The organism is Roseateles chitinivorans (genome assembly GCF_050632235.1).
Taxonomy (GTDB): domain Bacteria; phylum Pseudomonadota; class Gammaproteobacteria; order Burkholderiales; family Burkholderiaceae_C; genus Roseateles; species Roseateles chitinivorans_A.
In genome coordinates this window covers 3277938-3389947 of sequence record NZ_CP192584.1, presented here as the reverse complement: position 1 = coordinate 3389947, position 112010 = coordinate 3277938, and the positions used below count along the sequence as shown (strand labels likewise).

Below are 112010 nucleotides of genomic sequence, written 5' to 3'. Positions count from 1 at the left end.
AACGTCCTTCGGGGTTTGCAGCGTGCCGGCGGCGCGGGCTTCGTCGAAGCGCGCCTGCAGCGCCTGGGCGGTCGCCGCACGCGCGATCGGCAGGTCGCAGAAATGCCAGTGATCGATCAGCGGGGAAATGCGCGCGAGGATGTTGGCGAGGTCCTTGTCCGCCATCGCGCCGAACACGGCCCGGGTACGCGGATAGAAGCCCATCTGGTCGAGGTTCTGCGCCAGCGCGGCCACCGCATGCGGGTTGTGCGCGACGTCCATCACCAGCATCGGCGAGCCCGGGATCACCTGGAAGCGACCCGGCAGCTCGACCAGCGCCAACCCCGCGCGCACGGCCTGCGCGGAGATCGGGAGCCGCTCATAGAGCGCCTCGAACACCGCCAGCACGCCGGAGGCGTTCAGCAGCTGGTTGACGCCGCGCAGCGCCGGGTAGGACATGCCGCTGTAGCGCCGCGCGCGTCCGGCCCACTGCCACTGCTGCCGATCGCCCGAGTAACTGAAATCACGCCCGAGCTGACGCACTTCGGCGCCGATGGACTCGGCATAGGCCGCGATGGACGCCGGCGGCATCGGATCGGACACGATCGCCGGCTTGCCCGGCCGCATGATGTGCGCCTTCTCGCGCCCCACGGACTCGCGGTCCGGGCCGAGATACTCGGTGTGATCCAGGTCGATGCTGGTGATGACGCTGCAGTCGGCATCGATGACGTTCACCGCGTCCAGGCGCCCGCCGAGGCCGACTTCCAGGATCACCAGGTCGAGCGGTTCCGACGCCAGCTTGTGCAGGATCGCGAGCGTGGTGAACTCGAAATAGGTCAGCGCCAGGTCGCCGCGGGCCTGCTCCACTGCCTCGAAGTGCGGCAGCAGCGCCGCGGCGTCGACCGGGCGGCCGCCGACGCGGCAGCGCTCCTGAAAATGAACCAGGTGCGGCTTGATGTAGAGGCCGACGCGGTAACCCGCCTGCAGCGCGACGCTCTCCAGCATGGCGCAGGTCGAGCCCTTGCCGTTCGTGCCGGCGACCATCACGACCGGTGTGTCCGGACCGAAGTTCAGGTTCAGGCGCTGGCGCATCTCGGCGACGCGCGCCAGCGTCATGTCGATCTCCTTCGGGTGCAGCCGCTCGCAGCGCGCCAGCCAGGCGTCGAGCACCTGCTGCGCATCGCCGCCGGGGGTCAGCACGGGAACGGAGAGATCGTCGGGGGAGGCCGAAGCGGACGAAGTGGAGGACATCGGGATTTCCAAGGCTCAAATGAAGACGGCCAGACCGGGAGAGGTCTGGCCGTGCTGAGTACCGTCACCGCCCCGGAGGCGGTTCGCTGTCGCGCTGTCAGGCGACCGCGTCGGAGCTCTGACGCTGCAGGATGGCCAGGTTGCGGGCGATGACCTCGCGCAGCTTGCGGCGGTCGACGATCATGTCGATGGCGCCCTTCTCCATCAGGAACTCGGCGCGCTGGAAGCCGGGGGCAGCTTCTCGCGCACGGTGTTCTCGATCACGCGCGGTCCGGCGAAGCCGATCAGCGCCTTGGGTTCGGCGATGACGATGTCGCCCACGAACGCGAAGCTCGCCGAGACACCGCCCATCGTCGGGTCGGTCAGCACGCTGATGTAGGGCAGCTTCGCCTTGGCCAGGCGCGTGAGCGCGGCGTTGGACTTGGCCATCTGCATCAGCGACAGCAGGCCTTCCTGCATCCGCGCGCCGCCGGTGGCGGTGAAGCAGATGAAGGGGGTCTTCTGCTCCAGCGCGGTCTCGACGCCGCGCGCGAAGCGCTCGCCGACCACGGAGCCCATCGAGCCGCCCATGAAGTCGAACTCGAAGCACGCGGCCACGACCGGGATGCTCATCACCGCGCCGCCCATGACGACCAGCGCGTCGGTCTCGCCGGTCGATTCCAATGCTTCCTTGAGCCGGTCCGGATACTTCTTGCTGTCCTTGAACTTCAGCGCGTCCACGGGCAGCACTTCCTGGCCGACCTCGTAACGGCCTTCGCCGTCCAGGAAGGCGTCCAGGCGGGCGCGGGCGCCGATGCGGTGATGGTGACCGCACTTCGGGCAGACGTTGACGTTCTGCTCGAGGTCGGTCTTGTACAGCACCGTTTCGCAGGACGGGCACTTGATCCACAGGCCTTCCGGCACCGTGCGGCGCTGGTCGGGGTCGGTCTGCTGGATCTTCGGGGGAAGCAGTTTCTCAAGCCAACTCATGGCGGGCTCCTATAGCTAAGGCCGGACGACCGGGCGGAGATCGACGTGACCGATCCCGTTCAGGCGTCCAGCGCGGCGCGGATGTCTCGGATGAAGGCCGCCGCCTGGATCGCGACATTATCCCTTGTCTGGGACTCGATCAGCTGGACGAGGGCCGAACCGATCACCACCGCGTCCGCATGGCGCGCCACGGCTGCGGCGGTCGCCCCGTCGCGGATGCCGAATCCGACGCCCAGCGGGATGCTCACATGCTTGCGCAGGCGGGGCATCGCGTCGGCCACGGCGCCGGTGTCCAGGTGGCCGGCGCCGGTCACGCCCTTGAGGGAGACGTAGTAGACATAGCCGCTGGCAAGCTGCCCGATCCGCGCGACGCGCTCGTCGGTCGAGGTCGGCGCCAGCAGGAAGATGGGGTCCAGGCCTTGCGCCTTCAGCGCGGCGGCGAATTCCTCGGACTCCTCGGGCGGGTAGTCGACGACCAGCACGCCGTCGACGCCGGCGGCCTTGGCCTCGGTGACGAAGCGCTCCAGGCCGAAACGCTCCACCGGATTGGCGTAGCCCATCAGCACGACCGGGGTCGCGTCGTCCTGGCGGCGGAAGTCGCGCACGATCTCCAGGACGTGCGTCAGCGTGATGCCCTTGGCCAGCGCGCGTTCACTGGCCTTCTGGATCACCGGACCGTCGGCCATCGGATCGGAGAACGGGACGCCGAGCTCGATCACGTCGGCGCCGGCCTTGGCCATCGCCAGCATCAACTCGACGGTCACGTCCGCGTACGGATCGCCGGCGGTGACGTAGGGGATCAGCGCCTTGCGGCCTTCGGCGCCGAGGCGGGCGAAGGTGGCTTGGATGCGGCTCATTGCGCACCTCCCTTCACGGCGTGGCCGGCCATCGAGGGCCGGTCGAAGTACTCGGCGCCGGACAGGTCGGCGACGGTGCCGATGTCCTTGTCGCCGCGGCCGGACAGGTTGACCAGCAGGTGCTGGTCGGGACCCATCGTCGGCGCCAGCTTCATCGCATGCGCCAACGCATGGCTGGACTCCAGCGCGGGAATGATGCCTTCGGTGCGACACAGCCTGTGGAAGGCGGCGAGCGCCTCCGCGTCGGAAGCGACGACATACTCGGCTCGGCCCGTGTCCTTCAGGTAGGCGTGCTCCGGCCCGACGCCCGGGTAGTCCAGGCCGGCGGAGATCGAGTGCGTCTCGATGATCTGTCCCGCGTCGTCCTGCAGCAGGTAGGTGCGGTTGCCGTGCAGCACGCCCGGCGACCCCGCCGTCAGCGTGGCGGCATGCTTGCCGGTGTCGACGCCCTGCCCCGCGGGCTCGACGCCGATCAGCCGGACGCCCTGGTGCGGGATGTAGGGATAGAAGATCCCGATCGAGTTGCTGCCGCCGCCGACGCAGGCGATGACGGCATCGGGCTGCCTGCCGGTCATCTCGGGCATCTGCACGAGGCACTCGTCGCCGATGACGCGCTGGAAGTCGCGGACCATCATCGGATACGGATGCGGGCCGGCCACGGTGCCGATGATGTAGAAGGTCGACTCGATGTTGGTGACCCAGTCGCGCATCGCTTCGTTGAGCGCGTCCTTGAGCGTCTTCGAGCCGGATTCCACCGGCACGACGCGCGCGCCCAGCAGGTTCATCCGGTACACGTTGGGCGACTGGCGCTTCACGTCCTCGGACCCCATGTACACCACGCACTCCATGCCGTAGCGGGCGCAGATCGTCGCGGTCGCGACGCCGTGCTGGCCGGCGCCGGTCTCGGCGATGACGCGCTTCTTGCCCATGCGGCGGGCCAGCAGCGCCTGGCCGATGGTGTTGTTGACCTTGTGCGCGCCGGTGTGGTTCAGGTCCTCGCGCTTGAGGAAGATCTGCGCGCCGCCGAGCTCGCTGCTCAGCCGCCTCGCGTGATAGATCGGGCTCGGCCGGCCGACGAAGTGCGCCAGCTCGTACTGGAACTCGCGGATGAACTCCGGGTCCTGGCTGTAGCGGGCGTAGGCCTCGTTCAGCTCATCCAGCGCGTGGATCAGCGTCTCGGCGACGAAACGGCCACCGTAGTAACCGTGGGAGTTCGCGGTGGACACAGGGCCGAAGCGACCTTGCGCGTCGGGCTGCGCGTAGCCTTCGAGCGGGCCCGTGACGAACGGGATCGCGGACGAGGTCGCGGATGGATTCAAAGTCTTGGACATGAGGGGTCCTCAATGAGGAGGCCCGCGCGGGAATCCGCAAGGATCGCTGGAAGCGACCGGAAGCAGGGATTCAAGCCGACTTCAGGCGGTCGGCCTCGCGCACGGCATCGCAGAACTGGCGGATCTTGCCGGCGTCCTTGAGGCCCTTCGAGGCCTCCACGCCGGAACTGACGTCAACGGCCCAGGGCCGCACCTTCAGCACGCCATCGATCACGTTGGCTGCACTCAACCCACCAGACAAAACGACCGGAGAGGGAACGCTTGGAGGCAGCAGTGACCAATCGAAGACCTTTCCGCCTCCACCGTAGCCGTCGACGAAGGCGTCGAGCAGCACGGCCTGGGCGCGGGAGAACCGAGACGCGAAGTCTAGCAAATCGAAGCCCGGCGCCATCCGTGCCGCGCGCAGATAGGGACGCGACCAGCGATCGCAGTCCTCGGGCGTTTCGTCGCCGTGGAACTGCAGCGTCAATGTCGGGATCGCGGTCAGCGCCGCCTGGATCGACTCGGGCGATGCGTTCACGAAGAGCCCCACCGGCGTCACGAACGGCGGCAGGCGCCGCGCCAGTTCGGCGGCGCGCGCCAGGGTGACGGCGCGCGGGCTCTTCTCGTAGAAGACCAGCCCGATCGCGTCGGCGCCGGCCTCGACGGCGACGTCGACATCGGCTTCACGGGTCAGGCCACAGATCTTGATGCGGGTTCGGCTCATGAGCGTCAGGAGTGTCCGGACCGGCCGCTCAGGGCAGCCAATCCATGGGCGCCGTGTGGCGCGGCAGGTTCAGGTGATCGTCGTAGCTCGGGCCGACGAAGTACAGCCCGTCCGGCGGGAAGGTCGGCGCCGCGGCATCGCGGGAGCGCGCGGCCAGCACCTCGTCCATCCACGACGGCGGTTTCTGTCCGGCGCCCACGGCGACCAGGCAACCCATGATGTTGCGGATCATGTGGTGCAGGAAGGCGACGCCGTCGAACTCGAAGCGCCAGTACGGGCCGCGCCTGTGGATCTCGATGCCGCGCAGGATCTTGACCGGCGACGCGGCCTGGCACTCGGCGGAGCGGAAGGAGCTGAAGTCATGCTCGCCGACCAGCCGCGAGGCCGCATCGCGCATCGCGTCGCCGTCCAGCGGCCGGAAGGTCCAGCCGACGCCGCCGGCCTGGATCGACGGCCGCACGTTCGATTCCAGCAGCAGGTACCAGTAGCGGCGGCCGCGCGCCAGGTTGCGCGCGTGGAAGTCCTCGCCGGGGAATGCGGCCCACTGGACCGCGATGTCGCGCGGCAGGTAGCGGTTGACGCCGCGCACCCAAGAAAACACCTCGCGCGCCACCGGCGAGTCGAAGTGGACGACCTGGTTCAGGCCGTGCACGCCGGTATCGGTGCGGCCGGCGCAGATGGTACGGACCGGTTGCGCAATGAACTGCGCGAGCGCCGATTCGAGCGCGTCCTGGACGGTGCCGCCGCCAGGCTGGCTCTGCCAGCCCTTGTAGGCCTCGCCGCGGTAACTCACGCCCAGCGCCACGCGCATGCCGGTCTCCGGATCTCAGGGAAAAGTGAAGGCCAAAAAAAGCGAAGGCCAAAAGAAAAGGCGCTCGGCCAGGCCGAGCGCCTTGTCGTGAACCGCTCGCAGTTTAGCGAAGCTGGTCCAACATCTGCTGCGCGCGGGCGCGCATCGGACCGTCGGCCTTGCCGACCAGCTCCTGCAGCACGTCACGGGCACCTTCGGTGTCGCCGATCTGGCGGAACTCCTCGGCCAGCTCCAGCTGACGCTGCAGGGCCTCGTCGTCGTTCGGATCGATGCTGTCGAGGTCGACACCCAGGTCGTCCAGGCTCATGGTGTCCGGCGTCACCGGCTTGGAGTCCGGCGCGCTCAGGTCCGGCAGATCGACCGAGGTGATGTCCTCGATGTCGTTCGCGTTGGACTTTCCGCGACCGTCATGGCCGGCCGGCGTGTCGGCCGGCAGGTCCAGGTCGATGCTCGACAGGTCGAAGTCCAGCGACGACGAATCGTGCGCCGGCGTCGAGGCGGACGTGCCGCCCCCCAGGTCGTCCAGGTCGCCGAGGTCGAACTCGAGCTCGCGGGCGCTCGCCTGGGTCGGCGCCGCCGACGGCGTGCTCAGGTCCAGGTCCATGTTCATCGGCGCCTGGCTGGCGGACGACGGCAGTGCCTGCGTGGCGGCCATCGCCGGGGCCGGCGCCGGAGGCGAACCGAGGTCCAGGTCCAGATCCAGGTCCATCAGGCTGGACGGGCCGCTGTCGCGCGGGGCGGCTGCGGCAGCGGCGGCAGCAGTGGCCGCGGCGCGGGCCAGCGCACCGCCACCCGGATGGGCCATGCCGGTCGCGGGCAAGGTGCTCGCGTTCATCGGCTCAGGGCGCTCGTCGTCGTTCTCGAACATCGTCGGCGCACCGCCCGGCTGGTACAGCGGGTTCTCCGGATCGGCCTGACGGCCGAGTTCCTGGACCTTCGCCCAGTCCTCGCCCTGACCCCGGGTCTCGGCGTACAGCTGGACGGCCAGTTGCTCGAAGCCCTTGATGTCGCGGCGCTTGCCGTAGACCTCGAGCAGCTTCAGGCGGATGGCCAGACGTTCCGGATTGGCGCGCAGCGCCTCCTTCAGGATTTCCTCGGCCTGCAGGTCGCGGCCGTAGGCCAGGTAGACGTCGGCTTCAGCGACCGGGTCCACGTCGCCGATCGCATCGAGCTGGCTCAGCGAGTAGCTCATCGACGACTGGCCGGTCGTCGACGCGTCGCGCGTGTCGACGCGCTGACCACCGCTGTGGCCGAAGAACGAGTCCGGTGCCAGACGGCTTTCCGCGAACGCGGTCTCGGAACGCGAGGCCGCATCGCGGCGCGCACGCCAGCGGTTGTAGCCGATGCCGCCGGCGATCACGGCCAGGGCGGCCACCAGCGCGGGGAAGTAGTCGCTCAGCGAGTCGAGGAAGCCGGGCTCTTCCGGTGCGGGCTTCGGGGCCGGCACGGCGCGCGGCGCCGAGGCGGCGACCGGGACCGGGACCGAGGCCGGCGCCTCGGCCACGACGGCGGAGGCCGGCGCGGACGCGGCGGGCGCCTCCGACGCGGCCGGCACGTTCGCGGCGACGCTCACCGGCGGCACCACCGCCGGAGCGGGTGCGGGCGCCGGAGCGGGCGTGGGGGCCGGTGCCGGCGCGGGAGCCGGAGCAGCCGCAGTCGTCGTGGACGGCTTGGAGGCGGCCGTCGACAGCTTCTTCAGTTCCTCGACGTTGCGCGTCAGCTCGGCGACTCTGGCGGCCGAATCCTTCTTCTCGGTGTCCTTCGACACCTTGGATTCGGCGCCGGACACGCCGCTGGGCTTGCTCAGCGTCAGCTTGTCGGGGGCGGTCGAGGTCGCGGGCTTGCGGTCTTCCACGGACGCCTGCACGGAGCCCTTGGCCTGACGGCTGTTCTCTTCCGCCTTCAGCGCGGGCGCGCCTTCGGCCAGACGCTGGCGATAACCGCCGAAGTCGTTGCTCTGCGCCTGGATGACGCGGCGCGCCTCCTGCGGCGTGATCGACTGGACCGCGTCGCTGCCCGGCACCGACAGGACGGAGCCCGACTTCAGCCGGTTCATGTTCTGGTTGATGAACGCGTCCGGATTGCTGCGATACAGGCCGACCAGCATCTGGTCCAGCGACACGCCGGACGGCTGGGTGCGACCCGCGATGCGCGACAGCGTGTCGCCGGGCTGGACGGTGTAGTCGGAACCGGGCGTGGCCGGCGACGGCGCGGCGGCCGACGGGGCCGGACGCGGTGCGCGTGCTGTGGCGGGGGCCGGCGGCTGGCTCACCGGCGTGGCGGGTGCGGACGCCGTCGGCGTCTGCGTGCGGGCCACCGGCGGCGGAGCGACGACGGTCGGCGTCGACGCCGGGGCCGAGATCACCGGGGACGTGGTGGGTTCGCTCGAACGGGCGACGTTGTTGCTCGGCGGATCGAACAGCAGCGTGAATTCGCGGGTCAGACGGCCGCTCGACCAGTTCACCTCGAGGATGACGTCGACGAACGGCTCCTGGACCGCGCGGTCGCTGCTCAGTCGCAGGTAGGGTCTGCCGTCGGCGCGACGGGCCAGTTGCACCTGCGTGCTGGCCAGCACCGCGTTGTAGTCCAGGCCGGAGGCCCGGTAGGACTCAGGCGGCGCGACGCGCAGCTTGAGCGAGCTGGCTTCCTCCGGCGTGAGGCTGCTGACGTCGATCTCCGCGCGCAGCGTTTCGCCGAGCGCCGACTGCACCGTCAGTTTTCCAAGCCCAAGGCCATAGGCGGAACCCGCCGCCAGTCCCAGCACGGTGACCGCGGCCACCTGGCTCAGCGCAAATCGCGCATATGCGCTCGCATGTTTTTTCAAGGCGTCCCCCAAAGCAACAAGGCGGCCCATCCGAAGGACCGCCTGTCTGACGTATTGTTGTTGTGCGACTGATGCGCCCGGGCAGGCTCCCAGCCATTCCCGCGGTAGAAAATCACAACGGTGGCAAGCATATACGCATCGTTGCTGAGGTAGCTCATGAATAACAGCGATGAGCCAGTCCTGATTCACAGGTCGTTACGGGCTTGTCGCTAGAAGGCAACGCGTCCGCCCCCTCGCAATCCCTGATCGGCATGGAAAAAAGCGGTGACGGCGTCACCGCTTTCAGCACACCGGTCGCCAGCCGGCGTTTCGTCGACGACGACCGGCGACGTGGGGATCAACGGTCCAGCAGGATGCGCAGCATCCGACGCAGCGGTTCGGCCGCGCCCCACAGCAACTGGTCACCGACGGTGAACGCGCCGACGTATTCCGGCCCCATGGCCAGCTTGCGGATGCGACCGACCGGGATCGTCATCGTGCCGGTGACCGCCACGGGGGTCAGGTCCTTGATCGTGGCCTCACGGGTGTTGGGCACGACCTTCACCCACTCGTTGTCCGCGGCGATCATGGCTTCGATCTCGTCCAGCGGCACGTCCTTGCGCAGCTTGAGGGTCAGCGCCTGCGAGTGGCAGCGCATCGCGCCCACGCGCACGCAGAAGCCGTCGACCGGGATGGCGGCGGTGCCGAAGCCCTCGCCCTGGCCGAGGATCTTGTTGGTCTCGGCCATGCCCTTCCACTCTTCCTTGGAGGTGCCGTTGCCCAGGTCCCTGTCGATCCAGGGGATCAGCGAGCCGCCCAGCGGCACGCCGAAGTTGGCGATCTCGTCGGCCGACAGCGAACGCTGCTTGGCGATGACCTTGCGGTCGATCTCCAGGATGGCGCTCTTGGGGTCGTCCAGCAGTGCCTTCACTTCCGCGTTCAGCGTACCGTACTGGGTGAGCAGCTCGCGCATGTGCTGCGCGCCGCCGCCGGACGCGGCCTGGTAGGTCTGCGTGGACATCCACTCGACCAGGCCCGCCTTGTACAGCGCACCCACGCCCATCAGCATGCAGCTGACGGTGCAGTTGCCGCCGACCCAGTCACGGCCGCCCTTGGACAGCGCGTTCTTGATGACCGGCATGTTGACCGGGTCCAGCACGATCACGGCGTTGTCGGCCATGCGCAGCGTGGAGGCGGCGTCGATCCAGTGGCCGTTCCATCCCGCGGCGCGCAGCTTGGGATAGACCTCGGCGGTGTAGTCGCCGCCCTGGCAGGTGATGATGATCTCGCAGCGCTTGAGCTGCTCGAGGTCGAAGGCGTTCTGCAGCGCCGTCTCGTTCTTCGCGAACGACGGGGCCGTGCCGCCGGCGTTCGAGGTGCTGAAGAACAGCGGCTCGATCAGATCGAAATCGCGCTCCTGCGCCATGCGGTCCATCAGCACCGAGCCGACCATGCCGCGCCATCCCACCAAACCAACCAATGTCGTCATTTGCGTACCTTCGTTCATTGAAAGGCCCGGCACAGCTGGCCGGGCATCGCCCAAACACCGTCACACACCCTGGGAGCCTGCCCGGCTCGCTTCGCCGGGTGTGTGAGGTGGGGCGAGACGAACCGGAGCGGACTAGCTCTTGATGGTTTTGGTCGTCGTGGTAATGGCGGTCGCGCCCATGCCTTTGCCCGAAGCAACGGCAGAAATGGCGGCGACGACGGCATCACCCATCTCGCGGGTGCTCACCTTCTGGGTGCCCTCGCTCCAGATGTCCGCGGTACGCAGACCCTGGGCCAGCACGGCTTGAACCGCCGACTCGATGCGAGCGGCGGCTTCGGGCTGGTTGAGGGAGAACTTGAGCATCATGGCAGCGGAAAGGATTGTAGCCAGCGGATTGGCGATTCCCTTGCCGGCGATGTCCGGCGCGCTGCCGTGGCTGGGTTCGTAGAGCCCCTTGTTGTTCTTGTCCAACGAGGCGCTGGGCAGCATGCCGATGGAGCCGGTCAGCATCGCCGCCTCGTCCGACAGGATGTCACCGAACATGTTGCCGGTGACGACGACGTCGAACTTCTTGGGCGCCTTGACCAGCTGCATCGCGGCGTTGTCGACGTACATGTGGTCGAGTTCGACGTCCGGATAGTCCTTGTGGACCTCGGTGACGACGTCCTTCCAGAACTGGAAGGTCTCCAGCACGTTGGCCTTGTCGACGGAGGTGACCTTCTTGCTGCGCTTGCGCGCGGCCTGGAAGGCGACGTGGGCGATGCGCTCGATCTCGGGGCGCGAATAGCGCATCGTGTCGAAGGCTTCCTCGCTGCCGGGGAAGTGGCCGTCGACGGCGGTGCGGCGGCCGCGCGGCTGGCCGAAGTAGATGTCGCCGGTGAGCTCGCGGATGATCAGGATGTCCAGGCCGGCGACCAGCTCGGGCTTGAGGCTCGACGCATGGGTCAGCTGCTCGTAGCAGATCGCGGGGCGGAAGTTGGCGAACAGGCCGAGCGCCTTGCGCAGGCCGAGGATGGCCTGCTCCGGGCGCAGCGCGCGTTCGAGCTTGTCGTACTTCCAGTCGCCGACGGCGCCGAACAGCACCGCGTCCGCGTCCTGCGCGAGCTTGAGCGTGGCCTCGGGCAGCGGATGGCCGGAGGCTTCGTAGGCGGCGCCACCGACGGGCGCGGTCTCGAGTTCGAACGGGAGTTCGAGCACGTTGAGGACCTTGACGGCCTCCGCGACGATTTCGGTGCCGATGCCGTCACCAGGCAGGACTGCGATCTTCATAAGGTCCTCAGCGAGTAATTCGGTTGTTCAGCCACGGCTTGGTGGCGATGCGTTCGGCTTCGAAAGCCTTGATCTTGTCGGCGTGGCGCAGCGTCAGCGCGATGTCGTCGAAGCCGTTGAGCAGGCAGTACTTGCGGAACGGCTGGACGTCGAAGGGCAGTTCCTCGCCGTCGGCCTTGACGACGACCTGGCGCTCCAGGTCGACCGTCAGTTGATAGCCCGGGAAGGCGAAGACTTCGTCGAACAGGCGCGCGACCTGGCTCTCCGGCAGCACGATCGGCAGCACGCCGTTCTTGAAGGTGTTGTTGAAGAAGATGTCGGCAAAGCTCGGCGCGATCAGCGCGCGGAACCCGTACTGCTGCAACGCCCAGGGCGCGTGCTCGCGGCTGGAGCCGCAGCCGAAGTTGCTGCGCGCGATCAGCACCGACGCACCCTGATAACGCGGCTGGTTCAGCACGAAATCCGGGTTGGGCTTGCGGCTGGCCGGATCCTGACCCGGCTCGCCGTGATCGAGGTAGCGCCACTCGTCGAAGAGATTCGGGCCGAAGCCGCTGCGCTTGATCGACTTCAGGAATTGCTTGGGGATGATCGCGTCGGTATCGACGTTCTCGCGATCCATCGGGGCCACGAGGCCCTTGTGCACGGTGAACTTGTCCATGTCTCGTTCCTCGATCTTCAGGCGATGCGACGCACGTCGACGAAGTGGCCTTCCATCGCGGCGGCGGCGGCCATCGCGGGGCTCACCAGGTGGGTGCGGCCGCCGGCGCCCTGCCGGCCCTCGAAATTGCGGTTGCTGGTGGAGGCGCAGCGCTCGCCCGGCTCCAGCCGGTCGGCGTTCATCGCCAGGCACATCGAGCAGCCGGGCTCGCGCCATTCGAAGCCGGCGGCCTTGAAGATCTGGTCCAGGCCCTCAGCCTCGGCCTGCGCCTTCACCAGGCCGGAGCCCGGCACCACCATCGCCAGCTTGACGTTGCCGGCGACGCGGCCGCCCAGGCGCTTCACGACGGCCGCGGCCTCGCGCATGTCCTCGATGCGGCTGTTGGTGCAGCTGCCGATGAACACCTTGTCGATGCGGATGTCGTTGATCGCCTTGTTGGGCTCCAGCGCCATGTACTGCAGCGCGCGCTCGATGGCGCCGCGCTTGACGGCGTCCTTCTCCTTGTCGGGATCGGGCACGCGATCGTCGATGGACAGGACCATCTCGGGCGAGGTGCCCCAGGTGACCTGCGGGCGGATCTGCGCGGCGTCGAGCTCGACGACTGCATCGAACTTCGCGCCGGCGTCGGTGTGCAGCGTGCGCCAGTACTGGACGGCCTGGTCCCATTCGACGCCGGTGGGCGTGAACGGACGACCCTTGACGTACTGCAGCGTCGTCTCGTCGACGGCGATCAGGCCGGCGCGCGCCCCCGCCTCGATCGCCATGTTGCAGACGGTCATGCGGCCTTCCATCGACAGCGCGCGGATGGCGCTGCCGGCGAACTCGATCGTGTAGCCGGTGCCGCCGGCGGTGCCGATGCGGCCGATGATCGCCAGCACGATGTCCTTGGCGCCGACGCCGGGCATGACCTGACCCTCGACCTTGATCAGCAGGTTCTTGGCCTTCTTGGCCAGCAGGGTCTGCGTGGCCAGCACGTGTTCGACCTCGGAGGTGCCGATGCCGTGCGCCAGCGCGCCGAAGGCGCCGTGCGTGGAGGTGTGGCTGTCGCCGCAGACGACGGTCATGCCGGGCAGCGTGGCGCCCTGCTCCGGGCCGATCACGTGGACGATGCCCTGGCGCTTGTCGTTCATCTTGAACTGCGTGATGCCGAAGCGGTCGCAGTTCTTGTCCAGCGTGTCGACCTGCAGGCGCGACACCGGATCGGCGATGCCCTGGCTGCGGTCGGTGGTGGGCACGTTGTGGTCGCTGACGGCCAGGTTCGCCGACAGGCGCCAGACCTTGCGGCCGGCCAGATCCAGGCCTTCGAAGGCCTGCGGGCTGGTGACCTCGTGGACGAGGTGGCGGTCGATGTAGAGGACGGAGGTGCCGTCGACCTCGGTGTGCACCACGTGCTCGTCCCAGAGCTTGTCGTAGAGGGTACGCGGCGAACCAGCGTGGGCGGCGTTGGAGATGTTGGCGGTCATGGGATGGCTCTCCATCACTTCAGGGAAAAGCTGCTCAATCGGCTGCGGACAGAACGGCTCACTTCGAGCCGGCCTTGGAAACGGGAATGGCCGGTGTGGTGGCGGCCCCTGCGGCGGCGGCCTCCTTGGCGGCCGGGCACAGCGCGTCGACGAAACGCTGGACGACGGTCGGCAGGCGCTCTTGGCGGGCCACCCCCAGAACATAGTCGCGCTGGGCCCAGGCTTCATCCAGCGTCAGGCGCTTCACGTCGAAGACCTGCGCGAAGCGGCGCGAGGGCGCGTCGGGCAGCACGGCGACACCCAGGCCGGCCTCGACCAGTTGCGCGATCGCGTCGAAGCCGCGCACCTGCAGCCGCGCCTTGAGCGTGCGGCCGCGGGTCATGGCTTCCTGCATCATCAGTTCCTGCGCCGCGGCGCCGCCGTGCAGGCCGACGAGGTCGTGGTCCAGCAGGTCGTCGAAGCTGACGGACTCGCGCCCGGCGAGCTCGTGACCGGCCGGCACCAGCACCGCGAGGCGGCCGGTGCGGTAGGACCAGGTCTGCAGCCGGTTGTCGAGCAGCGGCGTCGTGAAGACGCCGACATCGGCGCGGCCTTCGGCGACGGCCGCCTGCACCTCGGCGCTGGTCTGGTCCTCGAGGCTGATGCGGATCTGCGGATGGGCCTGCGAGAACGCGGCCAAGTCAGGCGGCAGCGCTTCCGCGATCGCGCCGGCGTTGGCGGCGATGCGCAGGTGGCCCTTGATGCCGCGGGCGAACTCGACGACCTCGCTCTCCAGCGCATGCAGCGAGGCATGCAGCGAGCGGATGTGGCGGACCAGCGCACGACAGGCCTCGGTGGGCTCGACGCCGCGGGCGCGGCGCTCGAACAGCTGCACCCCCAAGCGCGTCTCCAGGTCCGAGATCCGCTTGCTGGCCGCGGCCAGCGCCAGATGTTCGCGCTCGGCCCCGCGGGTGATGGATCGAGTCTGTTCGATCGCCAACACGAGGTTCAGGGTGGTGAGGTCGAGGCGCATGGTGTGGCGGCGGCTGGGTTGAACTGTAGCCTTCGCTCAGAGAGCAAGACTGCGGTCGTTCATGATAATCCCTTCGCCTGAAACGAAAGCTGGAAAATCTTCAGCGACGCCCGTTACCGTTGTTCGGCTTGTTTTGGTATTTCTCAGGTCCTATGGTGGTACTGCTTTGGTGCGATGTCGGGCCCATCGCGCGACAAGCGCCCATCCCAACACTTCCAGGAGACCTGCATGCATTTCCGTGCCCGATCCGCCGGCGCCGCCGCGCTGGCCACGTTGTCGACCGCCATGACCGCCGCGCTGGCCCCCAGCGCCGCCTTCGCCCATGGCGCGCCGGAGTTCCCGATCTCCCGCCAGTACAACTGCTACAAGAACCCGTCGCTGCCGGCCTGCCAGGCGGCGATCGCCTTCGGCGGCGAGCAGGCGATCTACGACTGGAACGGCGTCAACCAGGCCGCCGCCAACGGCAACCACAAGGCCGTGGTGCCCGACCTCAAGATCTGCGCCGGCGGACAGGAGAAGTTCAAGGGCTTCGACCTGGCGCGCGCGGACTGGCCGAGCACGGCCTACTCGCCGGGCGCCGACGGCAAGTACGAGTACCGCTACAACGCCACCGCGCCGCACCGCTCGCTGAACTGGACCTTCTTCATGACGCGCGACGGCTGGAATCCGACGACCTCGCCGCTGCGCTGGTCGGACCTGGAGCAGGTGCAGCAGCTCGGGCCGGACCAGATCGTCACCTCGGCGTCGGGCAAGACCTACACGATGAAACTGAGCCTGCCGCGTCGCACCGGCAAGCATCTGCTGTTCTCGGCCTGGCAACGGGCGGACAGCACCGAGGCGTTCTACGCCTGCTCGGACGTGGACTTCGGCGGCGGCACGACGCCGCCCGGCACGCCGTCGGGACTGAAGCAGATCGGCCAGGTGTCGGCGGCGCAGGATCTTCCGTCGGGCAGCCAGGTGAAGCTGCGCGTGTTCAACAGCGCGGGCAATGACCTGGAGACGATCCCGGTGGCGCTGACCGCCGCGACGGCCAAGGCCGCGTGGCTGGGGCAGCTCGCAACCAAGGTCAACCAGACCTCGGGATACGTGAAGGTCGGCACCCTGCAAGGCGGCAGCGTCGTCGTGCCGGGCGGCGCGACGGTGATGGACGTCTATCTGCAGAACGCCAACTCGGGTGCAAGCTACGCGCTGGACGTGATCCTGCCGACGCCGCCGACCACGCCGCCGGGTGCAACCCCGTGGGCCGAAGGATCGAGCTACACCGCCGGGCAGGTCGTGAGCTACCAGGGCAAGCAGTACCGCTGCCTGCAGGCGCACACCGCCTGGGCCGGCGCGGGCTGGAATCCGGCGGTGTCCGCGACGCTCTGGAAAGCCATCTGAACTGACAGCACCGAGCACCGGCAGAGGGTGCCGGGGGCACCGTGTCGTCAATCGCGTCGCATGCTCCGCATTCCTCCCCGGTGCCCCCGGCACCCTCTGCCGCGATGCGGCATGGTGCTCGGGTGAGTGCGCGAGTGAGGTCGTGGACTGCGGCGCGACGGATGGCGCGCCAGGGAGTCGGGGTCAGTCCTTGAGCCCCAGCAGCGACTTCCCCACCGCCTCGGCCACCTCGATGCCGTCGACCCCGGCGGACATGATCCCGCCGGCGTAGCCGGCGCCCTCGCCTGCCGGGTACAGGCCGCGGACGTTCAGGCTCTGGTAGTCCTTGCCCCGCGTGATGCGCAGCGGCGAGGACGTGCGCGTCTCCACGCCCGTCAGCACCGCGTCGTTCATCGCGAAGCCGCGGATCTGGCGGTCGAAGGCCGGCAGTGCCTCGCGGATCGCGTCGAGCGCGTACTTCGGCAGGCTGCCGTTGCCCTTCTGCTGCAGGTCGGTCATCGTGACGCCGGGCTTGTAGCTCGGCTCGACGCTGCCCAACGCCGTGCTGCGCTGGCGCTTGACGAAGTCCCCCACCAGCGCGGCCGGCGCCAGGTAGTTGCCTTCGCCGAGCTCGTACGCGCGCGACTCCCAGAAGCGCTGGAACGCGAAGCCGTCCAGCGGATTGACGGTGCTGCCGTCCTTCTTCCCATCCTGGCGGTAGTCCTCGGGCGTGACACCGACGACGATGCCCGCATTCGCGTTGCGCTCGTTGCGGGAGTACTGGCTCATGCCATTCGTGACGACGCGGTTCGGCTCGGAAGTCGCCGCGACCACGGTGCCGCCGGGGCACATGCAGAAGCTGTAGACCGAGCGGCCGTTGCCCGCGTGGTGGACCAGCTTGTAGTCGGCCGCGCCGAGGATCGGATGGCCCGCGTTCGGGCCGAAGCGGGCCTTGTCGATGATCGACTGCGGATGCTCGATGCGATAGCCGATGGAGAACGGCTTGGCCTCCATGTGGACGCCACGCTCGTGGAGCATCGTGAAGGTATCGCGCGCGCTGTGGCCGAGCGCGATGACGACGTGATCCGCGCGCAGTTGCTCGCCCGAGGCGAGCGTCACGCCGCGCACATGCTGCTGGCCGTCGGCGCCGGGCTCGATGAGCAGGTCGGTGACCTTCTGCTGGAAACGGATCTCGCCGCCGAGGCTTTCGATGTCCGCCCGCATCTTGATGATCATGCTCACCAGACGGAAGGTCCCGATGTGCGGCTTGCTGACGAAGAGGATTTCCTCGGGCGCGCCGGCCTTGACGAACTCGGTCAGGACCTTGCGCGTGAGGAAGCGCGGATCGGAGATCTGGCTGTAGAGCTTGCCGTCGGAGAAGGTGCCGGCGCCACCCTCGCCGAACTGGACGTTCGATTCGGGATCGAGCACGCTTTCGCGCCACAGGCCCCAGGTGTCCTTGGTGCGCTCGCGGACCTGCTTGCCGCGTTCGAGCACGATGGGCCGCAGGCCCATCTGCGCCAGGATCAGCGCGGCGAAGAGGCCGCAAGGGCCGAAGCCGATGACGATGGGACGGGGGCGTTCGCCGGCCTCACCGACGCCACCGGCGGCCGGGGCGAAGAAGTCGGCCGGCGCATGACCGGCGAACTGGTAGTCGGTGTCGGGCGAAGGCTTGATGTGCGTGTCGCCGGCGTGGCGCTGGAGCAGCGCGGCTTCAGCGGCGGCATCTCCCACCTCGCAGTCGATGGAATAGATCAGCACCATCGCGGTCTTCTTGCGGGCGTCGTAGCTGCGCTTGAAGACGGAGAAGGCGGTGAGCTGCGCGTCGGGGATGCCGAGCCGTTCGACGACGGCGGGGCGCAGCGCCTCCTCGGGGTGGTTGAGGGGCAGGCGGAGTTCGTTGATGCGGATCATGGCGATTGATCGGGCAGCGGCGCGAGGGTCAGGTCATGCGCTCAAGCCATGAGCCTCGCTGAAAACAAAACAGGCCCCGCCGGAAGGCATGGGCCTGTTGTCGGATCGATGGGGAGAGGCTCCCCGCGACCTCAACCCGAGTGCGGACGCTTGCCCGGGTTCTTCTTCGAGCGGGTGTGCGAACCGCGCTCGAGGCTGCTCTTCTGGCCGCGATGCGACGTGACGGTCACGCCGTTCGGTGCGACGGGACGGGGGAAGCCTTGCGATCGGCTTCGGTGATGATCTTGTTGCCCATGTTGGCTCCGGTAAATGAACTGAAAAACACCTGCCCGAAGTCACAGACTCGCCGGCCTCGGACCCGAATGGGCGACCGGTTGCCTGGAGCAGCGTCGGAAATACGGTGAAGGGCGGGAGTTTACACGCGTCGGAGGGCCGCCATGCCCCCGGTCACATTCCGAGCGAATCCCGGCGGGACAGCGGCCCCACGCCGGGAAGGCGGACATACTCGAGCAATCCGAGCGATCGCGCCACATGGAGCAGCGCGCCCACGCCCATCACGAGTGCCAGTCCCCAGCTGAGCAATACCATCGACAGCCCGAAGACCAACCCTTCGAGAGAGGTGGACGCCCGGAGTTCTGCCTCTCGGTAGGTCATTACCAGCAGGCCGTGGCCGAAGAACCAGAAGGCCGGGGTCATCGCGAGGCACAGCAGCGCCTTCACTGCACGGGCGACAGGGTGGTCGGACTCGTCCAGGCGCCACAGCCGTTGGCCCAGGAGCGCTACCAGCATGCTCGGCCCGCCAAGCCACAGCGCACGCATGAACAGCGTCTCCAGCGATGCCGGGGTCAACAGTGCGTGGACAACGCGGCCGACGGAGCGCCTAACCTCGTGTATCTCAAGAGCGCCGGTCCATCGCGGCGGTGGCAGGTCGGGAAGGACGACACCCGCCACCATCGCCACGCCGGCCAGGATCCAGCAGCAGCGTTTCAGGCGGGCATAGCTGGTCTCGTTGTCGCGGCGATCCCAGTGGTCGAACCAGGGCAGCAGCAGCGCCACGCACGCCGGCAGCAGGCCCGCGCTGAAGGAGATCGCTCCCCAGCCCTTCAGATGGACCAGCGCTGTGCGCCCGAGCAGAATGAAGACATGGCCGCTCACCAGTCCCAGGGCCGCCCAGAGGCTCCATACGATCGCCAGCACCAAGGCGGTCATGCGCCAGATGAGGGACACCGAATTCGGACGATAAGGTGGGGGTGGGGACGCCTCCGCCACGCGAGTCGAACCTGCCTGCGCGAGCCGGTACTGGTGTTCCGGCAGTGGACGGGTAGGTTCGAACGGCAAGAGCTCGTGCTGCGAGGACATGGTGGACGCGGACTATGCCGGAACACCTCCGCGTCGAAGCTCCCCCAACAGAGTGATGTTGTTCGGCAGTGCCCGAGGACAGCCCCTGTCAACCATCCCCCTCGCGCCCGTTGACCGTCGAGCGGGTCGTCGCGACGATGATCCGCATTCGGCCAGGGCGGCGTCCGAGGTGCCGCCCAGCCGCACCACAGAGGGAGAAACCATGTCATTTCCGTCCCGATCCGCAGTCGCCCAGGCCGTCCTGGTGACGGCGGCGGTCGCCACGCTCTTGGGCTGCTCCACCATCCCGCGGCAGTCCGGCGGCTCGCCGGTCGAGCAGCAGGCGCCTGCCGACGTCCGGCCCACGTCGCCGGTCGCCACGTCGCCCGCACCCAACTATGCGCCACCGGCCCCCGCGCCCGTCGCGGAGCAGCGTCAGCGCATCGGGGTCGCGGCCCCGGCGTACGCGCCCCAATGGACGCCGCCACCGCCGGTCTCGACGGCCAAGTACACCGCCTTCTCCGACGACCCCTGGCAGCGCGCCACCGCACAACCGGTCTCCACCTTCAGCGCCAGCGTCGATACCGGCAGCTATGCCAACGTCCGCCGCTTCATCAACCGTGGTCAACTGCCGCCGCCGGACGCGGTGCGGGTCGAGGAACTGGTCAACTACTTCGGCTTCGACGCCCCCGGCCCCGAGGCCGGCGAGCGCGATCCGTTCAAGGTCCGCGCGCAGGTCCTGGCTTCCCCCTGGAACGCCGAGCGCGGCCTGATCCGCATCACCATCAAGGGCAAGGACATCGCGAAGGCGAGCCTGCCGCCAGCGAACCTGGTGTTCCTGGTCGACATCTCGGGCTCGATGGGTCCCGAGGACCGGCTGCCGCTGGTGAAGTCGGCGTTGAAGCTGCTGACCGGACAACTCCGCCCGGTCGACCGGGTGAGCCTGGTCACCTACGCGAGCGGTACGCGCGTCGCGCTGCCGCCGACGCCCGGCGATCGGAAGACGGCCATCAACGACGCGATCGACCAGTTGCGCGCCGGCGGCGGCACCTACGGCGAAGGCGGCCTGAAGCTCGCCTACGCGCAGGCGCGCGACTCCTTCATCCCGGAAGGCATCAACCGCGTGCTGCTGGCCACCGACGGCGACCTGAACGTCGGCGAGACCAACCAGGAGACGCTCAAGAAGATGATCGAGGGCGAGCGCAAGAGCGGTGTCACGCTGACGGCGCTGGGCGTGGGCCAGTCCAACTTCAACGAAGCGCTGATGAAGAAGCTGGCCGACACCGGCAACGGCAGCTACCACTACCTGGATTCGCTGCAGGAAGCGCACAAGGTGCTGGTCAACGAGATGACCTCCACGCTGGCGACGATCGCGCAGGACCTGAAGCTGCAGGTGGAATTCAACCCGGCGACGGTGCAGGAGTACCGGTTGATCGGCTACGAGCTGCACGCGCTCAAGCGCGAGGACTTCAACAACGACAAGGTGGACGCGGGCGACATCGGCGCCGGCCATCAGGTCACGGCCCTGTACGAGTTCGTGCCGGCGGGCGCCAAAGGCAGCGTCGATCCGCTGCGCTACGGCAACGAGGCCAAGGCGGCGAAGGAATCGCCGCGCGTCGGAAAGAACGGCGAACTGGCGTGGATCAAGCTGCGGTACAAGCCGCCGGGCCAGGAGACGAGCCAGCTGGTGGAACTGCCGGTCGTGAAGCCGGCGGCGATGCCGGCGCTGGCCGCGCAGGACGCCGACACGCGCTTCTCGGTGGCGGTGGCCGCCTGGGGTCAGTGGTTGCGGGGCAGCACGCTGATCGGCGACTACGGTCCGGAGCAGTTCGTCCCGCTCGCCCGCGGTGCGCGCGGCGAGGACCGGTACGGCCACCGCGCGGAGTTCGCCAGACTGGCCGAGCTGTCGGCCAGCCTGAAGCGCTGAGGCTTACTCGATGGCGTGACCGCCGGCGTCCAGCGCCGGCGGGCGCATCAGGTCCACATCCACGCCCATCGCTTCGCTGGCGCGCTCGACGGCCTGCCAGAGCTCGGCCGGCATCTGCAGGATCTCTTCCGGCGAGCTGGCTCTCGCGATCCACGCATCGATCTCCTGGTGCTGCGCCGCGGTGATCAGGTCCAGGTTCAACATCTCGTCGATCGTCTTCACTGCACTTCCTTCTTGTGATGCCGGCGGCAGGCATCGACACCTGCACCCTGGAGCGGACTGCGTCGGCCCTGCGACCACGCGCCTCGACGCCGGCCGATCAATAGTATGCGGGACGATTCCCTCCGGAATCATGTCGTGTCCGTCATCGGCATGGCCGCCCTTCCTACAGACGCCCGCCGCCGCGTCGCCTACTGTGGTGGGATGAAGCCGAGCGCCCCCTCCCCCGACCGAGAGCCGACCTCCCCCGACGAGGACACCGTCCCCCTGCTCCTGCGCGGCTTCTCCGTCGTGCACGGCGCGCTGGCGCTGCTCTTCACCGCGATGGCGCTGCTGCTGCTCGCCATCGCCGCGAAGGAAGCCTGGACGGCGCTGCACCTCGACTGGAACGACGAGGCCGCGCAACTCGTCATCGAGGCGATGGGCGTGCTCGCCGCCGCGGTGGTGGCGCTGCAGATCGCGCAGACGATCACCGAGGAGGAAGTCATCCGCACGGCCCACATCAGCGCGCCGACGCGGGTGCGGCGCTTCCTGTCGCGGTTCATGGTGGTCATCGTCGTCGCGCTCGCCATCGAGGCGCTGGTCGCCACCTTCCGCGCCGCGCATTCGGACTCGACGCTGTTGCTGCATGCCGCGGCGATGGTGTTCGCGGTGGGCGCACTGCTCACCGGCTGGGGGCTGTTCATCCATCTGAACCGCTCCGCCGAGGAGCTCGAGCCCGAGGCCATGCAGGAGGCGAAGCGTGAGGATCAAAAGCTGAAGTGAGGCAATTCCGCCGTACGGCGCGGGACAGATCCGACCTCGCTTGAGACCGCCTCAGCCCGGACCTCCCGGATCCAAGTCTGTCCCCCACTGATCCCAGGCATCGGATCTTCGACTTTCACTGAAGTCGGTCATGGCGCGAGCGGCCGTCATTCGCGACGATAGGTCCCAGGCGTTCGAAGCGCCTGCAAGGAAGCGGCGGGCCGCCTCGATAGCGCGGCCACTGTCGTCCCCGAACCCTGCGTGTTCATCGGGCGAGATGGGCCTCTCCGCGAGGACGGCCACACGGCGCTTCCCAACGTGTTTCGACATCTCGCCCACCCGATCGCGCGGATCCACCCCATCCTTCCCGTGGGCACCCTGCTGACCCGTCGGGAAGGTCACCATGACCTGCCTGACCGATGCTGAACTCCCCTACCGCTCCGCGCCGCCTGACGACCGTCGGCCTCCCCGCCCATGAAGCGCCGACCCGAGGTGTTTCGTGCTGAACCGCCAGATCACGACGCGCGCCGCCTTCGACGGCCTCTGCGAACGCGTCCACCTGCTGCAGCAGCACCTGGAAGTCATGCGCCCCGACGACGCCACCTCCCGGCAGGCCCATGACCATGCGGTGATCGTCCAGGTGCTCGAGGAACTGGACGTCCTGCTGCGCGTCGTCGCCCTGGCCGGCTTCGAGGAGCAGCTCTATCGCTGGGCCATCCCGCGGCAGGACCTCAAGTCATGACCCCCAGCGTCCGATGACCGCTCAATCGTTCTCGAACGGCAGCGTGTCCAGGAAGTCCTGCGCCTCGACCTTGCGCGCCACCAGACGCGCGCAGCCCTTCAGGCGCGAGAGGTCCTCGGACCGCAGGGCCGGATTCGGCTGGAGACTGAAGCAGCACACCGTGCCGAAGACACGGCCGTCCGACAGCACGACCGGCGTGCTCAGGTGCGCGCCGATGGGCACCGGCGTCGGCGGAAGCTTGAGCTCGGCGGCCACGGCGGCGGCGTTGGTCATCAATTCCGGCGCGCGGCCCTCGACGATGCGCTGGCAGTAGCTCTGCTCCAGCGGCGCCGAATCACCGATCCGCACGTCGATCTCCGACTCGCCGTCGACGAAACGGAACACGCGCTCCCCGTCCTGGAACTCCGAGACAAACACGACGTCCATGTTGAGCTGCTCGCGCAGCCCCTCAGCACGCTGGTGATCCGCGCATCGAGTTCCGGATCGAATCCGTCCGCGGTGGCGGCGAGCAGTTCGGAAATAGCGACTTCGAGGGAATGGGCAGTGAACGGACGGTCGTACATCGGGCTGAAACGGCTGGGACCGCGGCTGAAACCGCGGCCGAAAAAGCGGACGGGCTGGACTGAAAGAACATGCTACCGAAGCTCGGCCCGGCGCACGGCACGAGTGGTCGAAAAAGTTACAGCTTGTAGGAATTCCCTAGCCCGCATGAGCCAGGCGGTACAGCCCCACATCCACCCGCCCGGAGCGGAAACCGGCTTCGCAGTAGCACAGGTAGTACTCCCACAAGCGCTTGAACGGCAGGTCGAATCCCTGCGCTTCGATGGCCGGCCATTCGGCGAGGAAGCGGCGGCGCCACTCGACCAGCGTGGCCGCGTAGCCTTGTCCGAAACGCGTCTGCGTCGAGAAGCCGAGCCCCGCCTTGCGGGCCTCCTCGGCCATCCGCTCGGGCGTCGGCAGCATGCCGCCCGGGAAGATGCAGCGCTGGATGAAGTCCGGATTCGCGCGGTAGCGCTCGAAATGCTGCTCGTCGATCGTGATCGCCTGCAACAGGGCCAGACCACCGGGCTGGAGCCGGTCCCGCAGCGTCGAGAAATAGACCGGCCAGTAGGCCTCACCCACCGCCTCGATCATCTCGATCGACACGATCCGGTCGAAACGTCCCTCGACGTCGCGATAGTCCTGCAGCCGCAGGTCGACCTGGTCGGCCACGCCCCATTGCTCGGCGCGCGCCTGCGCGAAGCGAAGCTGCTCGGTCGACAGCGTCAGGCCGACGACCTCCACGCCGCAACGCTTGGCCAGCGTCGCCGCGAGCGTGCCCCAGCCGCAGCCGATCTCCAGCACACGCTGTCCCGCGCGCAGGTCCAGCAACTCGATGATGCGATCGAGCCGCCGCGCCTGGGCCCGCTCCAGCGAATCGACGTCGATGTCGATGGCCGCTCGACGCGAGTCCCCGCTGGCACCGGCGCGCCGCTCGTCGCGCGCCCCTTCGGGCTGCGCCTCGCGCTGGTCGCGGTGCAGATCGTCGCGCGAGTCGTCCTGCCGGTCGTCCTGCGGATCGTCGTACAGCGCGCTCGAATACAGCATGCTGTCGTCCAGCCACCGCTCGTAGAAGCGGTTGCCGAGGTCGTAGTGCGCGGCGATGTTGTGCCGGCTGCCGCTGCGCGTGTTGGCGTTCGCGCGATGCAGCAGACGGGAGATCCAGCGCGCCGGTCCGCGCGTCTCGGCGACGCTGCCCAGCGCGGCTTCGTTGGCGATCCCGAACGACAGCAGCGCCGTCAGGTCGGACGTGCTCCAGTCGCCGTCCCGATACGAGAACGCCAATCCCAGGTCGCCCTGCAGCAGCAGCCGCAGCGCGGGTCGCCAGCGATGCAGATGCAGCGCCGCGGAGGGGCCGGGATACGGGCCGATGGCTTCGACACAGCGTCCATCGGGCAGCGTCAGCGCCAGTCGCCCCTGCTGGATGCGCGACAGCAGGCGACGCAAGGTCTCGTGGCGCGCGCCGAGCCGGTCGCCGCCCAGGATCGCGGGGGTGATCTCGAGGACCGCGGGCGCGGTCATGAACGAGCTCTCTTCATGCATGCGAGGTCGCCTTGGAGGGGTCGGCTGGTGGGGCCGTCTGTGTCGTGTGGGCCGTGTGGGCCGGCTCAGGTCGGGTCGGTCCGCTGGAACGGACGATGGTCATCGGATGCTGCGGGGCGGCGGGCCGCTGATGCAGTCGAGCGCCTTTGAGCCAGAGCCGCAGCGCCTCCCAATGGATGCCGACCACCACCTTGAGCGTCAGCAACGGGTGCGTCACGAGCAGCCGCAGCAGTGCGCCGTCGCTCAACGGCGCACGGGCCGCGTCGAGTCGGGCGTTGAGGATTGCCGCGCTGACGTCGCCCCCGTCGCTGCCTCCATCGCCGCTGGTGTCGCCGCCGGTATCGCCGCCGTTCTCGTGAACGCTGACCCCGATTGAGAGCCGCTCGCGCGGCGGCGCTATCCTGAAGCGGTACTCCAGGGCCATGCCGAGGAACGGCGACACGTACAGCTGCTTGCCGCTGCGCTGTTCGACGACGGCGGCCTCGCGCTGCGACTCGTCGACCTCGATCAGGTAGCTGTGCCGCTCGCCGAAGGTGTTGTTGACCTCGTAGACGATCGCGCGCAGCGGGCCGTGCGGTGCGTGGCAGAACCAGACGCTCAACGGATTGAAGGCATAACCGAGCAGCCGCGGCATCGCCAGCAGCCGGATCGCGCCGCCGATCGGCAGGCCGGCCAGCGCGAGGCGTGCGTCGATGTGGGCGCGCAGACCGGGAACATCGGTGGCCGTGCCGTCGCCATGATCCGACGGCCGGAAGCTGAAGAGATTGAAGCGCCCCACCGAAAACCAGCGCAGCCGCGCGTGCAGCGCGGGCAGTTCATCGAGGTCGAGCAGCAGCGTGAACATCCGGTACTGCAACCGGTGCTTCAGCGGCCGCAAGCGCTGGTGCATCACCTGCCCGCGATAGATCGCCGAGTGCAGGTCCGCGTCCGGCCGCCTGCTCATGCGGCCACCGTCCGCGGCAGGTGGATGCGATCGGACTCGCCGGCGACGGTCCACGGCCGGCGCACGCCGCCGAGCGCCTCGGCCACCGCGAGCCCGGCCTGCAGGCCGTCCTCATGGAATCCGGAGCCGAAGTACGCGCCGCAGAACCAGGTGCGCTGCTGGCCCTGCAGGGACCAGAGCTCGCGCTGCGCCGCGATCGCGCCGGCGTCGAAGCGGGGATGCTCGTAGACGTCGGTGCGGATCAGGTGCTCGGGCTTGGGCGCCACCGACGGGTTCAGCGACACGAACAGCGGCGACGCGCCGCGGCCTTGCGGCAGATGCGGCTGCAGCCGGTTCATCCAGTAGGTCACCGTCGGCGGCAGCTGGAAGGTGTCGTCGCACTGCCCGGCGAGGTAGTTCCAGCTCGACCACACGGCACGGCGGCGCGGCATCAGCGCCGGATCGCGGTGCAGCACCGCGAGGTTGCGCGTATACGGGAACGCGCCGAGCAGCCGCTGCTCGGTCGCCGTCGGCGCCGTCAGCATGCGCAGCGACTGGTCGGCGTGCGTGGCCAGCACCACATGGTCGAAGGTCGGCGTCCACGCGCCGCGCCGCGTGCGCAGCCGCACGCCGCCGAGTTCGCGGGCGACGGCGATGACCGGCTCGTCACGGTGGAGGCGGTCCTCGAAACCCCGTGTCAGCCGCCGCACGTACTCGCGGCTGCCGCCGTCGACCGTCCGCCAGACCGGGCGGTCGGTGAGCTTCAGCAGCCCATGGTTCTCGCAGAAGCGCACGAACGCGCCCACCGGATAGCGCCCGATGTCCGCCGCCGCCGACGACCAGATCGCCGCGCCCATCGGGTACAGGTGGTCGTCGCGGAAGGCGCGGCCATAGCCGCGCGCCTCCAGGTAGTCCTCGAGCGCCAGGTCACCGCACTCGGCGGCGTCGCGGGGTGCCTCGCGGTAGAAGCGCATCAGGTCGCGCAGCATCCCCAGAAGCGCGGCCGGATCAGATTGCCGCGCTGGGCGAAGAGGCCGTTGAGGTCGGTGCCGGCGTATTCCAGCCCGCCGTCGTTCAGGCTGACCGCGAAGGACATGTCCGAGGCCTTCGTCGGCACGTCCAGGTGGCGGAACAACGCGCTTAGGTTGGGATAAGCGGGTTCGTTGTAGACGATGAAGCCGGTGTCCACCGGCACCTGCATCGGCCCGCAGGGGGCGTCGACCGTGTGGCTGTGGCCGCCGATGCGCCCGTCGGCCTCGAAGACCTGGACCTCGTGCCGCTGCGACAGCAGCCACGCGCAGGACAGCCCGGAGATCCCGGCACCGACGACCGCCACCCGCAACCGGCGTCCTTCCTCGAGGAGCGGCATCGGCAGGCTGGGTCGGTCGGCGGGGCGGTCCATGGGCGCGTCCTGGTTCTTGGCGGTCAGTGGCTCTCTGGCGCTTCTACGCGGGCGCCCGCGTTTTGGATTCCTCCGCCGTGAAGGAATCCCCGCCGCCCGGGCGAGGGTCGCCCGCGTGGTAGCCGACCCCGAGTCGAGCGATGATCCGGAACGTCGTCCGCCGCGTAAGAGCGTCCATGGGCACCCTGCGACGCGACGAACCGACCTCGGCCCCGGCCCTCCCGCCGGGCGCCGGGCCCGTGTCCGCCCTGTCCTTGAACGACGCGTCGACGCCAGCGCCCCGGCGCCCGTCCTCGCCGAAAGCCCGCCACTTGAAGATCGTCCCGATCGATCCCGACCGCAGCGCGCCGCCCACCCCGCCCGGGGACGACTGGCCGGCGCTGATGCAGCGCGTGGCCGAACTGCAGGACCGCGACGCCTTCGGCCGGCTGTTCGCCTACTTCGCGCCGCGGGTGAAGAGCTACCTGATCCGCACCGGCAGCACCGACGGCGCCGCCGAGGACTTGGCGCAGGACGCGCTGGTGATGGTCTGGCGCAAGGCGGCGCTGTTCGATGCGAAGCAGGCGGCGGTCTCGACCTGGATCTTCACGATCGCGCGCCGGCTGCGCATCGACGCCGCGCGGCGCCATCTGCTGGACGGTGCCGGCGACGAGTGTTTCGAATTCGACCGGCTCGAGGCCGATCAGCCCGGTGTCGCCGAACACGCCGACGCGACACGGCTGTCCCGCCGCGTGCGGGAGGCGCTCACCCGTCTCCCGCCCGAGCAGGCGCAGGTGTTGCGCCTGTCCTTCTACGACGACGAACCGCATGCCCGCATCGCGGCCGAGCTCGGCCTGCCGCTGGGCACCGTCAAGTCCCGGATCCGGCTGGCCGTGGCGCACCTGCGCCGGCTGATCGACCTGTGATGTCCCGACCCCTGCTGCCCTCCCCCACCATGCTGCCGCCCCTCGAGATCCGCCACCATCCCGCCGACGAGCTGCTGCTGTCGCTCGCCAGCGGCGCGTTGCCGATCGGCCTGCGGCTGGTGACGGAGACCCACCTGGAGCTGTGCCCGGCCTGCCGCGAGCGCGTGGCGATGCTGCGCGCGCTGGGCGGCGTGATCCTGGAGGAACAACCCGAGGCGACGATGCGCGAGGACGCGCTCGCGCGCGCCTTCGACCGCATCGATCGGCTGGAGCGGGACGATCGCGGCGCCGGCACGGTGCCGCGCAAGGTCCCGGCCCCGCCGCCGCTGCCGGCCGGCGCGGTCTGGCCGAAGGCCCTGGAAGGCTGCAGCGCGACGCGCTGGCGCTGGCTCGGCCCCGGCATGCGCTGGAGCCGCGTGACCGTGCCGGACGCACCGGAGGCCAACGTCTTCCTGCTGCGCATCGGCGCCGGCAAGTACCTGCCGCAGCACACGCACCGCGGCACCGAGCTGACACAGATCATCTACGGGCGGTTCCATGACGGCCGGGCGCTGTTCGGGCCGGGGGACTTCGACCTCGCCGACGACGAGGTCCACCATCAACCGGTGGTGCAGGACGGCAGCGAGTGCATCTGCGTGGCGGCCGTCGAGGGCCGCCTGCACTTCGACGGGGTCATCGCCCGCTGGTTCGGGTCCCTCGTCGGCATGTGAGCGCGGTGAGCGCCGAGGCGACCGCGGCGGAGATGCCGCTGACGGTCGTGCCCCAGACCAGGTCGATGACCGTCACGTGCCAGGGCCAGTCGCGCAGCGTCGCCTGGTTGGTGAAGTCGTAGGTCGCGTAGGCGAGGAAGCCGAACATCGCGCCGCGGCCGAGCGCCCCGGCGAACGGGCGGCTCGCCAAGGCCGGCGCGATCGCGAAGAACACCAGCCCGCCGACATACAGCGGATAGAACACCGCCACGGCGCGCCAGTCGACGGTGGCCGCCATCAGATGCCCGATGGCCGGCTGGTACAGCGCGCTCGAGCTGAGGCTCAGCCAGACCGCGTCCATCGCCAGGAAGACGACGAGCGTGAGGACATAGGCGAGCGGCCAGCGCCAGGCCGGCGCTCGCGTGGGGATCGGGTCGTCGCGAAAGCTCATGGGGGTCTCCGGTTCAAGGCAGGCGGTAGGTCAGCACCCGGTCGCCCTTCACCTGCGCGTCGAGTCCGATCCAGCGCCCATCGGCACGATCTCGCCACAGCGTCAGCACCTGGCGCGCGGGAGAGGACTTGCCTGACGAGGTCGAGGTCGCTGTCGCCGTCGACGTGATGCGCCACCGCGACGCGTCGACATCGCGACCGCCCGCGGGGACGGTCGCATCGGACAGACGTTCGATGCGGACCTCATCCACCTCGCCGGTCTGGGGATTCAGCAGGCGCTGTTGCCGGATCAACGCGGGATGCCAGTACGCATAGCTCATGAGGCAGGTCGGCTCGCCGGACGCCGCGGACGTGGCGGATGCTGCGGGCGCGGCGGGTTCCAGCCGCCGGTCCACCTGGACAGGTTTCCCGTCGTCGTCGGTCCGGCTGCGGATCTCCTGCAGGCAATCGCCGCGCCAGCGCTCGCGCGCCTCGTGGCGATAGCGGAAGACGGTGATGCCGAGCAGCCTGACGTCGAAGGCGGCGATGCTCGTGACCTCGCGCGCCTCCGCGGGGCCCTCGACGGTGAAACGGTGCGTGCCGATCGGCTTGCCATCCAGGCGCACCTCGAAGTTCCAGGTCTCGGCGCGAGCCGATGCTGCAAGCCCGGCGGCCCCGACCGTCACGACGGCCGCGGCGGCCATGACACGAATGACGCGCATGAATGCGGCGACGGCCGCAACGCGGGCGGCCATCGGGGATGCGCGCGGCGACGAGGCCGCATTCATCGTGCGGCCTCGCGCTTCGGCGGCCACGGGATGAAGGCGCTCGTACGCGCGATGTAGTCGCGATACGCGGGCCGCCGCTCGCCGATGTCCTGTTCCAGCAGGGTGACGCCGGAGACCTTCAGCAGCAGGATCGTCATCAGCAGCGGTGAAACCAAGGCCCAGGCGCCGGTCCAGCCGCCAGCGGCCAGGCCCATCACGCCGAGCCCCCACCAGACGCAGGTTTCGCCGAAGTAGTTGGGATGGCGCGAGTAGCGCCACAACCCTCGGTCCATGACCTGTCCATGATTGGCCGGATCGCGGCGGAAGCGCGCGAGCTGCGCGTCGGCAACCGTCTCGACGAGCAGGCCGCCCGCCGCGAGCGCGGCGCCGAGGCCGTCCCACACGCCCCAAGGCGCCGTGCCCGGCGCGCTGGCCACGAGCATCGGCCAGCCGACGATCCATCCGAGCACCGCCTGCAGCAGGAACACGAGCCAGAGACTCTTGAGCGCGAAGTTCGGTTGGTTGCGCTCGCGGATGGCCTGATAACGGCGGTCCTCGCCGTGACCCCAGTTGCGGATCGTGACGTAGACGCCGAGCCGAACGGCCCAGGCGAGCGTGATCGCGAGCATGACGCCGGCGCGCGCGTCGCCGCCGGTCTTCCCCACATAGAACGCGACGGGAATCGCGATGAACGCCGACCAGACGCGATCGGCAAGACTCGCGTCGCGCAGCGGGAGGCTCGCGAGCCAGGTCGGCACCGCGATGACGACGGCGATCAGCAGGCCCGTCAGGCCCAGCGCGGGCGTGGCCGGCAGCGATTCGAGGAATGCCATGGCGGTGGCCTCAGCGCCGCGGCGCGAAAAGGTAGTGGCTGACCCACCACTGCTGGCCGTGGTCGTAGCCGAACAGCTCCTCGACGGACAGCAGGAAGAGCCGCCAGCGCTGCCACCACATCGGCGCGTCCTTGGCGCCGTAGACGGATTCGAAGACCGGCCACAGCGCGGCGCGCTGCGCGTCGAAACGCTCCAGCCAGGCGGCGGCGGTGCGCGCGTAGTGACGCCCGTCCCAGCGCCAGCGTTCCTGCAGCGCGAGGTCGTCCTGGCACAGCAGCGCGAGGTCGTCGCTGGGCATCATCCCGCCGGAGAAGAAGTACTGGCTCATCCAGTCGGTGGCGTCCCGCACCTCGAAGGCGTACGGCGCCTCGCGATGCGCGAAGACATGCATGAAGAAGCGGCCGTCGTCGCGCAGCCAGCCGGCGACCTTGCGGAACGCGCGCGGCCAGTTGCGCAGGTGCTCGAACATCTCGACGGACACGACGCGGTCGAAGCGGCGGTCGAGGCTGCCGTCCTCCCCGAACGCATTGAAGTCGCAGGTCATCACGCGCAGGTTGCGCAGTCCGCGCGCCTCGGCCCGGCCCTCGATGAAGGCGCGCTGCGAGGCCGAGTTCGACACGGCGAGGATCTCCGCGGCGGGGAAGCGCGCGGCCATCCACAGGCTCAGCGAGCCCCAGCCGCAACCGAGTTCCAGGATTCTCTGCCCGTCGGCGAGCCCGGCGCGCGCCACGGTGGCCTCGAGCGCCGCCTCCTCGGCGGCCTCGAGCGTGTCGACGCCCTCTGGCCACCAGCAGCAGCTGTACTTGCGCTGGGGACCGAGCATCGCCTCGAACAGCGCCGCGGGCAGCTCATAGTGCTGCTCGTTGGCCTTCTCGGTCTGCACGGCCAGCGGGGCCGCGCGCAGCGAGGCCAGGAAGGCCTGCGTCAGCGCGGCGGCCGTCTCGTGGTCGTGGTGGTGCGATTCGTCGAGGCGCTGCCGCAGCAGGCGGCGGATGCCCAGCCGCACGGCGGCCTCCGGCAGCAGGCCGCGCTCGGCGAGCCGGACGGCGATCGAGGAGAGGTCGAGATCCATGGGGCGCCCGGAAGCGGAGGACGCGCTCTATACGCAAGCGCTGGCGATCTGGATCTCCGGACGTCGATGCGATTTCACAAAGGCCCGCGCGGTCAGCAGGGGACGCCCCAGGGCTCGTTGCGGGCGACCATGGGCGCCTTGAGCAGCTGGATCGCGCCGACCGTCGCCGTGAAGTCGCGGTGATCACATTCGACCGAGGTGACAAGTTCGGTCAGCGTGAGCGTCACGGGAAAATCGAAACGACTCGATCGATCGGCCTGGAGCCGGTCGAACGCGGCGCGACCGATGAGCGGGACGAACACCGCTCGCCCGGTCTCGCCGATCCAGATCTTCTTCGGCGTGAGCGGGTAGTAGTCCTTCGCCGCCGGCAGCCGGGCCAGGGAACGCGCATCGGGCTCGAAGTGCGCCACGCCATCGATGTCGATCTCTTCCTCGCGCTGCGCCTCGCCGTCCGGGGCACGGTCGAACTCGACGACCAGCAGGCCAGTGAGCGTGATGCGCCCTTGCCAACGCGCAAGCGAGCCAGTGACATACGAATCGGACTTTTCCACCAGTCGCAGTGCCGGATCCCAGCGCGTGAAGGCAGCGCGAGGTGGCGTCGGCAGGTCTGCGGCGTCCGTCGTGCCGGCGGACATCAGGGCGCCGACGACAAAGGCGAGAAGCGGGAGACGATTCATGCGCTGGATCGTAACGAAGACCGACTACGGACATCGCGCCAATGAAAGGACGCTCCGCCTCGCCTTCAGGGTCTGGGTCTTCGACAAGCAGCCGTGACTTTCGGGTGAATTCATAAGCAGTTATAAATTCCACTCCGATCCAGCTTTCATCCATCACCGGGAACTACCAGACATGAAGCCGTTCGTCCTCATTGCCCTGCTGCTGGCGAGCCTGTCCGCATGGAGCCAACCGGCGCCCGACGCGCCACCCGGGGAGCCGCTCGCCCCCGTCGCGCGCGCTCAAGTGGCTCGTGAACTGGCCAGGCAACTACGCGATCGCTACGTCTTCCCGGAGCGCGTCAAGGACATCGAGCCCAAGTTGCAGGCCGCCGCGGCCGACGACGCCGATGCGCGGCAGCTCGCCGAGAAGCTGTCGGCCGTGCTCGCCGAGGCCACGCAGGACAAGCACCTTCGCGTGGACGCCATGCCGGAGATGCCCGGCGGCGCGAAGGCGGAGGCCGCAGACATGGCCGAGAGCTTCCGCTACACCAACTACGGCGTGACGCGCGTGGAGCGGCTGCGCGGCAACATCGGCTACCTGGACCTGCGCCAGTTCGCGCCGGCACGCGATGCCGGCCCGGTGCTCGCCGCGGCGATGGCTATGCTGGCCCGGACCGACGCGCTCATCATCGACCTGCGCCGCAACGGCGGCGGCGATCCCGAGACGGTGCAGCTCCTGGCCAGCTACTTCTTCGACAAGCCCACGCCGCTGGTCGACATCCACTGGCGCGCCGGCAACCGGATCGAAACGCACCGGACGACCGCCAAGGTGGCCGGCCCGCGCTACGGCCAGCGCCGCCCGGTGTACCTGCTGACCGAGCGCAGGACCTTCTCCGCCGCCGAGGACTTCGCCTGGGGCATGAAGCACCGCCATCGCGCCACGCTCATCGGCGAGACCACCGGCGGCGGCGCCCATCCGGGCGACTTCTTCCGGCTGAGCCCGGAACTCGGCGTCTTCATCCCGACGGGCCGGTCCGTGGATCCGGTCATCGGCGGCAACTGGGAAGGCACCGGCGTCTCGCCCGACCACGCCGTGCCCGCGGCCGAGACGTTGACGCTCGCGCAGCGGATGATCCTCCAGCAACTGCTGCTCACCGAGAAGCACCCCGAGAAGCGCGGCGGGCTGGAGCGGGCGCTGGCGGCGCTGGACGCACCGGCCAAGCCCTGACCGGTCGACGTCGGGACGAGCTTGGAAGCGCCGCGACACGAGGCGGTCACGGCCTTCCACTGTTTGGCGCCAGCAAACACTGCTTGTGCGAACTGGTTGTTTATCGCGACCCGCCGGATTCCTACAGTGACTGCATCCGCCATCACTTTGAAGGAACGCCTTTCATGACCACCCGCGACGTCGTCTTTCCGCCCAACCGCCACGCCCTGTACGAACTGCATCGCTACTCTCCGGCCATCCGGTCCAACGGCCTGCTGTTCGTGTCGGGCCAGGTCGGCAGCCGGGCCGACGGTTCTCCCGAACCGGAACTCGACGACCAGGTCCGCCTCGCATTCAAGAATCTCAATGCCATCCTGGCCGAGGCCGGTTGCACCTTCGCCGACGTCATCGACGTGACGGTGTTCATGGTGGACCCGCACACCCGTTTCGAGCGCGCCTGGGAAGTCGCCGCCGAGTTCTGGGGAGAGGCGCCCTACCCCACCGCCACCGCGATCGGCGTCACCTGGCTGGCGGGCTTCCAGTTCGAGATCAAGGTCATCGCCAAGCTGCCGGAATCCGCCTGAAGCTGAGGGACACTGGGGGCAACGACTGCCCCCGTGAGCCCCGACGATGAGCATCCCCGCACGACGCCTCGCCCGACCCGAAGACCTCGAAGCGGTCTTCGCGATCTACTCGCATCCCAAGGTCGATCCCTACCTGACCTACGAGCCGATGGACCTCGCATCCTTCGTGCCGATCTTCGACGAGCTCGTGCGCAGCGGCGCCTTCTGGACCTGGGAGGTGGACGGAGAGATCGCCGGCTTCTACCGGGCGACGCGTTATCCGGGCCGCGTCAGCCATGTGCTCCTGCTGGGCACGCTGGCCGTCGATCCGCGGCGCCATGGCCAGGGTGTTGGCCGGGCCATGATCGATGACGCCCTGCGCCACTTCCGCGAGGCCGGCATCCGCCGCGTCGAGCTCTACGCCGAAACCGACAACGCGCAGGCGCTGGCCTTCTACCAGCGGCTCGGCTTCGTCGTCGAAGGAACGCTCAGGGACTTCTACAAGCGCGCCGACCAGGCACACTATGTCGATGAGCATGTGCTGGGGTTGCTGCTGGTGTGATCCTCGGGTCACCCGTTGCCCGCCTCGAACGAGCGCCGCCAGTCATTCGCAATGACGAACCACCGATGACCCTCTCGTCTTCGATCAAGTACCTCGCTGAGCGCGGCATCGCCATCACGGAGATTTCCGCCAATCGATACGTCCTCCATGTCGAAGGCAAGCGCTCATCGATCCTCGAGGAAGGCCCCAACGGCCTTGTCTTCAGCTGCTGGGACTGCGCCCCCGGCCCGGGCCCGGACGACTTCCGCACCGCCTTCGGGGTGCTCGACGACGCGCTGCTGGCGGCCTGGTACTTCTACTTCGGACAAGCGGTCGGCGTCGACGGATGGTGCATTCCCCTGCATCAGCACCCGTACTGGTCGCTCAACAGGCTGGCCTATCGCATCGCCAATGCCATCCACCTCACCTCCGACCAGTTCGAGGTGATGGAGGAATCACGTCAGCGCGATCGGATGTCGCATGCAACAGCAGGCCTGCCGCCGTCGGACGGTAGATATGCCGCAGCGTTGCGCTCGCAATTCGTGGCGTGCCCGTCGGCGACGTCCTCTGACACGCTGATGTTGCGGCGGGATCTGGAAGAAGCCTACGTCGTCGAGAGCCGGGGACAGGCTGCCTGAAGGCGCTCATGCACGCGGAGCCGATCCACCGGCGTGCCGTCGACGACCCCGTCGGAGGCCGGCCTCTTCAGCGTCCTTTGCGCCGACGGGCCTCCTGCCCCTCGAAGCTGCAGGCGGCACCACTGTAGGCCGTGCATTCGTGGCCGACGACGGTCAGTTCTTGTCGAACCGGATCTCCATCCTGCATTGTTCCGCGCCGGCGACCGGCTCGTACGGCTTGAAGGACGACGGAAGATCCTGAAAGCGCGTGCGATTCGATCACGAATCGCGCGAGTGCTGCCAGGGCTTGTGGACGAACTCCAGGCTGTGGCCATCAGGGTCCAGCACATTGGCGGCGTAGTAGCGCGGATCGTAGTGCGGGCGCGTGTCTGGGACGCCGTTGTCAGTCGCGCCAGCCGCCATCGCCGCGACGTAGGCGGCATCGACGGCAGCGCGGCTGTCGGCAACGAAACCGACATGGATCGACTGGGCGTTCGCCGTGCCCTGGCGTAGCCAGAAGAACATCCGCCCGTGGGCGCCAAAGCCCTTCAAATCGGGATGGCCCGGCGGGCCCTGCCGTCCGTCGTAGTCGAGGCGGTCGACGATGCCCAGCGGTGCGAGGCTCGCGGTGTAGAAATGGATGGCGCGATCAATGTCGCTCACCGTCAGGAAGACATGGTCCAGCACAGGGCCTCCAGGAAAGAATCGGCCGGGGAACGGCGGGGACGTGGCGGTCGCACGTCAGACGACGTAGCCGCCAGAGACCTCGATGTCCTGCGCGTTGATCCATCCGCCGTCGTCGGTCAGCAGCGAGGCGATCACGCGTGCGACCTCTTCGGGCTCGCCCACCCGTCCCAGAGCCGTCTGGGCCGACAGCAGCGCCTCGAACTCGTCGTTCAGGCCGCCGCCCAGCTCGGTGCGGATCGCACCGGGCGACACCGAATTGGCGCGGATGCCCTGCTCGCCGAACTCCTTGGCCATGTAGCGCGTGAGCACCTGCAGTCCTCCCTTGAATGCCGCGTAAGGCGCCACGCCGGCCGTCGCGACGCGTGTCGTGGCGCTGGTCAGGTTGACGATGCTCGCGCCCCGGCGCAGCAGCGGAAGCAGCACTTGCGTCAGGAAGAACGGACCCTTGAGGTGCACGTTGAAGAGCCCGTCGAACTGCGCCTCCGTGACGCCCGCGATCGATTGGAACAAGCCGTAGCCGGCGTTGTTCACCAGACCCGCCAGGCGGGCCGTATTCCAGGTTGCTGCCAGCGCCTGCTCCACCTCGACGCGGAAGGCGGCAAAGGTGTCGACGGCGGCAACGTCCAACCGCAACGCGACCGCCTTGCCCCCGGTCCCCACGATCTCGCGCACCAGTGCATGCGCCGCATCGGGGCTGGCGTTGTACGTGAGGATCACGCCGAGTCCGCGGCGTGCCGCCTCCAGGGCGGTGCTCGCGCCGATGCCGCGGCTGCCGCCGGTGATGACGACGACGTTGTCGGTGTTGATGCCGGTGTTGCTCATTTCAGGCTCCTGAAGCGCTGTGGTTGGTGTGCCTGAACGATAGGGAAACGGCCAATCCGCGTCGCATCGGTTCCTGCCTCATTCCTGCCCAATCCTGCTTTCCGGCTTGCACCACGAGGGAGGAACGGGTTCCAATGCCGTCATGCGACAGCAACTCGACGAGCTTCGAACCCTGGCCGGCCGGGCGCAGAACCGCCCCACGGAGACAGGCATTCCGCGCGTCTTCATGGTCCAGGGCAGCATTCCCGAGCACGAGCTGGCCGCCGTCTACGATCCCATGGTCAATCTCATCCTGCGAGGAGGAAAGACCTTGGTGGTGGGCGACCAGGCGCTGGACTACGACCCGGCCACCTATTTCGTCATGTCCGTGGACCTGCCCGCGGCCGGCACCGTGAAGCCAGCCGCCGACGGCTCGCCGTATCTGGCGGTCGCCCTGACATTGAACGCTGGCGTGCTCACGGACCTTCTGTCGGACCTGCCCGATCCTGCCGCTTCCTCTGGCGAGGCGCGCGCGTTTTCGGTCGCCGCGGTGACGCCCGAACTGCTGGACGCCTGGGTGCGCATGCTGCGGCTGATGGACCACCCTGGCGACATTCCCGCGTTGGCGCCCGCCTTCGAACGCGAGATCCTGTACCGCGTGCTGCAGGGGCCCATGGGCTGGATGCTGCGTGACATCGCCACGCCGGACACGGCGCTGGCCAGGGTCAACCGGGTCATCCAGCGCATCCGCCGGGAGTTCGATCAACCCCTGGCGGTGGAGGATCTGGCCGGCGACGCCGCGATGAGCGTGTCGGCCTTCCACCGGCACTTCAAGGCCGTCACCGCGCTGAGTCCCCTGCAATACCAGAAGCAGTTGCGCCTGCTGCAGGCTCGCAAGCTGCTGGTCGCCACGGGCGGGAACGTCACGTCGGTCGCGCACGAGGTGGGCTACGAAAGCGCCACGCAGTTCAGCCGGGAGTACGGGCGCGCGTTCGGACTGCCGCCGGCCAAGGATGCTTTGCGGATCATGGCCAGCATCCAGTCGCGCGCATCCCCATCGGCTCAATCCCGGCAGTAGCCCTCCCCGGGATGCACCGTCAGGCAGGTCGCCTTGCCCGCCAGCCATTTCATGCCGGTGGCGTCGCCGTCGGTCGCCTTGATCGACTCCTGCTTGCCGTCCCGCACGAAGTGCACCTCCCCGTCCCTGGCGGTCCCCTGGAACCTCCGTTCCGCATCCAGATCCTTGATGCGGACTTCGTAGCTGCCGCCGCCGGCGGCCTCCAGCTGCAGGTAGGTGCCCTCCGGCCCGTTCCAGCGCCCCAGCCACGCGTGAACGGGGTCAGGTGTTGACGCGGCAGAAGACGCAGGGGTCGCGGATGTCGCGGCGGCCGGCGCAGACGGCGCGGGTGCCGATGGCGACGTCGCCGCACGGTCGCAGCCTGCGAGTGCCGCGGTGAGAACGAGGAGCGAAACGGCCGTCGATGGCAGGAGATTCATGGCACGGTGCACGCGCTCGGCGCGCCGGGTGTTGGGGATGACGATCCTGCCAGCAAGCCAGGTGCCCGATCGCGAGGTCCGCCTGACACGCCGATCCGTCGGCAGCCCTTACAGTCCCCGCTTCAACGCCGGGAAGCCCAGATGACGGATCGCCCCTTCGACGCTCTTCACGCCTCCCTCCGAGCGGAGGTCGACCAGCAGTTCCTGCCCAACGTGGCGACCGCCCTGCTACGCGGACGGACGGTCGTGGATCGCTTCTGCTATGGCGCTGCCGATCGCGAGGCCGGCATCGCGTTGCGCGAGGATCACCTCTTCCGGATGTTCTCCAGCACCAAGCTGATCACGGCCTGCGCCGTCCTGCTGCTGGTGGAACAGGGGCGGCTCGGCCTGGACGATCCCGTCGACGCCCATCTCCCCGAGCTCGCCAACCGTCGCGTCCTGCGCCCCGGCGCGCGCGACCTGTCGGACACCGAGCCCGCCCGAACCCCGATTACCGCGCGCCATCTGCTGACCCACACCTCGGGCCTCACCTACGGCGTCTTCGATCCCGGCTCACCGATGTTCGACGCCTACAACCAGGCCCGCGTCCTCGACCACCGCCGCGACCTGACAGGGATGATGACGGCGTTGGAGGACCTGCCGCTGATCTTCCATCCCGGAACGCAGTGGGAGTACTCCGTGTCCATGGACGTGCTGGGGCGCCTGGTGGAGGTGGTGAGCGGCGAGCGCTTCGGCGCGTTCCTGGCCCGGCACATCTTCGAGCCGCTCGGCATGGTGGACACGGACTTCTGGGTGCCGCCGTCGAAGCGGGACCGGCTGACCGTGCTCTACGAGGGCGCGGACTTCAACGACCCCGACAAGCCCGGCCTGCCGCGCGTCGACGACAAGCCTTATCCGGGCGCGTATGTCCAGCGCGCGCCGCTGGAGTCCGGCGGTGGCGGACTCGTGAGCACGCTCGACGATTCCATCCGCCTGATCCAGAGCCTGATTCCCGGCGGACCGACGCTGCTCAAGCCCGCCACGCTGGACATGATGTTCAGCAACCAGCTCGCGCCGGGGCTGCACGTGCGCTTCGACGACGCGCCCCCGACGCCGGGCCGGTTGTTCGGCCTGGGCTCCGCGGTGCGCGCGTTCGCCGATCGGGGCGAACCGCCCGAGGCGGCCGGGGAAGTCGGTTGGGGCGGCCTCGCGGGCACGATGTGGTGGATCAATCCGCGCCTGAACATCGCGGCCGTGCTGCTCACGCAGCGCTACTTCGGCTACGCCCATCCGTATGGATTGAGGTTCAAGCGGAAGGCGTATCAGGCGCTGGTAGGAACCTAGGACGGAGGCGCCGGCTCACCCGGCGATGACCGCCTTCGCGTAAGTCTCCCGCTGGATCTCGACGACCTCGACGGACACCTGGATGTGGAGTTCCGACGTGGGCGCAATGGTCGACACCAGCGCCTTCAAGGCGATCGCGCCCATCTCGCGCCGCGTGTCGTCACTGCGCCCGGTCAGCACTGACAGCGTGCCGGCCACGAACGCACGGCCGCGCGCTTCCACGCCGACGAGGAACTGCTCCGCCTGGAAGGCCCGGCTCTTGATGTCGATCTCCTCGAAGTGGCCCGACGCCGCGAGCGCGGCGTTCACCGCGGTGAGGCAGCGATCCACGTCGATGCCGCTGAGGTTGGCGCTGTGATGAAGGGTGAAGTGAGGCAAGGTGGGGCTCCAGGTTTTGCCCATGATAGGAGTCCGACAGTCGGAGACATAAACTTCGACCATTCGATCCCGGAGAAGACGATGGCGACGGCCAACCCTGACCATGTGTTGACACGTCAAGTAATGAACATGACCGCTTACCTCGGCGAAGTGCGCGGCAAACAGCTGAAGGGCGAGTTCCGCAAGCTGGTGAGACTCATGACCGAGGAAGATCAGCTGTGGGAATGGGAGTGGTTCGGAGGCCCGGATCGCCCCCGTTCCTACGCGATGGGGTGGTGCATCCTTCGGGACGGGAAGGAAATCATGTCGATCTGCCACTCGACCTCCTGAGTTCGAGCGCATCACATCCACTGGCGAACGCCGCCGCGCCCACCCCGTCGACCAGACGCCGATGAGCGATCATCGGGCTGTCCGCCAGATCACACGACCTGCTTCATGACCGACCTTTCCCTCCCCGCCGACCGCCCGCAGACCCTGGGCGAAGAGATCGCCAACGCCATCAGCCACGGGCTGGGCGCCCTGCTGTCCATCGCCGCGCTGCCCATCCTCGTGATCCGCGCGATGCACCATGGCGAGGTCGCGGACGTGGTCGCCGCGGCCATCTTCGCGTCCACCGGCATCCTGCTGTACGGCATCTCCACGCTGTACCACGCCCTGCCCGTCAAGCTGGCCAACGGCCGCGTCAAGGCCTGGCTGATGCGCCTGGACCACGCCGCCATCTACGTCTTCATCGCCGGCAGCTACACCCCTTCACGCTGGGCGTGCTGCACTCCGGACCCGGCGTGACGCTGCTGATCGCCGTCTGGGCCGCGGCCGCCTTCGGCGTGACGATCAAGCTGCTGAACCGGCTGCGCCATCCGCTGGTGTCGACGGCGCTCTACCTCGCCATGGGCTGGGTGGTGGTCTTCGCCATCGGGCCGCTGATCGACCGCACCCCCGGGCCGGGTCTTGCGCTGCTGGTCGCCGGCGGCCTGAGCTACACGCTGGGCGCGGTCGTCTTCCTGCTCGACAACAAGGTGCGCTACGCCCACTTCGTCTGGCACCTGTTCGTGCTGGGCGGCAGCGTCTGCCACTTCTTCGCGGCGCTGTTCTACGCCTACGCGTAAGACCCTCGCGCGGCGCGCGCGGCATGCGCGTCCTCACGGCGCCGCCGCCACCGCCACCTTCCCCGGGTGCGGCCGACCCGCCGCATCAATGTGCACCTCCTGGAGGTGCCAGTCCTTGACGCCGTCCGCGGTGACCGTCATCCACAGGATCGATCCGGTGTTGTTGTCCGCGTCCCTGAAGCCGTCGAAGACGAAGTTGCCCAGGCTGTAGATCACCGGCTTTCCATCGATGATCTCCGTGTCCTGACGGATATGCGGATGCGTGCCGACGACCGCATCCGCGCCGGCCCGGACCATCAGCCGCGCCAGCGCGCGTTGGCGGGCGTGCGAGGTCTCGCTGTGCTCCTCGCCCCAGTGCATGAAGGGGATGACGACGTCGGCCTGCGCCCTCGCCGCATCGATGTCGGCGACGATCTGCTCCTCGTCCGCCCAGGCGATACCGGGACTGTCGGGACCCGCTTCGAACTGCCTCGGGAACATCTCGTTGTAGCCCAGCAAGGCGATGCGCAGGCCCTGGCGCTCGAGGATGACCGGGCGATGCGCCGAGCGCAGATCGGTTCCGCCGCCGAAGTGCGGCAGACCGGCGCGCTCCAGCCGGGTCAGCATCTGTGCGAAGGCCGCCGGGCCGAAGTCGCCCGAATGGTTGTTGGCCAGCGAGACCGCGTCAACATGGCGCCGCAGCACGTCCAGCACGCGCGGGTGCGCCCGGAAGGTCCACGGCTTGTCGACCTGCCTGCCGCCGGTGGCGATCACGCATTCGAGGTTGGCGATGCGCAGGTCCGCGCCCTTCATCGCGCCCATGACGGCGGCGAAGGGATCGTGGCCGCGCGCGATCACGCGACCCGGGCCGTCCGCCAGCATGACGTCGCCCATCCACGCCACCCGCACCGCGGCTGTGCTCGGCGCGGGCCTCGCCACGAGCGAGAGCGGCTGGGACGGCAGCGCGCTGTCGCCGGTGGCGTCGGCGCGGTCCCAGCCCTCCGGCGTCGCGCCCTGTCGCACCAGGGCGCAGCCCCAGGCGAGTTCCCGCCCGAGGCCCGCCAGATAGGCCCGCTGCCAACCCGACACCGTGGGCTGCCACCGCCCCGCCTGATCGATGACTTCTTGCCCCGTCGTCGTCCATCGACTCTGCGACAGCACGAGGCCTCGCCCCTCGACGCTTCGACCCAGCACCGTGACGACGACACGGTCGATCGCGTCGCCCCCGACGCGCCCGTCAACGCGACGGCACGCAGCTCGAAACTCTCGCCCACGTGGACCGTCGACGCGGCCAGCGGATCAGCGCCCGCCGCCACGCGCAGCGTCGCGGTGGTGCCGCTGGTGCGCATGCTGCAAAGCAGTTCCATCGGCGCGGACGACACGTTCGATGCCGTCGACTGCGCGAATGCCGGGTGGCCGATGGCCAGACCGGCCAGCACGCCGAGACGGGCCGGCCAGCGGCGCCCGGCAGGCCGGCGGTGACGCGCCGGCCTCACGGCAGCGTCGCCCGGATCAACTGATGATCCGACATCAGCACCAGCTGCTTGATACCCACCGCGGTGAACGCCCAACTGCTGTCGCCGCCCAGGCGCGGATCGCTGCCGAAGGTGAGCCGGGTCCCCAGCGGCACCAGCACCGTCAGCGCGCCGGTGGCCGAATCCAGGCTCGCCAGGTCGCCGCCCTCGGAGATCACGTAGAGATTCCCCGCGGGGTCGACCGTGAGCCGCCGGACTTTCACGGGCAGCGAGCTGACCGTCCCGTCCGGCGCCACACGGCGGACCGTGGGCGTCTCGTTCCTGCCGCCGTCGAGCAGCCATAGCGAGCCGTCCGGCGCCAGGGACAGGTCCAACGGCATCGTGAACCGCGCCGTCGCCCGCGGGCCGTCGGTCGCGGCCTTCTGGCCCATCACCCCGGCATAGGTGGTGACGTTGCCGGCCGGGTCGATCCGGCGGATGGCGTAGTTCATCGAATCCGACGCGTACAGATCGCCATTGGCTGCGCGGGCAAGACCTGTCACGTTGGTGAAGCGCGCGGTGGCCCCGGCGCCATCCACCGCGCCCTGCCCGGAGGAATCGCCGAAGACCGAGGGCGTGCCCGCGATCGTCCGCACGGTATGGGTCGCGTCGACCGCGCGGATCGTGGACACGTCGGAGAAATAGATCACCCCGGCCGGATCCACCACCACCGCCTGGCTCGCGTTCAGCATGTCCGCCGCGCGGCCGGTGCCGTCGAAGCTGCCGACGCCGATGGCCCCGGCGATGGGCGAGACGGCGCCGCCCGGCGCGATGCGGCGCAGCGAGGCGACCGAGCCGATGACCAGGCTGCCGTCGGGCGCGCCCGCGACGGCGACCTCGCGGCTGAAGTGGCTGAGCCCGTCGGTGAGGGCATCCTCGGGGAACCAGGCGAACGGCAGCTGTGCGAGCACGCCGGTGCCCGCCGTCGTGCCGTTGAACCCCAACGGATGCGCGACGGCCAGCGTGGTGACCAGGCCGCTCGAGTCGATGCGGCGCACCGCTCCCTGGTAGAGGGTGGTTTCCGTGAGCAGCAGGCCGCCGTCCGGTGTCGGCACCAGTCCGCCACCGTTCATCGCCGTCTCGATGGTGGCCGCGCCTTTCGGACCATCCCGGGGCACGGTCGCGGCCACGGTTCCCGCCAGTGTCGTGACGACGGCGGTGCCGGTGTCGATCTTGCGCACCAGGCCGGCGCTGTCCCGGACGTAGAGCGTGGTTCCGGAGACCGCCATCTGCTCGGGCACCACGATGACCGCCGCCGTGCCGGTACCGTCCATGTTGGGAACGATGGCGCCGGTGCCGCTGCCCGCCAGCGTCTGGACCGCGCCGGCGGCGTTGCCGCTGCGCAGGATGCGGCGGACCCGTCCGTCCGAGCCGGAGACATAGACGACACCGTCGCCGCCGACCGCGAGGCCGGTGGGATAACTGAGCTTCGCCCCCAGGGCGGCACCGTCGACGTACCCGGACATCCCGGGCGTGCCGGCATAGGTCGTCACGACGCCGGCCGTGGTGACGCGGCGGACCACCTGGTTGCCGCGATCCGCGACGTAGAGGTCGCCATCCGGGCCGATGCCGATGGCGCTCGGGAAGTAGAACCGTGCCGCGCTGCCAGTGCCGTCGGCACTGCCCGACTGGCCCCGCGCGCCGGCGATCGTCGTCACCGTGCCGTCGGAGGCGATGCGCCGGATCACGTTGCTGGATCGCTCCGTCACGTAGAGAGTGCCCGAGGCGTCGACCGTGATGCCGTACGGGTCCGCGAACCCGGCGGCCGTGCCGATGCCATCGACCGACGCGCCGATCAGATCGCCGACCGATCCGGCGACCGGCGTGATGGACGACATGTCCGCGGACAGTCGCAGCACGGCATTGCCCGAGACGAAGGCGTAGCTTCCCGCGCTTTCCCGGACGATGCCCCGCGAGAACGCGATCGGCGCCTGGTGGCGCAGGCCCGTGACCACGATCGGCGCCAGCACGCTGGCCACGGGGTTGCTCACGGTCAGCGTGGCCGTCGCGCTGGTGGTCGCGCTCTCGCCGCCACAGTCCAGCGCGGCGCGGAACTTCGCGCCGTTGTCGGCGATGGCACTGGTGAACGCGTAGCTCGACGTCGTCGCCGAGGCGATCGCGACGAACGCACCGTCGGCGCCAGTGTTGCGCTGCCACTGGACGTTCAGCGTGCCGGCGCTGCAGGTCCCCGCGACCACGAAGCTCGCCTGCGCGCCCGCGATGACCGAACCATCCGCAGGCTGCTGGGTGATGGTCAGCACCGCCGGCGTGACGACCGGCGGCGTGACCGGGGGCGTCACGACCGGTCGGGTGACGACGGGCGGCGTCCCTCCGGGCGGTGCCGTCGGCGCCGCGACGTCGGGCGGCGCCGGATCGTCGCCTCCCCGCACGCGACCAGCAGGACGCAAAGGACGGCGACCGCGGCGGCATGCAGCCGCCGTTCCACCCAGAACCAGTCAACACTGAACATGGCAACTCCGCAATGACGAGATGAGGGCGCCGCGTCGTCACACCGACACACCAACACACCGTCACATCGATGCAGCGCCTGCTCCCTCACTGAACGAAGTCCCGGCGGTGAGCCGGACATGCGCGCGGCCTTGGGCGACCATGTCCTTGTCCCCTGCTTGAGGTTCCGGCGCGCTGTCCGTCCCCGGCCGCGCACCTCGTTCACCTGGGCAGGACGGCGTGATTTCTCCCGTCGTCCTCCAAGGGGAGCGCGATGGACGAGTTGTTCAAGGGCCTGCTGACGGCGGGCATGGTGCTGCTGGTGATGGCGGCGGCAAGGCGCGGCGGCCGCCGGGTGGCAGGTCTTGTCGCCGCGCTGCCGACGATCACCGCGCCGACGCTGGCCTGGCTGGCGCACGACGAAGGCATGGGCTTCGCGATCAGCGCCGCGATCGGCAGCGTCGCCGCCTGCGCGATGCTGGCGGTCTTCGCGCTGGGTTATGCGCGGGCCGCCCGCTACGGCGGCGGTGCGGTCGCGCTGGCCTGCGGCCTGGTCGGCGCGCTGGCGATGGCCCTCCCCGCCCAGGCGGCCAGCGCCGACCTGGCCAGCGCGCTGACGCTGGCGCTCGGCTGCTGCGCGATCACCTTCGCCGCCATGCCCCGGCTGGGCGCGGAGGTGGCGTCGGGTCACCGGCCGCGCTGCTCGATGTGGCTGGTCGCGGCGCTGGCCGGCGGTCTCACCGCGATAGCGACGCTGGTCGGTCCAGCCATGGGCGGCTTCGCCGCCGGGCTGCTGTCGTCGCTCCCGCTGATCACCGGGCCGGTCGCCATGGCGGAGCACGCCAACGGCGGGCATCGCGCCGCCGCGCACTTCCTGCGCGCCTATGTCGGCGGCCTCTTCGGCAAGGCGGCCTTCGGCACCGTGTTCGTGCTGCTAGCGCCCCGAACCGGGGCCATCCCCGCGCTGACCCTCGCCTGCGCCTGCGCGTGCCTGCTGTCCACCGTACGGTGGCGGCTGCCGTCCCTGGGCATCGCGCCGCTGACGATGCCTTCCCTCCCGCCCATTCCACCCATCCCGCCGATCGCCCGGATCAGGCCCATGACCCGCGCCCCGCGCCGGGCGGAGTGACACGAGATGACACAAGCCCGTCAGGACTTGGGGACGCCCGGCGGTCCGGGCCGGGAGGAGCGCGCGCTACCATCGCCGTCACCAACCTCGTTTTGGACGGAAGCACGGCATGGGGGAAGTGACGCAGTTGATCGGGCGGGCGCGCGAAGGCGACCGCGACGCCTTCGACAGGATCTTCGAGCTGCTCTATCCCGAGCTCCGGCAGGTGGCCCACCGGCGACTGTCGCGCGGCTCCGGCAACGACCTGATGGCGACCACGGCGCTGGTCAACGAGTGCTACCTCAAGTTCCTGCAGCGCGAGACGCTGACGCCCTCGGACCGGGGCCACTTCCTGGCCTACGCCGCGACGGTGATGCGATCGATCATCGTCGACGCGGCGCGCCACGCGAAGACGGACCGCCGCGGCGGCGAGGCCGAGCAGGTCACGCTGAACTCCGAACTGATCGGCGCCCTGCCCGCCGCCTCCGACGAGATCCTGGCCGTGCACGCGGCCCTGGAGGACCTCGGCCGCGTCGACGAGCGGCTGGGGCGCGTGGTCGAGATGCGCTACTTCGGCGGTCTCGAGGACGAGGAGATCGCCGAGGCGCTGGGCCTGTCCGCGCGCACCGTGCGCCGGGACTGGGACAAGGCGCGGCTGCTGCTCGCGCACGCGCTGCGCGACTGACGGCGCCACGGGTCGGATGACGGCATGACGACCCTCTCCCGATTCGAAGGCGACTGGCCCGCGATCAGCGCCCTGCTCGATGAGGCGCTCAACCTGTCGAAGGCCTCGCGCGACGCCTGGCTCGAAGGCCTGATCGGCGAGCACGCCGTGCATCGCGAAACGCTGCGCACCCTGCTCGCGCATCAGGCCGAGGTCGAGACGGACGACTTCCTCGACACGCTGCCCCGGCTCTTCGAAGCCGAGGGGCCCGCCGACAGCCCGGGACCGTTCGACGGCGTCGGCCCGGGCAGCCTCGTCGGCGCCTACCGGCTGATCGACCAGATCGGGCGCGGCGGCATGGGCACCGTGTGGCTCGCCGAACGGGCGGACGGCCTGATGCACCGGCGCGTCGCGCTGAAGCTGCCGCGCATCGTCTGGGGCGACAGCCTCGCCGAGCGATTGGAGCGGGAACGGGAGATCCTCGAAACGCTCGAACACGAGCACATCGCCCGCTTGTACGACGCCGGCATCGACGCACACGGCCGGCCGTTCCTCGCCATGGAGCATGTCGACGGCGTGCCGATCGATGCGCACTGCCGCACGCATGCATTGCCGGTGCGGGAGCGGGTCACGCTGCTGCTGCAGGTGATGGCGGCCGTGGGGCATGCGCACTCGCGGCTCGTCGTCCATCGCGACCTGAAGCCGAGCAACATCCTCGTGACGCCCGAAGGTCAGGTGAAGCTGCTGGACTTCGGCATCGCCAAGCTGCTCGAAGGCGACAGCACGCAGCGCACGGCGCTCACGGAGCTCTCGGGCCGCGCGTTGACGCTGGACTACGCCAGCCCCGAGCAGATCCGCGGCGACCCGCTCGGCACGGCCAGCGACGTCTACAGCCTGGGCGTGGTCGCCTTCGAGGTGCTGGCCGGGGTGCGCCCCTACCGCCTCAAGCGGGGCAGCGCGGCCGAGCTGGAAGAAGTGATCGCGGCGGCGGAGATTCCCCTGGCCAGCAGCATCGGCATTGCGGACGTCGGCGCGGGCGCGGCAGGCGCGGGGTCGGTCTCCGGCGCCGACCGCGCGCTGCGCCGGCAACTGCGCGGCGACCTGGACGCGATCCTGAACCAGGCGCTGAAGAAGTCTCCGACCGATCGTTATCCCACGATGGACGCCTTCGCACAGGACCTGCGCCGGTGGCTGGACGGCGAGCCGGTCCAGGCGCGGCCCGATGGCTGGGCGTATCGCATGGCCAAGCTCGTGCGACGCCACCGCTTGCCCGTGACGGCCGGCGCCATCGCGACACTGGCACTGATCGGTGGCGCCTCGATCGCGCTGTGGCAGGCGCATCAGGCCGGGCTGCAGACCCAGCGCGCCCAGGCCGAGGCGGCCACCGCGCGCGCCGTGCAGGACTTCCTCGAAGGCGTGTTCCGCGCGAACTCCGCCGACCAGGCCAACCCGGCCAAGGCGCGCGACACGACGGCGCGCGAGCTGCTGGACCGCGGCGCGGAGCGCATCAACGCCGAACTCAAGGACGCGCCCGCCGCGAGGTTGCGGCTGCTGACGGTGCTGGCCTCGATGTACCAGGACCTGGGGTTGAACGCGCGCGAGGTCGACCTGCAACGCCAGCGCCTGAGCGTGGCGCGCGAACTGCATGGGCCCGCCAGCGACGAGACGGTGCTGGCGTTGGCGGCGTTGGCCAATGCGTTGGCCCTCGACAGCAAGCGCGACGAAGCTGCGGCGCAGTTGAAGGAAGCCACGGCCCTGCTGGACGCGCGACAGGACAACAGCTCGCCGACGCGGCTGCAGGTGGAGATCGGCCAGGCGTCGCTGAACCGACGCGCGGAACCGGAACTGGCGATGGCCTTCGCCGAGCGTGCATTGACGATCGCGCGCCGCGGCAACTCCAACGCCGATTTGCTGCTGGTGCTGCACATCCTCGGCGATGCGGCCTTGTACGACCGGTCGTTCGAGCGCGCGCAGGCCGCCTACATGGAAGCCGTCCAGCTCTGCGAGGCGCATCCGCCGCTGGGTGCCGGCGAGCTGTCGTTGCTCTACGAATTCCTCGGCCACTCCCAGCGCGCGCTGGGCCGATACGCCGATGCCGAGACCAGCATGCGCAAGGGCATGGAGGCGGAGGTCGCGCGCAACGCCAACGCGGTGCGCGTGGCGGAGACGCAGACGCACCTCGCGATCTTCCTCAACCTGGGCGGGCGCTTCCGCGACAGCCTGACGGCGCTGGCGCCGGCATGGCGCTGGAGCGAGACTGCGGCGGCCGATCTTCCGCAGCGCCGCTGGGTCCGCATGTGGCAGGCGCGCGCGCTGGCGACCTACGGTCAGACGCAAGCCGCGCTGGCCGTCAGCAGCGACGACGTGGCGTTGCTGGGCAAGCCCCATCCGGTGGACGGCATGGACGAGCAGGTCCTGACGGACCGCGCAGTGGCGCTGACGAGCCTCGGTCGATTGGCCGAAGCGCAAGTCCTGCTGGAGCGCCAGCGACAGGCCACCCCCGCCGGCAAGCCGCCGGGCAGGCTCTACAGCCTGGCCCTGCGACGCTGGCAGGTACAAAGCGGCCAGGCGCGCGAGGCGCTGGCGGGCCTGCAGGCGCAGCGCGCCGCGAGGAAGGCCCCCCGCCCCCGCCGCGAGCGAGCCTGTGACGGAACAGGCCGAGTCCGCCTGGCTCGAACTGAACGCAGGGCATCTCGACGTGGCAGAAGCGCAGGCGCGGCAGGCGCTCGCCGCCATCGAGCGCGGCGGGAATGCCGACTACCAACGGGATAACCAGGCCGCCGCCACGCTGGTGCTAGGTCAGGCCTTGCTTCGACAGCACCAGGCGGCCGCGGCGGAGCCGGTGCTGCAGGAGGCCGTGCGCCTGCACCGGCTGATCTACGACCCCGCGCTGAGCCCCGCGGTGGCGGATGCGCTCGATGCGTTGGCCCAGGCCCAACGCGCGCTGCACAAGGATGCCGAGGCCGGGCGGCTGCTCGACCAGGTTCGCGCGCTCCGCGCTGCCCAGAGAAAGCCGGTGCAGCCTCCTTGATGTCGAGCGGCGATGTCCGCTTCGGAATCGGGATCTCGTAATCAGGGATAGGCGGGTGGCGTCACCCGCGGCGGAGATCCCGATGAGCTTTCCGATCCCGTGGCCCGAAGGCGGCCACGCGCCAGCAGTCCCCGCAGCCGCCTCGGCAGCCACCGCATCAGCGGCATCGACAACGGCGGCAAGCGCACTGCGCTGGCGGCCGATGCCCTGCGCCGCGGCGACCTCGGCGACGTATGCCGCGCTGTACACGCTGTCCAACCACATGACCAGCCTGAGGACCGACATCGGCGCCGGCGTCTTCGCCTGGGAACGGGCCATCCCCTTCGTGAGCTGGACGGTGGTGCCCTACCTGTCGATCTGCGTCTTCTTCGCGCTGTCGTTCTTCATCGACGGGGACGGCGAACGGCTTCGCCGCCACGTGCTGCGGCTGCTCATCGTGCTGATCGTGTCGGTCCTCTGCTACGCCGCGTTCCCGCTGCGCTTCACCTTCGAGCGGCCACCGACCGACGGCGCGATCGGCCTGATGTTCGACCTGCTCGGCCACTGCGACATGCCGTACAACCGCGCGCCCTCGCTGCACATCGGCGTGCTGGTGCTGCTGTGGGCGCGCTTCACGCCGGTGCTGCGCGGCTGGCAGGCCGCAGCCCTGCACCTGTGGTTCGCGCTGATCGGCGTGTCGGTGCTGACGACCTACCAGCATCACGTGATGGACGTGCCGGCGGGCGCGGCGTTGGGCGTGATGGCGATCCTGCTCACCGCGTCACCGCGACGGATGCGGAGAAAGTCGGGGACGAGGCTCGTCCGCAAGGGCCGATGGCCTCGCTTAAGCTAGTTCCCCGCTGCGGCTTGAACACTCGCCGCCGATGGAGCTCGAATGAACGAATACCTCCTGTTGATGCACCGCGACGCCACCGACCTGCAACTCGCCGACGATCCGGCGCGATGGGAGCAATACCTGGACCACCTCCGAGGCACCGGCCTGTTCGACGGCGGCAGCGCCATCGGACGCGGCGAGGAGCACAAGCAGCATGCGTCCGTTCAACCCGCGCGCAGCCGGCTCGACGGCTTCATCCGCGTGCGTGCGGACAGCCTCGAGAGCGCCAGGCAGTTCCTGACGGGCAACCCCGTCTACGAGGCGGGCGGGACGGTGGAGATCCGAGAGCTGCCCAAGGGTTGACGCACGCGGGAGCCGATGGATTCGCGCGCTCATAATCCCGCATGAAACTTATCGTCGCGGTTCATTGGGATGGTGCGCAAGCGAATGCCGCCGCCGTGGCTTTCGATGCCTGGGATGCAGCGGAAGCGACGAAGACCTACTTCTCCCGCATCGAGCACGTCGAGAAGGCCGTCCGCGGCGAACTCGACCTGCGGGAACTGCCCTGCGTGATGCAGCTGCTGCGCGAGCACAGCCTGGAGCCCGAGCTCATCCTCATCGAAGGCTTCGTCCATCTCGATGCCGATAACACGCCGGGCCTGGGCCAGCACCTGTTCCATGCGCTGGGTGGACAGGTCCCCGTCGTCGGCGTCTCGAAGAAGGGCCTGCCCGGCCTGTCCTCGCAGTTCGAGGTCATGAGAGAGGAAGAAACGCCCCCGCTGATCGTGACGTCCGCGGGCCTCGACATCGGCGCGGCCAAGGTGCGGCTGCGTTCGATGCACGGCAGGAAGCGCGTACCGACGCTCATGAAGCTGGCAGCGCGGTTGGCGAAGAACAAGGATTGATCCGGGACCGCGACGCATGAGCATGGGGAAACGCGGTTCCCGCCTGATCACCGTGGACGGCGTCCTGTATCGCTGGAGCGTGCGGCGAAGCGCTCAATTCGATGCGCCAGGCCCCACGTCGACGCTGACCGTCATCGTCGAGTCGACAGCGGACTTGCACCACCCGCTCAAAGCGGTCCTTCCCCCTCTACCGACAGACGACTGGCTCCACGGTCCGGGCCACGTCGTCATGCCGAAGCAGGTGGCAGCGTGGATTCGACGGGCCTGCGTCGAAGGGTGGCAGCCGAACCATCGCGGGGGCGTCCACCGTCTTCGCGTGACGCTTGAAGAGATTGCTCATGAGCCCGGAACCGTTGAGCCTTGATGCCTCCGCCCTTGTGGCTCGCCGCTTTGAGGAAATTTCGAAGCGATGCGGGCCGTCCAGGTAGGCCGGATGGACTTCCCGCGGAACCAATCTTCGACGGACGCCCATTCCATCGCTGACCTTCACATGCCCAATATTCCACCGCTTCGGACTCAGCTCTGGTTCACGTCCAAGTTGTTCGATATCGAGCCTGACGAAGACCTTCTGACGAATCCGCGTCGCTACGGCAAGGCGCTGGCGAATTGGCTTTCCTCTTCGCTTGGCCGCCAGGGCATCGAAGTCGCTGAAGTCTTTCCCGAAGACTGGGGATGGTGCTTGATGGTGAAGACGACGCCGTTCCGACTATGGATCGGATGCGGCAACGTTGACACGAGGCAGTCACCGGACGAGCCGCCACCAGATGGATGCGACGTGGTCTGGACCTGCATCGTGGTGGCAGAGGTTCCCCTGCTCAAGCGACTCTTTGTTCCGCCAGACACGTCGCAGGCGGTAGACGAACTGTTCATGCATCTCACGCGCATCGTGGCTGAGGCCCCGAGCACCGAGATGGTGGAAGAACCGTAGAAAATCGATCGCTGATTTGGATTCGCGGAAGGCGCTTTGCGACGTCTGGATCAGCATCGCAGCGGATCAGCCTTGCCGACCGTCGAGCTTTTTCATCAGGAAACGCATGCCTCGCCACTTCCATCGCCTCTTTGCAGCCGCGCTTCTGACAGCAGGGGCTGCGTGTCACGCAAGCCAGCCGCCTATCGAGCCGTTTGTGAAGGCGTTCATCGCCTCTTGCACGAGCGAGAACGCCAAAGGAAAGGCACTCCACCTTTCTCACATCCACTTTCCGCTTCGCTACCGGTTCACGACGGTCACCGCAGACGGCAATGAGTCCACCTCTGGCATCTTGTCAGCGCGCGAGGCAGCTGCTCGTGCTGATGGCCTGCCCCTTCCCTTGTGCATTGGTGATGGTGGACTCGAGGAGGTCAAGATCACGCCGTCGAAGCGCCACGTCGCCGTCAATCTGACGTTTGGATCCGGCTCCAATGAAGAGCTCTGGTTCCAGGTAGTGAACGGAAGCTGGCAGCTTGTGTTTGTTGAATGGCTTGACCACTGAGGAATTCTTCCGCAGGGCGACCGCAGCTGGGTCGGCTGAAGTCCGCGTTCAGCCTAAAGCCACCCCACCGCCACTACCCAACCCCGATCGCAAAACGCCTGGCACGATCCGGACATCCTGTCTGGGGATGGCGGCTCAACCGCCCTGAACCACTCGTTGTCAGTGGCGGGGCCGCATCGGCTCCGGCGGGACCCCTGACTCGGGGTTGTCGTTCGTAGGCACCATATGCGTCTGCGTGTCCTTGGCGGCGATGAGCCGCAGCTGGTAGGCGACGATGCGATTGAGCATCTCGGCGCGCGGGCCGGGCTCGATCACGATCGATTGGAAGCGGCGACGGGCGTCGTCGAATCGACCGATGCGGCGTTCCATCTCGCCGGCGATCAACTGGTCATTGAGCGCGACCTCGGGCTTGTCCTTGGGCGCCTGATCGAGGTGCTCGATGATCTGGGCGCGGTAGCGATCGGCCTGCTCTCCGCTGTAGCTCTGCCAGGTCGCCTTGAGCAGCGTGAACGCGAGCGGCCGATGCTCGGCGCCGACGACGGTCATGAGGAAAGCCGCACGCGCATAGGGTGGCTCGGTGCGCAGGCGTTGCCGGTAGTCGTCGGACTCGACGACGGCGGTGAGCTTGGTGAGCTCCTCGGGCGTGAAGTCGTGCTTGAAGATGACGAAGCCATTTCCCGGGCAGACGGGCAGCGGCCAGGGCGATTCGATGGCGCCGTAGGGCCGCGTATCGAGGTAGCTGCCATAGGCTGTGCCGGAGCCGGCCATCAGCTGCTTGAACTGTTCACCACCGATGGGGCAGGTGAACAGGTCCTCGCGCGTGGTCATGGCGGACGACGCGGCCGCGAGTCCGAGCAGCAGGCCGAACGCGGCGAGGCGGTGAAAGATCTTGTTCGATGTCATGGCGCTCCTCCGTGGGAGGGATGGTGCCCCAGCTTGGGGAACTTGCGTGTTGCGGAGGCCTGCTGATGTGGGCTCGACACGGGGCGGGCGTTTCGGTTAGCGGCCTGGTCTTGCGTCGCTATACTCCGCCCCCGCTGGGGCCGTCATCCGGCCAGCAAGCTCATCATTCAAGGCGTCCGGCCCGCAAAGAGGCCATCACGAGGGCGACCGCATAGGGAGGACACATGCTGTTGAATCGACTCCGCCTCGCAGCGCCGCTGCTGGCGCTGGCCTCGTTGGCGGGCTGCGCCACGGGCTATCACGGACTGTGTCGTCAGGACGCAGTGCCGAGCGACACAGTGAGGAACATCAGATGAGAGTGAACGCCTTCCTTCGACATGGCATCGCGGCACTATTGATGGGCATGGCCGCCATTTCCGCCGCCGCAGAATGCACATCGGAAGACGACAATCTGGTCTGCCTGTTGACCGAACTCCAGGAGGCCGATGGGCTCCTCAAGTTGAAGGTTCAATCCTTGGTGGCAAAGGCCAGACGGCATGAACAGGCCGGCACCTCCGAGGACTTCGTCAAGGCCATGCGCGCCAAGATGGTCGCGGCCATCCTCGATGCGGACAAGGCGTGGCGGGTCACGACCAAGGCGGAATGCAACACGCTCGTCCTGTACTCCTACGGCAACGGCACCGGTGGAGAAAATGGGGCCGCCCGTTGCGCCTTGCAGAGGACGGAGGAGCGGATCCAGTTCCTGATCAGGAACGAGAGCTACCAATGGTTGCAATGAGCGGCCGAACAGCGGGCTCTGCGCCCTTCAGTGATCGCCGGGCGAAAGGGCCGCGAGCCCGGATGTCGGGCAGCCCTCGGTAGCAATCCGAATACAACGCGCTGGATTTCCTTCACCACTTCTCATGCAACAACTCAGAGAACATTACGAGCGCCAAGACACCGAGGAGTTGCTGGAGCTCGCCGGCAAGGGCCTCACCGATGAGGCCCGTCTCGTCCTGCAGGAGGTCCTCAGCAGGCGCGGGATCTCCGCCGACCGGGTCGACGCCGCGCGGATCAGCGCCGTCGAAGCCGAAGCGGCTCAATCAGAAGCTGACAAGCGCCTGGCCTCCCTCGGCGTTCGCCTCGTCGCGTTCATCATCGACGTGTGGGGAGTTGGCATTGCGCTGTATCTCGTACTGCTGCCACTTCAATTCGTTTCGGCCAATCTTCATGCCTTCGTCTACAGCGCAGCCTGGTTTACGTACTTCCTGTTCAGGGATGCCATCCCCGGACAAGGCATCGGCAAGCGCCTCCTCGGCATTCGAGTGAAGCAGCATGATTCGGATCGTCCGTGCAATTGGTCGAAGTCTTTCTGGCGTAACGCCACGCATGTCATCTTCGTCATCGATGCCCTGTTTGCACTCGGCCGGAGGCGCATGCGCCTTGGCGACATGATCGCCGGCACGGTTGTCGTTCGGTCCAAGTTGGATACTGAGAAGGTCTGATCCCTCGTTCGAGCGGATCGATGCGTGAGCCACTCATGAGATTCCAGACCAGATATCTCGTGCTGATGGCTTCGGGCCATCGATCTTTCGCCTGGAACCGGACACACCTCTGATGCAGTGTCTTTCCATGCAGTCCCAACCTCAGGATGGATCATCTGTATTCGAGAAAATTGGGCAACACAAAGATGTCCGTTGTCGTTCATTTCTGGTCTGACATCTCTGCCATGCCTCTGACGCTCGAGGCGATCAGAGAGTTGCATGTGCCGGCGCCTCACTATCGGATCAGCCCCGATCGGTACCAAGCCAAGACAGCTTTTCCCGGCAAGGGAGTCGCTGGAAGGCTGTACGTTCTCTCGGGCTCCTGCTCCAGGTCCGTAGGCTCCTGGAGCGCAGTTCTTCAAGCCGGAATGTTCGTGGACTTCCCGGCAGGTGACTATCAATTTGCGGTGCAAGGAGAACAGCCGGTTGAGATCGTCAACGTCTGGCTCATTCCGGAGCGCTACAGGCAACCACCTCAGCAAGTCATTGACGATCGCGAACAGCTCGACCTCCACGTGAGAGTCAGCGCGCAGCCCGGCCCTCTGGAAGACTGCTATCGCGTGGAGATCTCGAACTCCGGGGCACGGCCTTATCGGGACCTCACCGTGGCGTACGCGGATCTGCTCTTGTGGGCCGAACGGTTCGGTCTCGACACGACGCACATGCCGGCCAATGAGCAGTACGGCGCCGGAGAGCCCATCACGATTGACTGCCTGGCTCCCGGAGAAGCGAGGCTGTATTTGAGACGCGGGTACGGGACGCATCACCGCTACGACGGACCGCGTGTGACCAGAACGAGCGTGTCCTACACCCTCGACGACCAAGCGGTCTCGCCAGCCGAGGGTCATTGGTGCCGCATCGACATCGACCTTCCAGGTGCAAGTTGATTGATGGGATGAAAACAATGAAAACAAAATACCGACTGTTTGGGGTCATCGCGATCCTGATCGTCCTCGCGGGGCCCTACTCCCGTGCCGCTGACAGCTTCGATCCCGAAGTCTGCTTCGACCGCTGCATGGAGCGCGTGAAGGACAAGCAGAAGTGCGAGTTCATTTGCGATTCCAAGAATCACCCGCCGCGGTGATCGTCTTCAAAAAGCAATCCGGCGGCTCCCTCGCAGACCGCCGCGATGGTCATGGGCTTCTTGTGACTGAGTACAGACTCCTCGTCTTCTTCTCCATCGTCTTGCTGTCTGCCGCCGCGCGCGCCGAAGCTCAGAGCAGCAACCAAAACATCCCCGCGTCGTCATCCCGACCGCTGGAGAAGGTGCAGATCGACGGCGCCTCGAGCACCGACGTGCAGAACCGGCGCGAGTTCGTCGCCGGAAAGCTCGTCATCTCGCGAAAGAGCATCGAGGACAGCGGGCAGACGACGGTGTACGAAGTCCTCAAGCGCGAACCGTCGGTGACCATCGCGGGGGATGGCAAGCTGGGACTGCTCGGCCTTCCGGGCTACACGCGCATCCTCGTGGACGGACAGCCTCCCGCGCCGGGACGCAGCCCACTGGAACTGGATGTCGTCCAGATCGAGAAGATCGAGATCGTCAAAGGATCGATGGCCGAGTTCGGCCCGTTCGGCGTGGCAGGAACGATCAACATCCTCACGCGGCGCGTGGAGCGGAAGCGCACGGCCTCGCTCAGGATCAACGGCGGGCTGAGCCCATCCAGCGGCGATGCGGGCTTTGCCTGGTCCAACACCGTCCGGCCTTCCGACGATTCCTGGGGACTCTCCAATCGCGTCTCCTTGCGGCGCAAGGAACAGGACATCTCCCAGCGCTTGACGATCGAGACGCCCGACGGTCAAGGCGCGCTCGCGCCTTCGCGTCTGACCGCATCGAATCGATCCGAAGGCCTGACGCAGCTCATGGCCAGTTCCTCCTACTCGAACAAGCTCTCAGCGACGAACGACCTCGAATCCAACCCCTCGGCCTTGCTGTGGCAGACCGACACGCGCTTCACCGACCGCCACGACTGGGTCCGTCAATCGACCCTTGGCACCTCCACGGGGCGCGCCGACGGAAAGCTCCTGTCCCTCTCGCTTCCCATCGAATGGAAGCATGCCGACGCGGACGGGACACGGGCTCAGCTCGGTTACGAGTACTCCTGGATGAAGCTCGATCGCGGTTCGGACAGACAAGACCATGCACTCGGCGGGATCGCCGGTGAAGAGGCGCTGGCCGAGCAGTCGCTCTCCCAGCGCCACGAGATGAACGTCCTGCGCTTCGAGTTCTCCCGCGAGATGCTTGAAGCCCATGCCGTGAAGATCGGCGGGTCCCTCGGCTGGCAATCCCAGCGCGCCAGCGCACCGGCCTTCCTGAACGGCGCGCCGGATCCGGCGTTCATGAGCTTCGGCAGCGACTCCGCGGTCACCGCGCGTCGCGACGATGCGTTTGTCCAGGACGAGTGGACCCTCTCCAAGCGCTGGGCTGCGACCCTGGGGCTCAGCGCGGCCAGGCGCACCACCAGCGTTCGCGAAGGGAGCTTCCTCTCCCGCAACGCGTATGAGACCTACGCCCCTTCCCTTCATCTGGCTCACAAGCTGACCGAGGACGGCCGGGAGAAGCTCCGGTTGTCGCTCGCCAAGGCCTACAACGCGCCCGACAACGACCTCTACAGCCTGCGTCCCGTCATCAATCCGCTGGCACCGTGCATTGCCGGTGCCGCGTGCGGGCCCAACACCATCGACAACGCCGACACCGCCGGCAACCCGCATCTCCGGCCTGAGCGCTCGATGGGCCTGACCCTGTCGTACGAGAAGTACTTCGGCGCCAGCAGCATGGTGGGCGTGGACTACTTCGAGCGACGGCTGACCGACGTCATCGGTCAGTCTGTGGCGTTGGAAGATGTCTCGTGGGCGCAGAGCCCGCGCTACGTGATCCGGCCGGAGAACCTCGGCAACGCGCGCTTGCGCGGCATCAGCGTCGACGCGCGGATGGCGCTCACGGAACTGGATGCGTCGCTGCCCAAGGTCGAACTGCGCAGTGGCCTCACGTTCTCCCGCTCCAGGCTGGACACGCTCCCGGCCCCTGACAACCGCATGGCCGATCAGGCACCCTGGTCGGCCAAGCTGGGTGTGCGCTACAAGCTCCGGTCGGTGCCGCTGGAGCTCTCCGCCGATGCCAACTGGCGTCCTGGCGTGTGGAGCCGCAACGCGGCCGAACGCCGCACCTGGCAGGACCGGCGCGAGGATGTCTCGGCGCAGGCGACATGGACGCTCAGTCCCGCTTCCAAGCTGCGCGTCGGCGCCAACAACCTGCTCTCGCGCGACACGCGACGGATCGACGTGCTCGGGGATTCAGCCATGCCCGACGCCCGTGTATCGACGTGGACACGGGGCGTTCCAAGTGTCACGCTCTCGCTTGAGACCCGGCTGTAGTCGGGCTTGAACGCACCAACAACGGCATACTGTTCGCACCACCTGTTTACCTCGACGAGTTGACGCGGCCGCCGAGCCAGGTTCAAAGCTCTTCCATTGGGATAGCGACTCATGAGTGCATTGTCTTGGGAAGACTTGTTCGTCGATGCTCGCCGTCTCGATTTCGTTGCCATGCTCGCGGAATGGGGTGGGCTGGTGAGCGGGCCAATCCGGCCTATCGGCGCGTCCGTCTTCGGCGACCTGTTCTTCGAACGGCAGACCGGCGAAGTCGAGAAGCTCGATGTGCTGGAGGGTGGCGTTCACCGCGTCGCGGCCAGCTTCGACGAATTCACGGTGCTGATGAACTCAGTGGAGTGGCAGGCCCAGCACCTGCTAAGCGAGGGCGTCGCACTGCTCAAGGACAGGGGCCTGTCCAGGGGAGCTGGTCAGTTCTTCGGGTTCGCGCCCCATCCGATGCTTGCCGGCAAGGTTGTCTGGTCTTTGGCGATGCCGTTGGACTTCATCGTGTGGAACTCGATCTGCGCCCAGCTGCTAGCCTCGCCCCCAACGCCTACCCCTGATTCAATGGGCTCCGGAGACGGCGCCAAGCGCTCTTGGTGGCAACGCTTTCGCCGCCGAAGCTCTTGAGCTGCAGCGCTCTGGGCAGCTCGCGGTCGCCGCTGAGCGATCATGAAAAAATGGGACGCCCGGACAGACTCCCGTGGTCACCTACGAGACGCATCACCGCTACGCCGGCCCGCGCGTGACCAGAACGTGGGTGTCCTCCATCCTCGACGACCAGACGGTCCCGCCGGCCGAGGGGCATTGGTGTCGTGCCGACATCGACCTGCCGGGTGCGAGGTGATCGTGGAATACAGGGCACCTTGCCAGCTCCGACCTGACGAACGGATCGGCCAGACAGAGGACAGCATCTACGCAACTAGACTCGATCCTCATCAGAGATTGGCAACACCAAGATGCACGACGAAAACGATCCTGAAGCAGATGCCCAGTGGTGTGCGGAGCGGCGCAAGGAAGTCGCAACGTACCTTCGTGGTGAGGGAGTGGCGCACGGCAACATTGCCGAGATGCCCGCATGGCATGTCGCCCCCTACGTGTCGGTGTGGGCCATCGACAGCGTCGATTCACCGGACTCGGTCGGCTGGTGGGTGATCTGTGGCGACATGCCGACTGACTACGTCTCAGCCTCGGATGCCGGAAGCCCACGTGAGGCGGTTCATCGCATCGCCTCGCTATGGAAGGAGGCCGCTGAATACATGGCGCGTGGCGAGAAGCATCCAAGTTTTCTTATCGGCTCAGGAGAACAGGACGAAGAACTTGCTCCGCTGCTGGCGTCTCGGGCAGAGCTTCTCCTTGAGTGGGTGAAAGATGCGGATGCCTGGGAAGAAGGTTGACGAAGCCGTTTTCTGAAGCTCGCGCGGCACTGACCTCCCGGCAGTCACCTTCCCGCAAGACGGATCGCCTGCAACGCTGCCTCCCTGCCCTCGCGACGGTATTTCTCTCGGACCAGAGACTGGCGGGCGTCGACCACTGAACGCGATTCCGCCAGTCGAAGAGAGACGTCAGGGATAGTGCACGCCGACAGGGCATTTCGCAGGCGGATGAGCTGCGCCCTCAACCCGGTCAGTTCGCTCGGGCAAGGGGCGCCCAGGTGCGCCAATGCGAGATCCACCGCCCAGGCCTGCCGAGACACGTTGGGGCGCGCGGCCTCAAGGGCGCTTCGAAATTCCTCCGATGGCGCGAGGCATGCCAGCAGGCTGGCCCAGACCAGGCCACGCCAACCGAATTCGCCGGCAAGGTCCTCGATGAGTTCCTTGCTGAGCGCACCCAGGCTTTGGAGACAGACGTAGTGGAAGTCCAGCGCCTGATAGCGCACCTCCGGATACTGGCTCAACACCGGAGCCAGTTCCTCAGCGTCGTCCGCCGCGCGAGTGAGCAGGCTCAATGCGCTGGCCGGGCGCATCAGCGCCATGAAAGGCACAGCGCACATCAGGCGTTGCAGGTCGTCGTCGCGGTGATGCATGCGAGTTGTCCGGCGAAGTGCCTACGCTGCCTGAGTCAGTGCCAATCGAGGTGTGTATCCGCCTGACCGCACGCCGTCAGGCCGAATGACGTCATGCTCAGACCTTGGCGAGGAAGGCCGCTGCATCACCTGCTTCGCACTTCCAGTCTGCGAAGACTCCGACCAGGTTGCATTCCACGCAGCGGCAAGCAATGTAGTACCAGCGCACGTCATGGGTGCCCTCGTACACGGAGACGCCGGACACCAGCTCGAACACCTCGTTCTCGCACACGCACTCGTGCGCCTCTGGCGCGGCGTCTTCAACGTAGTCCGCACTGTCGCCCATCAGGTGTTCCTGGCCGCAGTCGGTGCAGGTGCGGATGGCCACACCAGCCTCTTCATCACTCTGCAGCGCGAAGGTCCGGCAACCGCATTCGCATTTGGACGTGGCGAACCTGGTGGCCTCATGGCGATTCGCAACGCTGTAGCTGCGCAGTTCGGCTTGGGTATCGCCGGACGTGGTCCCGTACCAGTAGTCGCCCTTCTTCGTCAGTGCCATTGATGCTGCTCCATTCCTCAAGATGGGGTTCCCGGCAGGCCTGACGCCGGCCTCGCCCCGTACGCCTGGATTCTGCCTCGCCGTGAAGGACTGGGGTCGCGGTGGTCGCCGACAGGAGTTGCGGAGGCCCTCCAATGACGATTGTTGGAGATTGCAGCCATACGGCCTCTTGGATTCGCACGGCCCCTATCAGTCTGAAGCAGCGACGGCATCGCAGCGGGAGCGGACGTTGTCCAGCCGCCAGCCAGGACGCACTCCGGCCACGAGTTAGCGCCATCTGACGAGGCTGCTACATTCCGCTCAACTCTCTCTTCTGACGGCTGCTGAGGCAACCGATCTCGCCATGCCCGACCGGACTGCCTGGACTGCTGAATTCCATGCGAAGCTTCGCGGCGTACTCGAAGCCTACCGAGGCTTCTCAGCAACTCACCATACGGAGTCATGTCGGTTGGTGCACTACGCTGGCGTAGGGAAACCCAATGCCATAGACGTCGCAGTGAACGAGATCGAACATGAGATCGAGAGCTGCTTGGCCGACGGGTTTATGGTCGGATGGCTCCGCGACAACGACCGGACATATCTGTGGGTGCAGGAACCGGGCGCGCCGGTCCCGGCATCTGAAAAAGTCATTGCTGAAGACGAACTTGTCGACGTAGGGTCCATCTTGAAAGCCGCCGGTTTCGATCAGTAGGCTCAAAAGTCATGGGGCGCACGGCTACCGCTTCCAGCCTGAAGCGGACGTCGGACATCCAGCGGTAGTCGACATCGCATTCGCCCTGCGGGACACAGGACTAGACATTCAGCGCCGCCCACTCTGACTCGGCTTCGCCATCGTGCCCCGCAGCGGCCGCAACAAGTCCTTGAGTCCGTTGTGGTCGATCTCGTGCATCAGGGCCAACAGGCGCCCGAGTTCCCCGGGGGAAAGCCCTCACGCGCAAACCAGTTCAGGTAGTTGCCCGGCAGATCCGCGATGAGCGTGCCCTTGTACTTGCCGTACGGCATCTCGGTCGCGAGCAGACGTTCGAAGGATTCAACCATGGCCGTATTGTCGTGCCGCGGCGGAGCTGCCGTCGCCTTCAGGCTGGCAGAAGCCTGATGGGCGCGTCTATCCGGCCGAGCTTGGCATCTCGACACCGCAGGCGGCATTGAGCATCTGATCCGCCAAGGTATTGGGTGACGCACGCTCTGGTGCGCGCTGTGCGGGAGACAGCCTTTTTTCACCCAGCCGACGCCCCAGCCCGGCACGCCCCTCGAACTCGATGTGAGTCGCCAGTGCCACGGTACGAGCCCGGCAATTGAGCGCGAACTCGATACGCTCGGACCGCCTGCATGCCAACGGCGCCGAGGACAGCACCGCGCTGCGAAGCTCGGTGTGGACGGTCACGGTGGCGGCACCCGTCGGGTCCGGCCGGTCCGTCACTCGCATGAAGGCCAGGTTGCCGGTCTGGCCGCGCAGGGGCGCGCCCCACGCGTCACCGAGCAGGGCGGCGATGCCTTCTCCGAAGGCGGGCTCGGACTCCGGCACCAGCGACAAGGACTTTCGCAGCGAGGCCCGTTCATCGGGCCTGGCTTTGCGAATGCTGTCGCCCAGGCTTTGTTCGCAGACTTCCCTGACGGGCGTTTCGCGGAAGTAGCTGGCGTAGATCAGATGCCAGCCGAAATGAGTCTTGACGGGCTGTGAGACGGTGTTGATGGGCAACGCGAACAGCGCCGCCTCGAAAGGCTTCACCATCTCGCCTTCCCGCACCATGCCCAGATCGCCTCCGCGAGAGGCGGAGCCGGGATCCTTGCTGCGCGCGCGGGCCAGCCGCTGGAACTCGGCGAAGAGGTTGGCGCCCTGCTTCCCGTCCAGCGTGGCGCGCGCCGCCGCCGCATCCTTCTCCGTAGCAAACATGACGTGGTGGGTCTGCGCTTCTCGGAGCGAATCGCCATCTTCCTTCTCACCGAGGGGCGTGAGGGAGAAGGCCGGCGTGACCAGCAGGAGCGCGAGGAGAGTGGGCAGTGCTCGTTTCATGGGACCGGGCGGCATAGGGTGCGCGATTCTGGCTGAGATCTGGCGTTGCGCCGTCACCGGTCCAGCAAGTGAGCGGACTCAGGCAGCGAATGCAGACTTTCAAGCGCAAGGCGGGCATGATCCCGAGCCGGCTGTATTATTTTGCGGATGGCAGATCGCGCGTGGATTGTCGATTCGGTAGGTGCAACGGCGTTTAGTCGGCTGGCAGACGGTTTGACTGGCTCTGCTCTTCAATCGCTGCTGCTTGAAGTGATGCATGCACGAGCCGAGGCGCGATGCGCGAGCGAACTGGTCGATCAGTATGGCCGCGACCCCTTTTGCGCACCATCAGCGATTGACCTCCGTGCAATGCTTGCCATCGACGCTCAGTTGCTGGGGGCCGCCGAGCGCTTCGAGGCGGTCGAACTGTCACCGGTGGCTCCCATGGGGGCCTGTTCGGTTGTTGGCCCCTCTCATCAGAACCGCGTCCTGTCAGCGTTGCGGTCGACCGAGGTCGTATCGGACCCGACGAATGTTCTCGCGTTGGAGTGTTCGCTGCGAATGCGGGCATCCTCGGCGGCTGATGTTCACCTGGCCACAAGCCACCGCGTCCTGCGAGCCCAACCCTTTCCGAGGCAACCAGGATACGCCCAACACTTTCGTCTGTTCGCCCTCGGAAGCGGGGGCGTTGAACGCAAGGATCACGCGTTCACGGTCGAGGCGGTCGTGCTGCATGTGCGCACGATGCTTGCGGGTTTGCTTCGGCTTGAACAGTTGGGCTACTCACTGCACCGGCCTCGCGTGGAGGTGCTCGTGTCGGCGGAAAAGCGGCAACTCGGGTCCCGGATTGCCGACATCCTGAGCGCCGACCTCCAGTCTCTAGAGCATCCCTATTACTCGGGCGGACTTCGCTATCGAATATGGGTGCCGGCGCCCGACGGAGGAGAGCTTCCGCTGGCCGATGGTGGAGTCTTCGACTGGCTTGGCCAACTCTCCTCCAATCGCCGCGCCGTCTTCATCGGAAGCGGGCTGGGTTCGCAATTGATTGCGCTGCGCTTTGCGCGCCAGTCGGCGACGTGAGAGAAGCCCGCGCAATGAAGCGATCTGACCCAAGGTCGTCTTTCATCGAGGGCCGCCACGCCAACCACCAACTTCCGCTCCCAGCCTATTCGCGACGAAGCATGCCCATCAAGCCGAACGCGCCTCGTAGGCATCTAGCAGTGCCCAAAGCCGCTGAAGTTCTTCCGTCTGACCCGGCATGCCTTCCATTAGGTCGGCCTGGTGGCGGATGAGGTGGAATTCGCCCTCGCCACGAATAGAGCCGCGTGCCTTCACCTTGGCAATCCGCTCGACGGTCTTAGCGAGGAAATCCGGATAGTGCGCCATCGTTGCCGATGCCAGTGCCTGATTGGCCCGCGTCCGAGCGTCGGCATTCATCGAATGCATCAGCATCGGCGTTTCCAGGAGGCCTTGCTCCATCCCGGAGGCAAGCGCTGAGCGAGGCACTCCTGACGGTTCGGCGTACCGGCCCCGAACATCGGCCCAATTCGCAACAAGCTTGCGCGCGGTTGCGTCATCGAGCACAGAAAGCGCCTGATGAAAATCGTCATACAGGGCGACCAACTTGGCCAGCTTGTCCAGGCGTTCAGTTGCAGGCATGAGGTCAGTATGCCGGAGTGCGCCAGGGTGCGCTGTCCGCCTGAAACGAACGCCAGCCCCCGTCGAGCGCCCACCCCTCCTCTATGATCCGCGCGTCCTTCCCACTCCCTGCCACCCTCTCATGACCGACGACTGGGACTTCTATTCCGCGCGTGTCGACGGCAAGCCCGCCTCGCTGTATGTGGACCTCGGCGCGGAAGCGTCGGCGCCCGTGGCGGCCCTGCCCCACATGGCCTACCTGCGGCTGCGCATGCGCCATCCGCGCGATGACGGTCTCTCCAGCCAAGCGGAGTTCGACCAGCTCATCGCGATCGAGGACCGGCTGCAGGCGTCGCTCTGCGACGACCGCACGGCCTACGTCGGCCGCAACACGTCCGATGGCTGCCGGGACTTCTACTTCTACATCGCCGCGCCCGACACGTGGGCGGCGCGTGCCGCCGCGGCGATGAAGCCCTTCGGCGACTACGAGTTCCAGTCCGGTGCGCGCGACGACCCCGCGTGGTCGACCTACCGGACCTTCCTGCTGCCCGACGACTGGGAACGGGAGCGGATCCAGAACCGGCGCGTCTGCGAGCAGCTCGAAGAGCACGGCGACACGCTCTCGGCACCGCGCGAGATCGATCACTGGGCGTGGCTGCCCGATGCCGCCTCGGCCGCCGCGTTCATCGACGCAGTGCGCCCGCTCGGCTTCCTGCCCAAGGATGAGCCCACGCATGTCGAGGAACGCGATGCGATGAGCGTGCACGTCGCGCGGGTCGACGTGCCCTCCCATCAAGGCATCGACGAAGTGACCCGGCCGCTGTTCGAAGCCGCGAAGCGGCATGGCGGCGAGTACGACGGCTGGGGTTGCTCCGTCGCCGCCTGAAGGGTCGCGGTCACTCCACCAGCTTCTTCACCGAGCCGATCACCGCCGGTCCGTTGAACGGCTTCACGATCCAGCCCTTGATGCCGGCCGCCTTGCCCCGCTCCTTCATGGCCGGCGAGTTCTCGGTAGTCAGCATGATGATGCCGACCTTGAGGTTGCCCAGCTCGCTGCGCACCTTCTCGGCCATCGTCAGGCCGTCCATGTTGGGCATGTTGACGTCGCAGATCACCAGCTTGACGCCGCTGTCCGCCTTCAGCTGGGTCAGCCCATCTCGGCCGTCCACCGCGTAGGCCACGCTCAGCCCGTGGCCTTGCAGGAAGCCGCCCACCTCGTTGCGGACCGTGCTCGAATCGTCCACCACCAGAATCTGCGCCATGTCGTCTCTCCGAATCGTCGTCAATGAAGGAATGCGGGGAATGAACGGGGACCGCGAGCCCCGTCAGAACAGCTCGAGCTCGCCGACGCTCACGTCCTCGACGACCGCCGGCGGCGCCACGAAGTCGATGTCGCCGTACGCGCAGACGCAGTAGCTCGCGAGCCGGTGCGAGCCGTCGCTCAGCGTCATCCGGAAGTGCCGCACGTGGCTGTGCCTCAGCAGGCGCAGGTGGTCGATGCAGTGGCCGTCCAGCCGGTGCGGCGTGGACATGCCCACCAGCGGGAACACGCGCCCCAGCTCGCGGTTGAGCGCGCCGCAGAACAGGTTGCCGGCCTCCGACATCGCGTCCTCGACGGCCTGTCCGTCCGTCTCCGCCGGATCCAGGCCGTGTTGCGCCGCCAGCCGCGCACGCGCCGCCGCGTCGACCTCGTGATGCAGGAACAGCACCAGGCTGAAGCTCGATGAGGCCACCGTCAGCATCACCACGACGCCGCGCGACGCGGTGACGCGCGGCGCCGTGCTCGCGGCACGCGCGGACGAGGCCGGTTCCGGCATCACGGCGTCGAGCGCGGTGATGCCGGTCTCGGTCTGCCCGGCGGGCACCAGCGTCGTGCGCATGCAGTGCTGGACGAACTGGTCGAAGCCCTGTCGGGCCCGCTCGCTGATCTTCATGTCGTGCTCACTCCGGCGACGCGACCAGCAGTCGCCGGTTGGCCAGTTCCAGGCTCGTCAGCGCGCCCATGATCAGGCGCCCCGAGGCCTGCACGTCCTGGAAGGTCGAGGTGGTGATCAGGTCGTTCTCGTGCAGCGCATCGCCGTAGTCCTGCGACAGCTGGGCCGCATCGGACGCCAGCCCGCGCATCTCCTCGGCGACGACCGCGAAGCCGCGGCCCGACTCGCCCGCGCGGGCCGCCTCGATCGAGGCGTTCAGCGTCACGATGATCATGTGCCGCACGATGCGGGCGAAGTCGCCGTTCTTGTCGTGCATGCCCTTGTTGTGCGCGAGCAGCGCGTTCATCGAGTGATGCCAACGCTCGAAGGTCTGCTCGACCTTCATCAGCTCCGCGATGTTCTTGGCAACCTGGCCGTTGCCCTGCAACAGCTGGTCCATGCGTCCCTGCCGTTCGGCCTGGGTCTCGCCGGCCTCGGCGAGTTGGCGCTGCAGGCGATCGCGGTCCTGCGCCACTTCGGCACCGGCCTGTGCCGCCGCCTCGGCGTCCGAGGCCGCGCGCGTCTTCAGGTCCTCGAAGGCACGCTCCAGCGCCTGGAAGCGCTGCGTCAATGCCTGCGCATCGTGCTCGACGCGGGCCTGGCCGGCCGCGCCTCTCCGTTGACGCCAGTACAGCGCACCGGCGGCCGCCAGTCCGAGCAGCAGTCCGATCGCGAACTCAAGCATGGGCCACCTCGACGATCGCGCCGATGTCGGCCGGAACGGCGAAGCGGTCCGGCAGCGTGATCACCGTGCGGAACGGGACGAAGCCGCTCGCCGGGATCTCGCCGGTGTCGAGCACCAGCGCGATGGCGCCCCCTTCGACGTTCAGGAAGGCACGCACCGCATCCATGCCGACGCCGCGGCCGGAGACGTCGGAGACCTGGTCGGCGGTCGAGAACCCGGGCGCGAAGACCAGCTCCGCGAGTTCCTGCGGCGAGGCATCGACCGCCGCGCCGATCAGACCGCGCCCGATGGCGCGCTCGCGGATGCGATGCAGCGCGAGGCCACGTCCGTCGTCGGCGATCTCCAGGCACAGACGAGCGACGCCGTTCACCGTGTCATGGCGCGCCGAGATCACGATCCGGCCTGCCGCGCGCTTGCCCGCCACGATGCGCTCCAGCGCCGGCTCGATGCCATGGTCGATCGCGTTGCGGCACAGGTGCACGAAGACATTGCGCAAGGTGCCGCCGATCTGCGCATGCAGGCGGACGCCGTGATCCTCGACGCGCACGTCCGGCGCCTCCTTGCCGAGCTGCGTCGCGAGTGCCGGCAGCGAGTCGATCACCGACGCCAGCTGGTCGCCCAGCGTCTCGGTGCCCACGCGCGCCATCGACGCGCGCAGCTGTTGCCAGGCGAGCGTCTGCGCCGCATCGCCCGAGGCGCCCGCGGCGCCCAGCGACTCCAGCTGCAGCTGCCACGACCGCAGCGCCTCGCGAGGCACCAGCGCGAATTTCTCGACGTCACCGCGCCGGCCCGGACCGCGACGGCCGAGCTTGGTCTCGCTGAGCTGGCGGTATTCGTCCAGCGTCTCGCGGACGCGCGCCGACTGCTCGGTCAGCAAGGCGCCGTCCCACTCGACGCGCCCCGAACGCAGCTGGTCGAGGGTCTCCTCGGCATGATGCGCCGGGTCGGCCAGCTGCAGCAGGCCGTGCGTGCGCGCGTTGCCCTTGACGGTGTGCATGTTGCGGAACAGCACGTTGACCGCATCGATGCGCTCGCTCGGCGCGGCGGATCCGGCGTGCTCGATGACGTGGCGGTTCTCGTCGAGCAGCGTGGCGGCGTCGGCGCAGAAGGCCTGGAACTTCTCCTGATGCACCGCGAGGATCTCGCCGATCATGCCCAGCTCGCGGCGTTGCGACTGCGCGGCCCGCGCCAGCGCGCGCAGCTCGGTGACGTCGCGCACGCACACCAGCAGCCGGTCGACCTGATCCTGCTCGTTCATCATCGGCGACCAGTTCAGGTCGAGGATCTTCACCCGCCCGTCGGCCATCGACTTCTCGATCTCCAGCGGCAGCAGATGGGCGTTGAACGCGAAGTTCATCGCGTCCTCGCCGAGGCAGGCCGAGATCGCCGCGTCGACCTGCGACAGCGCGTCGGCGCCCAGGGTCGTGTCGGCGAAGAGCACCGCCATCGCCGGCTGGCCGGCGCAGTCGCCGCGCTCCAGCACGACGGCCAGGTGCTGCGAGACCTCCGGATGCACGAGGCCGCCGGCCTCGATGGCCAGGATGCCCTGCGGGATGTTGTCGAGCATCGCGTGGATGTCGGCCGTCCGGCGGCGGACCTGGGCGGCGCCCTCCTCGATCTTCTCGATCATCAGGTTGAAGGCCTGCAGCGAGCGGCCGATCTCGTCGTCGCGCTCGACCGGCACGCGATGCGAGAAGTCCTGCGTCGTGGCGATGCGGGTCATCGAGGCCTGCATGTCGCCGATCGGCGCGACGATGCGGCGGTAGAGCACGAAGCCGATCACGCCCAGGAAGGCGATCGCCGCGGCAGTGACCGTCGCCAGCAGGATCAGCGTGGCGCTCAGCCGCTCGTTGAGCTTGCGGATCGCTTCGTCCTTGCTGCGGGTCTTCTCGATGTCGAGCGTGGCCAGCGCCTCGCCCTGCTCGCGCAGGTACTGGTCGACGGTGGCGGCCATCGTGGCCTGCGCGATCTCGCGCTGGCCGGCCAGCGCGAACTGCGCGGTCTCGTCCAGCGACTGGAAATAGTTCTTCTGGCTCTCCCGGACCAGGTCGACCAGGCCGCGCTGGGCCTTGGAATCGGACTGGGCGTCGAGCTCGTCGACCGCCTTCTGCAAGGCCTCGCGGCGGCGCGTGGTCTCCTCGTGCGCCTGCTTGACGGCGGCCTCGTCGGGCGCGGACACCATGCCCAGCGCGGCGATGTGCACCTCCTTGAGCCTGGTGAGCAAGGCCACCGACTTGATCGCGCTGGGGACCACCGTCTCGGTGACGAAGCGGACCTCGCGTTCGCTCTTGCGCGCTTGATACATGGACAGGGCGCCCACTGCGAGCAGCGCCAACAGGGACGCTGCCACGAGCAGCAGGATGCGGGCTCGGATGTTCATGCGTGACTCTCTCGACCAACGACTACAGGGGCCTTGTCATGCGGCGTTGCCCCGGGACAAGGCGGCGACGTGCCGACCTCGGAACGGGGGCTGCGTCTTCCGGTCCGCAATGTAGTCAGCGGCCGATGACTGTTTCCATCTGTGTCATGGCCCCTCCCCCGCAAAAGCCCGTCGTCTGTGAATGAGCCCACGCCCACACCGCACGGTCATCCCTCCTTCAAATTCCGGTCACGGTTCCCGACCACGAATCCGTGTCTGGCGTGCACGGAGACGTCCGTGACCACCGCGCGCCTAACTCGGCAGAGGTAGCGCCGCCCTCCCCGCTTACCGCTGATTGCAGCTCTTGCGACTTCCGCTTAGCGCCGCCTTCACGTCGCAGAAAAAATCGAATCGATTCGGGTCATCGAGCCGACACCACCATTCGCGAGACACGCCCATGCGCCAGCTTTCCCGTCCGAGTTCCGGCCTGCTCCAGGCCGCGCCGACCACCATCGCGCTGGCCGTCAGCGTCCTGTTGAGCGCCTGCGGCGGTGCCGACTCGCCGGACTCGGCGACGCCCGCCGCCACGAACGACCGCGCCACGGCCGAAGCACTCGCGCCCGACACGTCGCCGGTGATCGCGGCGGGCCGCTACGTGCTGATGAATGCGCTGACCGGCAAGTGCGTCGAGGCGGTGCCCGCCGCGGCCGACGGCGGGCGCGTCCAGCAGACGACCTGCGGCGACAGCCTCAACCAGGCCTTCGACCTGAGCGTGCAGAACAACGGCTTCTACAAGCTGACCAACGCCGGCACCTCGAAGGTGCTGGAGCTGGCCGGCGCCTCGCGCGCCGACGGCGCGGCGATCCAGCAGGCCAGCAACAGCGACGCCGACACGCAGCGCTTCCGCCTGTGGCGCGCCAACGGCAACCGGGTCCGGGTCGTCAACGTGTCCAGCGGCAAGTGCCTGACCCTTCCTGGCCGCTCGGTGGCGAACGGCGTGCAGATCCAGCAGGCGAGCTGCCTCACCGCGGAGGCGGTGCACCAGTTCTTCCTCTATCCGCGTGCGTCGGCCACGCGAGGCCTGCTGCCCGTGGGCCAGTACACCGTGCGCGGCGTCCAGTCGAACCTGTGCCTGGACATCGAAGGCGCGAGCACGGCGGACGGCGCGAAGACGCAGCTGGCGGCCTGCGGCACTGCGGCCAGCCAGCGCTTCGAGGTCAGCGCCGCGGCCGATGGCAGCTATGCCTTCCGCAACGTCAACAGCGGCAAGGGGCTGGATGTCAGCGACATCTCGACCGTGAACGGCGCGCTGATCCAGCAATGGAGCTACGGCGCCGGCGCGAACCAGCGCTTCGCCGTCACGGCCAAGGGCGACGCGTTCAACATCGCCGCCAAGCACACCGGCAAATGCCTGGACGTGAAGGAGTTCAGCGTTGCCGCCGGCGGCCGCATCCAGCAATGGGATTGCGGCAACGGCGACAACCAGCGCTGGCGCCTGCAGGAGACGGACGCGCAAGGCCCGGCACCGACGCCGGCGCCGCCTGCCCCCGCGCCGTCGCCCACGCCACCTCCGGCGCCGGCCCCGTCGCCGACGCCACCTCCGCCGCCCCCTCCTCCGCCGCCGCCGGCCCCGCCGCCGGGACCCGCACCGGCGCCCGGTCCCGCGCCGGCCCCCGGCCCCGCGCCGACGCTGACGCTGCCGATCGAGGTGCTGGGCGCCGGCTCTCCTGACGCACCGACCGTCGTCGGTGCCGAGCTGTCGCTCGATGCCGCCTCGCTCGCCACCGCGACGCAGCTGGTGGTGCGCTGCCACCGCTGCGGCTTCTACAACTCGCCGGAGTTCGAGGCGCTCAGCAAGCCGCTGACGGCCATCGCCGGCAGCCTGCGCGTGATCGGCGCCGCCAACGCCAACAACACCAGCGCGGCGGCGTGGATCCCGATCAGCGACACCGGCGTCCAGCTCGACGACGTCGAGCGCTCGCACGGCGGCGTCAACGGCGGGCTGCTGACCATCCGTTTCCGCGTGCCGCTGGACAGCACCGTGCGTGCGCGCCTGGTCGCGAGTCCCGCCACCAACCGCATCGAGTTCCGCTTCAACGGCACCGACGGCAATTCCAACGGCTTCCGCATCCTCGACCTGCAGCTGCAGGACGCGAGCGGCCGCAACCTCGCGACCAACCCGCGCCGCTGGGCCGACATCGCCGCCGAGAAGCAGGCGGGCCGTGTGTGGACCGCCGACGCGGACGCGGGCAAGGCGTTGTGGAACGCGTCCGGCCTGCTGCTGAAGTCACCCGTGGTCAACACCAAGATGCGCGCCGCCTGCGCGTCTTGCCATGCCGCGACGGGTCGCGATCTGCAGTATTTCAACTACTCGGACAACTCGATCGTCCAGCGCGCCCGTTTCCACGGGCTGAGCGAGACGCAGGGCCGGCAGATCTCCGCCTACCTGCGCGCGGCGCTGACGCAGGTCCCGCACGTGCCGCAGGCCACGCCGTGGAATCCGCCGTACCAGCCCGGCCCCGGGCTGGACAGCCGGCCCGTCGTCGAATGGGCCGCCGGCGCCGGCCTCGACGCGGTGCTGCCGGACGCGAAGTCCTTCGTCAACGTCTTCGCCGGCAAGGCGGCCAACAGCACGGCGGCGGTGACGCAGGCCGAGCTCGACGCCGCGATGGATCCGAGCCCGGGCAAGGTGCTGAACACCCGCGAGATGCCGATCCCGCTGCAGCTGCCCGACTGGAACGCGTGGCTGCCGATCACGCATCCGCTGGACATCTGGACGCCGGATTCGGGCCAGGGTCAGGGCTTGTTCGAGACCCAGGGCGACACCGGCTCCAACCCGATCAAGGTGGTCAAGCGCATCGCCGACTGGCTGGCGGCCAACAAGAATCCGAACGGCGTGTACGGCGACTGGAGCCACCTGACGCCGGACCAGCGCGAACGCGCGCAGTACTGGCTGACCGATCCGGGCATGCGCATCCTGGACTTCGTCGGCGGCGGACGCGGCAGCCGCGTGTCGTCGAATCCGTCGCAGCCCTACGGCGCCGAGATCGGCGGCCGCAAGCTGCAGGCGCTGCTGTCACCCTCGACGCAGTCGGCGGCCAGCGCGCTGTACCCGAACGCCAAGGCCGGCTACAGCAAGGAGGCGTTCATCGAGCGCGCCATGTTCGGGATGATCCACTGGATGGGCGTCAAGCAGTGGGAGCTGGCGCAGGAATACGGCCTCGAAGGCCAGGCCTCGTGGTTCCGCGGCAAGAAGAATTCGAGCGGCAAGTGGGTGGGCGAAGGCGAGAAACGCGGCTGGCCCTTCAGCTGGCCCAGCGTGTTCTACATGGCGCCGCACATGCTGTACGTCGACGAGAAGACGCCGCAGGGCAAGCGCGAGTTCTACTTCTCGTGGGAGCCGCGACTGACCTCGTACTACCGCACCAACCAGTGGTACCAGCTGCAGATGACGGTGAACCCGGGCTGGTCCGGCGCGTCGGAAGGCCCGATGGACTGGCCGTACCACATGGGCTTCACGACGGCGGTCGTGGACGACCTGATGACGGCGAAGGCGCCGTCACAGGTGTCGGCCTCGCACCTGGCGCGCTACTTCCAGGTCCGGACCAAGCTCGCGCAGCTGGCCAACACCACCCTGTCCTTCAGCAAGCCGGACCCGGCCTACCCGACGGACCTGTTCCGCAATGAAGGACACCGCAGCCGTGCCTCGCTGGCCATCCACAAGCTGGGCGTGGGCGAGGTGGTCGACCGCGGTCCGGAGAGCTGGGAGAAGTCGCGCTTCCGGCTGCTGGACGACGTGACGCCGGGGCTGCACCTGCAGTTCATCAACAGCTCGATCTCGCTCTACAACGCGATGTACGCCAACACGACCTACGAGCAATGGCGCCGCTGCGACCCGAACGCGCTGTTCGGCAGCGAGCCGGAGATCAAGTCGGGCTTCCGCTTCTGCCTCGACGCGAAGCGCACGCCGCTGCCGCTGACCAGCAAGGGCCAGCCGCACCTGGTGGGCGGATGGGTCGACTGGACCGGCGAGCAGTACATCACCTGGAGCGTGATCTCGGCGCGCAACCACGGCGCGGAAGCGCAGCGCCTGAAGACCTTCTCGGACTGGGCGGGGAGGATGTGGCGGGAGTGAGGGCGTGAACGGGGGCGGCTGGCGACGTTGACGTCGACATTGACGCCGGCAGAATCAGCGCATGGAACAAGCCGCCCTCTATGACTGCATCCGCCGCGCAGGTGCGGAGGTGCTTGTCTTCGAAGACCACCCGGGATTCTTCGGGAACTGGCGTGCGCACATCCAGACGCGCAAGGACCGCCTCGAAGTGGTCTGCGACCATCGCGAAGGCTGGATCACGCTCTGGCGGGCATTGCCGGACCAGCGCCAGGAGCGTCTGCACGAGGTGGCGGTGATCGGGCTCGACGAGGAGGCCATCCTCGATCGACTCAGGTCCTGGCTGATGGCCTGAGCGCAACGTGTCGATGGTCCCCGTTGCTTCGCGGCCTCCTGAGCGGTTTGATTCCGCTCGACGCTCTCAACGACAGCCACCGCAGGGACCGCGGAGGTCCTGCATGCCTGCCTGGTCCTACGCGTCGCCGGACAACAGCGCATCCAGTTCCACCCACAGCGGATCGCAGAGCCCTGGCCGATAGGCGGCCGCCCGGAACGTCGGATGCTCGCCGCGATACACGTCGAGCGTGCGCCCGTTGTGGTCCGCCACGGAGGCTCTGACGTTGGCCAGTCGATCCGCCGCTTTCACGATCAACGCGAGTTCCTGCGGTCCGGTGACCAGGGCCAGCTTCGCGTAGGTCTTCGCCTTGCGCTCCTTGCGATTGGCGCCGGGCTCATCGGTGAGCAGCGCCACGCAGGCGGCGATCTCCGGCCCGAACAGATCGGTGATCTCCGCCAGCGTCGCCGGCGTGTCCTCGACCGTGTCGTGCAGGTAGGCGGTGACGACCGCCGCCTCGCCGAAAGGCGCGGCGATCGCGGCCACGGCGTCCAGGTGGTGCACGTAGGGATGCACCCCGTACATCTGCTCGCCGTGCGCAGCCGCGGCGAAGGCTCGCGCTTGATGTGGGGTGGAGATCGTCATGACGTCGAGTATCCGCGACGAGGCCAGGCACGTTCCGCGCAAGGGCACAGGACGCATTGCGGGCCGCCGGCGGGATTCGCCTCCGACACCGTCCCCCTTACGCGTGATTGGCACTGCGCGCCGGCGCGAAGATGATCGCGTCCATGAAATTCGCCAAGACCACCCCGATCCTGCGCATCTTCGACGAAACCAAGGCGCTGGAGTTCTACGTGGAGTTCCTGGGCTTCCAGGTCGACTGGGATCACCGCTTCGAGCCGGGCCTGCCGCTCTACCTGCAGGTCTCCCGGGACGGGTGCGTGCTCCACCTGTCGGAACATCACGGCGATGCCTGCCCGGGCGCGGCGATGCGCATCGAGACCGACGACATCGACGGCTTCCACGCGGAGTTGAGCGCCCGCCAGTACGGCTACGCCCGCCCCGGGCTGGAGGAGACGCCCTGGGGCTCCAGGGATGTCTCGGTGACGGATCCGTTCGGGAACCGGTTGACGTTCACGAACGCTATCAGCACCTAATCCAACGCGCGAGGCGCGCGTCGGAGGCTGCGCATTTCGGCGGCTCTGGACATCAGGTTCAGCAGCACGATCGAGGCTCCGCGAATGGCCGGTTGACAGGGCGGATTCAACCGGTCGACGCAACACACTAACCACTGCTCAGGCAGCAGGAGTGTTGCAGATGAAGTACCGGACACGGACGTACTACACCGCCGCTCAAAAGGCATTGATGTGGGAGCGCTGGAAGGACGGATGGACGCTCCATGAGATCGGCAAGCTGTTTGATCGGCCGCACACGTCGATCCACAACATCCTGTCGAAGACGGGTGGCATTCGACCGCCCGAGCGTCGCCGCGGTGCCACCGCGCTGACGCTCGCAGAACGAGAAGAAATCTCGCGTGCGCTGACGGTCGGCCAGTCGATGCGTTCAATTGCCGCCAGCCTCGGGAGAGCGCCGTCGACCATCAGCCGTGAGATTCATCGCAACGGCGGCCAGGAGGACTATCGGGCAACCTCGGCAGACCAGGCCACCTGGGCGCGCGCCCTACGCCCGAAGCTCTGCAAGTTAGCCAAGAACCGAGCGCTGGCGGGCATCGTGGCGGACCTGCTTCGGATGCTGTGGTCGCCAGAGCAAATTGCTGGCTGGCTCAAGCATACTTATCCGAACGACCAGAGCCTTCACGTGTCACACGAGACGATCTATCGCAGCCTGTTCATTCAAGCGCGCGGCGCCTTGAAGAAAGAGCTGCTGGAGCACCTACGGCGCACGCGCGGCATGCGCCGCTCTCGCTCTTACACGCAGAAGACGGTCATCCATGGCCAGATCGTCGACGCGGTGTCGATCAGCGAGCGGCCAGCCTCAGCCGAGGACCGGGCCGTACCTGGTCATTGGGAAGGGGACTTGGTCTTCGGCAGCGGCAACAGCCAGATCGCGACGCTGGTTGAGCGTCAGACACGATATGTGATGCTGGTGAAACTGGACGGCAAAGACTCGCAGACGGTCGTCAATGCGCTCATCAAGCATGCCCGCAAGCTGCCGCAGGAGCTCTACAAATCTCTCACCTGGGACCGGGGGACTGAGATGCACGGGCACAAGCGGTTCACCATGGCCACCGACATCCAGGTCTACTTCTGTGACCCGCAAAGCCCCTGGCAGCGGGGCAGCAACGAGAACACCAATGGGCTGCTCAGGCAGTACCTGCCCAAGGGCATCGACATCTCGGGCTACTCACAACACCAGCTCAACGCGATCGCCAGACAACTGAACGAGAGACCGCGCAAGACGCTCGGCTTCCAAACGCCCGCTGAGCGATTCAGCGAATGTGTTGCGATGACCGGTTGAATCCGCCAGCGGAAGCGGTTGTTCGTGCGGTACGCTTGATCGTCATGAATCACCCCATCTCAAGCCCCCCGAGTCGGTTCGAAGACGCACTTGCTCTCGCCAGGCAGCTACTGACTGAAGAGGACGCGGTGGCTCTTCGGTCAAAGTCACTGGAGGAGGCGATTTGGACGCTCCACGTCACCCTCGGGCACCAGATTCGAAGCGCCCTGGGGCTGTGGAACGACGACGCGACTGGTCTCTTCCATGACATGACCCTCGAGGTGCCGGCCGGACCAGCGTTGGACGCTGACTCTGCCTCTAGTGCGTTGATTAGCGCGCTGTGGCAAGAAGCGAACGTCGGCAAAGACTCTTCATGAAGCGCCCGGCGATGAGCGGCATCGTGCGGCGTCCGCTGTCAGCTTGAACCCGACCGCCGCGATGCCGCCGGCGCGGACCTGGTGGCATCATCGGGTGGCCCCCATACTTTTTCCTGGCCATCGCCAGCCGCAATGCCCTATCAACTCGTGCCGCTTGCCGAATTGAAAAGCAAGCATCCGCTTATTCAAGATCTTGCAACTACAACGCTCACTCAGGTCGAACTTTCACGCGAACTTGGATTTGTGTTCGAGCAGGTTAAGGACGACATCTCTGAATGCGAGGTCTGCGCTGTGAAGAGCAGCTCTGGCGAGCAGTTCCTTGTGGTCTGCCGGAACGAGGTGCCGGAATGGCAGATCGCGATTCGAGCTGCCATCTCGTCCGAGCCGCTGGAGAGCTATGTTCCTCGAATGCTTGCGGACTTCATCGATGCGACTGGCTTCGACGCCGAACGCATCGAGCGCATCTGGCCATTTACGCTTCCGCGCCGACCTGACGCCATCGTTCGCTGCTATTGAGGCGTCACGTGCATGCCATCGCTAGCACCGTCAAACTCAGTAGGAGCGAGTCATCTGGTTGGACGCGCACAGTGCGTGGTTCACTCGCATGGAGGCTGACTCAGTGAACGAGGACGACGAGGGCAACCAGTTGCCCCGCTTGCTTTCGCCTAGGTCGTTCGCGCAAATGGCTGCTTGCAGCCTGAAGCCGAGGTGACAACGCAGCGGAAGCGGGCGCGACATGCGGTCGATCACCTAGACTTGCTCCGGCCTGCGAATAGCCGATTGCCATGCACTGGATAGTTCAAGAAAATCTTATCAACCCAACGACGCTCGACCAAGTTCGACGGCTGTTGGTGGAGCGCCAAGTCGAGCACACGCTCGTGCGCCTCGTTCCGTTCTTCCACCAAATTGATGGGGAGATGCCCACACCTGCTGGGCCAGTGTTCGTGTACGGCAGTACGGGCCTTGGAGCTGTCGCCAAGGACCAGGGTTGGGTGCCCGGCTACTTTGACGAGAATCTGGACTACGAACTGATGCTCGAGAGGTACGGCGAGTTGGCCCTGAACTACGGCGCCGTCTGCGCGACCTTGGAGGAGATGCCCATGGTTGCTGAGCGTTTCTTTGTGCGGCCAGTTCTGGACAACAAGTCCTTCGCCGGAACCGTGATGTCATGGGGCGAGTTCGAGGCCTTCCGCCAAGGAGTTTCTGAGGTCTCGGAAGACAAGGACGTGACTTTGCGCCTCGCGGACCGCATCGTGGCCGCCCCACTGACGGACATTGCCGCAGAGTACCGATTCTTCGTGGTTGGAGGCGAAGTGGTGACCGGCTCCCGATACAAGACCGGAGAGCGGGTCGCATCAAGCCCCACCGTACCTGCGGAGGTGGAGGCGTTCGCTAGAGCCTGTGTGGCCCACTGGAAGCCGAACGACGCCTTCACCATCGACTTGGCCGAGACTCCCGTTGGCCCGAAAGTCATCGAGTTGAACTCGGCCAACTCTGCCGGCCTCTACGCCTGCAACGTCGGCGCCATCATCGACGCGGTGAACAGCCTGCCAAGCCGTCCCTGATGCCCCCGAGCTGCTCCTAGCCGACGTCCGCTTCCAGACCGAAGGTGCGGCTGCATCGCAGTGGAAGCGGGCGCTAGACACCGCCCCTGGCCGGGCGTTGCCAGCCAAACCAGAGCCTCTTCGAGGCCCCACAGGGCTGCCACGCCGAGCCGAGTTCTTCACCAGGGACCGTGGGTCCTGACCGCTGCTCTAGTCCAACATGCAATTCACGTCCGTTCGTCTCGATCAGATCAGCGCGCTGGTCCACGATGTGAAGCTACCTCCTGCGCAGAAGTTCCGCGTGCCGGAGTTCAAGGTGGTGTCCTACCAAGGCGAGTATCAGGCGCGTGGCGACGCGCTATACATCCTGGCGACGGCCAAGGCCGCGCATGAGGCCTGGTACAGCGAAGGCATCATCCTTGACTTCAGCGGTCTGCACTACCGTGGTGGAGATGAAATGGCCTGGGTGCTGAGCATCGGTCGTCAGCCACCGGTGGACTGTCCGTTCCCGCTGGTCATCGTCACCGGTCCCGGCTGTGAGACAGCGTTGCAGTCTCTACTGGAGCGCGGCCTGCAGCAACGCTTGGTCTTCGCAGATCACTGTACTGATTCCATTGAACGCGCCATCAAGCTCGTCGCAGCCAAGCGAGAGGCATTCAAACGCTGCTGCGCTGAATGGAAGCCGCCGAAGGCGTGATCGCCTGAACCGGAAATCAACGCCGCAGCGAGCAGACCCTTAACATCGGTGGCGGCCAACTACTGAACCAACCAATGCGAGTGGTCTATTCCCTGGCGCTCGATCTCGCTGCCAACCCTGAGCGAGTTGCGAAGACTCAGGCTCTAACGATGAATTCGGACAGGCCGCTGCTTGGACTTCGCGGCGCGCACGGTCTCTTTGCGTCTCCGGAATGGTGGTCCAACATAGACAGCGGCTCCATTCGAACGGAGACGCTCTACGGAACGATTGAGGGTCTGCATTTCGCCGGGCAGGATGCACGGCGGGGCGACCAGGTAAACACCTTCTCTATGCGGCTTGCCGACGGCACGCTGATAAATGAGGGAATCGTGGTCAACGAGAAGTCCCACCGTCGCCTGTTCCGGGTGGGGACTGAGATGCGCATTCGATATGCGCTAGAGGAACTTAAGCGGCAACCGGCGACGGACGGCGGGGTGAACTACATCAAGATTCCTCTCGAGATAGCGGTGGACCCTGAAGGTAGCAGTACCTAACGCGGTGCACGCTCAGGAGTCGAAGCAGTCCGGTCAGGTTCGACGACGCCCGCTTCCAGACTAAAACGGCCAGCGCGCATCAGGTCTGCGGCTGCTGTTGCCACGCTGATCAATGCCGGCCGAAGCACCCACTCATGAGTACCTGAGGTGCGCACTGAGATCCTCAGCGACTCAGATAGAAGTCCATCGGAATCAGCTCCACGGCCCATCCGCCCGCTTCGCCCAGGGTGGCGGCCGGATGCATGGACGCGATGCGCTGGGCCTCTTCAGGGCTGTCCGCCTCGATGATGAACAGTCCGCCGACGACTTCCTTCGACTCGGTGTACGGGCCGTCGGTCACATGCGTCCTGCCGCCTTGCGGGCGCAGCGTCTTCCACCGGTCCAGATCGCCGAGCGACGCGGACACCAGCACCTTGCCGGTGGCGCGCATCTGCTCGTCCAGCGGCGGGCATTGGCTCACCAGCGCCTTGATGTCGTCCGGCGCCATCTCGGCGAATTTTTCAGGAGTGAAGTAGGCGAGGCCGAGGTATTTCACGAGAGGTCCTTTGGAAGGTGGTGATGCTCTGACGACGAAGAACAGCAGCGAAGATCGACAGTGTCCCGAAGACTTTCTCACGGCGCTCGGGGGCTCGACCACGCTGGCGGATTTCCCCTGCCTTCGCTCCGGCGCTGCCCTTCGGAGTACGGCTAAAGTGGGACCGAACTGAACGGCGAGTCCCTTCTTGCTTGCGAACATCATGTCCTTCCTTCGCCGCGCGCTCCTCGCCGCCGCCTCGCTGGCGGCGGTGACGAAGACATTCTCCAAACCCGCCATGTCCACCCTGGAACAGCAACTTCAAGCACTCAAGCGCCTTGGCCTGACGCTCAACGAAGGCGTCACCATCGACGACCTGCTCCATTCCTTCAGCCGTGAGGAATACGAGAAGCGCCCTTTCGATCTGCTGCTGTTCGTCTTTGGCGTTGAGATCGAGCGCGAGCCATGGGGCCGTCCCTTCTGCTCCCGCGTCTGGAACTTCGATCTCGAGTGCATCACCGGCACCGGTTCGTATGAGCGGATCGTGCGGCGCTGCTGTGAAGTCGCCGGCCATTCGCGCGATCACATGAAGGAGCTGTCCGACTTCGTCGATCTCCGGACCGGCGTGGCGTGGTTGAAATACACCCGTCCGGACGGCGTGGCCCGTCACTGGAAGCCCAAGGTCCAGGACGACTGGGCCGATCCCAAGATCGTGGCCGCCATCCTGGGCGATCTCGAGACGAAGGACCGTTTCTTCTACTTCAAGGACAACGGCCAGGCGATGGTGTTGTACTTCCTCACGCCGGCCGCCGCGGCAGAGCTGAACACGCTGTCCGGCGCCGCGCTGAAACGCGTGCTTTGACGCCCGCTGATCGTCCTCGGAGAGCCGAAAGCCCAATGAGCCACTGCTACTTCATCACCCACCCCGAAGTGACCATCGACCCCGATGTGCCTGTGCACCGTTGGGGCCTGTCCGACCAGGGGCGGGAGCGCATGAGCGCGTTCTCGGCGCATCCTTTCCTGGCCAACGTGAAGCGGGTGATCAGCAGCGAAGAGCTGAAGGCGGTCGAGGCCGCAAACCTGCTCGCTGCGCGGCTCGGCCAGCAGCCGGCCCAGATGGCAAGCCTGGGAGAGAACGATCGCACGGCCACCGGCTACCTGCCCAAGGCGCAGTTCGAGGCCGCCGCCGACGAGTTCTTCGCCCATCCTGACCGCTCGTATCGCGGCTGGGAGACGGCGACGGCAGCGCAGGCGCGGATCGTCGCCACGATCGAGCAGACCCTGCGCGCTTCGCCGGACGTCGATATCGCCATCGTGTCGCACGGCGCGGTGGGCACCCTGCTGAAGTGCTTCCTGAAAGGTATCGCCATCACGAGGACCGAGGACCAGACCCGGCAAGGGCACTACTTCGTCTTCGAAACGGACTCCAGGAAGTTGCTCCTGGACTGGACCCCGCTCGAGTCTCCCTGGATCGGCTGAATGCAGCCATCCGCCCTCGACCCCGACGACTTCTTCCCCGCGCTCGAGATCCGCCGCACGCGCGCCCTCGTCGAGCGCGACATGGCGCTCATCGAGTCGCTGCACGCGCCGGACTACGAACTCATCACGCCCGCGGGACGGCGCTTCCAACGCGACGAGTACCTCGCGCTGATCGCGGAAGCCCCCTTCTACTCCGGGTGGGACCACAGCGACATGCAGGTCCGCGCATCGCAGGACATCGCGGTCATCCGCTATCGCGCGCGACTGAGCTTCCCGTCGGGCAAGGTCGTCGACTGCTGGCACATGGACGTCTACGAGCGCCGTGAGGCCGGCTGGATGGCCGTGTGGTCCGAGGCGACGGCCCTCGCGCCCACCCCATGACGTGTGGGCTGGTCCGACATGCCGGACTGGCCTGCTCGCTGTACTTGAGCAGGGCTCACGGCAGGCTGCGCACCACCAGTTCCTCCGACTTCGATTCATCGAACGCCGTGCGTTCCTTGAGTCCCGCGTGCTCGTCGTAGGGCGTCTCGTAGGACCACACCGCATCGTTGGCGCCCTGGTCGCCGACGTCGACATCGAAGTAGCTCGCCGTGCCCTTGAACGGGCATTCGGTCGAGGTCTCCGTGCGTTTCAGCCGGTCCTGCCGGACGTCTCCGCGCGGGAAGTAGAACCGCGGCGGATGGCCGTCCTCGTCGACACGCACCACGTCGCGTGAATCCGCCAGCGTCTGACCGGCGAACACGACGGTCATGCGTTCGGCGACGTGGGACTCCTTCACATGGTGCTCGGGATGCTGCCGATGGCCAGGGGACTTGCTCATGACGGGACCTTCATGAAAGTGGCTGAGGAAAACGTCTGAGAGCAATCGGCATGCCTCGCCCGACGCGCCCCGGCCGCCGAATCCCAACGATCCCAGTCGTCAGCGATCGATCGGCATCACGGGACAAGCTGCTTGCACATGAAGACGCTGAGCGGATGGTCCGGATACTCGCCGTAGGGGCCGCATCGGCCATAGCCTTGCTTGTCGTAGAACGCCAACGCCTCGTGGGAGTAAGGTCCCGTCTCGAGAAAGACGACCTCGCACCCGCGCGCACGCGCAGCCGCCTCCAGGAATTCGATGACCTGCCGTGCCGTGCCAGAACCGCGAACCTGCGGGCGGACGAACATGCGCTTGAGCTCACCATAGCCCTCGTTCAGCACGATCGCCCCACATCCCGTGGCAACGCCGCCGGCATCGCGAGCGACCGCGAACAGGACGCATGGAAGCGCCAGGGCGTCGACATCAAGGGCATAGCGGGCTTCAGCCGGATACAAGGTGTCCTGGTAAGCATCCAGTTCCGCGATCAGCGCCACGACCTCTGGCTGCCGGGGGATTCAAGAGCAATTTTCATGAGCAAGTCATCTCGATGCGACAACCGGTAGTGATGCGCCGCCGAAACTCCGTTGCAGTGATCAGGCGGCCGACGACTTCCCAGTGTCGCCGTTCCTCAACCCGCCCTGACCCGCCCCTTCCCATCGCGCTTCCCGCGCAGCATCTCGTGGTCCGCGCGCTCGATCAGTTCGTGCGCGCCGGCCTCGTCGTCCGGCGAGAACACCTCGACGCCCGCCGTGACGCCCACCGTCACCTGCTCGCCGGACGACAGCACGATCGGCTCGCCGATCGCGTCAACGACGCGCGCCAGTACCGGCCGCCATTCCTCGTCCTGCACCCCGGTCAGGACCAGCACGAACTCGTCGCCGCCCAGCCTCGCCACGGTGTCCAGCGGGCGGATGCTCGCCGACAGCCGCGCCGCCACCGTCTGCAGCAGCTGGTCGCCGGCGTCATGCCCGTGCGCGTCGTTGACCGCCTTGAAGCCGTCCAGGTCCAGGTAGCAGACCGCCACCCGGGTGCGCTCGCGCCGCGCCATCGCCAGCGCCTGCTCGATCCGGTCGTACAGCAGCACCCGGTTGGGCAGCTGCGTCAGCGCATCGTGGAAGGCCGCATGCGCCAGGTCCTCATGCGCCGCCTTCATCGCGGTGATGTCGACCGCCATCGCGAAGACCTCATGCTCCGACAAGGGCACCGCGCCGAAGTCCACCCACACCGACTCGCCGGCCTTGCTCCGCATCCGGATCTGCGAACGGTAGTGCCCGTGCTCGGCCAGCGCCGTGTAGACCTGCCGCCCCACGTCCTCGTACTGCGCGTCGTCCCAATAGAACACCCGCGCCGGCACGTCCTGCAGCTCCCCGGGACCGTAGCCGAGCAGCCGCTCCACCGCCCGGTTGCGCCAGGTGATCTTGCGGCGCGAGATCTTGGCCATGCCGACCAGGTCGCTGTCGAGCATCGCCGCCTGCTCGCGCTGCAGCGCCTGGATCTGCTTGCCCTGGTCGGCCAGCGCCTGCATGGACCGTTGCTGTCGCCGGTTCGCGCGATGGACCTGCCAGCTCGCCAGCGCCACCAGCAGCCACGCGAGCGCGGCCAGCGACGCCACCGTCCAGGCCTGCTGCCGCCAGGGCTTGAAGAAGCGCGCGTTGTTCACGCCGGCGAAAACGATAAAGGGCCAGTCGTCCAGCGCGCGGTACGAGCTGGTGCGGCTCTGTCCGTCGATCGCCACGGTCGACACGAAGGTCCCCTGGCGCGGGTGCGCGGCCAGCATGGCGCGCAGTTCGTCCGAGACCATCGTCTCGCCGACCTCGCCCTGCGACGGGCTGTCCGGCGCCATCCGCGCCACCAGCCGCAGGTCGTCCCGGCGCAGCGTCATCGCGTCGAGCGGCGCGAGGTCGTACCGCTCGAAGAGATGCCGGAAATGATCGACGCCCACCGTCACGTAGAGGAAGCCCGCGAACCGTCCGCCCACCACCAGCGGCCGTCCGAAGCCGATCACCCAGTGTCCCGACACGCGCGAGCGCAGCGGCCCGGTGACCCGCGTCACCGGCCTCGAAAGGTCGCGGGCATCGATGAAGAAATCGCGATCGGCGATCTGCGTCGGCACGCCGGCCGGCAGGCGCGTGCCCCAGCGCACCAGGCCGGCCGTATCCGCGGCGCGGAGCGCCTCGATGCCGGGCAGCAGTCCGAAGCGCGCGTGGAGCACGTCGTTCAGCACCGCGTCGGAAGCGCCGCCCGGCGCGTCGAGCAGCCGCTCCATCTCGCCGGCGGTCGCGCGCAGGACCGCGTCGACTCGCCCCATCTCGGCGGCGACGTTGAGCTGCGCGACGGCGGCCAGGCCGTCGGACACGTCGCGCGCCTGCGCCGCGTAGGCGCGGCGGGAGGTGTCGAGCACCTGCACGACGAGCGCGCCCAGCACCAGGGCGACGGTCAGGTTCGCGACGATCAGCCAGGCCGTCACGCGGCGCCGGCGGCGCATGGCGCCTTCGACAAAGACTTGTGGATCGGAAAGCGGCATGCCTTGCATGGTGCCTCAGCCGGACGCCGTCCGACAGCCGGGACGGCACCCCGGGGCCTGTGTTTTCCCGAGTCCCTACATTCGGGGATGACCGTGGCCCCCATCCGTCCTAGCCTTCGAGCTTCGACAGAAGAACCACAGGGGGAGGACGACCATGGACCCGAGCACAACAGGCGCGACGGACGCGAAGGACGCCACAGGCGGAAGAAGCATGGCAAGCGCGGAACGCGGGATCGGCGCGCCCGACGCGGCGACCGGCATCGCGCTCCGGCAGCGCAACCTCGTGCTGTTCTGCGACGGCACGAACAACACGCTGACCGGCGGCATCGAGGACACCAACGTCCTGAAGCTGTTCGGCTACCTGCGCCACCACCGGTCGAGCATCGAGTCGCTGCTGTACTACGACCCCGGCGTCGGCTCGCCCGACTCGGCCCCGCCGACCGGCCTGCTCGACCTGATCAAGCGCCGCTGGACCCGCATCGCCGGCCTGGCCTCGGGCCAGGGCGTCTACGACAACATCGGCGAGGGCTACCGCTTCCTGATGCGCCACTTCGACGAGCGCATCGACGACCGCATCTTCTGCTTCGGCTTCTCGCGCGGCGCGTTCACGGCGCGCGCGATCGTCGGCATGGTCAACCTCTTCGGCATCCTGAGACCCGAGCATGAGGAACTGATCCCGACGCTGGTGCGGATCTACTTCTCGCAGCCGCCGATCGAGGAACAGGCCCGGGGCCGCAAGAACTGGCGGCGGTCGCTGGCCCGCGCGCTGCACCGCGGCTTCGCCCGGCCGGGCCAGGAAGGCGCGCGCGGCGCCCAGGGCGGCGAGGAAGCCACCGCGGCCACGCGCAACCGGCTCGCGGAACAGGTGCGACGCAACTTCGCGCGGCCCGCGGACGTGTTCTGGGTCGGCGTCTGGGACACCGTCGAATCGGTCGGCCTGCCGCCCTTCGGCTCCCGCGACAACCCGGCGACGGCCACCTTCGCCGACAAGAAGCACATGCTCAACGTGCGCCACGCGCTGGCCTTCGACGAGCACCGCTGGCCCTTCCTGCCGCGGGTCTACGACTCGCCCAGCCGCGTGGACGTGCCGGCGGTCGACCGCTTCAACCGCCCGATCACGCGCACGCTGCGCCAGCTCTGGTTCCCGGGCGTGCATTGCGACGTCGGCGGCAGCTATCCGGCGCAATCGGCGGAGAGCCCGCGTTATCCCCACGGGCGCACCGGCCTGCCCGATGCCTCGATGGTGTGGATGGTCAACGAGGTGGCGGCGAAACTCGGCGTCCCGCCGCTGTCCAGCCTGCCCGCCGGCAGCGACGCCTTCGGCATGCCGCTGCCGGAGTCCTTCGTGGGCACGCTGCCGCTGCGCCACGACGCGCTCCACGACACGCCGTTCTGGGCGCTCGCCGGCATGACGGTGCGGCGCATGACGACCGAGGTCGTGCGCATCCCCAAGGGCAAGAAGAAGATCCCGGTGGACGTGGTGGCCGAGTCGCCGCCCGCGCCCTTCCAGGGCCCCAGCGTCTGGGACGAGCGGCGCTCGCTGCCGTGGCTGCTGTTCGCGGTCGTCGCCGCGGCGGCCTTCCTGCTGCTTTCCGGCTGGCAGCTCCAGCAGCTGCCCTTCCTGCAGTCGCGGCTGCCGGCACCGGGCGGTTGGGAAGAGTGCCTGATCCGCAGCGCCGTGGCGCCCTGGGAGTTCGCCCGCCATCAGCTGGGCCTGCTGCTCCACGGCTGGCCACGCGACCTCTGGTGGATCCGCCAGGAGCGCGCCGCCCTCTTCCTCGGCCTGGCGTGGGACCTGGCCTTCCTGCTGGCCGCGGCCTACCTGCTGTCGCGGCTGGCCTCGCGCGTCTTCACCTGGATGGCCGGCTGGCGCAAGCCGGGCGATCACCGGTCGCGGTGGCTGCTGGCGATCGGCTGGCTGCCCGCGCTGGCCTTCGGCGCCGATGCGCTCGAGGACCTGTCCACCATGGCCGCGACGGTGATCGACCTCGTCGGCATGCCCAAGGTCGCCGGCCTGGCGCTGGGGGCCATGAGCCTGTGCTCGGTGGTGAAGGTCCTCGCCTGGGGGCTGGGCATCGTCCTCTTCGGCGGCGGCCGCCTGCTGCTGGCGGTGCTGCCGGTCAAGACGGTCGGCAAGGTCGGACGCAAGACCTGACCCTGCCCTGAGGCCTCCCGAGCGGTGGCGACCTGCGCGGCACGGCGGTCGCCGGAGCGGGAAGACTCGAAGACTGAGAAACCGGGGAGGCGCCCGAGGCTCGACGCCTCAGAGGCCTTCCATCGCCCGCTCTTGCGCCTGCTGATTCAGCGTCGGGCCCTTGGGCGCCAGCAGCTCGCGGGCGTTGGGGATGCCGGAGCCGGCCGACGCGGGCGCCGGTGGCGCCTTGTAGGCCGGCATGACGGTGATCGTGCCGCCCTTGACCTGCTGCTCGGTGCTGCCCGCCGGGCAGGCATCGTTGGTGTAGAGCACGCTGCCGTTGACCACGCAGCGGCGCGCGCCGCCGGCCGACGGCTTGCCCGGCTGGGCACCCGAGGTCGCGGGCGGGTCGTTGTCGAAGCGGATCTTCGGCACCTCGACCTTGTCGGCCTGGCGCTCGACCTCGCGCGCGGCGTCGCGCAGGAACGGGATCTCGTCGCGCTTCTTCCAGCCGACGACGCCCAGGATGGCGACCACGATGATGAGCAGCACGGCTCGCATGACTTTTCTCCCTGATCCGCCGGCCATGTGTTTCGAAATGATGCAGCGCGGCGGGGGCGAATGATAGCCATGGCCTGTCACCTCGGCGCAACCTTGCGCAACGAACATGACACGCATCACGACCTCGATCGCTGTCATGTCCCTCTTCTCGACGCTCTCCTTCCGCCATGCCACCGCTTGCTCCCTCTCCCGCTTGCGGGATAGGGCGGGGGCCAGCGGCCTTGGCACCCCAGGGACCGGCACGATGCTGCCCGCCACTCCGTACCGCCTGGTCCCGCTGCTGCTCGCCACCGCGGCGCTGGCCGCCTGCGGCGGCAGCGACGACGCCGGCGAGCCGATCACCGGCAACAACAACGTCACCGTGTCCAGCCTGCGCCTGATCGGCCAGCAGGTGCTGCCGCGCCGGATGAGCTATGCGAACACCGTCGTCGGCGGCCTGTCCGGCGTCGACTACGACCTCAAGACCGACACCTACGTGTTCATCAGCGACGACCGCACGACGACCGACTCCGCCGGCGCGCCGCGCCTCTACACGGCCAAGCTGAGCTTCGACGCGAGCAGCTTCAGCGCCGTGACCTTCACCGGCGTGGTGACGATGAAGCAGCCCGACGGCAGCGACTATCCGAAGGTGCCGGACGCGAAGGTCGCCGACCCGGAGTCGGTCCGCGTGGATCCGGTGACCGGCAACTGGGTCTGGCTCAGCGAGGGCGACCGCACGCTGACGAGTACGCCGCCGCGCGTGATCAACCCCTTCATCCGCGAGATCACGCCGCAGGGCAGCCACGTGCGCGAGTACACCCTGCCCGCGATGTTCCAGATGAGCGCGCAGGACACCGGCCCGCGCGGCAACCTGGTCTTCGAGGGGCTGACCTTCTCGCCCGACGCCCAGTCGGCCTGGGTGCTGATGGAAGGCGCGCTGATCCAGGACGGCGCCGCGCCGACGCCGGCGGTGGGCAGCGCCTCGCGCCTGACGCGCTTCGATCGCGCCAGCGGCGTGGCCAACGCGCAGTACGTCTATCCGATCGAGAAGGTGCAGGCGACGCCGGTGCCGGCCGACCAGTTCACCGTCAACGGACCGACGGAGATCCTGGCGCTGTCGGCGACGCGTTTCCTGGTGCTGGAGCGCAGCTTCTCGGTCGGCGTCGTCGGCAACCAGGTGCGGCTCTACGAGATCGACACCGCGAACGCGACCAACGTGCTGACGGCCGCCTCGCTGACCGGCGCGACGCCGGTGACCAAGAAGCTGGTGCTGGACTTCGAGACGCTGAAGACGCAGCTCGGCGGCATCGCCAACCTCGAGGGCATGACCTTCGGGCCGAAGCTGGCCAACGGCAAACGCAGCCTGGTCGTCGTCGCCGACGACAACTTCCCGGCGGCGGATTCGGCGACCGACCGCAACCAGATGCTGGTCTTCGAGATCCAGCCTTGATGGACGCTGCGCGTTACGGCGGACGCCCGTAACGCGCCTTTCGCCGTCGCGGTCTGGCATCTGCCTCCAAGATCCGGGATGAACGCTGCGCTTCCCGCGCGGCCCTCTTCCGACGAGGCTTCATCGATGCATGGGATTTCACGCGCCGCGGCGCGACGGGCGACGCCATCGACAACACGATCGGCAACGCGATCGGCAACGCACGCGGCGACCCGCCTGGCGGTACTCGCCGCTTCTGGACTGACCCTCTTCTCGGCGCAGGCCGCGCCCGACCCGACGCCCGACGCCACCGCCCTCCGTGCGGCCGTCGACGCGGCGATCCGTCCCCTGATGGCGAAGAACGACATCCCCGGCACGGCCGTCGGCGTGACGGTCGGCGGGAAGTCCTTCGTCTTCAACTACGGCGTCGCATCCAGGCAGTCCGGCCAGCCGGTCGACGACCGGACGCTGTTCGAGGTCGGCTCCGTCAGCAAGACCTTCAACGCGACCTTCGGCGCGAAGGTCATGATGGACGGCAAGCTGCGGCTGTCGGACCACCCGAGCCGCCACCTGCCCGCGTTGAAGGGCCATCCGATCGACCGGGCGACGCTGTTGAACCTCGTCACCTACACGGCCGGCGGACTGACGCTGCAGGTGCCTGACGCGGTCACCGACGAAGCCTCGCTGATGCGCTACCTCCAGCAGTGGAAGCCCGACTTCGCGCCGGGAGAGAAGCGCCGTTATTCGAATCCGAGCATCGGCCTGTTCGGCCGCGCGGCGGCCGCGGCGATCGGGCGCGATTACGCGGATGCGGTCGAATCCGACCTGCTGCCCCGGCTCGGCCTGCGCGAGACCTACCTGCGGGTGCCGGCGGCGGCCATGGCCCACTACGCCACGGGCTACGACAAGGACGACCGTCAGGCCGACGCGAAAGACATCGCCGTGCGTGTCTCGCCAGGTGCGTTCGACTCGGAGTCCTACGGCATCAAGGCGACCGCGGCGGACCTGGTGCGCTTCATGCAGGTCAACATCGACGCGAGCGGGTTGGATGCCGCCACGCGCCAGGCCGTCGAGGCCACGCATGTCGGCCACTTCCAGGTCGACGGCATGACGCAGGGCCTCGGCTGGGAGCAGTACCCGTGGCCGGTGCCGTTGGCGCAGCTCCAGGCGGGCAATGCGCTCGGGCGCGTGACCACGGCGGTCAAGCCGCTGGCGCAGACGCCGGCCGGACCGCGGCTCTTCAACAAGACCGGCTCGACGCGCGGCTTCGGCGCCTACGTCGTCTTCGTGCCGACGCAGCGCATCGGCGTCGTGCTGCTGGGCAACCGCAGCTGGCCGATCCCCGAGCGCGTGGACGCGGCTTACGCGATCCTCGGCAAGCTGCAGGCGGGCGACGCCCGCTGAAGCAGGCTCAGCGCTGGGGCCGCTGCGTCGTCGAGGCCGCTGTCAACGGCGACCTCTACTTCGACGCCGATGCCGATGCCGGCGGGGGAGACGCCGAGGCGCCCTTCCCGGCGGCGCGCACGGTCGCGAGTTCGCGGGTGAGCCAGGTCTTGCTCTCCACCGGCGCCGCGCCGCCGCATCGCACCAGATACGGCTTGCCGCTCATGCTGCTCTTCGACGCGCCGAGGTCGATGAACTGCTCGGCGGTCTTCACGAGGTTCTTGTCCTCGAGGTAACTCAGCTTGCGCTCCAGGTGGGACTTCGCCTCGGCGGCGGAATGCCAGTCGCCGTTGCGGTTGAACTCGCACGACGAGGCCGTCAACTTGCCGAGCAGCGCGGTGACCTCGGCCTTCGCGGCCGGCGGCAGCGGATCGGCGGACGCCACGATAGGCGTGATGCCAAACACGACGGACAGCAATGCGGGGAGTGGCGAAAACAAGGCAACTCTCATGGGGCAGAAATCGATTCGACGGGAGCACGATGTTGCCACGTCGCGCCCCCGCGACTAGTGGATCCTCAGGCTTGATGACGTTCCGGGCGCTTGCGGCGGTATACGAGATTGCGGCGCCGCCATGACTCCGACAGAGTCGACCGCTTCACGAGCGGACTTCGACGGAGACGGACATGACACTTCGAACCACGGCCCGCGGCATGTGCGGCCTGATCAGCATCTCGGCGCTGGTCTTCGCCTCGGGTGCCCACGCCTACTCGCATGACGGACACCAAGCCATCGGCGCCATCGCCGATGCGCTCCTGAAAGGCACTCCCACGGAAGCGGCCGTGAAAGACATCCTCAAGGACTACCCCGACCTAAGGACAGTCGCCGTCTGGGCCGACTGCGTCAAGTCGGTCGATCTGCAGACCCTTCAATACGTGCCGCAGGCGAAATACAGCCAGTGGTGCGCGGTCTTCGAGCCGCGGAAGGCGTGGATGGAATCATTCGTGGCCAGCAACTCCAAGGGGTGCCGGCACGCTTCGGCGCCGCCAGCCGCTGCTCGCGGTGCCTGCCACAACGAATTCCACTACACCGACATCTCCAATCTGCGCCGCGACTACGACGTCCGCTATCCAGGCGCCGCGCCACGGGACGTCGTTCACGCGATCAACGCCGCCATCGCGGTGCTGCGCGGCCAGGCGTCGCCCTCCCCGTTCAACATCGCCGACAGACAGCAGGCACTGGCGCTGCTCGTGCACTACGTCGGCGATCTACATCAGCCGCTCCACGCAGTCGCGATCTATCTCGACAAGGACGGACTGATCGCCGACCCGGAACTGCAGGCGGACATCGACGCGATCGATACAAGTGGCGGCGGCAGGATCGGCCTCCCCGGCGCCCCTTCGCTACACACGTTCTGGGACGACGTCCCGCTACAGATGAACGCGACGGGCGCAATGTTTCCGACCCTGGTCGCCGATGCGCGCTGGGTGCCGCGAACCTCGGGCGACGTCATGACTTGGTCCCGCCAATGGGCGAGCGAAACCATCCAGGTGGGCGCGTCCGCCCTCGAAGGGCTCTCGTACACGCCGGCGCCAACCGGCAAGAGCGGGTGGCAGGCGAAGTTCGTCGACGAGAACGGCTATGTCGCCCGCAGCGAGGCACTCAAGCGCCAGGAGCTGACGCGTGCCGGCGCCCGTCTCGCGCAACTGCTGCACGCGGTCCTCGGGTCGCGCGCCGTCAAGGCGGGGACGCCTCACGCGCCGATGCCAGGCTACCTCCCCGTCGAAGCCGGGCTGCCGGACGTGCGATCCTGGATTCCTGCCCCACCTGATGCCCTCGGTCTGCTCCAACTCGTCGACGACAAGGTGTTCGAAAGTACCCGCCCGCTGCTGGCCACGGCGCGCGGCCGGAGCGCTGCGGAGGACGATGTGTGGAACGCCGATCAGGTGCTGGACCGCTTCCTGCCCAGCCTGGGGACACCCGCGCTTTCGCCGCGAGCGCGCAAGGCCATCGAATCCATCATCACGACCTTCGAGTACGACGCGAGCAATCTGGTCGCGCCGATGAAGAAGTCGCTTGCCGACGGCGGACGCGCCCGGCCCTTCGTCGCCCGCCCGGGTTCGGCGACCTGTCTGTCGCCGGTGGACATGGCCGGCCATGCCGACGATGACCTGGTGACCTACGGTCTCGCGGGCTCGGGCTCCTATCCATCGACGCATTCGACAGTGGGGCTGCTGACTGGCATGCTTCTCGCCGAACTCTTCCCCACCCGGGCAACCGAGGTGATCGCTCGAGGTCTCGAGTTCGGCCAGAGCCGGGTCGTATGCGGCTTCCACTACCAGTCGGACGTCGACGCGGGACGCATCGCGGCAGCAGGCTTGATGGCGCGATTGCGTAGCCAGGAGAAGTTCCGACAAGCGGTCGAGGAAGCTCAAGCCGCGTTGCGCTGACTGCGTCATTGGCCGCCGCGCCACGGAAAGGGAGAGGGAGAATGCGGCGACTCCACTTCCGTCTCTCTCATGCGCGACCACTCCGGGCCCGGTCAGTTCCCGTGCCTGCTGACCGACGTGCTCCGTCGGTCGGTACGCCGCCATGGCGCGCCCTCCCTGCCCATTTCGACGGCCGTCGCCCGCAGCCATCACCCGGCGGTCGGGCTGGCTTTCGCGATCGAGCAGGCGCGCGCACGGCTCGCGACCGGGATGCCACCGGAGAATGACATCCACACGCTGTTCATCGACGCGCTCGCCGGCCTGATCACCGAGGCCGTGCACGCCACGGACGGCGATCCTGTCTTCAAGGCGATGGTGCTGCGTCATCGATCGCCAGTAGTTCGGGAGCATGCCTCGCTGAACGCCCATGTCGATCGTGACCGGCGCGCGGTCCGCACCGCGGTCAACGATCTCGCCCATCCCGAGAAGACACGGCGCCGATCGCCGGGGCCGACGCGTGAAGCGCTCCTGGCACTACACGCCGCAGCCAAAGCCGACGAGTGGCCCCGGTTGTACGACGCTCTCATCCTGTTGCGCGACGACGCCAACATGCGCGCCGAGCCGCTGCTTCATCAAGGCCTGGAACGCCTGATCACCAACGCCGCACTCGAGCGGCTGCGTCGGCTCGACGCGTTGTCGTCGGACGCGCTCGTGGCACGTCATCGCGAGCTCTTGGATCAGCGAGGTCCGGTCGCAGGCAGTGAGCAGGCCGCAGCCCGTGGCGCTGGCGCCCAACAGCGCGGCGACGCGGTGGAAGCACTCGCCGCCGAAGCGTTCCAAATGCTCGTCGCTCGCATGAACGCGGCAGCCGGCGAGGCGCGTTACCGCACGGCGACCTCGCTGCGGATCCCGCCGTCCTTCCCCGGCGATGCGCAACGCGCGAAGAGCGAATGGGATGTGGTGCTGCTGCGCCGCCATGAGACTCCAGAGCCCTGCGACGACTGGGACATCTGCCTGCTCGTCGAGGCCAAGGCCTCGCCGGACGCCGCGACCACCGACCTGCCCCGCCTGCTGCGCGGCCTGCGTCTGCTGGCGCAGGCCGACATCGACACGACCTATGTGTTCGCCTCGGCCGACGGCGACGTCCGCCTGCGCGGCGCATCGCTGAACGCCCTGCCGACCGAGGAAGGCGAGCTCGCTCGCGCCGTGCTCTATTGCTGCGACGGCCGGGAGGTCCGGCCGCCACGCCTGCTGAGCGCCGCGAGCCGCATGCAGCTGCTATCCGCCGAGGCCAGCCTCGACTTCGCCGCGGCGCTCGAGGACGGCGCCTCGGCCGACGCGCAGCGCTTGATCCCCGTCTGGCGTCTGCTGCTGGAGGCGCCCGCCTTCACCCCGGTGCTGCGCCAGTACGTGACGCTGCGCGCCGTGCGCGAGTTGATGGTCCATCCCGGCGACCTGCAGGCGGCGGTGGTCGCGACGACCTCCACCGCACTACCCGATTCGAGGTAGTCGGACAAACAACAGGTCTTGAGCCGGGAACCCCGCGGGCATCGGCCCTGGCGGCGTTCGCGGGCCTCTGCGGGAGGCCCGTCGTTTTCATTTGGTCGCAGTCCGGAACACCTGCCGGCGTGTCGGGCGACAGAGAATCCGCGCCCATTCCATTGACCTGATCGACCCGTGAAGCACCGTCGCCACCTTGCCCTCCTGTCACTGACCGTGGCGCTCTCCGCATGCGGCGGAGGCGGCTCCAGCGACGGCCCCGGATCACCGGTGTCGAGCAACCCGTCCTCGCCCTCTCCGGCCCCCTCCCCCGCGCCCTCTCCGGCACCGGCGCCTTCGCCGGCACCAGCACCTTCGCCGGCACCTGCACCTGCGCCTGCGCCGTCGCCAGCACCTGCTCCAGCGCCCGCCCCGGCACCCGCACCCGCACCCGCGCCGTCTTCCGCCGACCTGTCCGATGCCCGCAAGAAGGACATCGCGATGCAGATCGTCTCCAGCGCGGAGAACAGTTCGCAGGATTGGCGCGCGCAGTACGCCTACATCCAGGACATCAAGGACGGACGCGGCTACACCGCCGGCATCATCGGCTTCTGCTCAGGCACCGGCGACATGCTGGAGCTGGTCCAGGACTACGCGACGCGTTCGCCCGGCAACGTGCTGGCGAAATATCTGACGGCGCTGAAGAAGGTGAACGGCAGCGACTCGCATGCCGGCCTGGATCCCGACTTCAAGGCGGACTGGGCTGCGGCCGCGAAGGATCCGGTGTTCCAGCAGGCGCAGGATGCCGAGCGGGACAGCGTCTACTTCAATCCCGCGGTGAGTCAGGCGAAGGCCGACGGCCTGCGCGCGCTCGGCCAGTTCGCCTACTACGACGCCATCGTCATGCACGGCCCCGGCAACAGCAGCGACAGCTTCGGCGGAATCCGCAAGGCGGCGATGGCGAAGGCCAAGACGCCCGCGCAAGGCGGCGACGAGACCGCCTACCTGAGCGCCTTCCTGGACGCCCGCGTGGCGGCCATGAAGAAGGAAGCGGCGCATGAGGACACGTCCCGCGTGGACACCGCGCAGCGCGTCTGGTTGAAGGCCGGCAACCTGGATCTGCACACGCCGTTGCGGTGGCAGGTCTACAAGGACGACTTCCACATCGACTGAGTCGCGCCGGCCCCGTCACGGGCCGGCGGCCGGTCACTTCACGTCGGGACGAACGGAGGACGGCGGCACGGACGGCGACACGGATGGCGATACCGACGGCCGGCGCATGTCGAGTTCCTCCGATTCGCCGGGCATGCGGATGCCGTCGAGCAGGCGGGAGAAGACCTCGACCTCGTCGCGGCCGGGCGGCCATCCCGTGTCGAACAGCATCGTGTGCTGCCGGATGAAGGCTTCGGCGGCGTCGACCAGCCGGGCGTCCTCGGCATCGGAGAAGGTCGGGAAATCATTGCCGAGGCTCGTCTTGAGAGAGGCATCGAAGCGCGACAGCCAGCCCGGCCCGAAGGCCTCATGCAAGGCGCCCAGCGCCACGAGCTGCGGTGCGGCAATGCGGCGGTTCGGCTCGCCGCGCGGCGTCTCCGCCACGGTCCCCGTGTCATCGCGCTTCGCGGTGAAGCGTCGCAGCCGCGTCCGGAGCTCGTCGAGCAGCGTGCGATCCCGGGCCTCGCCTTGCTGCAGCATCTCGAAGTAGCGCAGCTTGTTGCCGAAGCGCTTGACCGCGCGCGGCGTGTGCGCGGACTCGCGGACCAGCTCGGTCCAGACCTTGAGCGCATCGCGGAAGTCCTTCGAATCGGTCGCCTCGCGATGACGCCGGCTCGCGGCGCGCCACAGCAGCAGGCCCGCCAGCGCCGCGCCGACGGCGAGCACCACTGCGGCGAACCATTCGTCCGCGTGACTGTCCTGGCCGGACTGCACCAGCACCCGCGTCGGCGACTGGTCCGGTGACGCGCCCCAGGCCAACGCGGGGTCGGACGCCGAATGTCCGGGGAAGGAGGCGGCACCGTGCGGGGCGCTCGCCGCCACCGCCGTCGCAGGCGCGGAGGACGACGCCGCCGGTGACGGCGCGGGCGTTGCCGCGCGCTCGGCCTCCGCCTGCATTGCCTCGGGACGCAGCAGCACACCCAGGCTCACGCCGACGGCCATGGCCGCCGCGAGCGCCAGCCACATCGCGTGACGACGCAGCCCGTCCATCGCCTCACCCCGCCACGAGGGCGACTTCGCGGTCGCCGGATCGTCGGTGAGCAGCCGCCACGCCTCGTACGACTGCTCGGTCGGCACCTTGATCTCGAGGTTGATCAGCTTCTGCAGATAGTTGGCCGCATAGTCGCGGCGCTGCCTGCGCGCGGCGGCCTCCGGATCCTTCTCACCGCCGGCGCCGCTGGCCAGCTCCTTGGCGATGCGCTCGAACGCGATCGCCAGCGCCGCCTGCACCTTGTCCGTCGCCATGCCGAAGAGCACGAAGCATTGCCCCGACGAGGTCAGGAAGTTCACCGCCTCCATGATCTCGAGCACCGCCTCGGGCCGGCAGCGGTCGAGATCGTCGATGACGACGACGATGCGCTCGGGCAAGGCCTGCGAGACCTCGCCGAACTGCTCGGCGAAGCGCGTGCGGAAGCTGTTCTGCTCGGCGGCGAGCTTGGGCTTCATGCCTTGCAGCCCACCGGCCAGCAGCGCCGCCGGATCGGCGCCGAAGGCCGTCAGCGCCTTGCGCAGCGCGGCCAACGTGGTGCCGGCGACCGTCAGCAGCGCGAGCCAGCCGGCCCAGGGCGTGGACGCCGTCGCAGCGGTCGTCGCGGCTGTCGATGCGGCGGTCGATGCGGCATCGGGCTTCGCATTCCCCCATCCGCCGAGCGACGTCAGCAGGTCGCCGAGCTGGCGCAGCCGCTGCGCCTCCGCCACGGCGTCGTTCATGCCGAGATGCCAGGTGACGAGCGCCGTCACCGCCGTGCACAGCAGCAGGGTGAAGACCCAGTGCTTGCGCGAGCGCAGCCACAGCAGGCGCAGCCGGAAGCCGATGCCGTCGAGGCTCAGCCACGGCGGCGGGGCCTGCTTGCTCAGCGCGCCGAGCAGCGCGGCGAACAGGTGATCCTCCTTCTGGTGGTGCCAGGCGTTGAACCAGATCGGCCGCGACCCGTGCGCGCGCAGGTCTGCGCAGATCAGCCCCATCAACGAACTCTTGCCCGAGCCCCAGTCGCCGGTGATGGCCAGCGTCAGCGGCGGCTCGGTCGCCGGATTGCGCAGGAAGCGGGAGATGCCCGCGGCAAGCGGCTCGAAGTTGAGCCGGTCCTGCCGCGGATCGGTCAGCGCCGCGTCGGTGGCCGGCGTGTCGGCCATGCCGATCCCCCTGGTGCGCCTGCGTGAAGCGCCGCCAGGCGCGCAGGAACATCGGCACCGCCAGCAGCAGCGCCAGCCAGTACCACGGCGCCGGGTAGCGCGCGTAGGCGCGGGGATCGGCCCAGGTGCGGCCGCCGTCACGCGTGCTCAGCAGCAGCCCGCCCTCGCCGACCGCCCAGCCGCGCAGGCCGTCCGCGCCGATGTAGCCGGAGCGCACGCCCCAGGGCAGCGGCATCGGCGGCTGCAGGGACTGGCGGGGACGCGCCATCGCCGCCCGCGCGTCCGGCGTGGTCAGGTTGCCGGGCTCCCACGACGCCCCGCCGTTGGCGGTCTGCAGCACGCGCTTGCCTTCGACGTCCATGGCCCAGGCCTTCAGGCCGTCCGCGCTGACGTGCAGCAGGCCCAGCCCCGCGCCTGTCCCCGCCGACTGCCGGTGCCAGGTCTTGCCGCCGTCCTCGGTCTTCAGCACGGTCCCGCCGAGGCCGACCGCCCAGCCGCGGGCGCCGTCGTCGGAGAAACCGACGCTCGTGAGCGTGTTCAGCGCCCGTCTCGTCGCCGGCGACCACGACAGGCCGCCATCCTCGGACGTGATCAGGTAGCCGTTCTTTCCCAGCGCCCAGGCGCGTTGCCCGTCGTCGGCGACCGGGGCGGCGACCAGCAGCCTGAACTCGGCACTGTCCTGATTCCGCCAGGTCTTGCCCCCGTCCACCGACGTGGCGAGCCAGCCGAACGCGCCCACCACCGCACCATGACCGCCGTCGGCGCTGAAGGCGATCGATTGCGGCATGGGCACGCCGAGATCCGTCGGGGAAGACCAGGTCTTGCCGCGATCACTCGACCAGGAGAAACGGCCCTGCAGGCTCGCCAGCCCGATCCGCTGGCCCTGGGCCGTCACCGTGGCGGCCACCCAGTCGTCGGACGGGTAGGTCTGCAAGCTGGGCCGCGCCGGCGCGGCCTGCACCGGGCTTGATTGCACAGGGGTGGAGGGCACGGGAGACGACTGCTCAGGCGTCGATTGGACAGGCGGAGCCTGGGCCGGCGTCGGTGTCCCCGTCGCTGATTGGACGATGCCCGACGGCACGGTGGCCGGCGGTCTGACGTCGAGGCTCAACCAACGCCCGCCGCCGTTCTCGGAGAGGAAGACCAGCCCGCCGTCGCCGACCACCACGCCCAGGCGGCCGGCCGCCTCGAAACGCACGTCCTTCAGCCGGGACGTCCCCAGGCCCGTCATCGGGTGCCAGGTCGTGCCGCCGTCGTCCGTGGCGATCGCCGCGCCGTCGTCGCCGACCGCCCACCCGCTGCGCGCGTCCGACGCGAACTGGACCGCGCGCAATGGGCGATCGGTGCCGGACGGCTGCGTGCGCCAGCGCTGACCGCCGTCGTCGGACGCGAGGACCGTGCCTCGTTCACCGACAGCCCACAGATGCCGGCCGTCGGCGCTCGCATGCAGGGCGGTGAGCACGCGGTCGGTGCCGGTCGACAAGGGCGACCAGGTGGCGCCGCCGTCGCGCGTCCCGGCGAGGGCGCCGCCCTCCCCCGCGAGCCAGCCCTGCCTGCCGCCGGCATCGACCGCGATCGACGTGAAGACGCCGCTGACGTCGGGCAGGCGGCGGAACGCGTTGCGCTCGACGGGAAGGCGCCACCAGTCCAGGAGACTGGGCTCGGCGCGCGTGACCGGCGTCGCGGCGTTCACCGGCCCCGGCGGCTGCCACAGCGCCACGGCCGTGGCGAGCGAGCACCAGACGACGGCGATCCACAGCCAGGCACGGCCGCCGCGTCGATGGGTCGCGGGCGAGCCGGGGGAAGGAGCTTGCATGGCGGGCGGCAAGTGGGCGACGTGGCCGTATATCCCGCGCCACGCGGGTGCGCATCATCAATCCGTATGACGCTGCGCCCACCGCACAATCGGTGCGTTTCGACCACCGAGAAAGCTCCGGCATGCGCCTCGCAGCGACCCGACCCCGCCTCACCCGCACGACGCTGACCGCGGCCGTGGCGATGAGCGCGATGACCGCCACGGCCTGGATGGCCCCGTCGACCACGAGGGCCGCGTCGGCCGCAGAGTCCGCGTCGGCGTCCACCGAAGAGCTCCCGGTCGTCGGCCGCGAAGGCGTGACGGCCACCCTGTGGCTCCAGACTGCGGTGGAGCGGCGGGCCGCCACGCTCGCGGTCTACCGCGCCGCGACCGCGCGCCTCCCCTCTGCCCGCAAGGCCACGCACGAGACGGCGTCGCTCGAGCAGGCCGCCGAAGGCAGCTTCGCCCGCAAGCCGCCGGCGATCGTGCTGGACGTCGACGAGACGGTGGTCGACAACTCGCCCTACGAGGCGTGGCGCATCCAGGCCGGCAAGCCCTACGACAGCGCGTCCTGGGCCGCGTGGGTGGCGTCCGCGCAGGCCACCGCGATCCCGGGCGCGCCCGAGTTCATCGCCCGCGCCCGCGCGCTCGGCTTCCGCGTCGTCTTCATCACCAACAGGACCTGCCCCGCCGACGGGCCCTTCGGCCCCGACGGCCTTCACGCCGCCTGCCCGCAGAAGGCACAGACGCTCGTGAACCTGGAACGCGTGTTGGGCCGGGCGGTCGCGCCGGACGACCTGATGCTGCGCGGCGACCGCGCCGACTGGTCCGCGTCGGACAAGAGCGCGAGGCGCCTCGCCGTGGCCCGCACGCATCGCATCGCGATGCTCGTCGGCGACGACCTCAACGACTTCGCGCCGCGCGCGACCTACGACGAGCAGGCGCACGCGAAGCGGTGGGGCCTGTCCTGGGTGCCGATTCCCAACCCGACCTATGGTTCCTGGGGCGATGCGCTGACGCTGCCGCAGCGCTACCAGGCGCTGAAGCCGTGGAGCGGCCCGACCGCCAGCGAATCCAGCGCCCCTTGACGATTCCATTTACAGCTGTAATCATTCAATCGATTACACGCGTAAACGGAATCGCATGCCCGACGAACTCCCTGCCATCACGTCCGCCGAAGCCGAAGTCATGGAAGTGCTCTGGCGCTCCTCGCCGCTGTCGGCGGAGGACATCGCCGCCGCGCTCGCCGACCGGCAGAACTGGCAGCTCGCCACGGTCAAGACGCTGCTGAACCGGCTGCTGAAGAAGGACGCGCTCGTCGCCGAACGCGACGGCCGGCGCTTCCTCTACGCACCGCGCTTCCCGCGCGCCGAATGGGCCCACAGCGAGAGTCTCTCGCTGCTGGACCGCCTCTTCGGCGGCAGCCTCGCGCCGCTCGTGGCCCACTTCTCCTCGCAGCGCAAGCTGAAGGCCGGCGACGTCCAGGCGCTCAAGCGGCTCATCGAGGACTACGAGCAACGCGACGCCGGGGCCGGGGCCGCCAAAGGCAGGAAAGGCGGCAAGTCGAATGACTGACGCGCTGCTTCACGCGCTGCTGCGTCAGACCGCCCTGCTCTCCGTGATCGCGCTGGCGTTGCTCGCGCTGCGACGTCCGCTGGCCCGCCACATCGGCCCCGGTGTCGCCTATGCCGCCTGGCTACTGCTGCCGATGCTGCTCATCGTCGGCCTGCTGCCGGCAAGTCCGCCCGCCACACAGTTCTCGGCGGCGCTCGTCCATCAGATCGCTCCCGCGCTGGATCGCGCGACCGCATCTCCGTTGAACACGCTGGCGCCGGCCGGTGGTGCTGTCGTCTGGCTGGGTCTCTGGCTCGCCGGCGCGCTCGTCGTCGTCGCGCGGATGGCGTGGCTGCAACGCCGCTTCACGGCGCAGGGGGCGCGCAAGGCCCCGCGTTGGTCGGACTGTGGCCGCCGCGGCTGGTCCTGCCGCCCGACTTCGAGCGGCGCTTCGACGAGACCCAGCGCCCGTTGGTGCTCGCGCATGAAGCGGTGCATCGCCGTCGCTGCGACAACCATTGGAACGCCCTCGCCGCCGCGCTGTGCGTGCTGCACTGGTTCAACCCGCTGGCCTGGCTCGCGCTGCGCGCGATGCGCGCCGACCAGGAACTGTCCTGCGACCACGTCGTGATGCGCCGGCACCCTGGCCGGGAAGCCGACTATGCCCGCGCCCTGCTCCGTGCCCAGCAGTCCCCGTCCCCGCTCCAGCCGTGGTCCGGCTGGCGCTCCTCCCACCCGTTGATCGAAAGAGTCGCCATGCTCGCCGTCCGTCCCCATTCCCGCTCACGCCGGCTGATCGGCGCTTCCGCCCTGGCCGTGCTGGCCCTCGGCGCCGCCGGCGCGGTGCAGGCGGTCAACGCGGTCATGCCCGACCTCGCCACCGATCCGGTCGCGCTGGAAATGACGATCCAGCTCAATCGGCGCAGCGACGGCGCGATCCAGGAGCAGAAGCTGTCGACGATGCGCCTCGTCACCGAGAGCGGCAAGAAGGCGCTCGTCGTCATCAACGGCAAGCCGGATCTGCCCACGTCGGACCAGGTCCGCGTCGAGATCGGGGCCAAGCGCCGGGACGGCAAGCGCGTCTACCTGAACTTCGATGTCTCGGAAGGCGGCCAGCCGCTGATGAAGAACGCGTCCCTCCTGGTCGAGGACGGCGTCGAGGCCGGCGTGCAGGCAACGCCGGAAGACGGCAGGAAGACCGAGGTCGTGATCCGCGTGCGCACGATCCCGCTCGGGGACGTGCCGGGCTACAAGCCGAGGCAGTGACGCCGCATCAGCGCGGTTGCCGCGCCGCATCCGCAAACTAGGCGCGAAGGACGTTGGTCCTCATGAAGCCTACCGGCGAGCTCATGCTTGATGAGTGACCTTCGACTGATTGCAGGTCGGGGGCATCTCCCCACAATGTTCCCCAGCATGACCTAGGGGCGAAGTGAACCCAGCGTGCAACCAGGGAGCCTTTGCGTGGCAAGACCATCATTCAATAGCGCCTGGGCGGCTTTCATGGCCGTCCGGGTTCCGGTCCTTGAAGTGGGCAAGAAGATCGGCGGGAACGTCCAGAAAAACATCGAGCTCCCCGAAGGGGCTTCCGCAATGCTTGTCCCATTCGGATGAGTTACGTCCTCAACAAGACCGGCTTCCCGATCCCCAAGAGCCGTCTGTACGCCATGGTCAGCGGCGGCGACGGCCAGCAGTACCTGTACCGCGTGGCAGACATGATGACCTACATGGAGAAGACCTTCGGAAGGCCAGACAAGACGGCAAGAGCGCCGAAGGAATCGGACTTTGCGGGCATGAAGGGCATCATCGTCGTCAAGGGTAGCGGCTGGGGCGACGCCCGCGGCCACGTGACGCTCTGGGATGGCACCAAGTGCTCCGACGTCTGCCACCTGATGCACGACCCCGACAACGGCCCCTTCGTTCCGGAGACGGCCTCCATCTGGACACTGCGATGAAAGCTCTCTTGTTCGGAGCCGCGATGCTCTCTTCCGTCGTTTGCGCCCAGCCAGTTCAGACCCCTCCAGGGAAGCCCGTGGCGAGCGCGACCGCCAGCTACTCCCAGAGAACACTGCTCAAGAACTGGGCCGTCAGCGTGTGCCTGGCCAAGGTGGCGAAGACCCAGGAGGCCAAGGAAGATGCGAACGCGACCGCCAGCGCCTACATGGAGTTCGGCAAGCAGCCCATCGAAGCCTACGAGCCCCTGCGCGAGCTCGCCGACAGCTACTCGAAGCGCGTCTACGGCGGCGCCATCCAGTCCGAATTCAACACCATGAAGTGCATCGACCTGATGCACAGCAAAGAACTTGAGGTCCTCGCGACTCGGCTGTCGAAGCAAGTCCGGTAGCACACCACATTTGCTACGGGGCCTTCGGCTGGGATGCATCCTTCTTCGCACGTTCCGCCAGCTCGGCGCCGAGTTCAGCCAGAGCCATCGGCGTTCTGAACGTAATCCAGCACTCGTCGCTGCAGTTCATCTCCGCGGTGCCCCTTTTTGGATGCCGGTATCTCCTAGAACGGCAGTTGGGGTTTGGCCTGGCTCCCGCTTCCTTCGGCAAAGGGCCGAAGGATGAAGGAAATCACCTCCTTGAGAGTCGCGGAGCAATCAAGGTTTCGCGCGGCATCCACCACTTCCTGCTGATGCAGCTCTTCAAGCAAGAGGCGCTGAAGGGCGATGGCCAGAAGGAACTCCAGTGCCCCTTCGCCTGCTGGCTCGTCAATTCTCTTGAGCATCCGCAGGAGGATTGCCTTCATGCGGCTGCTCGCAGCATCGTCCATGCGGTAGTCAAGCTCTGACGGAAAAGCGTTTCGTAGCAGCGCAGCCTGTATCACGCCATCGTTGAACCGCGCGAAGTTCTCAGGGTCGAGCAAGACATGGCGGAAGCTCGCCGAACTCAGTCGCTTCTCCTCGTTGATATCTTCCTTGTCCTCACGAGCACGCTGCAACAAGACACCCACTGTTCCCAACACGCTCGCGTGGTGCGCGCCCGCGGTGTAGTCCTTGCCAGCCCAGTACGCGTAGCCCGGCCGCAGTTCAAGTGCGGTACTAGCCCGCTCCCCGCACGGAAGCAGAACACTTGCGCGCACAGGTTCGTTTTGGCCAAGTAGCCGAGCGCGGGACTTCAGAGGAGCAGGAACTTGGGACGGGTCAGACGACGGCGCATAGTAGGTATCAATTTCGTCGGCGAAGCTTCGCGCCAACTGAAGTCCGATGGCGAGTGTCTTGTAGGCGGTAAACTCATGCTTCACCGGTTTCGAGTGCTGCAAATTCGGTGGCAGCGTCTTCGTTTCGTCGCGGGTCTCGGTGACCTGAATTCCGACCACATATAAGCGCGGTCCTTCGTGCAGGTCCCGCAACGCTCGACTGATTTCCAGGAGCTGCGAGCCCTTGCCGATGACCGCCGCGCAGACCAGCACGCCATCCGCTTTCTCGAGCTTCAGTGTCTCGATGCCGGTCGCCGATGCGATACGCAGCTCGAGCTCCGGAAACTGCTTCTTGCATGCGTCGTGGATGACCTCTGCGAGCTCCTTCGACGCTGGGTCATCCTGATGCAGGATGACGCGAGTCGCGGCTTTGACTCGCAAACGCAGTTCGCCAGTCAGCCAACGTTGAAAGTTCAGTTCCTTGACGAGGATGTGCCCATCAACGAAGAGGGCGCGCGATGCCGCGGCCGGCACAGCTGGCCGTCGGCATGCATCGAAGACGCCCGACTGCGCCAGATCGCGGAGCACGTCGGTCTCCTTGGTCTTGTGCGCGAGCTCGGACAGCAACACCTTCTTCGGCGGCTCCGCCCGCGGTAGGAAGGTCTCGCCATCGAGCTCGATGCACAGCTGAGGCGGACCCTTTGAGAAGACGGACTTCGGACGGTCGATGACGAAGAGCGCGCCCTCTTCATACATGCTCACAGGTGCCGCTGTCAGAAGGGTCACCACGTCCTCCGAATTAGCGCGCTTTGTCTGGACCCAACGCTGGTGCATCGACATGGATGTCGATGCCGAGATGATGCACAGGGCTTCGCGAGGTGGAGGCCGGTCGACCTTGTCGATGCCTCCGTACGAATGGAAGCTCTCGACCATCAGATACGTTGGGGCCTGGCGCCCGTGGGAGATGAGCTCCTTCAACGCGTATGCGACCGGCGCAATCGACATGGTGTCGATGAACAAGTAGCGCAGCTCCCGCGCTTGATTGAGACGCTTGGGGCCCAACTTGTGGAGTAAGGCGAAGCCAACGAAGCCCACCGCGGCTGAACTGCTCAACGCGAGGTCAGGCTTCAGGAAAAACTCTTCGCGCTTGCCCGAGGGCTTCTGATACGCGTAGCCGGCCGGGGCGAGCAAGATGACCTCTTCCCTCTTGAAGACGGCAGCAAGTCCCGATTGAATGACCTCGTGCAACGCGTGCTTTAGGACAGAGGTGAATGCGGTCGCCACATCTCTCTTGGCGGTCTCCCGCCGCTGCACCCTCACACCGCCGGTCTTCACGTCGAACGCTGCCGTTAGAAGACTCGCTCGGTCGCGGAAGCGCAGCCACTCGTTCTTCGCGCCATCCGTCTTAAGGGCGGCATCCAGCTCTGGGCCTTGGTCCACATGGACGAAAGCAACGACGTCGGGCTGAACGGGCCGCTTCGACAAGGCAAGGAGTACTTCGTCGACGGCGCCATCGAGAAGCGGTCCGGGAGGTTTGTAGACGACGGCCATCTGAGCGCAGTGCGCCTCGTCCCGGTCGAGGGAGTGAAGGAAGATGAAGAACCCGTTGGCGCCAAGCATCTTCAGCTCACCTTGAAGCAGATGGTGTACCCGGTGCCCGCGATTCGCGGCGCTGCTTGGCCCTTGGGTCGCCGAGGCCTTGGAGAAAAGTTCGACGGTGCGTGCAGAGTCGAGAAGTCCTGATAAAGGCTCATCCGCCCCGTGCGGAGCGTCATGAAGGCGTTGAGTTTCGCCATCGCGTTGAGCGCCGTGTAGAGCCCGACCCCTGCGTTCTGAACTGACTTTGTGGTCGAGTGCTTCTCGAAGCACTCGCGAACTGCGGCCAGTTCCTCATCAACGCTGATTTGCTCGTAGCTCTGCACGCCGGTCTTCTTGGAGAGCCAGCGAAGTCCCATGCCCGGCCCGGTGTCGAACACTGAGAGCTCAATGAGGCGGACGGGGCGACCATGGCGCTCATTCAACGGCCGGTCCTCGAGCTTCTGACCAATCTCGTCTTGAGACTTCACGACCGCAGACTTCGTGAGATAGGCCTTGAGAGGCGTGTCTTCGCCGGCCAGGGCAATCAGGTCTCGCCGGTCACTGACTGCTGTCAGCTTGACCGAGATTCCGCGAACGCCAACGTCGTATCGCCGGCCGGTGACGTCGAACGCTCCGTGCTGGTCTGTGTTCAAGAACAACTGATAGACCAGGGAACTGAGGAGGCTCAACTGCGTGTCGTCGAGTTGGTCCGCAAGACCGCCGCTCAGCGTGTGCAAGAGTCGTCGGAGCAGAGCTCGAAAATCTGAGCTACCTCGTACGGTGTCAGGCTCGCTGCGCGAGTACAGGGGGTTAAGGAACTCACTGCGCGCACCTGCGAAACAGACTAGCGCTGCCGCCTGCCCACGTACCGTCGAGCCGAAGTCGCCTGAGTCCATGGCCTTCACCAGAGGGGCCACGGCTCTCAAGGCATCGTACCGAAATAGGGTCGTCTCGCCGGACTCCACCTTGTCGGTGAAGTACAGCGCGGTCATGCCGGGCAGCGTTCGGGCAAAGCGGTTCTGCGTGTCGAGCGAGGTCCCGTATGGGTGCGCGAGCTGCAGTACCCGATTGGACTGTGCCTGGGCCCACGTGGCGATTGCTTGGACAGCCTGAGGTGCCGCGCCCAGCGAACCACCATGGCTCAGTTTGACAGGCATCCAGAGCGACTGCGGCTCGCCATTTCCCATGGCGAGCAGAAAGTCGTCGATGTGCGCTGGCAGCGCGTTGGACGGGAACTTCAGCACGGAATTCTTTGCCCCGCTGGTATTCAGCCGCACCCCAAGTTCGGATGCGCCCCCCAGTCGTGTGTTCCCTGTACTTCTGGCGAGAACGCGACCCCTAAGGTTTTCAACGTTACCACTCCTAAAGGGAATGGATCTGAGCTACGTCTCGCGTCAAGAACTCAGCTTCGCAGCAGGCGCACCCTCGCTTATCACGAGGGTCGGGGCTTGCCCCGTAGGCGCGGTGCTTGGTGGGCATCAATATCCAGCTGCCAACCCCGTGTTGCGACGGGGATCATTCGCGCCGTAGAAGCGGTTGTTCCCCACCGGCTTGCCGTTCAACGACGGCGCGCCGACGATGATCGCCGCCAGGTGGTTCGCCGGATGCGGCGCGCCCAGCTTGTGGCCCATGCCCTCCAGCAGCTTGCGCGTGTCCGGCGAGAACGCATACGGCTCGACGTTGGTCACGTCCGGCAGCCACTGCTGGTGGAAGCGCGGCGCGTCCACCGCCTCCTGCACGTTCATGTCGAAGTCGATCGCGTTGAGCATGGTCTGCAGCACCGCCGTGATGATGCGGCTGCCGCCCGGCGTGCCCACCACCATCACCGGCTTGCCGTCCTTGGTCACGATGGTCGGGCTCATCGACGACAGCGGCCGCTTCCCGGGCGCGATCGCGTTGGCCTCGCCCTGCACCAGGCCGTACATGTTGGGCACGCCGACCTTGGAGGTGAAGTCGTCCATCTCGTTGTTGAGCAGCACGCCGGTCTTCGCCGCCGTGACCTTGGCGCCGAACCAGTCGTTCAGCGTATAGGTCACCGACACCGCGTTGCCCCACTTGTCCGCGATCGAATAGTGCGTCGTGTTGCTGCCCTCATGCGGCGCGACGCCGGGCTTGATGTCCATGGACACGCCCGCCTTCGCCGGATCGATGGCCGCGCGGATCTTCGCCGCGTAAGTCTTGTCCAGCAGCCGCTGCAGCGGGTTCTTCACGAAGTCCGGATCGCCCAGCGTGCTGTTGCGATCGACGTAGGCATGGCGCATCGCCTCGATCTGGTAGTGCGCGCCCTGCGCCGATCCCCAGCCGAGCTGGCGCAGCGGGTAGCCCTCGAGGATGTTGAGCATCTCGCAGATGATCACGCCGCCCGAACTCGGCGGCGGCGCGGAGACGACGTGGTAGCCGCGGTAGTCGCATTCCACCGGCGGCAGCTCGCGCGTCTGGTACTGGTCCAGGTCGGCCTGCGTGAGGATGCCCTTGCCGGCCTGGCTGGAGTCCACCAGCGCCTTGGCCACCCAGCCCTTGTAGAAGCCGTCCGTGCCCTTGGCGCCGATCTCGCGCAGCGTCTTCGCGAGGTCCTTCTGCACCAGCTTGTCGCCGGCCTGGAAGGGCCTGCCCTTGTTCAGGAAGATCGCGCCCGAGGCCGGGTCGGCCTCGAAGTCCTTGGTCGCCGTCTGGAACATGTCGACGTCGCCCTGGTCCAGCGCGAAGCCGCGGTCCGCCAGCGCGATCGCCGGCGCGATCAGCGCGGGGCGCTTCATCGTCCCGTACTTCTCCCGCGCGTACTCCATGCCCGAGACCGTGCCCGGCACGCCCACCGCGAGGTGCCCGTGCGTGCTCAGGCCCTTGACGACGTTGCCGTCCTTGTCGAGGTACATGTTGGCCGTCGCGGCCAGCGGCGCCTTCTCGCGGAAGTCGAGGAAGGTCTTGCGGCCGTCGGCCAGCTGGATGGTCATGAACCCGCCGCCGCCCAGGTTGCCCGCCGCCGGGTACACGACCGCGAGCGCGTAGCCCACCGCCACCGCGGCATCGACGGCATTGCCGCCGTCCTTGAGCACGTCGACGCCGACGCGCGTCGCGAGGTGCTGGGCCGTGACCACCATCCCGTTCTGCGCGGCCACCGGCGCGGCCGAGGCGGCATACGTGGGCGCCATCGGCGCGAAGGCGAAGGACGCGGTCACCGCCGCGGCGCAGACCAGCAATCGGAAAGTCTTCATGAACCTGATTCCTCAAGAGATGCGACGGGGCATTCGACACCCGCGTGGGGTCGCCCGCAATCCCAAGAGGCGTCAGGTCGTTACTGGAGAGGGTCTTTCAGCGCGTCGGGCACCGGCAATGCGACGATGTCGATGCCCTCGTCCGCGAGCTCGCGCGCCTCGTCCGGCGTCGCGCGGCCGCGGATGCCGCGCTCCTCGGCCTCGCCGTAATGGATGCGCCGCGCTTCGGTGGCGAAACGGTCGCCGACGTCCTCGGTCTTGGCCATCAAGGTGCGGACGGCCTGCATCACCTGCTTCTGCAGCTCGACCGCGATCGGCGGCACGCCGTCCGGCAGGCCCGGTCCCGCGGGGAGCGAAGGCGGTGCCTCCGTCGCGCGGGTGCCGCCGGCCTTCGCGGCTTCGGCAGCCATCGCCGCTTTCGCCGCCTTAGCGCCTTTCGGCTCGGTGGCGGACGAGAGATTCAGCCGCGGCGCGCTCGGCATCCGCCGCACGGTCGCGCTGTTGCACAGCGGGCAGCTCAGCAGCCCGCGTTCCTGTTGCGATTCGAAATCGGTGGCGGAGGCGAACCAGCCCTCAAAGGCATGGCCGGCCTCGCAGGCCAGGTTCAGTACCAGCATGATGGGCCGATGCTAGCGGCTGGAGGCTGGGTCCGCCGGCATCCAGTCCAATGGCCAGGCGCCGGCCCGCCAGCGCTGCAGCCATTGCAGGCCGATCAGCGTCTTCGCGTCGGTGATGCGGCCGTCGAAGGCCATGCGGTCGAGCTCGTCCTCGGCCACCGGCAGCAGGTCGAGGAACTCCCCGTCGTCCAGCTGCCGCTCGCCGGCGGTCAGGCCGCGGGCGAAGAAGATCTCGATGCGCTCGTCCGAGTAGGCGATCGCGTTGTGCAGCACGCCCGCGTAGGCCCATTCGCGCGCGGCGTAGCCGGTCTCCTCGAACAGCTCCCGCATCGCGCAGCGCAGCGGGGTCTCGTCCGGATCCAGCTTGCCCGCGGGGAACTCCAGCACCACGCGGCCGACCGGATAGCGGTACTGGCGTTCCAGCAGCACGCGCCCGTCGTCGAACAGCGGCACGATCACCGCGGCACCGGGGTGGCGGATGTACTCGCGCGTGGCCTCCCGGCCGTTGGGCAGCGCGACGCGGTCGCGCTTCACCTGAAGGAAATTGCCCCGCAGGATCCAGTCGGATGCCAGCGGGGCTTCGCGCAGATGCTCGTCAGCGTCGGCGGCCGGCGGGATGCCGATCACGCCGTCGTCATCGGGTCGGTTCGCTTCAGGCAGCTTCTTCGTCATCGAACTCTCGCACCTTGGCCCGCGAGCGGCGCAGATAGCGCCACACGAAACCCGGGAAGCCCAAGGTCACGAACATCGCCAGCGCGGCGGCGTAGAACTCCCAGCCTTGCGGGAAGCGCTGGCCTTGCGTCGACTCGAGTCCGAAACCCACGGCCAGCGTGACCAGTCCCAGCAGGAAGAGCTCCAGCAGGCGCCAGCCGCCGGCCTTCGGATCGCGGCGCGGCCCGACCAGCAGGATGCGTGAACTCACGTAAGGCAGGTTGGCCGCGACGAGCGCGACCACCAGCACCATCCAGACTGAAACGCCTTGATCCATGGTCGAGCTCTCTTCGTCTTGGACGCGGCCGGCGATCAGTGCGCCAGCGCGCGCGTCACGGCCTGGCTGCACAGCGCCAGCAGGCCGCTCGGCAGCAGGCCCAGCACCAGCACCGCGGCGCCGTTCAGCGACATCACCACGCGGGCATCCGCGGGGGTCGTCACCGGGCTGTGGTCGGTCGGTTCATCGAAGAACATGACCTTCACCACGCGCAGGTAGTAGAACGCGCCGACCAGCGACAGCAGCACCGCGATCACCGCCAGCCAGATGTACAGCGACTGGCCGGTCGTGACCATCGCCTGCAGCACGGCCAGCTTGCCGTAGAAGCCCACCATCGGCGGGATGCCGGCCAGCGAGAACATGTAGATCGCCATGACGAAGGCGAACCACGGGCTGCGCTTGAACAGGCCGGCCAGATCGCTGATCTGTTCGGACTCGAAGCCCTGGCGCGCCAGCAGCATGATCAGGCCGAAGCTGCCCAGCGTCGTCAGCACGTAGCTGATCGCGTAGAACATCGCCGAGCTGTAGGCATTCAGCGCATGCAGGTCCGGCTGGCCGTTCACCACGCCCGAGGCCAGGCCCAGCACGACGAAGCCCATCTGCGAGATGGTCGAGTACGCCAGCATCCGCTTCAGGTTGCTCTGCGCGATCGCGGCCAGGTTGCCCACGACCAGCGAGGCCACCGCCATCACCAGCATCATC

Annotated in this window: 112 protein-coding genes and 5 pseudogenes (2 of these 117 cut by a window edge); 60 read left to right on the top strand and 57 right to left on the bottom strand. The window is 67.9% G+C overall.

Annotation, left to right across the window (positions count from 1 at the left end):
- The 12 genes and pseudogenes from folC to ACQ859_RS15455 form a co-directional block, all read right to left on the bottom strand.
- Positions 1-1230: the 5' portion of a bifunctional tetrahydrofolate synthase/dihydrofolate synthase gene (folC, locus tag ACQ859_RS15510; protein WP_431261702.1), read on the bottom strand. 168 nt of this gene lie to the left of the window's left edge; the window shows 1230 of its 1398 coding nt (coding positions 1-1230); its start codon is at positions 1228-1230; the stop codon falls past the left edge of the window.
- 97 nt (positions 1231-1327) lie between these two features.
- Positions 1328-2199: pseudogene (gene accD, locus ACQ859_RS15505) on the bottom strand (acetyl-CoA carboxylase, carboxyltransferase subunit beta).
- A 59-nt stretch (positions 2200-2258) separates the two neighbouring features.
- Positions 2259-3056 (bottom strand): tryptophan synthase subunit alpha, encoded by a 798-nt coding sequence (gene trpA / locus ACQ859_RS15500; RefSeq protein ID WP_431261701.1) that lies wholly within the window; start codon positions 3054-3056, stop codon positions 2259-2261.
- Positions 3053-4387, bottom strand: a complete 1335-nt coding sequence (gene trpB, locus ACQ859_RS15495) for a tryptophan synthase subunit beta (protein ID WP_431261700.1) — start codon at positions 4385-4387, stop codon at positions 3053-3055. Before trpB ends, trpA begins: the two co-directional genes overlap by 4 nt.
- 70 nt (positions 4388-4457) lie before the next feature.
- A complete protein-coding gene (locus ACQ859_RS15490; RefSeq protein WP_431261699.1) occupies positions 4458-5093 on the bottom strand; it encodes a phosphoribosylanthranilate isomerase in 636 nt (211 codons plus the stop codon).
- A gap of 28 nt (positions 5094-5121) precedes the next feature.
- Positions 5122-5904 carry a tRNA pseudouridine(38-40) synthase TruA gene (gene truA, locus ACQ859_RS15485; protein WP_431261698.1) on the bottom strand — a complete coding sequence of 261 codons (783 nt, stop codon included), beginning with the start codon at positions 5902-5904 and terminating at the stop codon, positions 5122-5124.
- A 103-nt stretch (positions 5905-6007) separates the two neighbouring features.
- On the bottom strand, positions 6008-8683 hold the full coding sequence (locus tag ACQ859_RS15480) for a FimV/HubP family polar landmark protein (protein ID WP_431261697.1): 2676 nt from the start codon (positions 8681-8683) through the stop codon (positions 6008-6010).
- Positions 8684-9065: 382 nt separating this feature from the next.
- Complete coding sequence (gene asd / locus ACQ859_RS15475; RefSeq protein ID WP_431261696.1) at positions 9066-10196, bottom strand: aspartate-semialdehyde dehydrogenase; 1131 nt, start codon at positions 10194-10196, stop codon at positions 9066-9068.
- 132 nt (positions 10197-10328) lie between these two features.
- Entirely contained in the window at positions 10329-11465 is a 1137-nt protein-coding gene (gene leuB, locus ACQ859_RS15470; RefSeq protein WP_431261695.1) for a 3-isopropylmalate dehydrogenase, read from the bottom strand.
- A gap of 7 nt (positions 11466-11472) precedes the next feature.
- Positions 11473-12123, bottom strand: a complete 651-nt coding sequence (gene leuD, locus ACQ859_RS15465) for a 3-isopropylmalate dehydratase small subunit (RefSeq protein WP_088407364.1) — start codon at positions 12121-12123, stop codon at positions 11473-11475.
- 17 nt (positions 12124-12140) lie between these two features.
- Positions 12141-13586 carry a 3-isopropylmalate dehydratase large subunit gene (gene leuC, locus ACQ859_RS15460; protein ID WP_431261694.1) on the bottom strand — a complete coding sequence of 482 codons (1446 nt, stop codon included), beginning with the start codon at positions 13584-13586 and terminating at the stop codon, positions 12141-12143.
- A 58-nt stretch (positions 13587-13644) separates the two neighbouring features.
- Positions 13645-14598: a LysR family transcriptional regulator gene (locus tag ACQ859_RS15455; RefSeq protein WP_431261693.1), complete on the bottom strand. Its 954-nt coding sequence runs from the start codon at positions 14596-14598 to the stop codon at positions 13645-13647.
- A 228-nt stretch (positions 14599-14826) separates the two neighbouring features.
- Between ACQ859_RS15455 and ACQ859_RS15450 the strand changes: the two genes are divergently transcribed.
- A complete protein-coding gene (locus ACQ859_RS15450; protein WP_431261692.1) occupies positions 14827-15978 on the top strand; it encodes a lytic polysaccharide monooxygenase in 1152 nt (383 codons plus the stop codon).
- A 183-nt stretch (positions 15979-16161) separates the two neighbouring features.
- Here ACQ859_RS15450 and ACQ859_RS15445 read toward each other — a convergent pair whose 3' ends face one another.
- Together ACQ859_RS15445 and ACQ859_RS15440 are read right to left on the bottom strand one after the other, a co-directional pair.
- Positions 16162-17871 carry an NAD(P)/FAD-dependent oxidoreductase gene (locus ACQ859_RS15445; protein ID WP_431261691.1) on the bottom strand — a complete coding sequence of 570 codons (1710 nt, stop codon included), beginning with the start codon at positions 17869-17871 and terminating at the stop codon, positions 16162-16164.
- Positions 17872-18318: 447 nt separating this feature from the next.
- Positions 18319-19080: a hypothetical protein gene (locus ACQ859_RS15440; RefSeq protein ID WP_431261690.1), complete on the bottom strand. Its 762-nt coding sequence runs from the start codon at positions 19078-19080 to the stop codon at positions 18319-18321.
- 352 nt (positions 19081-19432) lie between these two features.
- On the opposite strand from ACQ859_RS15440, the gene ACQ859_RS15435 reads away from it, so the two are divergent.
- Positions 19433-21136: a vWA domain-containing protein gene (locus ACQ859_RS15435; RefSeq protein ID WP_431261689.1), complete on the top strand. Its 1704-nt coding sequence runs from the start codon at positions 19433-19435 to the stop codon at positions 21134-21136.
- 3 nt (positions 21137-21139) lie between these two features.
- Here the strand turns inward: ACQ859_RS15435 and ACQ859_RS15430 are convergent, their stop codons facing one another.
- On the bottom strand, positions 21140-21358 hold the full coding sequence (locus ACQ859_RS15430; protein ID WP_431261688.1) for a hypothetical protein: 219 nt from the start codon (positions 21356-21358) through the stop codon (positions 21140-21142).
- Between the two features lie 321 nt (positions 21359-21679).
- Between ACQ859_RS15430 and ACQ859_RS15425 the strand changes: the two genes are divergently transcribed.
- Positions 21680-22120, top strand: coding sequence for a hypothetical protein (locus tag ACQ859_RS15425; RefSeq protein WP_431266560.1), 441 nt, complete (start codon positions 21680-21682; stop codon positions 22118-22120).
- A gap of 478 nt (positions 22121-22598) precedes the next feature.
- Positions 22599-22841, top strand: a complete 243-nt coding sequence (locus ACQ859_RS15420; RefSeq protein ID WP_431261687.1) for a hypothetical protein — start codon at positions 22599-22601, stop codon at positions 22839-22841.
- A 21-nt stretch (positions 22842-22862) separates the two neighbouring features.
- Here the strand turns inward: ACQ859_RS15420 and ACQ859_RS15415 are convergent, their stop codons facing one another.
- From ACQ859_RS15415 to ACQ859_RS15395, 5 genes are all read right to left on the bottom strand, one after another.
- Positions 22863-23285: a GAF domain-containing protein gene (locus tag ACQ859_RS15415; RefSeq protein ID WP_431266559.1), complete on the bottom strand. Its 423-nt coding sequence runs from the start codon at positions 23283-23285 to the stop codon at positions 22863-22865.
- Between the two features lie 255 nt (positions 23286-23540).
- The gene (locus ACQ859_RS15410; RefSeq protein ID WP_431261686.1) at positions 23541-24902 is read right to left on the bottom strand and encodes a class I SAM-dependent methyltransferase; all 1362 of its coding nucleotides are present in this window, start codon (positions 24900-24902) and stop codon (positions 23541-23543) included.
- 13 nt (positions 24903-24915) lie between these two features.
- Positions 24916-25866 (bottom strand): DUF1365 domain-containing protein, encoded by a 951-nt coding sequence (locus ACQ859_RS15405; protein ID WP_431261685.1) that lies wholly within the window; start codon positions 25864-25866, stop codon positions 24916-24918.
- Complete coding sequence (locus ACQ859_RS15400; RefSeq protein ID WP_431261684.1) at positions 25863-26834, bottom strand: NAD(P)/FAD-dependent oxidoreductase; 972 nt, start codon at positions 26832-26834, stop codon at positions 25863-25865. Before ACQ859_RS15400 ends, ACQ859_RS15405 begins: the two co-directional genes overlap by 4 nt.
- On the bottom strand, positions 26819-27247 hold the full coding sequence (locus tag ACQ859_RS15395) for an FAD-dependent oxidoreductase (protein ID WP_431261683.1): 429 nt from the start codon (positions 27245-27247) through the stop codon (positions 26819-26821). Before ACQ859_RS15395 ends, ACQ859_RS15400 begins: the two co-directional genes overlap by 16 nt.
- 311 nt (positions 27248-27558) lie before the next feature.
- Here ACQ859_RS15395 and ACQ859_RS15390 point away from each other — a divergent pair, with 311 nt between their 5' ends.
- Together ACQ859_RS15390 and ACQ859_RS15385 are read left to right on the top strand one after the other, a co-directional pair.
- A complete protein-coding gene (locus ACQ859_RS15390) occupies positions 27559-28152 on the top strand; it encodes a sigma-70 family RNA polymerase sigma factor (protein ID WP_431261682.1) in 594 nt (197 codons plus the stop codon).
- Between the two features lie 29 nt (positions 28153-28181).
- Entirely contained in the window at positions 28182-28862 is a 681-nt protein-coding gene (locus ACQ859_RS15385; protein WP_431261681.1) for a ChrR family anti-sigma-E factor, read from the top strand.
- Here the strand turns inward: ACQ859_RS15385 and ACQ859_RS15380 are convergent.
- The 5 genes from ACQ859_RS15380 to ACQ859_RS15360 form a co-directional block, all read right to left on the bottom strand.
- Positions 28825-29292 (bottom strand): DUF2177 family protein, encoded by a 468-nt coding sequence (locus ACQ859_RS15380; RefSeq protein ID WP_431261680.1) that lies wholly within the window; start codon positions 29290-29292, stop codon positions 28825-28827. The two genes, ACQ859_RS15385 and ACQ859_RS15380, sit on opposite strands and share 38 nt — an antisense overlap.
- 13 nt (positions 29293-29305) lie before the next feature.
- On the bottom strand, positions 29306-30025 hold the full coding sequence (locus ACQ859_RS15375; protein ID WP_431261679.1) for a DUF6134 family protein: 720 nt from the start codon (positions 30023-30025) through the stop codon (positions 29306-29308).
- 29 nt (positions 30026-30054) lie between these two features.
- Entirely contained in the window at positions 30055-30870 is an 816-nt protein-coding gene (locus ACQ859_RS15370) for a DUF1295 domain-containing protein (RefSeq protein WP_431261678.1), read from the bottom strand.
- 10 nt (positions 30871-30880) lie between these two features.
- The gene (locus tag ACQ859_RS15365; RefSeq protein WP_431261677.1) at positions 30881-31942 is read right to left on the bottom strand and encodes a class I SAM-dependent methyltransferase; all 1062 of its coding nucleotides are present in this window, start codon (positions 31940-31942) and stop codon (positions 30881-30883) included.
- Positions 31943-32034: 92 nt separating this feature from the next.
- Entirely contained in the window at positions 32035-32619 is a 585-nt protein-coding gene (locus tag ACQ859_RS15360) for a hypothetical protein (protein ID WP_431261676.1), read from the bottom strand.
- 172 nt (positions 32620-32791) lie between these two features.
- Here ACQ859_RS15360 and ACQ859_RS15355 point away from each other — a divergent pair, with 172 nt between their 5' ends.
- From ACQ859_RS15355 to ACQ859_RS15340, 4 genes are all read left to right on the top strand, one after another.
- Positions 32792-33826, top strand: coding sequence for a S41 family peptidase (locus ACQ859_RS15355; RefSeq protein ID WP_431261675.1), 1035 nt, complete (start codon positions 32792-32794; stop codon positions 33824-33826).
- A gap of 164 nt (positions 33827-33990) precedes the next feature.
- The gene (locus tag ACQ859_RS15350; RefSeq protein WP_431261674.1) at positions 33991-34389 is read left to right on the top strand and encodes a RidA family protein; all 399 of its coding nucleotides are present in this window, start codon (positions 33991-33993) and stop codon (positions 34387-34389) included.
- A 46-nt stretch (positions 34390-34435) separates the two neighbouring features.
- Positions 34436-34930: a GNAT family N-acetyltransferase gene (locus ACQ859_RS15345; protein WP_431261673.1), complete on the top strand. Its 495-nt coding sequence runs from the start codon at positions 34436-34438 to the stop codon at positions 34928-34930.
- The gene (locus ACQ859_RS15340; protein WP_431261672.1) at positions 34927-35547 is read left to right on the top strand and encodes a hypothetical protein; all 621 of its coding nucleotides are present in this window, start codon (positions 34927-34929) and stop codon (positions 35545-35547) included. Before ACQ859_RS15345 ends, ACQ859_RS15340 begins: the two co-directional genes overlap by 4 nt.
- Positions 35548-35805: 258 nt before the next feature.
- On the opposite strand, the gene ACQ859_RS15335 is transcribed toward ACQ859_RS15340, so the two are convergent.
- Both ACQ859_RS15335 and ACQ859_RS15330 read right to left on the bottom strand, forming a co-directional pair.
- Positions 35806-36213, bottom strand: a complete 408-nt coding sequence (locus ACQ859_RS15335) for a VOC family protein (RefSeq protein ID WP_431261671.1) — start codon at positions 36211-36213, stop codon at positions 35806-35808.
- A gap of 54 nt (positions 36214-36267) precedes the next feature.
- The gene (locus tag ACQ859_RS15330; protein ID WP_431261670.1) at positions 36268-37035 is read right to left on the bottom strand and encodes an SDR family NAD(P)-dependent oxidoreductase; all 768 of its coding nucleotides are present in this window, start codon (positions 37033-37035) and stop codon (positions 36268-36270) included.
- A 106-nt stretch (positions 37036-37141) separates the two neighbouring features.
- On the opposite strand from ACQ859_RS15330, the gene ACQ859_RS15325 reads away from it, so the two are divergent.
- Positions 37142-38092, top strand: a complete 951-nt coding sequence (locus ACQ859_RS15325) for an AraC family transcriptional regulator (protein ID WP_431261669.1) — start codon at positions 37142-37144, stop codon at positions 38090-38092.
- Here the strand turns inward: ACQ859_RS15325 and ACQ859_RS15320 are convergent.
- Positions 38077-38511: a hypothetical protein gene (locus tag ACQ859_RS15320; protein ID WP_431261668.1), complete on the bottom strand. Its 435-nt coding sequence runs from the start codon at positions 38509-38511 to the stop codon at positions 38077-38079. The two genes, ACQ859_RS15325 and ACQ859_RS15320, sit on opposite strands and share 16 nt — an antisense overlap.
- 141 nt (positions 38512-38652) lie before the next feature.
- Here ACQ859_RS15320 and ACQ859_RS15315 point away from each other — a divergent pair, with 141 nt between their 5' ends.
- Entirely contained in the window at positions 38653-39834 is a 1182-nt protein-coding gene (locus ACQ859_RS15315; RefSeq protein ID WP_431261667.1) for a serine hydrolase domain-containing protein, read from the top strand.
- A gap of 15 nt (positions 39835-39849) precedes the next feature.
- Here ACQ859_RS15315 and ACQ859_RS15310 read toward each other — a convergent pair whose 3' ends face one another.
- On the bottom strand, positions 39850-40212 hold the full coding sequence (locus ACQ859_RS15310; RefSeq protein ID WP_431261666.1) for a 5-carboxymethyl-2-hydroxymuconate Delta-isomerase: 363 nt from the start codon (positions 40210-40212) through the stop codon (positions 39850-39852).
- A gap of 81 nt (positions 40213-40293) precedes the next feature.
- Between ACQ859_RS15310 and ACQ859_RS15305 the strand changes: the two genes are divergently transcribed.
- Both ACQ859_RS15305 and trhA read left to right on the top strand, forming a co-directional pair.
- Positions 40294-40542, top strand: coding sequence for a hypothetical protein (locus ACQ859_RS15305; protein ID WP_431261665.1), 249 nt, complete (start codon positions 40294-40296; stop codon positions 40540-40542).
- Positions 40543-40647: 105 nt separating this feature from the next.
- A pseudogene (trhA, locus tag ACQ859_RS15300) lies at positions 40648-41318 on the top strand (PAQR family membrane homeostasis protein TrhA).
- Between the two features lie 33 nt (positions 41319-41351).
- Here trhA and ACQ859_RS15295 read toward each other — a convergent pair.
- On the bottom strand, positions 41352-42386 hold the full coding sequence (locus ACQ859_RS15295; RefSeq protein WP_431261664.1) for a CapA family protein: 1035 nt from the start codon (positions 42384-42386) through the stop codon (positions 41352-41354).
- A gap of 36 nt (positions 42387-42422) precedes the next feature.
- Between ACQ859_RS15295 and ACQ859_RS15290 the strand changes: the two genes are divergently transcribed.
- Positions 42423-42779, top strand: a complete 357-nt coding sequence (locus ACQ859_RS15290; protein WP_431261663.1) for a hypothetical protein — start codon at positions 42423-42425, stop codon at positions 42777-42779.
- Between the two features lie 10 nt (positions 42780-42789).
- Here ACQ859_RS15290 and ACQ859_RS15285 read toward each other — a convergent pair whose 3' ends face one another.
- Positions 42790-45111 carry a hypothetical protein gene (locus ACQ859_RS15285; protein ID WP_431261662.1) on the bottom strand — a complete coding sequence of 774 codons (2322 nt, stop codon included), beginning with the start codon at positions 45109-45111 and terminating at the stop codon, positions 42790-42792.
- Between the two features lie 422 nt (positions 45112-45533).
- On the opposite strand from ACQ859_RS15285, the gene ACQ859_RS15280 reads away from it, so the two are divergent.
- The 9 genes from ACQ859_RS15280 to ACQ859_RS15240 all read left to right on the top strand — a co-directional run bounded on the left by ACQ859_RS15280 (position 45534) and on the right by ACQ859_RS15240 (position 53250).
- Complete coding sequence (locus tag ACQ859_RS15280) at positions 45534-46388, top strand: hypothetical protein (RefSeq protein ID WP_431261661.1); 855 nt, start codon at positions 45534-45536, stop codon at positions 46386-46388.
- 109 nt (positions 46389-46497) lie between these two features.
- The gene (locus ACQ859_RS15275; RefSeq protein WP_431261660.1) at positions 46498-47052 is read left to right on the top strand and encodes an ECF-type sigma factor; all 555 of its coding nucleotides are present in this window, start codon (positions 46498-46500) and stop codon (positions 47050-47052) included.
- Between the two features lie 24 nt (positions 47053-47076).
- A complete protein-coding gene (locus ACQ859_RS15270; protein WP_431261659.1) occupies positions 47077-49803 on the top strand; it encodes a serine/threonine-protein kinase in 2727 nt (908 codons plus the stop codon).
- Positions 49730-50062, top strand: coding sequence for a hypothetical protein (locus ACQ859_RS15265; protein ID WP_431261658.1), 333 nt, complete (start codon positions 49730-49732; stop codon positions 50060-50062). Before ACQ859_RS15270 ends, ACQ859_RS15265 begins: the two co-directional genes overlap by 74 nt.
- Before the next feature lie 82 nt (positions 50063-50144).
- On the top strand, positions 50145-50894 hold the full coding sequence (locus tag ACQ859_RS15260) for a hypothetical protein (protein WP_431261657.1): 750 nt from the start codon (positions 50145-50147) through the stop codon (positions 50892-50894).
- A gap of 42 nt (positions 50895-50936) precedes the next feature.
- Positions 50937-51239, top strand: a complete 303-nt coding sequence (locus ACQ859_RS15255) for a hypothetical protein (protein WP_431261656.1) — start codon at positions 50937-50939, stop codon at positions 51237-51239.
- 41 nt (positions 51240-51280) lie between these two features.
- On the top strand, positions 51281-51781 hold the full coding sequence (locus ACQ859_RS15250; RefSeq protein WP_431261655.1) for an endonuclease V: 501 nt from the start codon (positions 51281-51283) through the stop codon (positions 51779-51781).
- Between the two features lie 490 nt (positions 51782-52271).
- Positions 52272-52709, top strand: a complete 438-nt coding sequence (locus ACQ859_RS15245) for a hypothetical protein (protein ID WP_431261654.1) — start codon at positions 52272-52274, stop codon at positions 52707-52709.
- A gap of 196 nt (positions 52710-52905) precedes the next feature.
- Positions 52906-53250 (top strand): hypothetical protein, encoded by a 345-nt coding sequence (locus ACQ859_RS15240; RefSeq protein ID WP_431261653.1) that lies wholly within the window; start codon positions 52906-52908, stop codon positions 53248-53250.
- Positions 53251-53409: 159 nt separating this feature from the next.
- Here the strand turns inward: ACQ859_RS15240 and ACQ859_RS15235 are convergent, their stop codons facing one another.
- Positions 53410-54153, bottom strand: coding sequence for a hypothetical protein (locus ACQ859_RS15235; RefSeq protein ID WP_431261652.1), 744 nt, complete (start codon positions 54151-54153; stop codon positions 53410-53412).
- A gap of 352 nt (positions 54154-54505) precedes the next feature.
- On the opposite strand from ACQ859_RS15235, the gene ACQ859_RS15230 reads away from it, so the two are divergent.
- The 8 genes from ACQ859_RS15230 (at position 54506) to ACQ859_RS15195 (ending at position 60445) form a co-directional block, all read left to right on the top strand.
- On the top strand, positions 54506-54931 hold the full coding sequence (locus ACQ859_RS15230; RefSeq protein WP_431261651.1) for a lysozyme inhibitor LprI family protein: 426 nt from the start codon (positions 54506-54508) through the stop codon (positions 54929-54931).
- 124 nt (positions 54932-55055) lie between these two features.
- Positions 55056-55637: an RDD family protein gene (locus ACQ859_RS15225; RefSeq protein ID WP_431261650.1), complete on the top strand. Its 582-nt coding sequence runs from the start codon at positions 55056-55058 to the stop codon at positions 55635-55637.
- 407 nt (positions 55638-56044) lie between these two features.
- Positions 56045-56563: a hypothetical protein gene (locus ACQ859_RS15220; RefSeq protein WP_431261649.1), complete on the top strand. Its 519-nt coding sequence runs from the start codon at positions 56045-56047 to the stop codon at positions 56561-56563.
- 8 nt (positions 56564-56571) lie between these two features.
- Complete coding sequence (locus ACQ859_RS15215) at positions 56572-56760, top strand: hypothetical protein (protein WP_431261648.1); 189 nt, start codon at positions 56572-56574, stop codon at positions 56758-56760.
- Between the two features lie 101 nt (positions 56761-56861).
- A complete protein-coding gene (locus tag ACQ859_RS15210) occupies positions 56862-59051 on the top strand; it encodes a TonB-dependent receptor plug domain-containing protein (protein WP_431261647.1) in 2190 nt (729 codons plus the stop codon).
- Positions 59052-59162: 111 nt separating this feature from the next.
- Positions 59163-59678: a hypothetical protein gene (locus tag ACQ859_RS15205; protein WP_431261646.1), complete on the top strand. Its 516-nt coding sequence runs from the start codon at positions 59163-59165 to the stop codon at positions 59676-59678.
- A gap of 73 nt (positions 59679-59751) precedes the next feature.
- A complete protein-coding gene (locus ACQ859_RS15200) occupies positions 59752-59895 on the top strand; it encodes a hypothetical protein (protein WP_431261645.1) in 144 nt (47 codons plus the stop codon).
- A 112-nt stretch (positions 59896-60007) separates the two neighbouring features.
- Positions 60008-60445, top strand: coding sequence for a DUF4826 family protein (locus ACQ859_RS15195; protein ID WP_431261644.1), 438 nt, complete (start codon positions 60008-60010; stop codon positions 60443-60445).
- Positions 60446-60489: 44 nt separating this feature from the next.
- Here ACQ859_RS15195 and ACQ859_RS15190 read toward each other — a convergent pair whose 3' ends face one another.
- Positions 60490-61074 (bottom strand): hypothetical protein, encoded by a 585-nt coding sequence (locus tag ACQ859_RS15190; RefSeq protein WP_431261643.1) that lies wholly within the window; start codon positions 61072-61074, stop codon positions 60490-60492.
- A gap of 97 nt (positions 61075-61171) precedes the next feature.
- Positions 61172-61612: a hypothetical protein gene (locus ACQ859_RS15185; protein ID WP_431261642.1), complete on the bottom strand. Its 441-nt coding sequence runs from the start codon at positions 61610-61612 to the stop codon at positions 61172-61174.
- 343 nt (positions 61613-61955) lie between these two features.
- Between ACQ859_RS15185 and ACQ859_RS15180 the strand changes: the two genes are divergently transcribed.
- Positions 61956-62303, top strand: a complete 348-nt coding sequence (locus ACQ859_RS15180; RefSeq protein WP_431261641.1) for a hypothetical protein — start codon at positions 61956-61958, stop codon at positions 62301-62303.
- Between the two features lie 108 nt (positions 62304-62411).
- On the opposite strand, the pseudogene ACQ859_RS15175 reads toward ACQ859_RS15180, so the two are convergent.
- Together ACQ859_RS15175 and ACQ859_RS15170 are read right to left on the bottom strand one after the other, a co-directional pair.
- Positions 62412-62650 (bottom strand): annotated as a pseudogene (locus ACQ859_RS15175) (DUF3820 family protein).
- 67 nt (positions 62651-62717) lie between these two features.
- Positions 62718-63626: a peptidylprolyl isomerase gene (locus ACQ859_RS15170; RefSeq protein WP_431261640.1), complete on the bottom strand. Its 909-nt coding sequence runs from the start codon at positions 63624-63626 to the stop codon at positions 62718-62720.
- Positions 63627-63773: 147 nt separating this feature from the next.
- Here ACQ859_RS15170 and ACQ859_RS15165 point away from each other — a divergent pair, with 147 nt between their 5' ends.
- Complete coding sequence (locus tag ACQ859_RS15165; RefSeq protein ID WP_431261639.1) at positions 63774-64685, top strand: hypothetical protein; 912 nt, start codon at positions 63774-63776, stop codon at positions 64683-64685.
- A gap of 108 nt (positions 64686-64793) precedes the next feature.
- Here ACQ859_RS15165 and ACQ859_RS15160 read toward each other — a convergent pair whose 3' ends face one another.
- Positions 64794-65264: a hypothetical protein gene (locus ACQ859_RS15160; protein ID WP_431261638.1), complete on the bottom strand. Its 471-nt coding sequence runs from the start codon at positions 65262-65264 to the stop codon at positions 64794-64796.
- A 121-nt stretch (positions 65265-65385) separates the two neighbouring features.
- Here ACQ859_RS15160 and ACQ859_RS15155 point away from each other — a divergent pair, with 121 nt between their 5' ends.
- Complete coding sequence (locus ACQ859_RS15155) at positions 65386-66129, top strand: DUF695 domain-containing protein (RefSeq protein WP_431261637.1); 744 nt, start codon at positions 65386-65388, stop codon at positions 66127-66129.
- 10 nt (positions 66130-66139) lie between these two features.
- Here the strand turns inward: ACQ859_RS15155 and ACQ859_RS15150 are convergent, their stop codons facing one another.
- The 4 genes from ACQ859_RS15150 to ACQ859_RS15135 all read right to left on the bottom strand — a co-directional run bounded on the left by ACQ859_RS15150 (position 66140) and on the right by ACQ859_RS15135 (position 70281).
- Positions 66140-66505, bottom strand: coding sequence for a response regulator (locus tag ACQ859_RS15150; protein ID WP_431261636.1), 366 nt, complete (start codon positions 66503-66505; stop codon positions 66140-66142).
- 63 nt (positions 66506-66568) lie between these two features.
- On the bottom strand, positions 66569-67177 hold the full coding sequence (locus ACQ859_RS15145) for a hypothetical protein (protein WP_431261635.1): 609 nt from the start codon (positions 67175-67177) through the stop codon (positions 66569-66571).
- A 7-nt stretch (positions 67178-67184) separates the two neighbouring features.
- Positions 67185-67901, bottom strand: a complete 717-nt coding sequence (locus tag ACQ859_RS15140; protein ID WP_431261634.1) for a methyl-accepting chemotaxis protein — start codon at positions 67899-67901, stop codon at positions 67185-67187.
- A complete protein-coding gene (locus tag ACQ859_RS15135; protein ID WP_431261633.1) occupies positions 67894-70281 on the bottom strand; it encodes a HAMP domain-containing protein in 2388 nt (795 codons plus the stop codon). Before ACQ859_RS15135 ends, ACQ859_RS15140 begins: the two co-directional genes overlap by 8 nt.
- 436 nt (positions 70282-70717) lie before the next feature.
- On the opposite strand from ACQ859_RS15135, the gene ACQ859_RS15130 reads away from it, so the two are divergent.
- The gene (locus tag ACQ859_RS15130) at positions 70718-74395 is read left to right on the top strand and encodes an RICIN domain-containing protein (protein ID WP_431261632.1); all 3678 of its coding nucleotides are present in this window, start codon (positions 70718-70720) and stop codon (positions 74393-74395) included.
- 61 nt (positions 74396-74456) lie between these two features.
- Entirely contained in the window at positions 74457-74726 is a 270-nt protein-coding gene (locus ACQ859_RS15125) for a hypothetical protein (protein ID WP_431261631.1), read from the top strand.
- Between the two features lie 117 nt (positions 74727-74843).
- Here the strand turns inward: ACQ859_RS15125 and ACQ859_RS15120 are convergent, their stop codons facing one another.
- Entirely contained in the window at positions 74844-75350 is a 507-nt protein-coding gene (locus tag ACQ859_RS15120; RefSeq protein WP_431261630.1) for an HD domain-containing protein, read from the bottom strand.
- 143 nt (positions 75351-75493) lie between these two features.
- On the opposite strand from ACQ859_RS15120, the gene ACQ859_RS15115 reads away from it, so the two are divergent.
- The 7 genes from ACQ859_RS15115 to ACQ859_RS15085 all read left to right on the top strand — a co-directional run bounded on the left by ACQ859_RS15115 (position 75494) and on the right by ACQ859_RS15085 (position 80313).
- Positions 75494-75862 carry a glyoxalase superfamily protein gene (locus ACQ859_RS15115; RefSeq protein ID WP_431261629.1) on the top strand — a complete coding sequence of 123 codons (369 nt, stop codon included), beginning with the start codon at positions 75494-75496 and terminating at the stop codon, positions 75860-75862.
- 160 nt (positions 75863-76022) lie between these two features.
- Positions 76023-77183: an IS30 family transposase gene (locus ACQ859_RS15110; protein ID WP_431261628.1), complete on the top strand. Its 1161-nt coding sequence runs from the start codon at positions 76023-76025 to the stop codon at positions 77181-77183.
- The gene (locus ACQ859_RS15105) at positions 77162-77539 is read left to right on the top strand and encodes a DUF6794 domain-containing protein (RefSeq protein ID WP_431261627.1); all 378 of its coding nucleotides are present in this window, start codon (positions 77162-77164) and stop codon (positions 77537-77539) included. Before ACQ859_RS15110 ends, ACQ859_RS15105 begins: the two co-directional genes overlap by 22 nt.
- Before the next feature lie 132 nt (positions 77540-77671).
- A complete protein-coding gene (locus ACQ859_RS15100; RefSeq protein WP_431261626.1) occupies positions 77672-78055 on the top strand; it encodes a hypothetical protein in 384 nt (127 codons plus the stop codon).
- 269 nt (positions 78056-78324) lie between these two features.
- Positions 78325-79104 carry an ATP-grasp domain-containing protein gene (locus tag ACQ859_RS15095; protein WP_431261625.1) on the top strand — a complete coding sequence of 260 codons (780 nt, stop codon included), beginning with the start codon at positions 78325-78327 and terminating at the stop codon, positions 79102-79104.
- A gap of 199 nt (positions 79105-79303) precedes the next feature.
- A complete protein-coding gene (locus tag ACQ859_RS15090) occupies positions 79304-79780 on the top strand; it encodes a hypothetical protein (protein WP_431261624.1) in 477 nt (158 codons plus the stop codon).
- Between the two features lie 74 nt (positions 79781-79854).
- Positions 79855-80313: a hypothetical protein gene (locus ACQ859_RS15085; RefSeq protein ID WP_431261623.1), complete on the top strand. Its 459-nt coding sequence runs from the start codon at positions 79855-79857 to the stop codon at positions 80311-80313.
- Positions 80314-80476: 163 nt separating this feature from the next.
- On the opposite strand, the gene ACQ859_RS15080 is transcribed toward ACQ859_RS15085, so the two are convergent.
- Positions 80477-80848, bottom strand: a complete 372-nt coding sequence (locus ACQ859_RS15080) for a YciI family protein (protein ID WP_431261622.1) — start codon at positions 80846-80848, stop codon at positions 80477-80479.
- Positions 80849-81125: 277 nt separating this feature from the next.
- Between ACQ859_RS15080 and ACQ859_RS15075 the strand changes: the two genes are divergently transcribed.
- The 3 genes from ACQ859_RS15075 (at position 81126) to ACQ859_RS15065 (ending at position 82687) form a co-directional block, all read left to right on the top strand.
- Positions 81126-81689 (top strand): hypothetical protein, encoded by a 564-nt coding sequence (locus ACQ859_RS15075; RefSeq protein ID WP_431261621.1) that lies wholly within the window; start codon positions 81126-81128, stop codon positions 81687-81689.
- A gap of 68 nt (positions 81690-81757) precedes the next feature.
- Positions 81758-82306, top strand: coding sequence for a histidine phosphatase family protein (locus ACQ859_RS15070; RefSeq protein WP_431261620.1), 549 nt, complete (start codon positions 81758-81760; stop codon positions 82304-82306).
- Positions 82307-82687: a nuclear transport factor 2 family protein gene (locus ACQ859_RS15065; RefSeq protein ID WP_431261619.1), complete on the top strand. Its 381-nt coding sequence runs from the start codon at positions 82307-82309 to the stop codon at positions 82685-82687.
- Between the two features lie 55 nt (positions 82688-82742).
- Here ACQ859_RS15065 and ACQ859_RS15060 read toward each other — a convergent pair whose 3' ends face one another.
- The 3 genes from ACQ859_RS15060 to ACQ859_RS15050 all read right to left on the bottom strand — a co-directional run bounded on the left by ACQ859_RS15060 (position 82743) and on the right by ACQ859_RS15050 (position 85650).
- Positions 82743-83126 (bottom strand): DUF427 domain-containing protein, encoded by a 384-nt coding sequence (locus ACQ859_RS15060; protein ID WP_431261618.1) that lies wholly within the window; start codon positions 83124-83126, stop codon positions 82743-82745.
- A gap of 116 nt (positions 83127-83242) precedes the next feature.
- Positions 83243-83659, bottom strand: coding sequence for a GNAT family N-acetyltransferase (locus ACQ859_RS15055; protein ID WP_431261617.1), 417 nt, complete (start codon positions 83657-83659; stop codon positions 83243-83245).
- A gap of 134 nt (positions 83660-83793) precedes the next feature.
- Positions 83794-85650 carry a diguanylate cyclase domain-containing protein gene (locus tag ACQ859_RS15050; RefSeq protein ID WP_431261616.1) on the bottom strand — a complete coding sequence of 619 codons (1857 nt, stop codon included), beginning with the start codon at positions 85648-85650 and terminating at the stop codon, positions 83794-83796.
- Between the two features lie 250 nt (positions 85651-85900).
- On the opposite strand from ACQ859_RS15050, the gene ACQ859_RS15045 reads away from it, so the two are divergent.
- On the top strand, positions 85901-87844 hold the full coding sequence (locus ACQ859_RS15045; protein WP_431261615.1) for a T6SS phospholipase effector Tle1-like catalytic domain-containing protein: 1944 nt from the start codon (positions 85901-85903) through the stop codon (positions 87842-87844).
- 108 nt (positions 87845-87952) lie between these two features.
- Here ACQ859_RS15045 and ACQ859_RS15040 read toward each other — a convergent pair whose 3' ends face one another.
- Positions 87953-88384, bottom strand: a complete 432-nt coding sequence (locus tag ACQ859_RS15040) for a hypothetical protein (protein ID WP_431261614.1) — start codon at positions 88382-88384, stop codon at positions 87953-87955.
- A 244-nt stretch (positions 88385-88628) separates the two neighbouring features.
- Between ACQ859_RS15040 and ACQ859_RS15035 the strand changes: the two genes are divergently transcribed.
- Positions 88629-89813 carry an esterase-like activity of phytase family protein gene (locus tag ACQ859_RS15035; RefSeq protein WP_431261613.1) on the top strand — a complete coding sequence of 395 codons (1185 nt, stop codon included), beginning with the start codon at positions 88629-88631 and terminating at the stop codon, positions 89811-89813.
- A gap of 126 nt (positions 89814-89939) precedes the next feature.
- Positions 89940-91196: a class C beta-lactamase gene (ampC, locus tag ACQ859_RS15030; RefSeq protein WP_431261612.1), complete on the top strand. Its 1257-nt coding sequence runs from the start codon at positions 89940-89942 to the stop codon at positions 91194-91196.
- 55 nt (positions 91197-91251) lie between these two features.
- Here ampC and ACQ859_RS15025 read toward each other — a convergent pair whose 3' ends face one another.
- The gene (locus tag ACQ859_RS15025; RefSeq protein ID WP_431261611.1) at positions 91252-91674 is read right to left on the bottom strand and encodes a DUF5329 domain-containing protein; all 423 of its coding nucleotides are present in this window, start codon (positions 91672-91674) and stop codon (positions 91252-91254) included.
- Between the two features lie 185 nt (positions 91675-91859).
- On the opposite strand from ACQ859_RS15025, the gene ACQ859_RS15020 reads away from it, so the two are divergent.
- From ACQ859_RS15020 to ACQ859_RS15010, 3 genes are all read left to right on the top strand, one after another.
- A complete protein-coding gene (locus tag ACQ859_RS15020) occupies positions 91860-93623 on the top strand; it encodes a S1/P1 nuclease (protein WP_431261610.1) in 1764 nt (587 codons plus the stop codon).
- Positions 93624-93692: 69 nt separating this feature from the next.
- Positions 93693-95111, top strand: a complete 1419-nt coding sequence (locus ACQ859_RS15015; RefSeq protein ID WP_431261609.1) for a 3-deoxy-D-arabino-heptulosonate 7-phosphate synthase — start codon at positions 93693-93695, stop codon at positions 95109-95111.
- A gap of 471 nt (positions 95112-95582) precedes the next feature.
- On the top strand, positions 95583-96254 hold the full coding sequence (locus ACQ859_RS15010; protein WP_431261608.1) for a chitosanase: 672 nt from the start codon (positions 95583-95585) through the stop codon (positions 96252-96254).
- Between the two features lie 33 nt (positions 96255-96287).
- Here the strand turns inward: ACQ859_RS15010 and ACQ859_RS15005 are convergent, their stop codons facing one another.
- Positions 96288-98426 carry a KAP family P-loop NTPase fold protein gene (locus ACQ859_RS15005; RefSeq protein ID WP_431266436.1) on the bottom strand — a complete coding sequence of 713 codons (2139 nt, stop codon included), beginning with the start codon at positions 98424-98426 and terminating at the stop codon, positions 96288-96290.
- Between the two features lie 571 nt (positions 98427-98997).
- A pseudogene (locus ACQ859_RS15000) lies at positions 98998-99888 on the bottom strand (YCF48-related protein); the annotation flags it as partial.
- On the opposite strand from ACQ859_RS15000, the gene ACQ859_RS14995 reads away from it, so the two are divergent.
- The 7 genes and pseudogenes from ACQ859_RS14995 to ACQ859_RS14965 all read left to right on the top strand — a co-directional run bounded on the left by ACQ859_RS14995 (position 99881) and on the right by ACQ859_RS14965 (position 104116).
- Positions 99881-100312 (top strand): hypothetical protein, encoded by a 432-nt coding sequence (locus tag ACQ859_RS14995; protein ID WP_431266435.1) that lies wholly within the window; start codon positions 99881-99883, stop codon positions 100310-100312. The pseudogene ACQ859_RS15000 and the gene ACQ859_RS14995 overlap by 8 nt on opposite strands.
- A 52-nt stretch (positions 100313-100364) precedes the next feature.
- Positions 100365-101309: a 5'-nucleotidase, lipoprotein e(P4) family gene (locus tag ACQ859_RS14990; protein WP_431266434.1), complete on the top strand. Its 945-nt coding sequence runs from the start codon at positions 100365-100367 to the stop codon at positions 101307-101309.
- A 55-nt stretch (positions 101310-101364) separates the two neighbouring features.
- Positions 101365-101796, top strand: coding sequence for a BlaI/MecI/CopY family transcriptional regulator (locus ACQ859_RS14985; RefSeq protein WP_431266433.1), 432 nt, complete (start codon positions 101365-101367; stop codon positions 101794-101796).
- A pseudogene (locus ACQ859_RS14980) lies at positions 101789-102133 on the top strand (M56 family metallopeptidase); the annotation flags it as partial. The gene ACQ859_RS14985 and the pseudogene ACQ859_RS14980, both read left to right, overlap by 8 nt.
- 38 nt (positions 102134-102171) lie before the next feature.
- Positions 102172-103041 (top strand): M56 family metallopeptidase, encoded by an 870-nt coding sequence (locus ACQ859_RS14975; protein WP_431266432.1) that lies wholly within the window; start codon positions 102172-102174, stop codon positions 103039-103041.
- A gap of 341 nt (positions 103042-103382) precedes the next feature.
- The gene (locus tag ACQ859_RS14970) at positions 103383-103727 is read left to right on the top strand and encodes a type VI secretion system amidase effector protein Tae4 (protein ID WP_431266431.1); all 345 of its coding nucleotides are present in this window, start codon (positions 103383-103385) and stop codon (positions 103725-103727) included.
- A gap of 77 nt (positions 103728-103804) precedes the next feature.
- Positions 103805-104116, top strand: a complete 312-nt coding sequence (locus tag ACQ859_RS14965) for a T6SS amidase immunity protein Tai4 family protein (protein WP_431266430.1) — start codon at positions 103805-103807, stop codon at positions 104114-104116.
- A 164-nt stretch (positions 104117-104280) separates the two neighbouring features.
- Here ACQ859_RS14965 and ACQ859_RS14960 read toward each other — a convergent pair whose 3' ends face one another.
- From ACQ859_RS14960 to nuoN, 7 genes are all read right to left on the bottom strand, one after another.
- Positions 104281-106533 carry a hypothetical protein gene (locus tag ACQ859_RS14960; protein WP_431266429.1) on the bottom strand — a complete coding sequence of 751 codons (2253 nt, stop codon included), beginning with the start codon at positions 106531-106533 and terminating at the stop codon, positions 104281-104283.
- Positions 106534-106535: 2 nt separating this feature from the next.
- Entirely contained in the window at positions 106536-107735 is a 1200-nt protein-coding gene (locus tag ACQ859_RS14955; protein WP_431266428.1) for a hypothetical protein, read from the bottom strand.
- A gap of 234 nt (positions 107736-107969) precedes the next feature.
- Positions 107970-109640, bottom strand: coding sequence for a gamma-glutamyltransferase (ggt, locus tag ACQ859_RS14950; RefSeq protein WP_431266558.1), 1671 nt, complete (start codon positions 109638-109640; stop codon positions 107970-107972).
- A 143-nt stretch (positions 109641-109783) separates the two neighbouring features.
- Positions 109784-110320 carry a DUF1178 family protein gene (locus tag ACQ859_RS14945; RefSeq protein WP_431266427.1) on the bottom strand — a complete coding sequence of 179 codons (537 nt, stop codon included), beginning with the start codon at positions 110318-110320 and terminating at the stop codon, positions 109784-109786.
- Between the two features lie 12 nt (positions 110321-110332).
- A complete protein-coding gene (locus ACQ859_RS14940) occupies positions 110333-110992 on the bottom strand; it encodes an NUDIX domain-containing protein (RefSeq protein WP_431266426.1) in 660 nt (219 codons plus the stop codon).
- Complete coding sequence (locus tag ACQ859_RS14935; RefSeq protein WP_431266425.1) at positions 110973-111308, bottom strand: DUF2818 family protein; 336 nt, start codon at positions 111306-111308, stop codon at positions 110973-110975. Before ACQ859_RS14935 ends, ACQ859_RS14940 begins: the two co-directional genes overlap by 20 nt.
- 35 nt (positions 111309-111343) lie before the next feature.
- Positions 111344-112010 carry the end of an NADH-quinone oxidoreductase subunit NuoN gene (gene nuoN, locus ACQ859_RS14930; protein WP_431266424.1) on the bottom strand. The gene runs 815 nt beyond the window's last position, so 667 of the gene's 1482 nt are visible here — the last part of the coding sequence; the start codon falls outside the window, past its right edge; it ends in the stop codon at positions 111344-111346.

Coding starts and splice junctions, on each gene's coding strand:
- trpA (WP_431261701.1), bottom strand. CDS start 3,056: ATGAGCCGCATCCAAGCCACCTTCGCCCGCCTCGGCGCCGAAGGCCGC.
- trpB (WP_431261700.1), bottom strand. CDS start 4,387: ATGTCCAAGACTTTGAATCCATCCGCGACCTCGTCCGCGATCCCGTTC.
- ACQ859_RS15490 (WP_431261699.1), bottom strand. CDS start 5,093: ATGAGCCGAACCCGCATCAAGATCTGTGGCCTGACCCGTGAAGCCGAT.
- truA (WP_431261698.1), bottom strand. CDS start 5,904: ATGCGCGTGGCGCTGGGCGTGAGTTACCGCGGCGAGGCCTACAAGGGC.
- asd (WP_431261696.1), bottom strand. CDS start 10,196: ATGACGACATTGGTTGGTTTGGTGGGATGGCGCGGCATGGTCGGCTCG.
- leuB (WP_431261695.1), bottom strand. CDS start 11,465: ATGAAGATCGCAGTCCTGCCTGGTGACGGCATCGGCACCGAAATCGTC.
- leuD (WP_088407364.1), bottom strand. CDS start 12,123: ATGGACAAGTTCACCGTGCACAAGGGCCTCGTGGCCCCGATGGATCGC.
- leuC (WP_431261694.1), bottom strand. CDS start 13,586: ATGACCGCCAACATCTCCAACGCCGCCCACGCTGGTTCGCCGCGTACC.
- ACQ859_RS15455 (WP_431261693.1), bottom strand. CDS start 14,598: ATGCGCCTCGACCTCACCACCCTGAACCTCGTGTTGGCGATCGAACAG.
- ACQ859_RS15450 (WP_431261692.1), top strand. CDS start 14,827: ATGCATTTCCGTGCCCGATCCGCCGGCGCCGCCGCGCTGGCCACGTTG.
- ACQ859_RS15445 (WP_431261691.1), bottom strand. CDS start 17,871: ATGATCCGCATCAACGAACTCCGCCTGCCCCTCAACCACCCCGAGGAG.
- ACQ859_RS15440 (WP_431261690.1), bottom strand. CDS start 19,080: ATGACCGCCTTGGTGCTGGCGATCGTATGGAGCCTCTGGGCGGCCCTG.
- ACQ859_RS15435 (WP_431261689.1), top strand. CDS start 19,433: ATGTCATTTCCGTCCCGATCCGCAGTCGCCCAGGCCGTCCTGGTGACG.
- ACQ859_RS15425 (WP_431266560.1), top strand. CDS start 21,680: ATGGCGCTGCTGCTGCTCGCCATCGCCGCGAAGGAAGCCTGGACGGCG.
- ACQ859_RS15410 (WP_431261686.1), bottom strand. CDS start 24,902: ATGACCGCGCCCGCGGTCCTCGAGATCACCCCCGCGATCCTGGGCGGC.
- ACQ859_RS15405 (WP_431261685.1), bottom strand. CDS start 25,866: ATGAGCAGGCGGCCGGACGCGGACCTGCACTCGGCGATCTATCGCGGG.
- ACQ859_RS15400 (WP_431261684.1), bottom strand. CDS start 26,834: ATGCTGCGCGACCTGATGCGCTTCTACCGCGAGGCACCCCGCGACGCC.
- ACQ859_RS15395 (WP_431261683.1), bottom strand. CDS start 27,247: ATGGACCGCCCCGCCGACCGACCCAGCCTGCCGATGCCGCTCCTCGAG.
- ACQ859_RS15385 (WP_431261681.1), top strand. CDS start 28,182: ATGCTGCCGCCCCTCGAGATCCGCCACCATCCCGCCGACGAGCTGCTG.
- ACQ859_RS15380 (WP_431261680.1), bottom strand. CDS start 29,292: ATGAGCTTTCGCGACGACCCGATCCCCACGCGAGCGCCGGCCTGGCGC.
- ACQ859_RS15375 (WP_431261679.1), bottom strand. CDS start 30,025: ATGGCCGCCCGCGTTGCGGCCGTCGCCGCATTCATGCGCGTCATTCGT.
- ACQ859_RS15370 (WP_431261678.1), bottom strand. CDS start 30,870: ATGGCATTCCTCGAATCGCTGCCGGCCACGCCCGCGCTGGGCCTGACG.
- ACQ859_RS15365 (WP_431261677.1), bottom strand. CDS start 31,942: ATGGATCTCGACCTCTCCTCGATCGCCGTCCGGCTCGCCGAGCGCGGC.
- ACQ859_RS15360 (WP_431261676.1), bottom strand. CDS start 32,619: ATGAATCGTCTCCCGCTTCTCGCCTTTGTCGTCGGCGCCCTGATGTCC.
- ACQ859_RS15355 (WP_431261675.1), top strand. CDS start 32,792: ATGAAGCCGTTCGTCCTCATTGCCCTGCTGCTGGCGAGCCTGTCCGCA.
- ACQ859_RS15350 (WP_431261674.1), top strand. CDS start 33,991: ATGACCACCCGCGACGTCGTCTTTCCGCCCAACCGCCACGCCCTGTAC.
- ACQ859_RS15345 (WP_431261673.1), top strand. CDS start 34,436: ATGAGCATCCCCGCACGACGCCTCGCCCGACCCGAAGACCTCGAAGCG.
- ACQ859_RS15330 (WP_431261670.1), bottom strand. CDS start 37,035: ATGAGCAACACCGGCATCAACACCGACAACGTCGTCGTCATCACCGGC.
- ACQ859_RS15320 (WP_431261668.1), bottom strand. CDS start 38,511: ATGAATCTCCTGCCATCGACGGCCGTTTCGCTCCTCGTTCTCACCGCG.
- ACQ859_RS15315 (WP_431261667.1), top strand. CDS start 38,653: ATGACGGATCGCCCCTTCGACGCTCTTCACGCCTCCCTCCGAGCGGAG.
- ACQ859_RS15305 (WP_431261665.1), top strand. CDS start 40,294: ATGGCGACGGCCAACCCTGACCATGTGTTGACACGTCAAGTAATGAAC.
- ACQ859_RS15280 (WP_431261661.1), top strand. CDS start 45,534: ATGGACGAGTTGTTCAAGGGCCTGCTGACGGCGGGCATGGTGCTGCTG.
- ACQ859_RS15275 (WP_431261660.1), top strand. CDS start 46,498: ATGGGGGAAGTGACGCAGTTGATCGGGCGGGCGCGCGAAGGCGACCGC.
- ACQ859_RS15270 (WP_431261659.1), top strand. CDS start 47,077: ATGACGACCCTCTCCCGATTCGAAGGCGACTGGCCCGCGATCAGCGCC.
- ACQ859_RS15260 (WP_431261657.1), top strand. CDS start 50,145: ATGAGCTTTCCGATCCCGTGGCCCGAAGGCGGCCACGCGCCAGCAGTC.
- ACQ859_RS15255 (WP_431261656.1), top strand. CDS start 50,937: ATGAACGAATACCTCCTGTTGATGCACCGCGACGCCACCGACCTGCAA.
- ACQ859_RS15250 (WP_431261655.1), top strand. CDS start 51,281: ATGAAACTTATCGTCGCGGTTCATTGGGATGGTGCGCAAGCGAATGCC.
- ACQ859_RS15245 (WP_431261654.1), top strand. CDS start 52,272: ATGCCCAATATTCCACCGCTTCGGACTCAGCTCTGGTTCACGTCCAAG.
- ACQ859_RS15235 (WP_431261652.1), bottom strand. CDS start 54,153: ATGACATCGAACAAGATCTTTCACCGCCTCGCCGCGTTCGGCCTGCTG.
- ACQ859_RS15230 (WP_431261651.1), top strand. CDS start 54,506: ATGAGAGTGAACGCCTTCCTTCGACATGGCATCGCGGCACTATTGATG.
- ACQ859_RS15225 (WP_431261650.1), top strand. CDS start 55,056: ATGCAACAACTCAGAGAACATTACGAGCGCCAAGACACCGAGGAGTTG.
- ACQ859_RS15220 (WP_431261649.1), top strand. CDS start 56,045: ATGTTCGTGGACTTCCCGGCAGGTGACTATCAATTTGCGGTGCAAGGA.
- ACQ859_RS15215 (WP_431261648.1), top strand. CDS start 56,572: ATGAAAACAATGAAAACAAAATACCGACTGTTTGGGGTCATCGCGATC.
- ACQ859_RS15205 (WP_431261646.1), top strand. CDS start 59,163: ATGAGTGCATTGTCTTGGGAAGACTTGTTCGTCGATGCTCGCCGTCTC.
- ACQ859_RS15195 (WP_431261644.1), top strand. CDS start 60,008: ATGCACGACGAAAACGATCCTGAAGCAGATGCCCAGTGGTGTGCGGAG.
- ACQ859_RS15190 (WP_431261643.1), bottom strand. CDS start 61,074: ATGCATCACCGCGACGACGACCTGCAACGCCTGATGTGCGCTGTGCCT.
- ACQ859_RS15185 (WP_431261642.1), bottom strand. CDS start 61,612: ATGGCACTGACGAAGAAGGGCGACTACTGGTACGGGACCACGTCCGGC.
- ACQ859_RS15180 (WP_431261641.1), top strand. CDS start 61,956: ATGCCCGACCGGACTGCCTGGACTGCTGAATTCCATGCGAAGCTTCGC.
- ACQ859_RS15170 (WP_431261640.1), bottom strand. CDS start 63,626: ATGAAACGAGCACTGCCCACTCTCCTCGCGCTCCTGCTGGTCACGCCG.
- ACQ859_RS15165 (WP_431261639.1), top strand. CDS start 63,774: ATGGCAGATCGCGCGTGGATTGTCGATTCGGTAGGTGCAACGGCGTTT.
- ACQ859_RS15160 (WP_431261638.1), bottom strand. CDS start 65,264: ATGCCTGCAACTGAACGCCTGGACAAGCTGGCCAAGTTGGTCGCCCTG.
- ACQ859_RS15155 (WP_431261637.1), top strand. CDS start 65,386: ATGACCGACGACTGGGACTTCTATTCCGCGCGTGTCGACGGCAAGCCC.
- ACQ859_RS15150 (WP_431261636.1), bottom strand. CDS start 66,505: ATGGCGCAGATTCTGGTGGTGGACGATTCGAGCACGGTCCGCAACGAG.
- ACQ859_RS15145 (WP_431261635.1), bottom strand. CDS start 67,177: ATGAAGATCAGCGAGCGGGCCCGACAGGGCTTCGACCAGTTCGTCCAG.
- ACQ859_RS15140 (WP_431261634.1), bottom strand. CDS start 67,901: ATGCTTGAGTTCGCGATCGGACTGCTGCTCGGACTGGCGGCCGCCGGT.
- ACQ859_RS15135 (WP_431261633.1), bottom strand. CDS start 70,281: ATGAACATCCGAGCCCGCATCCTGCTGCTCGTGGCAGCGTCCCTGTTG.
- ACQ859_RS15130 (WP_431261632.1), top strand. CDS start 70,718: ATGCGCCAGCTTTCCCGTCCGAGTTCCGGCCTGCTCCAGGCCGCGCCG.
- ACQ859_RS15125 (WP_431261631.1), top strand. CDS start 74,457: ATGGAACAAGCCGCCCTCTATGACTGCATCCGCCGCGCAGGTGCGGAG.
- ACQ859_RS15120 (WP_431261630.1), bottom strand. CDS start 75,350: ATGACGATCTCCACCCCACATCAAGCGCGAGCCTTCGCCGCGGCTGCG.
- ACQ859_RS15115 (WP_431261629.1), top strand. CDS start 75,494: ATGAAATTCGCCAAGACCACCCCGATCCTGCGCATCTTCGACGAAACC.
- ACQ859_RS15110 (WP_431261628.1), top strand. CDS start 76,023: ATGAAGTACCGGACACGGACGTACTACACCGCCGCTCAAAAGGCATTG.
- ACQ859_RS15105 (WP_431261627.1), top strand. CDS start 77,162: ATGTGTTGCGATGACCGGTTGAATCCGCCAGCGGAAGCGGTTGTTCGT.
- ACQ859_RS15100 (WP_431261626.1), top strand. CDS start 77,672: ATGCCCTATCAACTCGTGCCGCTTGCCGAATTGAAAAGCAAGCATCCG.
- ACQ859_RS15095 (WP_431261625.1), top strand. CDS start 78,325: ATGCACTGGATAGTTCAAGAAAATCTTATCAACCCAACGACGCTCGAC.
- ACQ859_RS15090 (WP_431261624.1), top strand. CDS start 79,304: ATGCAATTCACGTCCGTTCGTCTCGATCAGATCAGCGCGCTGGTCCAC.
- ACQ859_RS15085 (WP_431261623.1), top strand. CDS start 79,855: ATGCGAGTGGTCTATTCCCTGGCGCTCGATCTCGCTGCCAACCCTGAG.
- ACQ859_RS15075 (WP_431261621.1), top strand. CDS start 81,126: ATGTCCACCCTGGAACAGCAACTTCAAGCACTCAAGCGCCTTGGCCTG.
- ACQ859_RS15065 (WP_431261619.1), top strand. CDS start 82,307: ATGCAGCCATCCGCCCTCGACCCCGACGACTTCTTCCCCGCGCTCGAG.
- ACQ859_RS15060 (WP_431261618.1), bottom strand. CDS start 83,126: ATGAGCAAGTCCCCTGGCCATCGGCAGCATCCCGAGCACCATGTGAAG.
- ACQ859_RS15050 (WP_431261616.1), bottom strand. CDS start 85,650: ATGCGCCGCCGGCGCCGCGTGACGGCCTGGCTGATCGTCGCGAACCTG.
- ACQ859_RS15045 (WP_431261615.1), top strand. CDS start 85,901: ATGGCAAGCGCGGAACGCGGGATCGGCGCGCCCGACGCGGCGACCGGC.
- ACQ859_RS15040 (WP_431261614.1), bottom strand. CDS start 88,384: ATGCGAGCCGTGCTGCTCATCATCGTGGTCGCCATCCTGGGCGTCGTC.
- ACQ859_RS15035 (WP_431261613.1), top strand. CDS start 88,629: ATGCTGCCCGCCACTCCGTACCGCCTGGTCCCGCTGCTGCTCGCCACC.
- ampC (WP_431261612.1), top strand. CDS start 89,940: ATGCATGGGATTTCACGCGCCGCGGCGCGACGGGCGACGCCATCGACA.
- ACQ859_RS15020 (WP_431261610.1), top strand. CDS start 91,860: ATGACACTTCGAACCACGGCCCGCGGCATGTGCGGCCTGATCAGCATC.
- ACQ859_RS15015 (WP_431261609.1), top strand. CDS start 93,693: ATGCGCGACCACTCCGGGCCCGGTCAGTTCCCGTGCCTGCTGACCGAC.
- ACQ859_RS15010 (WP_431261608.1), top strand. CDS start 95,583: ATGCAGATCGTCTCCAGCGCGGAGAACAGTTCGCAGGATTGGCGCGCG.
- ACQ859_RS15005 (WP_431266436.1), bottom strand. CDS start 98,426: ATGGCCGACACGCCGGCCACCGACGCGGCGCTGACCGATCCGCGGCAG.
- ACQ859_RS14990 (WP_431266434.1), top strand. CDS start 100,365: ATGCGCCTCGCAGCGACCCGACCCCGCCTCACCCGCACGACGCTGACC.
- ACQ859_RS14985 (WP_431266433.1), top strand. CDS start 101,365: ATGCCCGACGAACTCCCTGCCATCACGTCCGCCGAAGCCGAAGTCATG.
- ACQ859_RS14970 (WP_431266431.1), top strand. CDS start 103,383: ATGAGTTACGTCCTCAACAAGACCGGCTTCCCGATCCCCAAGAGCCGT.
- ACQ859_RS14960 (WP_431266429.1), bottom strand. CDS start 106,533: ATGCTTGGCGCCAACGGGTTCTTCATCTTCCTTCACTCCCTCGACCGG.
- ggt (WP_431266558.1), bottom strand. CDS start 109,640: ATGGCGCCCACGTATGCCGCCTCGGCCGCGCCGGTGGCCGCGCAGAAC.
- ACQ859_RS14945 (WP_431266427.1), bottom strand. CDS start 110,320: ATGCTGGTACTGAACCTGGCCTGCGAGGCCGGCCATGCCTTTGAGGGC.
- ACQ859_RS14940 (WP_431266426.1), bottom strand. CDS start 110,992: ATGACGAAGAAGCTGCCTGAAGCGAACCGACCCGATGACGACGGCGTG.
- ACQ859_RS14935 (WP_431266425.1), bottom strand. CDS start 111,308: ATGGATCAAGGCGTTTCAGTCTGGATGGTGCTGGTGGTCGCGCTCGTC.